Origin of the sequence: Xenorhabdus doucetiae (genome assembly GCF_000968195.1) — a bacterium.
GTDB lineage: Bacteria > Pseudomonadota > Gammaproteobacteria > Enterobacterales > Enterobacteriaceae > Xenorhabdus > Xenorhabdus doucetiae.
This window is the reverse complement of sequence record NZ_FO704550.1, coordinates 2,882,734-2,998,076: the sequence shown is the minus strand read 5'-3', so window position 1 is coordinate 2,998,076 and position 115,343 is coordinate 2,882,734. Positions and strand designations below refer to the sequence as shown.

84 protein-coding genes and 1 pseudogene (2 of these 85 only partly in view) are annotated in these 115,343 nt (G+C 47.2%); 56 read left to right on the top strand and 29 right to left on the bottom strand.

Annotated elements, in window-relative coordinates:
* From trmJ to der, 24 genes are all read left to right on the top strand, one after another.
* Positions 1–403, top strand: the 3' portion of a protein-coding gene (gene trmJ, locus XDD1_RS12915) for a tRNA (cytosine(32)/uridine(32)-2'-O)-methyltransferase TrmJ (RefSeq protein ID WP_045971753.1). The gene continues 329 nt to the left of window position 1, outside the view; only the last 403 of its 732 coding nucleotides appear in the window; its start codon lies beyond the left edge, outside the window; its stop codon occupies positions 401–403.
* 128 nt (positions 404–531) lie between these two features.
* Positions 532–1,026 carry a Fe-S cluster assembly transcriptional regulator IscR gene (iscR, locus tag XDD1_RS12910; protein WP_045971751.1) on the top strand — a complete coding sequence of 165 codons (495 nt, stop codon included), beginning with the start codon at positions 532–534 and terminating at the stop codon, positions 1,024–1,026.
* Positions 1,027–1,090: 64 nt separating this feature from the next.
* The gene (locus XDD1_RS12905) at positions 1,091–2,305 is read left to right on the top strand and encodes an IscS subfamily cysteine desulfurase (RefSeq protein ID WP_045971749.1); all 1,215 of its coding nucleotides are present in this window, start codon (positions 1,091–1,093) and stop codon (positions 2,303–2,305) included.
* Positions 2,306–2,329: 24 nt separating this feature from the next.
* Entirely contained in the window at positions 2,330–2,716 is a 387-nt protein-coding gene (gene iscU, locus XDD1_RS12900) for a Fe-S cluster assembly scaffold IscU (RefSeq protein WP_045971748.1), read from the top strand.
* A gap of 78 nt (positions 2,717–2,794) precedes the next feature.
* Positions 2,795–3,118 (top strand): iron-sulfur cluster assembly protein IscA, encoded by a 324-nt coding sequence (iscA, locus tag XDD1_RS12895; RefSeq protein ID WP_045971746.1) that lies wholly within the window; start codon positions 2,795–2,797, stop codon positions 3,116–3,118.
* 43 nt (positions 3,119–3,161) lie between these two features.
* Positions 3,162–3,683 carry a co-chaperone HscB gene (gene hscB / locus XDD1_RS12890; protein ID WP_045971741.1) on the top strand — a complete coding sequence of 174 codons (522 nt, stop codon included), beginning with the start codon at positions 3,162–3,164 and terminating at the stop codon, positions 3,681–3,683.
* Between the two features lie 77 nt (positions 3,684–3,760).
* Complete coding sequence (hscA, locus tag XDD1_RS12885; RefSeq protein ID WP_045971738.1) at positions 3,761–5,608, top strand: Fe-S protein assembly chaperone HscA; 1,848 nt, start codon at positions 3,761–3,763, stop codon at positions 5,606–5,608.
* 2 nt (positions 5,609–5,610) lie between these two features.
* Positions 5,611–5,946, top strand: coding sequence for an ISC system 2Fe-2S type ferredoxin (fdx, locus tag XDD1_RS12880; protein ID WP_045971736.1), 336 nt, complete (start codon positions 5,611–5,613; stop codon positions 5,944–5,946).
* 14 nt (positions 5,947–5,960) lie between these two features.
* A complete protein-coding gene (gene iscX, locus XDD1_RS12875; protein WP_045971734.1) occupies positions 5,961–6,155 on the top strand; it encodes a Fe-S cluster assembly protein IscX in 195 nt (64 codons plus the stop codon).
* A gap of 177 nt (positions 6,156–6,332) precedes the next feature.
* Positions 6,333–7,628, top strand: a complete 1,296-nt coding sequence (pepB, locus tag XDD1_RS12870; protein ID WP_045971732.1) for an aminopeptidase PepB — start codon at positions 6,333–6,335, stop codon at positions 7,626–7,628.
* A 150-nt stretch (positions 7,629–7,778) separates the two neighbouring features.
* On the top strand, positions 7,779–8,207 hold the full coding sequence (locus tag XDD1_RS12865) for an enhanced serine sensitivity protein SseB C-terminal domain-containing protein (protein ID WP_045971727.1): 429 nt from the start codon (positions 7,779–7,781) through the stop codon (positions 8,205–8,207).
* A gap of 218 nt (positions 8,208–8,425) precedes the next feature.
* The gene (locus tag XDD1_RS12860; RefSeq protein WP_045971726.1) at positions 8,426–13,480 is read left to right on the top strand and encodes an alpha-2-macroglobulin family protein; all 5,055 of its coding nucleotides are present in this window, start codon (positions 8,426–8,428) and stop codon (positions 13,478–13,480) included.
* Positions 13,481–13,552: 72 nt separating this feature from the next.
* On the top strand, positions 13,553–15,901 hold the full coding sequence (gene pbpC, locus XDD1_RS12855; protein ID WP_045971725.1) for a peptidoglycan glycosyltransferase PbpC: 2,349 nt from the start codon (positions 13,553–13,555) through the stop codon (positions 15,899–15,901).
* Positions 15,902–15,995: 94 nt separating this feature from the next.
* Complete coding sequence (locus XDD1_RS12850) at positions 15,996–16,559, top strand: DUF2975 domain-containing protein (RefSeq protein ID WP_052705707.1); 564 nt, start codon at positions 15,996–15,998, stop codon at positions 16,557–16,559.
* A 9-nt stretch (positions 16,560–16,568) separates the two neighbouring features.
* Entirely contained in the window at positions 16,569–16,775 is a 207-nt protein-coding gene (locus tag XDD1_RS12845) for a helix-turn-helix domain-containing protein (RefSeq protein ID WP_045971723.1), read from the top strand.
* A gap of 239 nt (positions 16,776–17,014) precedes the next feature.
* Positions 17,015–17,443: a nucleoside-diphosphate kinase gene (gene ndk / locus XDD1_RS12840; RefSeq protein ID WP_045971721.1), complete on the top strand. Its 429-nt coding sequence runs from the start codon at positions 17,015–17,017 to the stop codon at positions 17,441–17,443.
* A 333-nt stretch (positions 17,444–17,776) separates the two neighbouring features.
* Positions 17,777–18,955, top strand: a complete 1,179-nt coding sequence (locus XDD1_RS12835) for a bifunctional tRNA (adenosine(37)-C2)-methyltransferase TrmG/ribosomal RNA large subunit methyltransferase RlmN (RefSeq protein WP_045971719.1) — start codon at positions 17,777–17,779, stop codon at positions 18,953–18,955.
* Positions 18,956–19,026: 71 nt separating this feature from the next.
* Positions 19,027–19,446, top strand: coding sequence for a tetratricopeptide repeat protein (locus tag XDD1_RS12830; protein WP_045971716.1), 420 nt, complete (start codon positions 19,027–19,029; stop codon positions 19,444–19,446).
* Between the two features lie 115 nt (positions 19,447–19,561).
* Complete coding sequence (gene rodZ / locus XDD1_RS12825) at positions 19,562–20,527, top strand: cytoskeleton protein RodZ (protein ID WP_045971714.1); 966 nt, start codon at positions 19,562–19,564, stop codon at positions 20,525–20,527.
* Positions 20,528–20,633: 106 nt separating this feature from the next.
* Complete coding sequence (gene ispG, locus XDD1_RS12820; protein WP_045971712.1) at positions 20,634–21,755, top strand: flavodoxin-dependent (E)-4-hydroxy-3-methylbut-2-enyl-diphosphate synthase; 1,122 nt, start codon at positions 20,634–20,636, stop codon at positions 21,753–21,755.
* Positions 21,756–21,799: 44 nt separating this feature from the next.
* On the top strand, positions 21,800–23,077 hold the full coding sequence (gene hisS, locus XDD1_RS12815) for a histidine--tRNA ligase (protein ID WP_045971710.1): 1,278 nt from the start codon (positions 21,800–21,802) through the stop codon (positions 23,075–23,077).
* A 14-nt stretch (positions 23,078–23,091) separates the two neighbouring features.
* Positions 23,092–23,712, top strand: coding sequence for a YfgM family protein (locus tag XDD1_RS12810; RefSeq protein WP_045971708.1), 621 nt, complete (start codon positions 23,092–23,094; stop codon positions 23,710–23,712).
* A 16-nt stretch (positions 23,713–23,728) separates the two neighbouring features.
* A complete protein-coding gene (gene bamB, locus XDD1_RS12805; RefSeq protein ID WP_045971706.1) occupies positions 23,729–24,901 on the top strand; it encodes an outer membrane protein assembly factor BamB in 1,173 nt (390 codons plus the stop codon).
* A 127-nt stretch (positions 24,902–25,028) separates the two neighbouring features.
* On the top strand, positions 25,029–26,519 hold the full coding sequence (gene der / locus XDD1_RS12800; protein ID WP_045971704.1) for a ribosome biogenesis GTPase Der: 1,491 nt from the start codon (positions 25,029–25,031) through the stop codon (positions 26,517–26,519).
* A 438-nt stretch (positions 26,520–26,957) separates the two neighbouring features.
* Here the strand turns inward: der and XDD1_RS12795 are convergent, their stop codons facing one another.
* The 8 genes from XDD1_RS12795 to XDD1_RS12760 form a co-directional block, all read right to left on the bottom strand.
* The gene (locus XDD1_RS12795) at positions 26,958–27,194 is read right to left on the bottom strand and encodes a protealysin propeptide domain-containing protein (protein ID WP_045971702.1); all 237 of its coding nucleotides are present in this window, start codon (positions 27,192–27,194) and stop codon (positions 26,958–26,960) included.
* Positions 27,195–27,499: 305 nt separating this feature from the next.
* Positions 27,500–28,144: a M4 family metallopeptidase gene (locus XDD1_RS12790; protein ID WP_231854410.1), complete on the bottom strand. Its 645-nt coding sequence runs from the start codon at positions 28,142–28,144 to the stop codon at positions 27,500–27,502.
* A 42-nt stretch (positions 28,145–28,186) separates the two neighbouring features.
* Positions 28,187–28,723, bottom strand: coding sequence for an IS630 family transposase (locus XDD1_RS12785; RefSeq protein ID WP_084720900.1), 537 nt, complete (start codon positions 28,721–28,723; stop codon positions 28,187–28,189).
* A complete protein-coding gene (locus XDD1_RS12780) occupies positions 28,717–29,190 on the bottom strand; it encodes a helix-turn-helix domain-containing protein (protein WP_045968011.1) in 474 nt (157 codons plus the stop codon). Before XDD1_RS12780 ends, XDD1_RS12785 begins: the two co-directional genes overlap by 7 nt.
* A 58-nt stretch (positions 29,191–29,248) precedes the next feature.
* A complete protein-coding gene (locus tag XDD1_RS12775; protein ID WP_084721034.1) occupies positions 29,249–29,641 on the bottom strand; it encodes a protealysin propeptide domain-containing protein in 393 nt (130 codons plus the stop codon).
* A 233-nt stretch (positions 29,642–29,874) separates the two neighbouring features.
* A complete protein-coding gene (locus XDD1_RS12770) occupies positions 29,875–30,936 on the bottom strand; it encodes a M4 family metallopeptidase (RefSeq protein ID WP_045971699.1) in 1,062 nt (353 codons plus the stop codon).
* A 224-nt stretch (positions 30,937–31,160) separates the two neighbouring features.
* Positions 31,161–32,069 (bottom strand): oxygen-dependent coproporphyrinogen oxidase, encoded by a 909-nt coding sequence (hemF, locus tag XDD1_RS12765; protein ID WP_045971697.1) that lies wholly within the window; start codon positions 32,067–32,069, stop codon positions 31,161–31,163.
* A 357-nt stretch (positions 32,070–32,426) separates the two neighbouring features.
* Positions 32,427–32,690: a helix-turn-helix domain-containing protein gene (locus XDD1_RS12760; protein WP_045971695.1), complete on the bottom strand. Its 264-nt coding sequence runs from the start codon at positions 32,688–32,690 to the stop codon at positions 32,427–32,429.
* A gap of 607 nt (positions 32,691–33,297) precedes the next feature.
* Here XDD1_RS12760 and XDD1_RS12755 point away from each other — a divergent pair.
* Positions 33,298–34,842, top strand: a complete 1,545-nt coding sequence (locus XDD1_RS12755) for an RNA-directed DNA polymerase (protein WP_045971693.1) — start codon at positions 33,298–33,300, stop codon at positions 34,840–34,842.
* 315 nt (positions 34,843–35,157) lie between these two features.
* On the opposite strand, the gene XDD1_RS12750 is transcribed toward XDD1_RS12755, so the two are convergent.
* The 12 genes and pseudogenes from XDD1_RS12750 to XDD1_RS12695 all read right to left on the bottom strand — a co-directional run bounded on the left by XDD1_RS12750 (position 35,158) and on the right by XDD1_RS12695 (position 46,201).
* Entirely contained in the window at positions 35,158–36,831 is a 1,674-nt protein-coding gene (locus tag XDD1_RS12750; protein ID WP_045971692.1) for a terminase large subunit, read from the bottom strand.
* On the bottom strand, positions 36,828–37,181 hold the full coding sequence (locus tag XDD1_RS12745) for a phage terminase small subunit P27 family (protein ID WP_045971690.1): 354 nt from the start codon (positions 37,179–37,181) through the stop codon (positions 36,828–36,830). Before XDD1_RS12745 ends, XDD1_RS12750 begins: the two co-directional genes overlap by 4 nt.
* A gap of 176 nt (positions 37,182–37,357) precedes the next feature.
* Positions 37,358–37,792, bottom strand: coding sequence for an HNH endonuclease (locus XDD1_RS12740; RefSeq protein WP_045971688.1), 435 nt, complete (start codon positions 37,790–37,792; stop codon positions 37,358–37,360).
* Complete coding sequence (locus XDD1_RS12735; protein ID WP_045971686.1) at positions 37,792–38,094, bottom strand: head-tail connector protein; 303 nt, start codon at positions 38,092–38,094, stop codon at positions 37,792–37,794. The genes XDD1_RS12740 and XDD1_RS12735 overlap by 1 nt, the downstream gene beginning before the upstream one ends.
* On the bottom strand, positions 38,087–38,410 hold the full coding sequence (locus XDD1_RS12730; protein WP_045971683.1) for a phage head closure protein: 324 nt from the start codon (positions 38,408–38,410) through the stop codon (positions 38,087–38,089). The genes XDD1_RS12735 and XDD1_RS12730 overlap by 8 nt, the downstream gene beginning before the upstream one ends.
* Positions 38,407–39,624, bottom strand: a complete 1,218-nt coding sequence (locus tag XDD1_RS12725; RefSeq protein WP_045971681.1) for a phage portal protein — start codon at positions 39,622–39,624, stop codon at positions 38,407–38,409. The genes XDD1_RS12730 and XDD1_RS12725 overlap by 4 nt, the downstream gene beginning before the upstream one ends.
* 2 nt (positions 39,625–39,626) lie before the next feature.
* Positions 39,627–40,163, bottom strand: coding sequence for an HK97 family phage prohead protease (locus XDD1_RS12720; RefSeq protein ID WP_045971679.1), 537 nt, complete (start codon positions 40,161–40,163; stop codon positions 39,627–39,629).
* Between the two features lie 44 nt (positions 40,164–40,207).
* Positions 40,208–41,355 (bottom strand): annotated as a pseudogene (locus XDD1_RS12715) (phage major capsid protein).
* Positions 41,356–41,479: 124 nt separating this feature from the next.
* Positions 41,480–41,875 carry a DUF1240 domain-containing protein gene (locus tag XDD1_RS12710; RefSeq protein WP_045971677.1) on the bottom strand — a complete coding sequence of 132 codons (396 nt, stop codon included), beginning with the start codon at positions 41,873–41,875 and terminating at the stop codon, positions 41,480–41,482.
* Complete coding sequence (locus tag XDD1_RS12705) at positions 41,872–42,837, bottom strand: hypothetical protein (RefSeq protein ID WP_084721032.1); 966 nt, start codon at positions 42,835–42,837, stop codon at positions 41,872–41,874. The genes XDD1_RS12710 and XDD1_RS12705 overlap by 4 nt, the downstream gene beginning before the upstream one ends.
* A gap of 574 nt (positions 42,838–43,411) precedes the next feature.
* Positions 43,412–45,745: a primase-like DNA-binding domain-containing protein gene (locus XDD1_RS12700; protein ID WP_045973580.1), complete on the bottom strand. Its 2,334-nt coding sequence runs from the start codon at positions 45,743–45,745 to the stop codon at positions 43,412–43,414.
* A gap of 96 nt (positions 45,746–45,841) precedes the next feature.
* Positions 45,842–46,201, bottom strand: a complete 360-nt coding sequence (locus XDD1_RS12695) for a hypothetical protein (protein WP_045971676.1) — start codon at positions 46,199–46,201, stop codon at positions 45,842–45,844.
* A 209-nt stretch (positions 46,202–46,410) separates the two neighbouring features.
* Here XDD1_RS12695 and XDD1_RS19665 point away from each other — a divergent pair, with 209 nt between their 5' ends.
* The gene (locus XDD1_RS19665) at positions 46,411–46,614 is read left to right on the top strand and encodes a hypothetical protein (protein WP_045971674.1); all 204 of its coding nucleotides are present in this window, start codon (positions 46,411–46,413) and stop codon (positions 46,612–46,614) included.
* 168 nt (positions 46,615–46,782) lie between these two features.
* On the opposite strand, the gene XDD1_RS12685 is transcribed toward XDD1_RS19665, so the two are convergent.
* Both XDD1_RS12685 and XDD1_RS12680 read right to left on the bottom strand, forming a co-directional pair.
* Positions 46,783–47,067, bottom strand: coding sequence for a helix-turn-helix transcriptional regulator (locus tag XDD1_RS12685; RefSeq protein ID WP_045971672.1), 285 nt, complete (start codon positions 47,065–47,067; stop codon positions 46,783–46,785).
* 127 nt (positions 47,068–47,194) lie between these two features.
* Positions 47,195–48,412 carry a tyrosine-type recombinase/integrase gene (locus XDD1_RS12680; RefSeq protein ID WP_045971670.1) on the bottom strand — a complete coding sequence of 406 codons (1,218 nt, stop codon included), beginning with the start codon at positions 48,410–48,412 and terminating at the stop codon, positions 47,195–47,197.
* A 320-nt stretch (positions 48,413–48,732) separates the two neighbouring features.
* Here XDD1_RS12680 and XDD1_RS12675 point away from each other — a divergent pair, with 320 nt between their 5' ends.
* Positions 48,733–49,155 carry a GNAT family acetyltransferase gene (locus XDD1_RS12675; RefSeq protein WP_045971668.1) on the top strand — a complete coding sequence of 141 codons (423 nt, stop codon included), beginning with the start codon at positions 48,733–48,735 and terminating at the stop codon, positions 49,153–49,155.
* A gap of 89 nt (positions 49,156–49,244) precedes the next feature.
* On the opposite strand, the gene XDD1_RS12670 is transcribed toward XDD1_RS12675, so the two are convergent.
* Positions 49,245–49,487, bottom strand: coding sequence for a hypothetical protein (locus tag XDD1_RS12670; RefSeq protein WP_045971663.1), 243 nt, complete (start codon positions 49,485–49,487; stop codon positions 49,245–49,247).
* 322 nt (positions 49,488–49,809) lie between these two features.
* Here XDD1_RS12670 and XDD1_RS12665 point away from each other — a divergent pair, with 322 nt between their 5' ends.
* The 7 genes from XDD1_RS12665 to XDD1_RS12635 all read left to right on the top strand — a co-directional run bounded on the left by XDD1_RS12665 (position 49,810) and on the right by XDD1_RS12635 (position 57,273).
* On the top strand, positions 49,810–50,379 hold the full coding sequence (locus tag XDD1_RS12665) for an RpoE-regulated lipoprotein (RefSeq protein WP_065814105.1): 570 nt from the start codon (positions 49,810–49,812) through the stop codon (positions 50,377–50,379).
* A 229-nt stretch (positions 50,380–50,608) separates the two neighbouring features.
* The gene (gene cysT, locus XDD1_RS12660; protein WP_045971661.1) at positions 50,609–51,439 is read left to right on the top strand and encodes a sulfate/thiosulfate ABC transporter permease CysT; all 831 of its coding nucleotides are present in this window, start codon (positions 50,609–50,611) and stop codon (positions 51,437–51,439) included.
* A complete protein-coding gene (cysW, locus tag XDD1_RS12655; RefSeq protein ID WP_045971660.1) occupies positions 51,439–52,302 on the top strand; it encodes a sulfate/thiosulfate ABC transporter permease CysW in 864 nt (287 codons plus the stop codon). Before cysT ends, cysW begins: the two co-directional genes overlap by 1 nt.
* A gap of 10 nt (positions 52,303–52,312) precedes the next feature.
* Positions 52,313–53,401, top strand: a complete 1,089-nt coding sequence (gene cysA, locus XDD1_RS12650; RefSeq protein WP_045971659.1) for a sulfate/thiosulfate ABC transporter ATP-binding protein CysA — start codon at positions 52,313–52,315, stop codon at positions 53,399–53,401.
* A 305-nt stretch (positions 53,402–53,706) separates the two neighbouring features.
* Complete coding sequence (locus XDD1_RS12645; protein WP_045971657.1) at positions 53,707–55,977, top strand: glycerophosphodiester phosphodiesterase family protein; 2,271 nt, start codon at positions 53,707–53,709, stop codon at positions 55,975–55,977.
* Positions 55,978–56,053: 76 nt separating this feature from the next.
* A complete protein-coding gene (locus tag XDD1_RS12640) occupies positions 56,054–56,602 on the top strand; it encodes a hypothetical protein (RefSeq protein WP_045971655.1) in 549 nt (182 codons plus the stop codon).
* 119 nt (positions 56,603–56,721) lie between these two features.
* Complete coding sequence (locus XDD1_RS12635; protein ID WP_156979656.1) at positions 56,722–57,273, top strand: hypothetical protein; 552 nt, start codon at positions 56,722–56,724, stop codon at positions 57,271–57,273.
* A gap of 97 nt (positions 57,274–57,370) precedes the next feature.
* Here the strand turns inward: XDD1_RS12635 and XDD1_RS12630 are convergent, their stop codons facing one another.
* Positions 57,371–58,201 (bottom strand): glycerophosphodiester phosphodiesterase, encoded by an 831-nt coding sequence (locus tag XDD1_RS12630; protein ID WP_045971652.1) that lies wholly within the window; start codon positions 58,199–58,201, stop codon positions 57,371–57,373.
* Between the two features lie 237 nt (positions 58,202–58,438).
* Between XDD1_RS12630 and XDD1_RS12625 the strand changes: the two genes are divergently transcribed.
* The 19 genes from XDD1_RS12625 to XDD1_RS12535 all read left to right on the top strand — a co-directional run bounded on the left by XDD1_RS12625 (position 58,439) and on the right by XDD1_RS12535 (position 105,923).
* Positions 58,439–59,506, top strand: a complete 1,068-nt coding sequence (locus tag XDD1_RS12625) for an ABC transporter ATP-binding protein (RefSeq protein ID WP_045971650.1) — start codon at positions 58,439–58,441, stop codon at positions 59,504–59,506.
* Complete coding sequence (locus tag XDD1_RS12620) at positions 59,503–60,369, top strand: ABC transporter permease (RefSeq protein WP_045971648.1); 867 nt, start codon at positions 59,503–59,505, stop codon at positions 60,367–60,369. The genes XDD1_RS12625 and XDD1_RS12620 overlap by 4 nt, the downstream gene beginning before the upstream one ends.
* Positions 60,366–61,202, top strand: coding sequence for an ABC transporter permease (locus XDD1_RS12615; RefSeq protein WP_045971646.1), 837 nt, complete (start codon positions 60,366–60,368; stop codon positions 61,200–61,202). Before XDD1_RS12620 ends, XDD1_RS12615 begins: the two co-directional genes overlap by 4 nt.
* Positions 61,203–61,223: 21 nt before the next feature.
* Positions 61,224–62,315, top strand: a complete 1,092-nt coding sequence (locus XDD1_RS12610) for an extracellular solute-binding protein (RefSeq protein WP_045971644.1) — start codon at positions 61,224–61,226, stop codon at positions 62,313–62,315.
* 139 nt (positions 62,316–62,454) lie between these two features.
* The gene (gene cysM / locus XDD1_RS12605) at positions 62,455–63,336 is read left to right on the top strand and encodes a cysteine synthase CysM (RefSeq protein WP_045971642.1); all 882 of its coding nucleotides are present in this window, start codon (positions 62,455–62,457) and stop codon (positions 63,334–63,336) included.
* A 505-nt stretch (positions 63,337–63,841) separates the two neighbouring features.
* Positions 63,842–64,093, top strand: coding sequence for an acyl carrier protein (locus tag XDD1_RS12600; RefSeq protein ID WP_045971640.1), 252 nt, complete (start codon positions 63,842–63,844; stop codon positions 64,091–64,093).
* Positions 64,086–65,249 (top strand): acyl-CoA dehydrogenase family protein, encoded by a 1,164-nt coding sequence (locus tag XDD1_RS12595; RefSeq protein ID WP_045971638.1) that lies wholly within the window; start codon positions 64,086–64,088, stop codon positions 65,247–65,249. Before XDD1_RS12600 ends, XDD1_RS12595 begins: the two co-directional genes overlap by 8 nt.
* Before the next feature lie 115 nt (positions 65,250–65,364).
* Complete coding sequence (locus XDD1_RS12590) at positions 65,365–66,993, top strand: amino acid adenylation domain-containing protein (protein WP_045971636.1); 1,629 nt, start codon at positions 65,365–65,367, stop codon at positions 66,991–66,993.
* Entirely contained in the window at positions 66,986–71,710 is a 4,725-nt protein-coding gene (locus tag XDD1_RS12585; protein ID WP_045971634.1) for an AMP-binding protein, read from the top strand. The genes XDD1_RS12590 and XDD1_RS12585 overlap by 8 nt, the downstream gene beginning before the upstream one ends.
* A complete protein-coding gene (locus tag XDD1_RS12580) occupies positions 71,694–72,932 on the top strand; it encodes an ACP S-malonyltransferase (protein WP_045971632.1) in 1,239 nt (412 codons plus the stop codon). Before XDD1_RS12585 ends, XDD1_RS12580 begins: the two co-directional genes overlap by 17 nt.
* 2 nt (positions 72,933–72,934) lie before the next feature.
* Positions 72,935–76,402 carry an AMP-binding protein gene (locus XDD1_RS12575; protein ID WP_084721030.1) on the top strand — a complete coding sequence of 1,156 codons (3,468 nt, stop codon included), beginning with the start codon at positions 72,935–72,937 and terminating at the stop codon, positions 76,400–76,402.
* Complete coding sequence (locus XDD1_RS12570; RefSeq protein ID WP_231854409.1) at positions 76,399–83,034, top strand: type I polyketide synthase; 6,636 nt, start codon at positions 76,399–76,401, stop codon at positions 83,032–83,034. Before XDD1_RS12575 ends, XDD1_RS12570 begins: the two co-directional genes overlap by 4 nt.
* Positions 83,027–84,553, top strand: coding sequence for a serine hydrolase domain-containing protein (locus XDD1_RS12565; RefSeq protein WP_052705704.1), 1,527 nt, complete (start codon positions 83,027–83,029; stop codon positions 84,551–84,553). The genes XDD1_RS12570 and XDD1_RS12565 overlap by 8 nt, the downstream gene beginning before the upstream one ends.
* A 30-nt stretch (positions 84,554–84,583) precedes the next feature.
* Positions 84,584–91,336: a non-ribosomal peptide synthetase gene (locus tag XDD1_RS12560; RefSeq protein ID WP_052705703.1), complete on the top strand. Its 6,753-nt coding sequence runs from the start codon at positions 84,584–84,586 to the stop codon at positions 91,334–91,336.
* Positions 91,337–91,364: 28 nt separating this feature from the next.
* A complete protein-coding gene (locus XDD1_RS12555) occupies positions 91,365–97,868 on the top strand; it encodes an AMP-binding protein (protein ID WP_045973568.1) in 6,504 nt (2,167 codons plus the stop codon).
* Positions 97,865–102,877: a beta-ketoacyl synthase N-terminal-like domain-containing protein gene (locus XDD1_RS12550; RefSeq protein ID WP_045971622.1), complete on the top strand. Its 5,013-nt coding sequence runs from the start codon at positions 97,865–97,867 to the stop codon at positions 102,875–102,877. Before XDD1_RS12555 ends, XDD1_RS12550 begins: the two co-directional genes overlap by 4 nt.
* Positions 102,878–102,888: 11 nt before the next feature.
* Positions 102,889–104,028 carry a cupin-like domain-containing protein gene (locus XDD1_RS12545; protein WP_045971620.1) on the top strand — a complete coding sequence of 380 codons (1,140 nt, stop codon included), beginning with the start codon at positions 102,889–102,891 and terminating at the stop codon, positions 104,026–104,028.
* 170 nt (positions 104,029–104,198) lie between these two features.
* Complete coding sequence (locus tag XDD1_RS12540; RefSeq protein ID WP_045971617.1) at positions 104,199–104,930, top strand: GNAT family N-acetyltransferase; 732 nt, start codon at positions 104,199–104,201, stop codon at positions 104,928–104,930.
* Positions 104,931–105,071: 141 nt separating this feature from the next.
* Entirely contained in the window at positions 105,072–105,923 is an 852-nt protein-coding gene (locus tag XDD1_RS12535; protein ID WP_045971615.1) for a 3-hydroxyacyl-CoA dehydrogenase family protein, read from the top strand.
* Positions 105,924–106,094: 171 nt separating this feature from the next.
* On the opposite strand, the gene crr is transcribed toward XDD1_RS12535, so the two are convergent.
* The 5 genes from crr to cysZ all read right to left on the bottom strand — a co-directional run bounded on the left by crr (position 106,095) and on the right by cysZ (position 111,201).
* A complete protein-coding gene (gene crr, locus XDD1_RS12530) occupies positions 106,095–106,604 on the bottom strand; it encodes a PTS glucose transporter subunit IIA (protein ID WP_045971613.1) in 510 nt (169 codons plus the stop codon).
* Positions 106,605–106,651: 47 nt separating this feature from the next.
* Positions 106,652–108,379 carry a phosphoenolpyruvate-protein phosphotransferase PtsI gene (gene ptsI, locus XDD1_RS12525; RefSeq protein WP_045971611.1) on the bottom strand — a complete coding sequence of 576 codons (1,728 nt, stop codon included), beginning with the start codon at positions 108,377–108,379 and terminating at the stop codon, positions 106,652–106,654.
* A 127-nt stretch (positions 108,380–108,506) separates the two neighbouring features.
* Positions 108,507–108,764, bottom strand: a complete 258-nt coding sequence (ptsH, locus tag XDD1_RS12520) for a phosphocarrier protein Hpr (RefSeq protein WP_045971609.1) — start codon at positions 108,762–108,764, stop codon at positions 108,507–108,509.
* A gap of 442 nt (positions 108,765–109,206) precedes the next feature.
* Positions 109,207–110,160 carry a cysteine synthase A gene (cysK, locus tag XDD1_RS12515; RefSeq protein ID WP_045971607.1) on the bottom strand — a complete coding sequence of 318 codons (954 nt, stop codon included), beginning with the start codon at positions 110,158–110,160 and terminating at the stop codon, positions 109,207–109,209.
* Positions 110,161–110,424: 264 nt separating this feature from the next.
* Entirely contained in the window at positions 110,425–111,201 is a 777-nt protein-coding gene (gene cysZ, locus XDD1_RS12510) for a sulfate transporter CysZ (RefSeq protein WP_045971605.1), read from the bottom strand.
* 220 nt (positions 111,202–111,421) lie between these two features.
* Between cysZ and zipA the strand changes: the two genes are divergently transcribed.
* The 3 genes from zipA to XDD1_RS12495 form a co-directional block, all read left to right on the top strand.
* Positions 111,422–112,336 carry a cell division protein ZipA gene (zipA, locus tag XDD1_RS12505; protein ID WP_045971604.1) on the top strand — a complete coding sequence of 305 codons (915 nt, stop codon included), beginning with the start codon at positions 111,422–111,424 and terminating at the stop codon, positions 112,334–112,336.
* A gap of 61 nt (positions 112,337–112,397) precedes the next feature.
* Positions 112,398–114,416, top strand: a complete 2,019-nt coding sequence (gene ligA, locus XDD1_RS12500) for an NAD-dependent DNA ligase LigA (protein WP_045971602.1) — start codon at positions 112,398–112,400, stop codon at positions 114,414–114,416.
* 169 nt (positions 114,417–114,585) lie between these two features.
* A protein-coding gene (locus XDD1_RS12495) for a NupC/NupG family nucleoside CNT transporter (RefSeq protein WP_045971600.1) crosses the window boundary here: on the top strand, positions 114,586–115,343 show its 5' portion. 433 nt of this gene lie beyond the right edge of the window; the window shows 758 of its 1,191 coding nt (coding positions 1–758); it begins with the start codon at positions 114,586–114,588; the stop codon falls past the right edge of the window.

Genomic DNA, 115,343 nt, shown 5'->3' with positions numbered 1-115,343 from the left:
CATTGTTTTTGGCCGTGAACGTGTCGGCTTGACTAACGAAGAGTTGCAGAAGTGTCATTATCACCTTTATATTCCGACCAATCCGGAATATGGTTCGCTGAATTTGGCGATGGCGGTTCAGTTGGTCAGCTATGAGATTCGCATGGCACACCTTGCGGCTCAGGAGCAGTTGGAAGCGACGTCTCCAGAGCATGAAGCAACGTATCCACCTGCCGAAGACATGGAGCGTTTTTATCAGCATCTTGAGCAGGTATTGAATGAATCTGGTTTCATTCGCAAAGCACATCCGGGGCAGATCATGAATAGATTAAGACGCCTTTATACCCGTGCGCGGCCGGAAACCCAAGAGCTGAATATCCTGCGTGGTATACTGACTTCTATGGAGAAATGGGCTAAAAAATAAACTGACGTGTTTGAAAAATGTTGCAGGCAGCCACAAATAATAGTTGAGTAAATTACTCGGTTAAATAGTTGACTAAAACAGTCAGGAATGCCACAATTTCACCCATATTTCACCACGGAGTTTTTGTTATGAGACTGACATCAAAAGGACGTTATGCGGTAACCGCCATGTTAGATGTGGCGTTGCATTCACAAGAAGGTCCGGTTCCATTAGCCGACATTTCTGAACGTCAGGGCATCTCCCTTTCCTATCTTGAGCAGTTGTTTTCCCGCTTGCGTAAAAATGGTCTGGTTTCTAGCGTCCGTGGTCCCGGTGGCGGCTATTTATTGGGCAGAAGTGCCAGTCACATTTTCGTTGCCGAAGTAATTTCTGCTGTTGATGAATCCGTTGATGCCACTCGTTGCCAAGGCAGGGAAGGCTGCCAAGGCGGCGATCGGTGTTTGACCCATGCCTTGTGGCGTGACCTCAGTGATCGCATCACCAGCTTCCTGAGTAGCATCAGTTTAGAAGAATTAGTGAATAACCAAGAAGTATTGGACGTTGCTGATCGTCAAGACGGCGATAAGCGACGTACCCCTAACGGCAGACCTCAAGAGACGATTAACGTTAACCTGCGTGCGTAACCTTGCGGCAAATACTTGTTGTGACAATAAAAGTATTAAAAGTGTCTTACGGAGCATGTGAGCAATGAAATTACCCATTTATTTGGACTATTCAGCAACAACACCGGTCGATCCCCGTGTTGCTGAAAAGATGATGAATTATTTGACGATTGACGGGATATTCGGTAACCCGGCTTCCCGTTCGCACCGTTTTGGTTGGCAGGCGGAAGAAGCGGTTGATATCGCGCGTAATCAAATTGCTGATTTAGTCGGCGCGGACCCGCGTGAAATCGTGTTCACTTCAGGGGCGACAGAGTCAGATAACCTGGCAATTAAAGGTGCTGCAAAATTTTATCAGAAGAAAGGCAAGCACATTATCACCAGCAAAACGGAACACAAAGCGGTTTTAGATACTTGCCGCCAGTTGGAGCGCGAAGGTTTTGAGATCACTTATCTGGCGCCAATGAGCAACGGCATGATTGATCTGAAAGAGCTGGAAGCGGCCATGCGTGAAGACACCATTCTGGTTTCCATCATGCACGTCAACAATGAAATCGGTATTGTTCAGGATATCGTGACCATCGGTGAATTATGCCGTAGCCGTGGCATTATTTTCCATGTGGACGCTACCCAAAGCGTGGGTAAATTGCCGATCGACCTGAGCCAGCTCAAAGTGGATCTGATGTCCTTTTCTGCGCATAAGCTTTATGGCCCGATGGGAATTGGTGCGATGTATGTGCGCCGTAAGCCTCGTGTACGTATTGAAGCACAACAGCATGGCGGTGGTCATGAGCGCGGTATGCGTTCCGGTACATTGCCTGTTCACCAGATTGTTGGCATGGGCGAAGCCTACCGTATCGCGAAGGAAGAGCTGGAATCCGAGGCAGAGCGCCTGCGTGGTTTGCGCCTGCGTTTGTGGAACGGTATCAAAGATATTGAAGAAGTTTACCTGAACGGTGATTTGGAACTGGGTGCGCCACACATTCTGAATGTCAGCTTCAACTATGTTGAAGGTGAATCCTTGATGATGTCATTGAAAGATCTGGCGGTATCTTCTGGCTCCGCATGTACTTCAGCGAGTCTGGAGCCTTCTTATGTCCTGCGTGCACTGGGCATGAATGATGAACTGGCACACAGTTCTATCCGTTTCTCTTTGGGGCGTTTTACCACAGAAGAAGAAATAGACTACACGATCAAGTTGATTCACAACGCGATTGGTCACCTGCGCGATCTTTCTCCATTGTGGGAAATGTTCAAGCAGGGGGTGGATATTAGCGCCATCGAATGGTCTCATCATTAATCAGACGGTTTCAGGAGTAACGATATGGCTTACAGCGACAAAGTAATTGATCACTATGAAAACCCACGTAATGTTGGTTCATTCGACAGCGAAGATCCATCCGTGGGAAGTGGCATGGTAGGGGCACCTGCTTGTGGTGACGTCATGCGGTTGCAAATCAAAGTCAACGATGAAGGTATCATCGAAGACGCACGTTTCAAAACCTATGGCTGCGGCTCGGCAATTGCATCCAGTTCATTGGTCACCGAATGGATGAAAGGCAAATCGCTGGAACAGGCTGAGGGAATTAAAAACACCCAGATTGCTGAAGAGTTAGAATTGCCGCCGGTGAAAATCCACTGTTCTATTTTGGCCGAAGATGCTATCAAAGCGGCTATTGCTGATTACAAGAACAAACGCCAAGCCAAGTAACTATTTTTGCAAGGTATTTTCTTTTTGGTGGATATTGTTGCAATATCCACCTTTACTAGTTTTAACATGAGGTGTTGTATGTCAATTTCCGTGACAGAAAGTGCAGCCCAACGTATTTCTGCCTTTCTTGCCAATCGAGGAAAAGGTGTCGGGTTGCGCTTGGGGGTGAAAACATCCGGCTGCTCTGGTATGGCATATGTACTTGAATTTGCTGACGCAATAAACGAAGAAGATCAGGTTTTTGAAGATAAGGGCGTGAAAGTTATCGTTGACGGTAAAAGCATCCTTTACCTTGATGGTACTGAGTTGGATTTTGTTAAAGAAGGTCTGAATGAAGGCTTTAAATTCAACAATCCCAATGTTTCCAGCGAATGCGGCTGTGGGGAAAGTTTCCACGTTTAACCCCATTTTTTGACCCCGCATTTTGCGAAACTAAGAGTAACTTATGGACTATTTTACTTTATTTGGGCTGCCTGCACGTTATGCGATTGATCGCGAACAGTTGGTGACCCGTTATCAGGAATTGCAACGCCAGTTTCATCCTGATCGTTTTGCCAACCAGCCAGAACGTGAAAAAACGCTGGCACTCCAACAAGCGGCGACCATCAATGATGGTTACCAGACGCTAAAACATCCCCTGAAACGCGCGGAATATATGCTGTCTCAGCACGGGTTTGATCTATCCAACGAACAGCACACGATGCAGGATACGGTTTTCCTGATGCAACAGTTGGAATTGCGCGAAGAGCTTGATGCGATTGAACATAGTGTCGATCCAGAAACAGCGTTGAACGGTTTTTCATCCCGCTTAACTAAAATGATTAAAACGCGCAGTGAGCAGATGGAACAGCAAATCAATGCTGCTGAGTGGTCAATGGCAGCCGATACCGTCCGTAAATTACGCTTTCTGGATAAATTGCAACAGCAGGTTGAACAACTGGAAGAGCGGTTGTTGGATGATTTTTAGCAGACTTTTCACTGACTTTTAGCGGAATGAGTTTCAGTTGAATAACTTTCGGCTGATATCGATTTATAGGGGCACACATGGCTTTATTACAGATCAGCGAACCGGGTTTATCTGCCGCGCCACACCAACGTCGGCTGGCTGCGGGGATTGATCTTGGTACAACTCACTCTTTGGTGGCGACCGTCCGTAGCGGTCAGGCGGAAACATTAGCAGACAGCGATAACCGCCACTTGCTGCCTTCGGTTGTGCAGTACCGCAAAGAGGGCATCCAAGTCGGTTGGCAGGCGCGCCAACAGGCTGCTTCTGATCCCGTTAATACGATCAGTTCCGTCAAGCGAATGATGGGACGCTCTTTGGCTGACATTCAACAACGTTATCCCAACCTGCCATACCAGCTTCAGGCCAGTGAAAATGGTTTGCCATTGATCAATACCGCGGCCGGTTTGGTCGATCCTATTCAGGTTTCTTCTGACATCTTGAAATCGTTGGCGCAACGGGCAGAAGAAACCCTGGAGGGTAAACTGGATGGTGTGGTGATCACCGTCCCTGCTTATTTTGATGATGCCCAACGTCAGGGAACCAAAGATGCTGCCCGGTTAGCGGGTTTGCATGTTCTTCGCCTGTTGAATGAACCTACTGCGGCCGCCATCGCCTATGGCCTCGATTCCGGTCAGGAAGGCGTGATCGCCGTTTACGATCTGGGGGGCGGAACATTCGATGTTTCCATTCTCCGCCTTAGCCGCGGGGTGTTTGAAGTGCTGGCAACGGGCGGAGATACCGCTCTCGGTGGCGACGATTTTGATTTGCTGCTGGCAAATTGGATACGTGAGCAGGCTGGGATCAGCGACAACGACCACGGATTGCAGCGCCAATTGCTGGATGTGGCGACTCAAGCCAAAATTGCCTTGAGTGACGCTGAGCGAGCAGACATCAAGATTGCCGGCTGGCAGGGCAGTATGACCCGCACCGACCTTAACGCATTGATCACCCCTTTGGTCAAACGCACATTACTCTCCTGCCGTCGGGCGCTGAAAGATGCGGGTGTTACGGTGGATGAGGTCTTGCAGGTCGTCATGGTTGGCGGTTCAACGCGAGTGCCGTTGGTGCGCAGCAAAGTGGGCGAATTCTTTGCCCGTGAGCCATTAACGTCTATCGATCCAGACAAAGTTGTTGCTGTTGGCGCGGCGATTCAGGCGGATATTCTGGTGGGCAACAAACCGGACAGCGAAATGCTGTTACTGGATGTGATCCCACTGTCACTAGGTCTGGAAACCATGGGTGGGCTGGTTGAAAAAGTCATTCCACGCAATACCACCATTCCGGTGGCGAAAGCGCAAGAATTCACCACATTCAAAGATGGTCAGAGTGCGATGAGCATTCATGTGGTGCAAGGCGAGCGGGAATTGGTCAATGATTGCCGTTCACTGGCGCGTTTCACACTGCGCGGTATTCCGCCATTACCGGCGGGTGGAGCACATATTCGCGTGACCTTTCAGGTCGATGCGGATGGCCTGTTGAGCGTCAGTGCACTGGAGAAATCCACGGGTGTTGAAGCCGCTATTCAGGTGAAACCTTCCTATGGTTTGTCGGATCAAGAAATTGCCCATATGCTCAAAGACTCCATGACCAATGCGCAGGAAGACATTCAGGCACGAAAATTGGCTGAACAGAAAGTCGAAGCCGCCAGAGTGCTGGAAAGTTTAACCAGCGCATTGGAAAAAGATGCCGATTTACTGAGCCAAGAAGAGCAGGCTGCTATTGATGCCGCCGCACAAGTATTAATTGAAAGTGCGCAGGGAACCTCCCCTGATGCGATTGAAAGTGCCATTAAGCAATTGGACAAACAAACGCAGGAATTTGCAGCACGCCGTATGGACACATCAATCCGCCGGGCTTTGGCGGGTCATTCTGTGGATGAAATTTAATTATGCCAAAAATTGTATTTTTACCTCATAACGAACTTTGCCCTGAAGGTGCCGTATTGGATGCAAAGGAAGGCGAATCCATTCTGGATGTTGCATTACGTCACGGCATTGAAATTGAACATGCTTGTGAGAAATCCTGTGCGTGTACCACCTGTCACTGCATCGTCAGAGAGGGCTTTGACTCACTGGAAGAAAGCAGTGAACTGGAAGATGACATGTTGGATAAAGCCTGGGGGCTGGAGCCTGAAAGCCGCCTGAGCTGTCAGGCCAAAGTTGCCGATGAGGATTTAGTCGTTGAAATCCCTAAATACACCATTAACCATGCGCGTGAACACTGACAGGAGAATGAAAAATGAAATGGTCTGACAGTCGTGATATTGGCGAAGCGCTGTATGATAAATTTCCTGATATCGATCCAAAAACCGTGCGTTTCACCGACCTGCATGAGTGGATTTGTGCGCTGGATGATTTTGATGACGATCCACAGAAATCCAACGAAAAAATCTTGGAAGCTATTTTGCTGGTGTGGCTGGATGAGTATGAATAGATGAATTAGGGTGAAATTTGCCTAAACCAAAAAATCGCGCAAACTCACCGATTCTTGCTCAATAACTTGGCATAGGCTGTATTTAGTGGAAAACTGGCAATCGCCAGTTTTTTTATACGCCCTTACTGTGAAACAGTAAGCGATATGACACCGAGAACCGATAAGAAGTGAGAGAAAATGACAAAGCAAATTATGCCCATAACACTGTCTTATGAGCCAGCTAACGCTTGCTGGGGTGAAAAAGCACTAATCAGTTCAAGTGAGCAGGGGATCACCATTCATCTGGAAAGCACAGGGAAGTTGGGTGCTATCCAGCGCGCCGGACGTAAAATTGAAGGACAAGGCATTCGCAATGTTACCTTAGCGGGTGAGGGTTGGGATCTGGAAAAAAGTTGGTCATTTTGGCTGGGCTTCCGTTCCCCCAAAGGATTGCGCACCATCGAATGGCCACGGCTCCCTGCGGCGGAAAAACAAGAACTGGAAAGACGGATCAAATTCATTGATTGGGTGCGTGATACCATCAACCTGCCGGCAGAGGATTTGGGACCAGAACAGCTTGCCCAGAGAGCGATTGATTTACTGAGTGATGTCGCGGGTGATGCTGTGAGTTATCGCATTATCAAAGGAAATGATTTGCGTGAACAGAGATATGCCGGGATATATACCGTTGGTCGCGGCTCTTCCCGTGATCCGGTGTTTTTGGCATTAGATTACAATCCAACCAAAGAGGCTAAAGCGCCGGTTTTTGCCTGCCTAGTGGGGAAAGGCATTACCTTCGATTCCGGTGGCTACAGCCTCAAACCGTCTAATTTTATGGATTCCATGAAATCCGATATGGGCGGCTCTGCGACCTTAACCGGCGCGCTGGCTCTGGCAATCAGCCGGGGTTTAAAACAGCGTGTAAAACTGTTTTTGAGTATTGCAGATAATATGGTGAGTGGTAATGCGTTCAAATTGGGCGATATTATTCGCTATCGTAACGGCAAAACCGTTGAAGTGATGAACACCGATGCAGAAGGGCGTCTGGTGCTGGCGGATGGTTTGATTGATGCCAGTGCGGAAAAAGCACCACTGATTATTGATGCTGCCACCTTGACCGGTGCCGCGAAAACCGCAGTCGGCAATGATTACCACTCAGTATTAGGCTTTGATGATCAACTGGTTTCTGACTTACTGGCGGCGGCCGATCATGAAAATGAATTGTTCTGGCGCTTACCGCTGGCTGAATTCCACCGTAGCCAATTGCCATCCAACTTTGCTGATCTGAACAACATTGCGTCACCGGCACACTCGGCAGGAGCCAGTACCGCCGCTGCTTTCTTGTCCCACTTTGTCAAAAATTACAAAAAAGGTTGGGTACATATCGATTGTTCAGCCACTTACCGCAAATCCTCCGTAGAACAATGGGCGGCGGGAGCAACGGGATATGGTGTCCGCACGATTGCCAATTTATTGCTGACAAGAGCAAAATAATCGAATCGGCGAAATAAATTAAAAACCCTTTCTTAATAGCTCCTCTTATTATCGGGAGCTATTGTGATAAGAAACTATTGTTGAATTTTTCACTGATTTTACTTTCAATCAAAGCCATATTTATTTAAACCGCATTATCCGGAGATTTGCATGAGTTTATCAAATGGATCTATCGTGAGCGAAATAGATGTTCCGAGTGGAAGCCGTATTACGCTGAGCCAGCCAGAAGAATTACCGATTCAACTTATTGAATCCCTGATTAATTTATTCAAACAGCATAAACCTGTTCGGCGCGCTTTTTTAGTGATGGCGCATGACAAAAGTGTGGATGAAAAACCGAATTATCTGATTGGATTGGAATTCAGTGTGACACTGACAGACAGCGAGATTGATGTCTTGATTCAAGAAGCCGGTGAGCTGGCTTGCGAGTATCTTGATGAAGAGGAATCTGTCGATTTTTGCCTGCTTGATGAAAAAGAAGGCGGGATTAGCCATTACTTGATGCAGCATACTCAACCTTTTTATCAGCGTAAATTAGGCAGTTGGTTGCGTAATACCATTCCTGTTGTTAATCAATAACGGGTTGACTCATGTAATTTGATGACATCGGCCAAACGGATATTGCGATGAGCATCGAAAATTGACAAAAACATCGGGTATAGATATCAGTCGTATTTCTCTTTTGTCGGGAATTTAGCTATTTTTTCTGTGCTTTGGTGAGGCGAAATAGGAAGTACCATAATAAACATCCAAAAATAATATTCGGTATATCCGGTAAATTTATAAGGATTATGGTTATGTATCAACGACAATTGTGGCAATGGGTGGCACAGAGAAAGCAATATCTGGTCGTGGTGTTCGCTATATTACTTTCACTCTTTGCACTCTCTGGATGTGATCAGTCTGAAAGCCCTGAGAAAGACAAACCACCTTCTTCATTGGCTCAATCAACAAATAAAGATGTGGGCTCCCAACCGGCGGAATCCAATAGGGAATCTGCGGTTAAACCAACGGGAGTGACGCAATCCGCACCAGATTACTCAGGTAAACGCTATGCAGGTAAAGAGGTCACTATCTTAGATGCTTCTGAGCTGCAATTGGATGGTGCCAGTGCCATGGTGGTGACGTTTTCTGTTCCTCTGGCGCCTGACCAAAATTTTTCGCAAAAGATGCACTTGGTTGATGTGAAATCGGGAAAACTGGATGGTGCCTGGGAGCTTTCCAATAATCAGATGGAACTCAGATTACGTCATTTGCCGCCTTCCCGTGAATTACAGTTGACGGTTGACGAAGGCATTGAAGGTATCAATGGACGCCGATTGGCGAAGGCTTTTGAGAAAAGCGTTAAGACCGCGTCGATTACACCCACCGTGGGTTTTGCCAGCAAAGGATTATTGTTACCCAGCAAGATAGCAGAAGGGTTACCTGTTCTGGCTCTCAATGTTGATCGTGTCGATGTCAATTTTTTCCGCATTAAAGATGAAGCATTGCCTGACTTTATCGCCAATTGGCAATACAGCAGTAACATGGATAATTGGGAGTCCCAAAGGTTACTGCAAGACGCGGAGTTAATCTATACCGGGCGTTTTGACCTCAACCCTGCCGCCAATACCCGTGAAAAAATCCTACTGCCCTTAAGTCATATCAAAGAACTGCAAAAAAATGGCGTTTATCTGGCCATCATGCGGCAGGCGGGAAAATATACCTATAGTAATCCGATTACCCTGTTCACATTAAGCGATATTGGTGTATCCGTACACAGTTATCTGAACAGGATCGATGTCTTTAGCCAATCTTTGCAGCAAGGCGCGAGTCTCAAAGGTGTTGAGATCCGTATATTGGACGCGAAAGGCCAGCTTGAGGCAAAAGCAACGACCGACAGCGAAGGGCATGCTTCTCTGGAAAAAAGTAACAAGGCTAAATTATTGCTGGCGACGCTGGATGGGCATACCAGCATGATTGATTTGACCTCACCGGCATTAGATCTCTCTGAATTTGATATTGGTGGGCCACAAGGATATAGCAAACAGTTTTTTGTCTTTGGCCCCAGAGACCTTTATCGGCCAGGGGAAACCTTGATCGTTAATGGTTTACTGCGTGATGCCGATGGTCACCCGTTAAAATCACAACCCGTCAAAGTGGATGTATTAAAAGCCGATAATCAGGTTGTCCATAGTTTTGTTTGGCAAGCGGAAAACGGATTATATCAATATCGTTACCCCATTCCTCGCGATGCTGAAACAGGGATGTGGTCACTGCGATTGGATTTAGGCGATAACACACCACGATATTACAAATTTAATGTTGAAGATTTCATGCCGGAAAGAATGGCATTGGAGATCAAAGGAAACGCTAATCATCAACCCATATTGACTAATGAAGATGTTGAATTCGCCATAACAGGTCGTTACTTGTATGGCGCCCCTGCGGCTGATAATCGTTTGCAAGGACAATTGTTCCTGCGTCCTGCCCGCAATGCCGTGGCGAAATTACCGGGATATGAATTTGGCTCGGTAAAAGAGAGCGATTTGCAACGGACATTGGATGAATTCGATCATACTTTAAACAGTGAAGGGAAGATGAACCTTTCTGTCAGCAGTGATAACTGGAAATCCATTGCCTCTCCGGTCACCGTTATTGTACAGGCCAGTTTGCTGGAATCCGGCGGACGCCCGGTAACTCGCCGTGCTGAACAGGCCATCTGGCCGGCTAAGAAACTGGTCGGTATACGTCCGCTGTTTGATAAAAAGGTTATTTATAATTACCGTACCCATCGCGAGGAAAATCGTTATAACGTGGATGAAAACTCACTGGCTGAATTTGAAATAGCCTATGCCGATGCCAGTGGTAAAAAGTATGCGGCACCAGAGTTAAGGGCACGTCTGATATATGAACGGCGCGATTATTACTGGCGTTGGTCAGACAGTAACGGTTGGGATGCGGATTATAACCAGAAAGATCTGGTCATGGCCGATGAGCCTGTCCAGATTGCCGAAAATGGCACCGCTAAAATCAGTTTCCCGGTGGATTGGGGGGCTTACCGCATTGAAGTTGTCAACCCGCAAAATCAACTCGTGACTAGCATGAATTTCTGGGCGGGGTATTCATGGCAGGATAATACCGGAGGCACCGGGGCTGTCCGCCCGGATCAGGTTAAGTTGTCGCTGGATAAACCCGCCTATAAACCCGGCGAAAAAGTGCAAGTGCATTTGGCTGCACCACAAGCAGGTCAAGGTTATCTGTTGGTGGAATCGAGTGATGGCCCATTGTGGTGGCAAGAAATAAACGTTCCGGAAAAAGGTTTGGATGTTGACGTTCCCATTAATCAGGCGTGGGTTCGCCATGATCTGTATCTCACTGCCGTTGTTGTGCGCCCCGGTGACAAATCCCGTCAGGCAACCCCCAAGAGGGCAATCGGGGTATTACATCTGCCGTTGATGGATGGAGGACGTAAGCTGAATTTAGCCTTAAATGCGCCTGATAAAATACGTCCCAATCAGGATCTCACCGTTAAACTCAAAGTTACCTCCCAACAAGGGCAATCACTGCCAAAACACGTTAATGTTCTGCTTTCAGCGGTGGATACCGGCGTGTTAAGCATTACCGGCTTTAAAACCCCCGATCCCTATGAGGCTTTCTTTGGACGTAAACGTTATAGCGTTGATCAATATGATGTTTATGGTCGTCTGATTGAGGCCGAAGGGCGTCAGGCAAATCTGCGTTTTGGGGGAGATGGCGATGACAGTGCGCCGGAGCGAGGCGGTAAAAAACCACTGACGGAAGTCAACATTATCGCAGAACAGGCTAAACCCGTGACCTTGAACGCCAATGGTGAAGGCGAAGTGACCTTGCCTATTCCTGATTTCAACGGGGAACTCCGCTTGATGGCACAGGCATGGAGCAATGATGAATTCGGTCACGGCGAGCGTAAAATCATTGTCGCAGCACCGGTGATTACGCAAATGTCATTGCCGCGTTTTATGGCGGGTGGCGATCAATCTCAACTGTCGTTGGATCTCACCAATGCAACCGAGCAACCCCAAGTTCTGACCTTAAATTTCGCGACTGAGGGGTTGATTCAATTACGCGGTAAGGCAAGCGAAAAACTGATCCTGGAAAAAGGAAAACGTACAATCGTTCAAATTCCGGTCAAAGCAGACTATGGATTTGGGCAAGGTGAACTTTTCCTGACCATTGATGGTTTGAATCTGCCTGAGAAAAAACAGACGCAATATAAAAATAGCTGGAAAATAGGGGTTCGTCCGGCTCATCCCGCTAAAACCATTCAATTTGCTGACGTGATCCATCAAGGGCAACATTGGCAACTACCCCCATCCGCCATTTCAGGTCTGGCACCCGACACGCTGGAAGGGCAGTTATTGTTGACCAGCAGGCCACCCTTGCAAATCGCGCGTTATATTCGTGAATTGTATGCTTATTCTTACGGTTGTCTGGAGCAAACAGTGAGCGGGCTTTACCCGTCACTCTATTCCAATGAAGCTGAATTGAAGAAATTGGGTATTCATACCCAAAGTGATGAAAAGCGCAGGCAGGCCATTGAGGCGGGAATTATGCATCTGCTTAACATGCAGCGCCATGATGGCAGCTTTTCGTTGTGGGATCGCAATGGCAATGAAGAGTTCTGGCTGACGGCTTATGCAACGGATTTCCTGTTCCGAGCCAGCCAGCAGGGGTACAGCGTTCCCGTTGATGGGCTAAAAGCGGCGAATAACCGCTTGCTGCGTTACCTACAGGACAGAACCATTATCAGTGATCGCTACAGTGGTGCCCATTCGGCGGCCCAATTTTCTGTGCAGGCTTATGCCGGTTTGGTGTTAGCGAGTCAGCAAAAAGCGCCGTTGAGTGGATTAAGGCAGCTCTATGAACGTCGGGCACAGGCGGAAAATGGTTTGTCTCTGGTGCAATTGGGCATCGCACTGAAAATGATGGGGGATAATCCCCGTGGCAATGAAGCGGTTCACTTGGGCGTGAATAAGCCTCGCCAGCCGGGTTATGGATTGGGTGACTATGGCAGTGTTATCCGTGATAACGCACTGATTGTGGCCCTGTTGACAGAACACAATATGTTGCAAAAAGAGCGTGACGAAAAGCTGTTGAGTTTGTCCAATCAGTTACTCACTCGTGATTATTTCTCGACACAGGAAAGTAATGCGTTGTATTTGGCCGGACGTTACTTTCTCAGTGCCACTGAGCAACCGTGGAAAGCAGCGATTAACCAGCAGATGCCGCCACTTGACCGTAACAGTGCCCTGACCGAGGGATTAACGGCAAGCCAGCTTGCAAAAGGCGTGGAGATCAGCAACCGTGGTGACAGTACACTGTATTCGCGTTTGAATATCGTCGGGTATCCGCTGAAAACGCCCAGCCCTTCCTCAAATGTGCTGAAAATTAAGCGTACCTATCTTGATCTGGAAGGTCATCCAGCCAATATCGAACGGATGAGAAGCGGTGAAATGGTTGTCGTGAAACTGGAGGTCAGCGCAACGCAATCGGTGCCAGATGCGTTGGTCGTTGATTTACTGCCAGCCGGATTGGAGATAGAGAACCAGAATCTGGCTGCCAGCAGTGCCAGCCTGGATGAAAGTGCGACGGGTTTGCAAGATTCGATTGAAAAAATGCAGAATGCGGATATCCGTCATATCGAATACCGTGATGATCGTTTTGTTGCCGCTGTGGTTGTACCGTCTTATCAATCAGTGACATTACTGTATTTGGCGCGTGCGGTTGCCCCCGGCGTCTATCAAATACCGGCACCACAGGTTGAATCCATGTATGTCCCTGACTGGCGGGCAGTGGGGGAAACTGACTCAAGATTGGAAGTTGTCCGCTAATCACGATCAGCTTAATTATCATCAGCCCCTATTTTGCAAGACAGGGGCTGTTTCAGTTCGGATACGGTTTTAATGAGAAAATTGTTTTTCCGCAATCATCGGTTCATGTTGGCGATGATTCTGACCATGTTATTCATTTTTCCCGCCGCAATGTGGTTGGCAGATAAAATCTGGCCGCTGCCAATACACAACGTCAAAATGGCACGTGTCGTGGTGGGGGCGGAGGGTTCACCGTTGTGGCGTTTTGCTGACAGCGAGGGGATCTGGCGTTATCCCGTCACACTGGATCAAGTTTCTCCCGAATATCTTCAGGCATTACTGACTTATGAAGATCGCTGGTTTTATCAGCATCCGGGCATTAACCCGCTCGCCCTGTTGCGGGCAGCATGGCAAGATCTGCGCGCAGGAAAAATCGTGTCAGGAGGCAGTACGATTTCCATGCAGGTTGCCCGGCTGATTGATCCACATCCCCGTACCTTTACCGGAAAATTCAAACAAATTTGGCGAACACTGCAACTGGAATGGCACTATTCAAAAGATGACATCTTGGCAATGTACCTGAATCGTGCGCCATTTGGCGGGACATTACAGGGTGTTGGGGCGGCAAGCTGGGCCTATTTGGGGACATCACCGGCAGAACTTTCATCCGGGGAAGCGGCATTATTGGCCGTTTTGCCACAAGCCCCCAGCCGGCTACGGCCTGATCGTTACCCAGAACGCGCACAAGCAGCGCGTGACAAGGTATTGCAGCGATTGGCGCAATATCATGTTTGGTCAGAGCAAAAAATAGCCGACATCAAAGAAGAAAACATCTGGCTGGCTCCGCGTCAGGTGCCTCATCTTGCGCCATTATTGGCGAGGCGAATGGCGAATGAAAATCAGCAGGAAGTGATCAAAACCACGATTGATACGGCGTTGCAACGTCAGTTAGAAGAGATGGTGCGTAACTGGAAATATCAGTTGGCGGCTAAAACATCAATTGGCGTACTAGTGGTGGATCATACCGATATGTCGGTCAAAGCCTACATTGGTTCTGCCGATTTTCAGGATGATAGCCGTTTTGGGCATGTGGATATGGTCAGTGCATGGCGTTCCCCCGGCTCGACACTGAAACCTTTTTTATATGCTATGGCGTTGGATGATGGATTAATTCACGCCGAGTCTTTATTGCAAGATGTTCCCCGTCGTTTTAATGATTATCGGCCGGGTAATTTTGACAGTGGATTCAACGGGCCGGTGAGCGCGAGTGATGCTTTGGTCAGATCGCTGAATTTACCCGCTGTGCAGCTTCTTGAAGCCTATGGTTCCAAACGATTCACGGCTAATTTACGCAATGTGGGAATGGAACTGCGTTTCCCATTGGGGAGTGAACCCAATTTATCCCTTATCTTGGGAGGAACGGCTGTCCGCATGGATGAACTGCTCTCGGCTTACAGTGCCTTTGCCCGTCAGGGAAAAGTATCTCCACTGCGCTTTACACCACAACAGAAAATACGGGACAGGCAACTGTTCTCTGCCGGGGCAGCCTGGATTGTCAGAAGGATTATGGCGGGTGAAGGGCGTCCCCAGCCGGATGATATTTTACCTGCCAGTGTTCCGTTGGCATGGAAAACCGGCACCAGCTATGGCTATAGAGATGCGTGGGCAATCGGCCTGAATGCGCGCTATACCATCGGTGTTTGGGTTGGCAGGCCGGACGGCACGCCGGTTATGGGTCAGTTTGGCTATGCCACGGCGATCCCCATCATGAATCAAATCAACGGATTATTAATGGAAAACCTGCGTTACAGCTCAATGCGTATTCCTGTTGATCCCCGACCAGCCAGTGTGACTCAGGCAACCATTTGTTGGCCGGTGGGGACTGTTTTACCTCAGGACAGTTTGCCCCAAGGCAATAATAACTGTCGGCAGCGTCGTTTGAGCTGGATTTTGGACAATACGATCCCGCCGACACTGTCCGCGGTGGAACAGGAAGGTATTTCAGGCATCAACGAACGGATCTGGGTGGATAAGCATGGCTTGCGTGTTGCCCCGGATTGTCCTGACGCCCACGCTGAAACCATCAGTCTGTGGCCAATCACTTTGGAAGCCTGGTTACCCGCTAAGGAGCGTCGGGCAAATCGACTTCCTCCCATTAATCAACAGTGCCCGCCCATGAAAATGGATGAAGCACCATTACTGATTATTGGTGTGCGGGAAGGAGACGTGTTGAAACGTATTCCGGGGAAAAAGAATCTGGATTTGCGTCTCACAACACAAGGAGGCAGTGGTAAGCAATGGTGGTTTTTGAATGGTGAACAAGTGGCTGTGACAGAAAACAACCAATCCTGGAACAAGACGTTATCACAATCGGGTCAATACCAGTTGAGTGTCTTGGATTTGAGTGGGCAAATTAGTCTAATCAATTTTGTGGTGAACTGATTTACGGTTTTTATTCATGTTTTAGGTTAAAAAAATATTGTTTTACGATAATATCCGTCTATAATTCGATCATGTTAGATAATGAGACAACAGCATGATGCCTTCGGAAAAACTGACTCGCATGACGACACTCAGCCTGATGATGTCCAAATTATCGTTGTTAATTATCGTCCTTATGGTGACGATTAATATTTTTAGTTGGCTGGACCCCAAATTAATTTTGGGAAGATATGGATTAGGTTTTTCCCTGACAGAGAGAATAGCCTCTCATTTTGACCGGGATACGTTGGCTGCATGGAAATTAACCGGGGGAATATTGATATCGACGATCCCATTATTATCGTTGGCTGGTAGTTTCTGGGCATTTCATCGATTGTTTGGCAATTATCGAATAGGAGATTATTTTTCCAAACCGACGGTGAAATATCTGGAATATGCAGGTTGGGGGATCATTTTATGGAGTATTTTGGACATTCTGTGTGAGCCAATATTAACCGGATGGTTAGCAATAGGGGCACCCGCCGGTGAACGCTTTATCTCATTAAGTTTAACGACCGGTCATTTTGTCGCTATTTTCATTTCAGTGTGCCTGACGATCATTTCTCGTATTCTTTATCAAGCCTGTGATATATACGATGAAAATCAGAGCATTATATAAGGAAATAACGTGGCAATTCTTATCAATCTGGATGTGATGATGGCAAAACGAAAAGTGAAATCTAAAGATTTAGCACAAGCCATTGGTATTACTGAACAAAACCTTTCTTTGCTGAAAACCGGAAAAATTAAGGGTATTCGATTTTCGACCTTGAGTGCGATTTGTCAATATTTGGAATGCCAGCCGGGGGATATATTGGCATTCAAAGATGATTAGGATATCAGTCAGGAACGAGCTGAAGAAATTAAGCCTTTTATTCAGTGTGTAACAGAAAAGGTTTTATAATAACGGCGCGAAAATGTGATTTATGCTAAAAAATGATAATTTTCGCTAAGAAAGCTTTAATAAAATGTTATGTTTTTTGTAGGCAAGCCGAAACTCTCCCCCTATAATCAACGCCTATTTTTATCCCTGCCATAGACAGGGTAAAGTTTCAGCGCCAAAGAGGTTACCTAATGACAATTGAACGTACTTTTTCCATTATTAAACCCAATGCAGTGAAAAAAGATGTTATCGGTTCTATTTATGCCCGCTTTGAAAGCGCCGGGTTTAAAATTATTGCCGCTAAAATGCTGCATTTAACTCGCGAACAAGCAGAAGGTTTTTATGCTGAACACCAAGGCCGTCCCTTCTTTGAGGGTCTGGTGGCCTTTATGACCTCTGGCCCGATTATGGTACAAGTTCTGGAAGGTGAAAATGCCGTTCAACGTCACCGTGATCTGATGGGGGCGACTAATCCTGATAATGCACTGGCCGGCACTCTGCGTGCAGACTATGCAGACAGCTTTACTGAAAATGCGGTACACGGTTCAGACTCTATTGAATCAGCAAACCGTGAAATTGCTTACTTTTTCAGTGATGAGGAAATCTTCCCTCGTTTTTAAGGTTATTGGCTGCATATACTCGTTGTACTTCAACATGTTTTTATTATCTCCCCGCGTTGTGGGGGAGATAATAAGCGATTTTCGTTTTGCGAACCGCAACTCGAAGTTTATAGGGTATAAGTAGCATATAAACAGTAAAGTTTGTACAATGATGCGCCCCCTGATTTGATTCAGCGGGGCGTTTATTATTTTATTTCAATGTTCATTTAATATGGTTTGAATTCTGTCTTGCTAAAAAAGAATGATCATTGAATTGGCAGTCACCGCATGAAAACTTAGTGCTGACATCCGATCAGCATAGAGCCGAAAGTGTAACAACGAGGCGATGTAACAATGTCCCAACTTAACGAAACCGTACCACCTTCAACCTCCGCCGTCTCTGTCACGCCTGAAAAGAAAAACGGTAAAATCAATCTGCTCGATCTTAACCGTAAACAGATGCGTCAATTTTTTGTCGATATGGGCGAAAAACCGTTCCGTGCCGATCAGGTCATGAAATGGATTTACCATTATTGCTATGACGATTTTGAGCAGATGACCGATATCAACAAAGTGCTCAGGGCGAAATTGCAACAAGTTGCTGAAATCAGGGCACCGGAAGTTGCCGAAGAGCAACGCTCTTCTGATGGCACCATCAAATGGGCGATTACGGTCGGTGATCAACAGGTTGAAACGGTTTATATCCCAGAAGATGATCGCGCGACACTGTGTGTTTCATCTCAGGTGGGATGTGCTTTAGAGTGTAAATTTTGTTCTACGGCTCAACAGGGTTTTAACCGTAACCTGCGAGTCTCGGAAATTATTGGTCAGGTCTGGCGTGCCGCCAAAATTATCGGTTCACTGAAATCCAGCGGCCGTCGTCCGATTACCAACGTGGTCATGATGGGAATGGGTGAGCCATTGCTCAATTTGAACCATGTCGTACCGGCCATGGAAATTATGATGGATGACTTCGGCTTTGGCCTGTCAAAACGTCGTGTGACCTTGTCAACGTCGGGTGTTGTTCCTGCCCTGGATAAACTGGGTGATATGATCGATGTTGCACTGGCCATTTCCTTACATGCACCGACTGACGATATTCGTGATGAAATTGTGCCCATTAACCGCAAGTACAATATTGAAGAGTTTCTGGCAGGCGTGCGTCGCTACCTGACAAAATCCAACGCGAATCAGGGGCGTGTTACGGTGGAGTATGTAATGCTTGATCATGTCAATGACAGCGTTGAGCAGGCGCATCAATTGGCCGAATGCCTGAAAGACACCCCAAGTAAAATCAACCTGATCCCGTGGAACCCATTCCCCGGCGCACCTTATGGACGCAGCTCGAATAGCCGGATCGATCGTTTTGCGAAGGTTCTGATGGGATATGGTTTTACCACCATCGTGCGTAAAACGCGGGGCGATGATATCGATGCGGCCTGTGGCCAGCTTGCCGGTGAAGTGATTGACAGAACAAAACGGACATTGAAAAAACGTCTGGCAGGTGAACCTATTCAGGTAAAAACAGTCTAATTTTTGGTTTAATCTTGATTAATGGCTAAAAATCTGGCGAAGTTTAACATATCCTTATAAATGAAAATGGTATGATACGGAAATCAATAATTTGGTCTATAGTTTGTCTTGGCCTGTTAACGGGGTGTGCAGAACGAACAGCACATCGCGCCCATCAGGTTGTTGCCATTGAGACACGATTGCAGTTAGGGAAAGCTTATTTAGCGGAACGGAATTTACCGGCCGCCAAATATCATTTTCAAAAAATCTTGCTGGCGGAGCCTCATCATTCAGAGGCACATCTCGGCATGGCACTGCATGAACAATATGCAGGTCGGCCGGAAACCGCCAGTCAGCATTATAGAATGGCTATGCAGTATGCGGCTAGAAATGATACCGTAGTACATCACTACGCTATTTTTCTTTGTGAACAAAAACAGTATGAAAAAGCTGAACAATTGATCAAGGAAAATAGGGAAGGCAATACCCGTCATTATCACTGTGATAGATGATTTTCTGCGTTCGACGCAGTATTAGATGATTTCGCTACGCAAGTTAAATGATAGGTTCTATTCATTGAATTTGCGTAAATTCTTTAACCCAGAACAGTACCAGTGTCCCTTGCTAATGAAGACTGAAATTTATCCAGAAGAAGCCAATCTGACAACCGGTCAGATCCTGCGTCAGGCTCGTGAAAAACATGAGCTTTCTCAGCAAACTGTGGCAGATCGCTTGTGTCTTAAACTGTCCACTGTTCGTGATATTGAAGAAGATAATATCCCGTCAAATATCTCTCCGACCTTCTTGCGTGGATATATTCGGGCCTATGCAAAATTGGTTCAAGTGCCTGAATCTGAAATCTTAATCACCTTGGATAAACAAATCCCCTCCAAGGCGATAAAAACGTCTCCTATGCAAAGTTTTTCAGCGGGGAAAAAACGCAAGAAGCGTGATGGTTGGTTAATGAAGATAACATGGGCTGTTATCATTGTGTTATTGGGAATGACAGTTCTGTGGTGGTGGCAAAACCATAAAGTACAACAAACCGAACTGTCTTCAATGGCCGCACAATCAAATACCCCGAATGCTCAGGCTAGCGGTTCTGATGAAACCAGCGGAGCGGATAATGTCTCTGCGCCCATTAAAGAAAATCAATCCACAGCGGCTGCCCAAGACGGTGTTTCCCAAGAGCAAACATCACCCGCAGTAAATGGCACCGGAGTCAACAGCAATACGCCAGAATCCTCCAACGTGCCTGCAACAACAGAAAATGCAGCGGCTGCTAGTGCAGAGACGAATCAAGCGGTTGTGAGTCCGTCATCGACGGATGTGAATAGTATCAGCGCTATGGGTAACAATGAATTAGTGGTAGATTTCAGCGGTGAATGCTGGTTGGAAGTTAAAGATGCCAAAGGTAAGCTGCTGTTCAGCGGTATAAAAAAGAAAGGGGATAACCTAAAGCTTGTCGGTAACTTGCCTTACTCAGTGAATATTGGTGCACCTGCCAGAGTCAAAGTGCAGTTTCAGGGCAAACCTGTGGATCTGAGTGTCTTTATCAAGAAAGGCATCAACGCTAAACTGACACTGAAATAAACGTTTTAACTGTTTTGGCGGAATTATTCACCACAGCAATTATTCACCACAGCATGGTTGTAATTTTTATAAACAAAATACAGGGATGTAGGGGAGTAATGTAAAAATGCATAATGAATCACCGATAAAAAGACGTCAATCTACGCGTATTTATGTCGGTAAAGTACCCGTCGGGGATGGCGCTCCGATTGCAGTGCAATCAATGACTAACACACGGACAACTGATGTTGGGGCGACAGTCAATCAAATTCGGGCACTGGAGCGTGTCGGTGTTGATATCGTTCGGGTTTCTGTTCCAACAATGGATGCAGCCGAAGCATTCAAATCCATCAAACAGCAGGTCAATGTTCCCCTTGTTGCCGATATTCACTTCGATTACCGCATTGCATTAAAAGTCGCCGAATATGGTGTTGATTGTCTGCGCATCAATCCCGGCAATATCGGTAATGAAGAGCGTATCCGTCAGGTGGTGGATTGTGCCCGCCACCATAACATTCCTATTCGTATTGGGGTCAATGGGGGATCGCTGGAAAAAGATCTACAGGAAAAATATGGCGAACCCACACCAGAGGCGTTGGTTGAATCGGCGATGCGTCATGTGGATATTCTTGACCGCCTGAACTTTGACCAATTTAAGGTGAGCGTCAAGGCATCTGACGTTTTCTTGGCGGTGGGAGCATACCGCTTACTGGCGCAAAAAATTAATCAACCGCTACATCTGGGGATTACTGAAGCCGGCGGTGCCCGTGCCGGCGCAGTGAAATCTTCAATTGGCCTTGGCATTTTATTGTCAGAAGGTATTGGCGATACACTGCGTATTTCATTGGCTGCCGATCCGGTGGAAGAAGTTAAAGTCGGTTTTGATATTCTGAAAGCATTGCGTATTCGTTCAAGGGGCATTAATTTTATTGCCTGCCCAACGTGTTCACGCCAGGAATTTGACGTTATCGGTACAGTGAATGCGCTTGAGCAGCGTCTTGAAGATTTAATCACACCGATGGATGTTTCTATCATTGGTTGTGTTGTGAATGGCCCAGGAGAAGCCGAAGTTTCAACGCTTGGCGTAACGGGGGCGAAAACAAAAAGCGGCTTTTATGAAGATGGCCTTCGTCAAAAAGAGCGCCTTGACAATCACAATTTGATTGATCAACTTGAAGCGAAAATTCGGGCAAAGGCAGCTATCCTTGATGCCAATAACCGAATCAGTATCAATCAGCTTGATGAGTGATTGATAATCGACGGCATTGTATAAATATTAATAAGAGATAAAACGTGGCAAAAAATATCCCAGCTATTCGTGGCATGAATGACTGCCTTCCTGCTGAAACCGCCATCTGGCAACGAGTTGAATCTACGATCAAGCGTGTGCTGTCGGGTTATGGCTTTAGCGAAATTCGGACACCGATTGTAGAGCAGACCCCGTTATTCAAACGGGCAATTGGGGAAGTCACCGATGTTGTCGAAAAAGAGATGTATACCTTTGACGATCGCAATGGTGAAAGTTTGACCCTGCGCCCGGAAAATACCGCAGGCTGTGTCCGTGCCGGTATTCAGCATGGTCTGCTGTACAATCAGGAACAGCGCTTGTGGTATATCGGGCCGATGTTCCGTTATGAGCGCCCACAAAAAGGCCGCTACCGCCAATTTCACCAGTTAGGGGCGGAAGTGTTTGGCCTGCAAGGGCCGGATATTGATGCTGAACTCATTTTAATGACCGCACGTTGGTGGCGTGAACTCGGCATTGCTGATCACGTGACCCTGGAATTGAATTCCATTGGTTCACTGGAAGCCCGTGCCAATTATCGTGAAGCGCTGGTGGTGTTCCTTGAACAACATAAAGAGAAGTTGGACGAGGATTGTCTGCGTCGCATGTATACCAACCCGTTGCGGATATTGGACTCCAAAAACCCGGAAATTCAGCAACTCCTCAATGATGCCCCGGCGTTGTTTGATTATCTTGATGCTGAATCAAAAGACCACTTTGATGGATTATGTCAGATACTGGATAGCGCGGGGATCAAATACCGCATCAACCAACGTCTGGTTCGCGGCCTTGATTACTACAACCGTACTGTTTTTGAATGGGTGACCTCTGCGCTGGGTGCGCAGGGAACCATCTGTGCCGGTGGCCGTTATGATGGCTTGGTTGAACAATTGGGGGGTAAGGCAACGCCGGCCGTGGGTTTTGCTATGGGCATGGAACGTATGGTTCTGTTAGTGCAGGAAGTCAATCCTGACTTTGTTGCTGATCTGACCGTTGCTGATGTTTACCTCTCTTCCTTTGGTGCTGGCAGCCAGCAAGCCGCATTGATATTGGCGGAAAAAATCCGTGATCAATTGCCAGAATTGCGTCTGATGACCAATCACGGCGGCGGTAACTTTAAGAAACAGTTGACGCGTGCGGATAAACACGGTGCCAAAGTTGCCTTGATCCTGGGGGAAGATGAAATTCAGGCTGGCAATATTACAGTGAAAGATTTACGCAACGGTGAACAAGAAACATTGCCACAACAAGCAGTCGCAGCACGTTTGAGTGAACTGTTAGGTTAAGGAGAGAGACTCTAGTGCAAGTTTATACCACTGAAAATGAACAAATTGACGCGATAAAGCGTTTTTTCTCGACCAACGGTAAATACCTTGCCGTGGGTTTAGTACTGGGCATTGGTGCTTTGATTGGCTGGCGTTATTGGCAGACTCATCAAACCAACCAATTACATGATACGGCGGCAACCTTTGAAGAGTTGAACAAATCGCTGGCGTCGGGGTCGAAAGAAGGTGTTGTTACCGTAGAAAAATTCGCTAATGAAACGAATAATGTCTACGGTGTCATGGCTGATCTGGAACTGGCAAAGCAGGCTATTGGCCAAAATGATCTGGCTCAGGCAGAGAAAAATTTGCTGGCGGCATCCGCTAAAGCCAAAGATGAGAACATGCAGGCGCTATCCAACCTTCGTCTGGCTCGGGTTCAATTAGCGGAAGATAAAATAGAGGCTGCATTGAAAACACTGGCGCTGGTCAAAGGTAAAGGATGGCAGGTTATGGTTGAGGATATCCGTGGGGATATTCTGGCTAAAAAAGGGGATATCGCGGGTGCACGTGCCGCCTATTCCACCGGGCTTGGGCTTGATGGCCCGCAGGAAATGAAAAATTTCATGAAAATCAAACTTAATAATTTATCCAACTAAGGGAGCCAACTTCATAATGCAACTGCGAAAAACACTCTTGGTTGGGCTGGTTGCTTCTGTTCTGCTGGCTGGTTGTTCAAGTGAACAGGATACGGTAACAATGTCACCGTTGCCGAAGGTTGAAAATCAATTCAAACCGCATATTGTTTGGGATAAATCAGTTGGGAGTGGTACTGGGCAGTATTATTCTCATTTATCACCGACCTGGCAGGGTTCAACCATTTATGTTGCTGACCGTCAGGGAGTGATTAAAGCCTTTGATATCGACAGCGGCAAAGAGGTGTGGGCAACAGATCTGTCAGAAAAAGCGGGTTTGCTGTCATCCCGCTTGCCGGCGCTGCTTTCTGGTGGTTTGACAGTATCGGGTGATCGCCTGTATGTCGGAACAGAAAGGGCAAAAGTTATTGCACTGGATACCGCGAACGGTAAGGTTGCCTGGGAATCAACCGTTGCCGGCGAAGCGTTGTCCCGCCCGGTCGTGAGTGATGGCCTTGTCTTGATTCACACCGGCAATGGGATGTTGCAGGCATTGAACGAAACTGACGGCAGTGTGGCTTGGTCGATTAACATGGATACACCGGCATTATCCGTTCGTGGTGAATCCGCGCCTGCCGTGGCCTATGGCGCCGCTATTGTTGGTGGTGACAATGGTCGCATCAGTGCTGTTCTGCTGTCTCAGGGGCAACTGATTTGGCAACAGCGTATTTCTCAGGTCACCGGTTCTACCGAAATCGATCGCCTGAATGATGTCGATATGACGCCGGTCGTTTCTGACAATGTGATTTACGCCATTGCTTATAACGGCAATTTGGTGGCAATGGATATGCGTTCCGGCCAGATCATCTGGAAACGTGATCTCGGATCGGTGAATGATATGGTGGTCACTGACAGCAATATTTTCATTGTTGATCAAAACGACCATATTTTGTCCCTGCGTAAGAGTGATGGTGTGACATTATGGTCGCAAAATGATCTCTCACACCGTAACCTGACAGCCCCAGAAATGTATAATGGCTATCTGGTTGTTGGTGATGGGGAAGGTTACCTGCATTGGTTGAATATGTCTGATGGCAAGTTTGTGGCACAGCATAAGGTTGATGGTTCCGGCCTGCTGAGTCGCCCGGTTGTTGCCAGCGATAAACTGATGGTACAAGCGAAGGACGGGACGGTTTACCTGTATACCCGCTAATTCCAGAACGTGTTTTAACGCTGTATGTAATAATACAGTAATAACACAAAACTATACGGCCCCTGAACAGTAACAGGGGCCGTTTCGTCTTTATTAGTATCAAATCTAGTTATGAGGCATCAAAAAAATGATACCTGTCGTTGCGCTGGTTGGGCGCCCCAATGTTGGAAAATCCACCTTATTTAACCGATTAACCCGAACCAGAGATGCGCTGGTTGCGGATTTCCCTGGCTTAACCCGTGATCGTAAATATGGACGGGCAGAGGTTGAAGGGCAGGAATTCATTATCATTGATACGGGCGGTATTGATGGTACGGAAGAGGGCGTAGAAACACATATGGCTACGCAATCTCTTATGGCTATAGAAGAGGCTGATATTGTCCTGTTTATGGTTGACGCCAGATCGGGGCTGATGCCTGCTGACCATGCGATTGCCAAGCACCTGCGTAGCCGTGAAAAAGCCACTTTTTTGGTGGCGAATAAAACTGATGGTATCGATATTGATACCTCGGTAGCTGAATTTTATTCACTGGGTCTGGGGGATATTTATTCCATCGCTGCTTCTCACGGCCGTGGTGTGACACAACTGATTGAGCGTGTGTTGTTGCCGTTTTCTGATAAAGAAGAGACGGAAGAAGTCGAATTAACCGAAGAAGAGGCTAACGCCGCTTATTGGGCAGAAATGGAACAGGCCGAATTGGACGCGGCTGAACAAGAAGAAGAGGAAGAAGCCTTTGATCCTACCTCCTTGCCTCTGAAACTTGCGATTGTTGGCCGCCCCAATGTCGGTAAATCCACATTAACCAACCGCATTTTGGGTGAAGAGCGTGTTGTCGTTTATGATATGCCGGGTACAACCCGCGACAGCATTTATATTCCTATGAAGCGTGATGGCCGTGAATATATTTTGATTGATACCGCGGGCGTTCGTAAGCGCGGAAAAGTCACTGAAACCGTTGAAAAATTCTCCGTGATTAAAACGCTTCAGGCGATTGAAGATGCCAATGTGGTATTGCTGGTAGTGGATGCGCGTGAAGGTATTTCTGATCAAGATCTCTCCCTGCTTGGCTTTATTCTTAACAGTGGCCGTTCTCTGGTCATCGCCGTCAATAAATGGGATGGGATGAGTCAGGAAGATAAAGATCACGTTAAAGATATGCTTGATCTGCGTTTGGGCTTTGTTGATTTTGCCCGTGTTCATTTTATTTCTGCATTACATGGTAGTGGTGTTGGTAATTTATTTGAGTCAATTCTGGAAGCCTATGAAAGCGCAACCCGTCGCGTCAGCACTTCCTTATTGACCCGTATCATGCACATGGCAGAAGATGATCATCAGCCACCGATGATCCGCGGCCGCAGAGTGAAAATGAAATATGCCCATGCGGGGGGATATAACCCACCTATCGTGGTTATCCACGGTAATCAGGTGAGCGACTTACCGGATTCCTATAAGCGTTTCTTGATGAATTATTTCCGCCGTTCTTTGAAGGTAATGGGAACACCTATTCGTATCCAATTTAAAGAAGGGGCTAACCCTTATGCAGGTAAGAAAAATACCTTAACAGCAACTCAGCTCCGTAAACGTAAGCGTTTAATGGAACATCTGAAAAAACGTTAATCGTTAAAAAAATACGGGTATAAATAAAGGGCTTTTTTAGCCCTTTATTATTTTAAATAATGAGCCAATGATTTTTTATTTGTTTCTGTTTCTAAAGAATAATTTAACTCTATAACGAGAAAGCATTTGGCAAATTTTTTAAGTTTATCAATAACTCTGTGATCAATGTTGTTATTGTATACCTAATTTTATTAATTTAAATTTTCTGCTTCTTGATTATCTCAAAGAGCATGTAAATCAGTGAGTAACGCTATGCTTTGGTTAAATCTGTTTTTAGCGTCTTGAGTACTCATGACTCATTTTATTGGTGCAATTTATTTTTAAACATAATTTTTCGTGAAACTATTTCCTTAAATCAAGGTTTTCTTAAAAGAAGATTTACTTAAAATAAGGTTTCCCTAGAACAAGATTTATTTAAAAGACCGTTTCCCAAAAAACTTATTTCCCTGAGAAGGGACAGCTCCCTTCTGGTTCAGACATTTTTTTATTTTTATATAATAAAGGATCATCTTCAGAATTTAAGGGTGCTTCTTTGGTTGATTGCTTCATTAGTTTATTTACATGATCTAATGTTTTCAATACATACTCTTTATCATTGGCATCACAGGTTTCTGCAATATACTCCAATAAATAGGGGGGGATTATATTTTGTTTTCTTACTTTATTGTTACACATGGTCGTGCCCTGTTTTGTATGTTGGCGTATATTTGGTCTACTGCAAATAGTAGCCAAACTAACCATGTTAGTCACTACTAAAAATGTAAATTTTTTATGGTATATACCCGATAAACTTCAAGTAGCAGCTCGCAAAACGAAAACAGCTTATTGTCTCCCTCGCCACGGGAAGATAATAAATGGATGTTGAAGTACGACGAGCATAGATATGCAGGCGTAAGGTGAGTAATTTGATGAAATAGAGGAGAGGAAAAAATAATTAAGACCGTCCCTGGTCTTTAATAATTAAACCGTCATGACTGCTGTTAGAGCAAGGTTCCGACTTGTTTCCATGAATGCGTCACGATTGCTGAAATTTTCTTACCAAATAGCGCCTTGGCATTATCAACAGTGAGTTGTGCAAAATCATTAAAACTGGCTTTATGGGATAATCGTTTATCCAATAACGTATTGTACCAAATTTTCCCGGCTTGCTCCCACGAATACCCGCCTAACTCTGTTGCTAATAAATAGAATGCCTTGTTGGGAATGCCAGAATATTTGTGAACACCGCCGTTATCATCTCTGACGGATAAATCTTGATATTGGTCCATATGGCCGACCTGATTATCTTTTGGGTTTGCCGTTCCGGGATTTTTGAATGAGCGTAAGGCAACATTAGGATCATTGTCTGGATTAAGTGCCGGGCCAAATAGCCCTTGGCCGATCAACCAATCAGATTCGTTGGACTTTTGATTGTTCGCGTATTGCTTCACCATAATGCCGAATACATCTGAGATCGATTCGTTCAATGCCCCCGATTGATAGGCATAATCAAGACTTGCTTCACTTTCAGTTACCCCATGAGTGAGTTCATGTGCAGTAATATCAATGCAGGATGTGAAACGATTAAAATAGGGAGCATAGCCATCACCGAAAACCATTTGATTGTTATCCCAAAATGCATTCATATAATTTTTTTGATAATGGACAGTAGCAACTAATTTAAGTACTCAAGAGAAATTAATTGCAAATTGGTTACCATAACCGCCCAATAACGTATTTAATTCATTCTCCATTGTCTCCTGAGTCCAAGTGATAAAACGTCGCCAATGGTATTTGGCTTGTTTCCAGACGATTTCAATCAAATTCAGCTCTGGGCTGTAGGCGGGAAGGTAGAATAAAAACAGGTTGTGTTCTCGTAACCAGCTATTTCTGATTTTTTCTTCAATCCCGTGATGGATACGCGCATTATCCAACACTAAAAATGTCAGGCGGTTGTCCCCTTGTTGGGCGAGCTGCTCTAAAAAATCAATCACGTCATCTCGCGTGATACTGCCTGACGTTGTCTGGTAAAACAGCGTGTTATCCGTGTAATTTAACGCCCCCAGAACTGACCGCCTGTCATGCTCTTGAGGCTCAGTTTCATGGGGCTTACCCCGTGGACTCCATCCATATTGCACCGGAGGAGATGCGGCAAAACCCGCCTCATCAAAATAGACCAAACGGTAATGGCCTAACTGTGCTCCAGCCTTAATTTTATTCAGCAAGGCGGATTTGTTAGCAAACTCCGTTTCGTTGCGCTTTTTTTAAGCGATAGACGGGTGCGTTTATAGGTGAGCCCCTGCTTTTTCAGGGTATTTGCCAGCGTTTCAAGCGTACAAGGCAGGGGCCCATGCTTTGCCTCAACGCACTGGGCTATCCGTGCGAGAGTTAGGGACTCTGCACAGGCAGCTTCGACCGCAGTGGCAATCATTTCAGGCGTCATAGCGAGATACCGGCCTCCAGCATGACCGCCTAATAATCCCGCTATCCCTGAATTGTGCCACATGTGAACCCAATTATAGATAACCCGGAGACTGCATCCTATTTCAGCGGTGATCTGGGACGGCTTGCTCCCTCTGGCAAGCATGAGCAAACCCGTTCCTCGCGTACGGATATCCCGGTGGGGATGATTCAAAGCGAGTTGTTGCAATGTTATTCGTTCAGGCTCAGAAAGTATTATCTTCGATTTCATAAGGACAGGCAGAAAATCAGGTTATCGTGTTATCGATTGTAACAGTAATGCAGATAGTTTATCTGATTAACTTAAGACCGTGGTTATCAATTGAATTACGGCCAAAAATTTCCTTGTAAAACTCATATGTTTTGCCCAGATAGTTATAGGCTTCAGTGGCAGCGATATCATCTATCGTAGTCATACCTTCACTTAAAATTAATTTTTCCCCTGGATAGTGATCATGATATTTAGCATTATAAATCGTCCTGTTTAATTTGTTATCAAAACCTGGCTGATATCCATGAATTGAAATTTCCATTTCAGCAGGGTTGTTCATTAGATTATAAACATGATCTAATGTTTTTAGTATGTACGCTTTATCGATTTGGCCACAAATTTTAACAACATATTCTAATAAAGAGGGTGGAATAATACCGGATTTGTTTAATTTGTTTTGATGGTTGCGCATAATAATACCCCGCTTTTTAGGTGCTATACATATTTTTATTTCTAGGGCCCTTAATTAATTATTAATCTAAATGATGATGTTTTCTACTTATGGAAGGTGTTTTTGTTGGATTTTTGCGTATTAACTTATAAATTATAATAAAGGGCCGTCCTTAACCCTTTATTATTTATTTTAGAATTATCTTAATGTTACTGATTAAAATGTAAATCAATATTTTATTAATATTAAATTAATTATTTTTTGGAAAGTAGAACGCCAACTTCTTCCCAACCATTACTCACAATGTCTGATGTTTGCTTGTTGAATAACTTCTCCGCATTATCAATCGTCAGTTTGGCGAAGTCCTCAAAATCGGCATCTGAAGACAGGCGCTTATCTAGTAGCGTTTCATACCAGATTTTTCCTGCTTTTTCCCAGGCATATCCTCCCAACTCCATCGCCACTAAATAAAATGCTCTGTTAGGAATCCCTGAGTATATATGAACTCCTCCATTATCAACGAAGAAGGGAAGATCTTCATATTGATCCATATGACCAACTTGTTTATCTCCGGAAAATGCTTTTCCGGGATTAATAAAGGTACGTAAAGCAACCTCAGGCTTATTCTCTGGATTAAATTTTGGTCCCAGTAAACCTTGACCTAACAACCAATTGGATTCATCAACGGTTTGGTTATTGACATACTGTTTTACCATAATGCCAAATACATCTGAGATGGATTCATTAAGTGCCCCAGATTGGTAGACGTAATCCAGACTGGCTTCGCTTTCGATAACACCATGAGTCAACTCATGAGCGATAATATCAATGGCGGAGGTAAAACGATTGAAATACTTCCCATCACCATCACCAAATACCATTTGTTTTCTGGTCCAGAATGCGTTCAGATAATTTTTTCCATAATGTACTGTAGCAACTAACTTTATTCCTTTATTATCAAGAGAATTACGGCCAAATACTTTCTTATAGAATTCATGAGTCTTACCGATATACTCATAAGCCTCATTAACAGAAGTATCTGAACTCTCTGGCATACCTTCGCTGCGAGATAATTCTTCCCCAGGGAAATTCTCTTTATTTTTGGCATCATAGATAGTGCGATGCAGTTTATCACTCTCCTCTTTTTTCATTTCCTGTTGAGAAATCATTTCTTCAGCAGGCGCATTCATCAATTGATAAACATGATCTAATGTCTTTAATACATATTGATTAGTACATGTATCACAATCATCAGAGATATGCTCCAGAACAAATGGAGGAATTAAGCTGTATATGTTGATTTTATTATTGCTCATAATAATACCCTGTTTTGTTGTTAGATGTTGTATTCGTTTTTTTTCAGGCCCGGATTGCATACTAGCTGTAATTAATAGGCGAGTCATTAGTGTGAGTATTGACTTTTTATGGCAGGGTATTGCTAATGAAAAATAATAAATGTTTTTATCAGTATTATGATAGATAACATTTCAACATTGCCGATTACTTCCTTACTCCTCGCAACGCGAGGAGTAAGGAATTCTCATACCCAATCTTTTTTTATCAGAAATGCAGTATATAATTCAGATTCAGGAGAATCGGCTTCTGGGGAATAACCATATTCCCAACGTACCAATGGGGGCATAGACATTAATATTGATTCAGTTCTTCCACCGCTTTGCAGGCCAAAGAGAGTTCCCCTGTCCCAAACAAGATTGAATTCAACATAGCGGCTTCGGCGATATAATTGGAACTGTCTTTCACGATCGCCCCAGGCAATATCTTTTCTTCTTTCTACAATAGGCAAATAGGCAGATAAAAATCCATTTCCGACAGCTTGCGTAAAAGTAAAGCAGGTATCAAAATCAGGCGTATTTAAATCATCATAAAATAAACCACCAATACCACGTGGTTCATTTCGGTGTTTAATAAAAAAGTAATCATCACACCATTTTTTATATTTGGGATAAATATCATCACCAAACGGTTGACATAAATTTTTGGCAACGGTATGCCAATGAATCGCATCTTCTTCGAAACCATAATAAGGCGTGAGATCAAAACCACCGCCAAACCACCATACAGGAGGCTCGCCCTCTTTTTCCGCAATAAAGAAACGCACATTGGCATGGCTAGTTGGGACATAGGGATTAATGGGATGAATGACCAGAGAAATCCCCATGGCCTGATAACTGCGTCCTGCTAATTCTGGACGATGAGCTGTGGCAGAAGCGGGCATTGAAGCCCCAGTGATATGTGAGAAGTTCACGCCAGCTTGTTCAAAAACCTTACCTTTGGTTAACACTCGGCTTCGTCCGCCACCCCCTTCTTCTCGTTGCCAGCCGTCTTCCATGAAGGTTGACTGACCATCAAGTTGTTCCAGTTGCTTGCAGAGGTGATCCTGTAATGAGAGGAAAAAATTTTTAACTTGATATATATTAAGTATATTCATAATTAAAGTATAACCATTTGATATTGTTTAAATAATTATTGTTTATAACGAGATTAACTTTTGTTTGTTTATACAGTTGTTTATATATTGAACGCTGAACAAACCTATAAACAAAACATAAGATAAGAACAATGTGGAAGAAAAGAAAGAAGTAAGAGTGAACTTGTGATCAACAAAACGAGGTCAGTACGTTGAGCGTTCCGACCTTACGAGACAGGTTGCTACGAATTTCGTCGGGAGTTTTATTGAATGATTGTGGTGACAGCTAACCCATTGTGCCACCTCATCAAAGCCAATAACACAGCGAGTAATTAGACGAGGTGACTATTTCCCTGATGTTTTCCGGTATTAGAATAATTATTTTGCTGATTTATCGCGAACTTTGCGTTCTATAAGATTACCGTTCATATCAAAATAACGGCTAGGCCAGATTTCAGATGGGTGAATGTTGAGATAATTAGCAACGATCCATTCCCCTTTAGGCCAAGGGCGTGATAACACATTTGCTAATGTTGATGAACTGAGTCCTGCTTCACGAGAGACAGCCGCTAAGGTTGTACCACGTTTACGTAATGCAGCAATAATATCAGCTTGATGCCAGTCATTTTTAACATTGTTCATTCCTGCTACCCCTTCCATTAATTGAGAAAATTGATGGTGGTGATTCAAGGCAGGGTTCGCAGTACCGGGAGTCATCATCCGGCGAGGCCGAGGCCTCCCCCGCCTGAATCACCATTGAAAGGGCGATAGCAGACGCACTGGTAGAAACTTCCTACCAGTGGATGACTCTAAACAAGGCTGCGAAACCTTACCACTGGATTTTGCCAATGGCGGGAGTACTTTAACTAATTGTTTTATCGGGTTCAATAAGCGAATCAGTAAAACCGCTTAACTTTTTGCGTTATATGCTATTAAACAGCCCATATAAGCTGATACTTTTGCTACTCTGGATTCAAGCAAATATGACAGTCAGCCTAGTGCCAAAAGCGGATGTTATAACGATTCTAGAACAACGTGAATGTTGTGACTACTTTCAGCTGACCATTTTAAGTTGCATGAGTCTATCGAGGGCATACCAGCGTTGATGTTGAAGATTGTTTACACACTAGAATTTGCATTCAGTTTAAGGTACAGACAATGCACTATTTGATCTGCTCGCATTATCACAGGAACTGTGATAAGAAATATATAGTTACGCGCGCATAAACTCAGGAAGAATATAATATCCATGAAAAAAATACATCAGCTATCAAGCCGCGATGCGCTTAGTTATTTCCTCCAGCACGATTCTTACACAACATTGGAGCTACCCAGCTATATAAATTTTTCTACCTTACTCGAAAATATCAATGTTGCCATAGATAAAGAAGAGATTATCTGTTTTCCAGAACCCAAGCTATTGATGGGAAAAGATATAAATTATCAGGTGCTTGTTAGTAAAGATGGTTTATATAGCTGGCGACGAATAACGCTTATCAATCCGTTGTATTATGTGTATTTCTGTAGGCTAATTACATTGCCAGCAAACTGGAAAAGAATAAAAGAAAAGTTTAAAGAATTCGAACTCAATGACTTATTCTTATGTTCAAGTATCCCAGCAATTAAAAAAAATACGTCGAATGTTGCTGCATCTGTATTGAACTGGTGGGAGGAGTTTGAGCAAAAAAGTCTCTCTCTGGCGCTTGAGTATGAATTCATGTTCAGTACTGATATTTCTAATTTCTACCCATCAATTTACACTCATAGCTTTGAGTGGGTATTCATTTCTAAAGAAGAAGCTAAAAAGAAAGCAAACAATGATAATCCAGGTCGTTTGATTGATAAACATATCCAAATGATGATGAATAATCAAACAAATGGTATTCCGTTAGGTAGCACACTAATGGATACATTTGCCGAATTAATCTTAGGGCAGATAGACCTCGACTTAAGGAAGGAAATCGATAAATTAGATATCACCGACTACAAAGTTGTGCGTTACCGAGATGATTATCGTATATTTTCAAATAGTAAGGATGATTTGGATTGTATATCCAAATGTTTAGTCGCCGTGCTAGGTGTTTTTGGTTTGGACTTGAATTCTAAAAAGACAGAATTACATGAAGATATTATATTTCACTCTCTTAAATCAGCTAAAAAGGATTATATTAAAGAAGGAAGATTTAACTCCTTGCAACAGATGCTATATGCAATCTATTTATTCTCCTTAAAACACCAAAATTCTAAAATAACAGTCAGATATTTGAATGATTTTTTACGCAGACTATTCAAAAGGAAAAAGGTTGTTAATAAGGGACATAAATTGGAGGCGATGCTTGGAATAATATCCAATATTATGGCTAAGAATCCTACAACCTATCCGGTAGGAACTGCAATTTTTGTAAAACTCCTAAGCTTCCTTTACGAAGATGATGAGCCAAAATTTGTCAAATTAAAGCAACTTCACGATAAATTAGGTAAACAGCCTAATACAGAAATGCTAGATATTTGGTTTCAACGTGTTCAAGGGAAAATACATACCGAATGGGAGGGGATATACAAAACTGCCCTATGCTTGCGTATCAATGATGAGCTTAAAAAAAAGAGAACATTTACTATTGATGGTTTATGGGATTTAGATTGGATCTGTGGTAAGAGCAACAACAAAAACAAAGCGAAAATATTATCCTTGCTGAAGAAAACTAAAATTATGGATATTGATGCGTTTGAAGAAATGGATTCAGATATAACCCCCAATGAAGTCAACTTGTTTGATAGAAAACATAGCGCTTAAAGACATATACAAGCCATGTAAATAATATTTTCATGGCTTACCTTTCTACAAGGACATCTGTTATTAAACAACGTAGTAACTTATATTCATTGAATTGCCACGACAAACCTAGACACTTCTGAACCTTTTTTGCTCTGAATGATTTTTCCGGTATAACGTCTGTTTCTCGCTCATAGCTGACTGTCAGATTTAGTCGCGCTTTTCTACAGAATACTGTCAGATAAAGTAGCGACTAATCCCAAAAAAGGTGTGTGATATCTCACCTTCTGAGCATTTGATTTCATTAATTCCTATACTGCACAGGTATTAAAAAAATCAATTGGTTATTTGAATCCCGTCAAAGTTAGCCAGTCGCTGCTTCTGTTCATCTGACAGGCTGAAAGCAAACTCTTCATGCTCTACCTGCCAAGTACCAAAACTCATCAGAAACGCAATGGCCGGATCAATCTTGTTCGCGGATTTCTTCTTGTTCGGTTTGATATTGGCGTTCGCATCGGTTTCCATCACCACATTGGACATCGCCCATGCGAGAACCGGATCGCCGTTGTGACGAATGACTTTGCGGTTAACGAATACCTCAGCCGATTTAGCCACCGGGCTAAAGCGCATATAGGTTTGCGGGAACGGCTCAACATCCAGCCCGGCACCTTGTAGCTGAGTTCTTAGGTGCGTGGCGTTCCATGTATCAAAGCCGACCAGCTTGATATCAAACTGTTGGCTGTCTTTGAGGATATCATCGCGGATACGGTCATAATCAATGCAGTCGCCTTGTGTGGTGCGTATCCAGCCCGCTTGCGCCCATTGCCGATAAATAGCCCGGTTCTTGTTGGCCGGATTCTGTAACTGCGCTTCGGGCAGGTAATGGCGGGTCAGGAGTAACAGTTCATTCTCCACGGGGAAGGTGTAGCAAATGCTGGTGATATCCCCCGTCGAAGACAAGTCTAATCCGGCGTAGCACTCCAGCCCCTTAAGGTCGTTTTCATCGTAATCTGTCTGGCAGGCGTTCCAAGCCCCTTCACCCATCCACGGCGTTTCACCCTGACACCAGATATTAAAGCGTTTGGTTAACATTTCTGTCCATTGTGACGGTATACCACGGGCTTTCTGGATGGTGTCATGCAGTGAGACACTGTCTACGGAGACATTGAGATTAGGATTGGCCTTAATCCAAAGGGTTTCATCATCAATCTCGTTTTCGTCGTCCAGTTCGTAAATCAGGGCAAACAGGGATTCATTTTGCTCTTCGCCGCCCAGTATCTGACAGCAATAATCATAGTGCTGCTTACAGGCCGAAATAACGTTACTGCCTGCGGTGGTAATGGCAAACAGGAGTCCTTCGGGGCGGGCACCCATGCCTAATTCAAGGGCAGAGTACACGGCGTTATCAGGGTGCAAGTGGTATTCATCAACAATAGCGAGGCTGGGATTGGTGCCCTCAATCGTCGAGGCTTTGGCGGCCAGTGGCTTTAACAGGCTGTTGCTCTTCGTGTAGGTCACTTTATGTTGCTGGATGGATACCCGCTTTTTCAGGGGCTTAGATAACAGGCTCATCTGGCGGGCATCATCAAACACAATACGCGCCTGATCCCGGCTGACGGCGGCGGTGTAAATATCCTGCTGCCCCTGCTCCATCACCAGAAACCAGTTCGCCAGTATCGCGGCCACGGTGGATTTCGCATTTTTGCGCGGCACCTGAATATAAGCACTGCGGTACTTTCTACGCCCCGTCGCCTTTACCTTGAAGCCGAACAGGTTAGCAAAGGCGAACTGCTGCCACGGTTCAAGCACAATGGGCTGACCGCGCAAGTGGCCTTTGACGTGCGGGCAGAGACGGGAGAAGCCAATAAAACGCTCGACAACCTCGCTATCAAACACATAAAGCGGGTTATTCAGGTCGTTATGGTAGCGTTTTACCGCCTGTTTCAGACGCTGACAGGCCGGAATGGTGCCATTTTGGATATCAAGGGCGTACTGTTCCCATGCGTTCATAGGCGATCTAACTCGTCCTCAGCCTCCGTTTCCACCGGGTTTCTACGCCGTGATACCGGGTCAAAGCCCAGCAAGGAGGACATTTTAATCATGATTTTTTCTGCGTCGGCCTTGGCCTTTAATGACGGGTTACAGGTCGCCGCGCCGCGTGAACCTTCCACCGCAAACCCGCGCCGTTCAATATCTTCAATGGCCTTACGGTAGATCGCATAGTTAACGCAATACAGCTCTAAGTTGTTCCAGTCTGCCGGGCTGAGGTCGTCACGCTCATTTAACAGTTTCGCTTTCGATTTCCATTGATCGGCGGCGATAGCGTTTAAGTAAACCGGGGGTTTAGGTGCCCTTGCCATAATGTATTGTTTCCTATAAAAATTACTGCTATCTAAAAAAGTGCCGTGCATAAAAATTTGAGGACGGCGGTGGTGCCACGAAAGGGGGGCATTTGTCATTCTTTAGTCCCCCACCCCAATCATTTCATGTGAAACCATTTTCTTTGTTATCAATATCCAACCATGATGTGATGGTTTCATTCTGCAACTAACCAGCCCCGACGCTTTGCTGCTTCGGCTTCCTGTTCCCGATAGTGTCCTTGTCTTCGTTTCTCTTTCGTCGCGGGGTCAGTCGTGACCGTTTTTCGACTATGGCAGCTATTGCATAAGGGCTGGTGATTGAAGTCAGGCCAGAACAGTACATCACTACCGCCGTCAATGGGGATGATGTGATCAACGATGGTTGCCGGGGTGTAGATGCCCAACTTAAGGCAGTGGACACATAACGGGTTCGCTTTCAGGAATTGCAGACGGTATTTATCCCATGCCGGGGTATAGCCGCGCTCACGCCTTGAGCCTCGCTTGCTGTCCTGTACGCGTCGGGCTTCCCGTCTGTGCTCATCACATCGGCCGGATTTTACCCGCTGTTTGCAGCCGGGATAGGTACAACGTTTCAAAGGTTGCCAAGGCATTAGTAGACTCCGATATCACGGTAGACAGACCACAGGGACTTGATGGTGAACGGCACTTCTTTAAGCTCAAGGTCGGTTGCCATCTCCCGATTTTCATACAGCAAGCCGATGTAAAGCAGGCAGCCCACCTTGATTGCGGGGGTGAAAGTTAAGCCATTATCAAAGCGCTTGCCGATATGTTGCTGGCAGACTTCCAGTGCGGCTTCTGCATAGCCCATCAATAACGCATCGTCGCGGGTGTCGCTTTCATCCACCCGGCAATGTTGCTTGATTTCATTTAAGGGAATGTCGATTTTATCCATTGCGCACGCCTCCTTTACAAAGCAGTTCTAAACGGGTGTGTTTGGTATCGGGGATGACGACGGCAATCGTAAGGGGTTTACCTTGATAAACAATGCGATGGCCTGTGGTGATATCCGCACGGTAGCGCAACCAGATACGAATAGTCACTTCCGAAAATACCGCGCTCGATGCAACGAGTTCCCGCCCGCTGATCGTTTTCACCTCCGCCCAAACTTCGGCAACATCTACCCATTTGTTAATCACCGAACCCATCGGCGAACGGCTTTGTTCGTTTTTCTGTATCGTTACCCGATGCCGCAATCTGCCTGCCCTCATGCCTTGCCCTCCGGTTGTTGCTTGATTTCTACCGTTTGCTTCCATGCCTGGCTGAATTCATCATCTCCTTCACGCGGCGATAAGCCCTCCCGTTCACGGGCTTCATTCGGTGACATCACCCCCGACTTAATCGCTGTCTCATAACTCTGGAAGCGTTCCCGTGGGTTAGCGCGCAGTAAGTCGGCTGTATCAAACTCAACTTGATAACGAATGCCCCGTTTCGGTGAGGCCATCAGCAAGGCCGATTTGATTTGTTGCTCAAAGTTGGCGAGCCACGGGCGCATGGTGATGGTCAGAAAAGCACGCGACGCCTCGCTAAAGTTGCTGTAGGTGCTGTTTGAGTACTCTTGCAGAAAGATAGGGCTGACGTTGAACATCCGGGCGATATCGTCAATGGTGAAACGGCGGGAAGACAACCACTCCGCATCTTGGTTACTCATCCCCAATTGTTGGTACTCCATCCCGCCCTCAAGAATGGGCGTCTTACCTGCATTACGGGCACCTTTATAACGTTCGAGGGCTTCCAGTGCCTTGGCGCCTTTCGTCCCGTCCAGCCAGTCAGCGGATTTAATTACCCCCGCCGCCATCATGCCCTCTTTCATAATGCTGGCGCCGTGGCGTTGTTGCGCCAGCCCCAAGCCCAAGGTTTCGCGGCAAATAGTGACGGGTGAGCGGCCAAGAAAGCCGTCTTCGGTGGCATAGCGCAGGTGCAGGACTTCTTCCTGTAAATAGGTTTTGACCTTGCCGCTGTAGGGTTCGGTGATGGTGTAGGCGAACCGGTGATCGGATAACCGTTGCGGCACGACCGCAGAAGGAGGATAAGGGTGGAGAGATTGCGGCTGACCATCCCGCCCCCAGACAATCACCGCATACGCATTGCCATTTAACAGGCAATGACGCATCAGGGTTCTTTTAAATTGGTACGGGGTCTGGCAGTCATTCGGGCACTCATTGAGCAAATAATCCACCGGGTGATCGCTGAGCCATTCACGGGACTCTGTGCCATTTTGGTGCGCAACCCGATAGAGGTAACAGTGCATAGAGGCCACGGCTTCACTAATGACTGTGACGGCATTCATCACGGCGGGTAACCCTTCTGCCGTGGACGGTGAAACATGCTCGCCCGATTTAGTGTTAGATACGCCCGCCAGAGAAAGAAACTCCTCCATCGTCATACTACGGGTTTCAGGCACTTTACGTTTAAATGGCCACATGGTTACACCTCAGACAGTTGCAGCCAGTAATGACGCAAATCAACCACCCCATTGAGTGAGCGCTTGGCAATCTCTACGCCGCTCTCAGGGTAGGCGGGCTGACTTGTGATCGTGATTTCCCGTAATTCAGCCTCTAAAACAGTTCTGATATACGGTTCCTGATCAATATCCCACTGGTCTTTAATCGCCCTGAACCCGAAGGACATGCCGGAGATATCGCCACGTTCAACCAGCGTTAATACATCGCGGCCTAATTGGGTATCCGGTGGGGTTAATTCGAAGCGTAATCCGGTCGCATCCTCACTAAGCTGTAAGGTGCCGGAAGCGGTGCGGCCTAACAGGTTCATATGATCATGTTCATATAAACACAAAACATCAACGCCACCTGATAAGCTATGACGAAAGGCATTCGGGGCGAATTGTTCGATAAACTCATCCCACAACACATGGGATCGGCTATTCCACCGGATCGCGTAGCCGACCAGCTTTTTATCTGACGCTGACAAGGAGGCGGTGCGGATTTCAAAATCGTTATTCATCTTATGGACTCCAAGACTGAAAAGGGGCGTTGTGCCCCTCTTGCTTATTTGCCGGCTTTCAGTTCCAGCACCTTAATGGCGTTGGAATCCACTAAGCCCCCGCCCAAATATTTATCCGTGTGAACCTTATAAAATCCCGGTTCGGTGATATTGTCGGGACGGGTGCGGGTGCCTGTTTCGTGGTCAACAATGAAGTAGCCGCGTTTGAAGTCACCCAGACCGATAACGTTATCCGGCATAAATTCAAGATAGTGGACAGGCAAGCCCAGCAGAATATCGGGATCACCGGCTTGCAAACGTTCCCGCCAGATATAATCCCCATTGCCGTTTTTCAGCTTCTGTACCTTGGCGGCTGTGTTGGAGTTCATCACCCAGACGGCATTCTTGCGGTACTTGTTCCTGAGCAGGAACTTAAGGTCAATCAGGCTGTCGGCCTCAAGAGTGGCAACTTCCAGCTTTTGCAGGGTGCCGAAAGCGCGTGCTTTGTCGGCTTGGGAATCACGGGGATAAGACAGGAAACCCTTGGCTTTTTTGCTGCCGTCACCGCTGACAAGATCCGTTTCTTCGGTATCGACGAAGGTGTCTGCTATCTCAGCGGTCAGCCAGCCCAAGATATCCACATCGCTAAAGTCGATGATTTCTTGCGTGGTTTTAGGGTAAGCGTAAATCGGGAACAGCTTAATGCTGACTTCTTCCATCTTCGGTGTGGTCGTCTCACCGCGCGCTTTGCCCTCTTCCCCGTGTACCACCGCTGCGCCACCGACTGAAACCAACTGTTTGTATTCGTTGCTGCGCGTAGTCTTGAGGGTACAGATCCGGCGCATAACCGACTCATCCGCCAATTGCTGCATGATCTGCCTGTTCAGCTCAGGAATAACGGTATAGCCACCTTCTGAGGAAACGGCCGTAGACAAGGTGCGGTTTCACCAGTCACAATATAGTGGCGCAGTTCGTCGTTGCTGAGTTTTTCACTGGTCGGCTGGATCTTCGCCTGATGGCGTTCTTCATCCGCCAATGACTCATAACGGGCAATTTCCGTATTCAGAGTATCGGACTGGCTGCGCAGTTCGTCGAACTGCTTGGCTTCCTCTTCGGTCAGGGAACGCTTTTCGCTTTCTGCTTTGGTGAGCAGGGTGCGCATTTGTTCGGTAAGGGTTGTCTTTTGCTGGCGTAATTCAAGTAGCTTTTTCATGGTGTTTTACGGTTGGTTATTCTGCTTTAAACACTATTTAACATCATGAAAAATGATAAAAAAGCCCCTGACATTCAGAGGCTCAACTTGCGAAAACATGAGGACAGAATATTTACAAAAATTTTCAATTACATAACTTAATGTCTTTAACATAAGTAGTCGGTGACATCCATGAAATTTTTTCACAAACCAAATAGCCATCATTTTTCAGTTGATAACCTACAAAAAAAGATATCGGAAAACCGATAATTAATGAAATAAACATTAACTTGCTCAAATATTTCACTATACATTCATTATATTTTGGCAATCTATTAAATATGAAAAAAAAAGCAGACCCTGCCATAGAATAAAATATTAGTGGAAATGATAAAAAGTACATTACAACCGCACCAGAAAACACTATCAAATCTTTCATAAGCACTAAAGAAATAATGTATTCGCTAACAGGAATCATAATGCTTGTAACTACAATAAGCATTATCAAAGAGCCTAATAATTTAATGTATTTATTCTTCATCTAATGTTACCTAATCCATTAAATATTTGTTGCAGGTTAGCCTCTGGTGTTCTTTTCTTTCTATCAATCTCATTTTTAATATATTTTATAACTTTATCACTTATTTGATATTGTTTATCAAGATAATCCAGTCCTATAGCCACCCCTATCCCAACGAGGAATACAATACCTGCTACGGCAACAACACTTCCCCCTACAAGCGCAGTAGCTGTTAATAATGAACCTACAGCCCAAGAGGAAGCAGCAATAATAGCAGTTTTAGCCATATCCATTGTTATATTGCCAATAAAATCAGCCAATGTATATTCATCTTTAAATATACCTTCAATAATTCGGTAACCAATAGAAAAAATAATACAAAACCTAACTCCACCAATAATACTTGAGTTAAGACCTTGCTGTCCTATTCCCATCATTAACATTTGAGGATGATTGGCACAATATCGCGTTCCTTGGATAATACGTCTAAGACCTGCATGTCCTGATATATGAATATACCTTCTTCCATTTTCTCCTATATGCTCTGTAGCAGTAATGCCCAATCTCTTAAATTCTCGAATAACATCATATAAGCCACGTGAATCATAGATATTTCCAGCATAGGTAGAAATAGGGTCTGTGACAGAAAACACATATGACATAGGATTTTTTTTATTGTTATCTACTTCCATACCTCTTGCAAATGCTTCTCCGTAACTTGGATTTTCTGCTTCTGTACCTCTTGCAAAGGCTTCTCCATGACTCGGATTTTGTGGACGGCGGGGACTGATATCCTCAATAATACTTTTGGCTTCTGATAATGAAAGAACGATGTGATATTGGGTATTATCACTCAATACTTTTTCTAGCCCAATGGCATCAAAAAATTCATGTTGAGGCTTTAGCTGATTAATTCCCACATTACCCCTTAAAACATCCCCCATATAGCCATCCCAAGTGGGATTATATTTCTTATGTGTCATTCCTCAATTCTCCATAATATTCGTCATGAATAATTTCATTAATTACTATTAAGAAATGTAACAATCAAGTGATTTGTGTCACGATTTCCATATAGCATCAATTAAACAGGATATAACAGTAATACTTATCTATTCCAGCATGAATAAAAGATCACCAGCAAAATTGTGATTAACCTCTCTGCTTAAATAAAATCAGATAATTACCTAATTTAAATTTCAGATAGTACCCTAATAAAAAAACAAATTGATATACTAAATTTATCTTCTTAGATTCCTCCGGCTTTTATTTGCCTGCCAGAAGATACCCCCCTGAAAATTTTTTTGTCCCTCTCAACTGTACACCCTGTGCATTTTCCCCTGAATGCCTTGTCCTGCCTGAGTTTGTGGCGGTGTACATGATATACACCAACTGTGCACGACTGTTCACCCTGACGATAAATAACCGATGTATAGGATGTATAGTTGGTGCACAGTTAAAAGATAACTATACACCTTATTTTTACCTTTAATATCATGTAATTATTCCTTTTGGTGCACAGGGTGTACAGTTAATACTAAAAGTTTATCTGGGGGGTTAACCTCTGCGCAGTTCAGGCACTGCCGGAAGCCATTCTTCGGCCTCTTCGGATAACGCCACGTTATACGAATAACCTTGCTTTGTCCTGACTTTTCGATAGTCCTTCCGGTACTCCTGCATAATCTTGGGGATTGAATCACCAAATTTTGTCAGGGTTAACGGCCGTTCAAATCCGTGCGCTTCCATAAAAGACAAATAAGCATGATAAAGATAAATACGCGGTGCCCGTGGGCTGATATTTTTATTCCCCATCTTCATCCCGGCAATATTATCCACGGACACCAGATAACCACAAAAGCGATATAAGGGATCTGAATGGCATTTCACTGATAATGCTTCGCTGGAATCCCGTTGTGCCTGTAGTAATTTTTTAGCCTTATTCTGGTCGGCAAATTCGTTTAATAAATGGCGAATAATCACCGGCAATTCCCGGCTTATTTTCTCCGGCAATTGTGGATCTTTTTCTGATTCCTTGACCGGAATATTAAACGGGAATATCACCCGCCGCCGTGCAATGCCGCCATTGCGTTCGGTAAATCTCATCGGTTCGTTATTGGTGGCTAATACCACGGCTTTAATAATCGTGGAAAACTGTTTTTCATATTTTCCGTCAACTTCAATCAGGTCGCCGCCTGTAATGGCTTTAATGCCCGCACCTTCACCGACATATTTAACCTGATCGGGCAACGTAATTAAACTCTTGCCGACAAATTGATAACGGCCTCTCGCTTCATCCAGCGCTTTCATATTACCACTGGCCGTATTATGTTCACCCGCTAATAATGTTGCGATATACGTAAATACACTCTTGCCGCTGCCACCTTCCCCCGTAACTTCAATAAATAACTGCCAGTCATAACGGTTTGCCAAAATCATAAACAGGGCGGCATTAATACGCGCCATCTTATCTTTATCCTGACCTGCCGCATGAGACAGCCAGCGATAAAAATAAGGGGCATGATCCTGTAAGTTTTCATCTGCGACAGGTTGGGTAAATTCAATGCCGTTATGGTTCATTAACCAATGTGCCGGCTGATGTGGCCTGAATACCTGTTCTGACAAGTCATACACACCGTTATTAAACCCAATTAAATCCTGCCGTCGTTCACCAATAACCGGAATTTGTAATTTCATGGCGCTGATAGCGTTGTTGATCCCATTGGGGCTATAAGGGGTTTCATGCTGATTGAAGATTGCCACCATTGCGCGGAGCAGTTCACTGTCCGGCACCGTCTCCCATGTTGCGCCATTATAGTGATAGACCATCTCACTTTCAGGATTGACCGCCACTTTACCGTAGTATTCAGCAAGCAGTTCCCCGCGTTGACTGGCAGCCATTTGTGCCAGATGGGGACTTTTTTTCTTATTTTCGTGGATCACGGCTGCTTCTGCGTTCACTGCCTTTTTCTCCCCCACCTGATATAGCCCGTGACTGAATGCCTGCTTTGCTGCTTCAATGCCGTGGCGCTGGCGATAATCATCCCAATCGGCTTTATACTCTGTGGGCGGTAGCGTTACCCAACCATTAATCGCTTTGGCGGTCTTTTCTGCCGCTATCTTGCCGACGTTCTTCTTGGGTTTGCCATTTTTGTCCAGCTCTCCCGGTTCGTGCCAATCGTTATCGGCGGCAAGAATGATTTTCGCGTCTGGCCATCGTTCCCTAACCTGTTCGGCCACGTTAGGTAAGTTGCCTTCATCAAGCGCTGCCAGTACCACACCTTCATGTAACTGACTGACCGTTAAGGCCGTTGCGTAACCCTCGGTAATGATAAGCGTGTCCGGTGTGCCGGTTATCTCAGACACGGGGATAACACTGCCCTTTTTCTGTGTGCCTGCAACAAGGCGCTTTTCACCATTGGGCTTAATAGTTTGCGCACCCGTGATAGTGCCGTTCATTGTTTGGGTGATCAGCAACAAAATTCCTTCTTTCAATAGCCGTTGTTTGGGGCATTGCAGCCCCTTTTTCGCCAGATAACCGGATTGCCCAAGCGTGGCTTGAGACAAGAGCCTGTTCACTTTCTCGATTATTGAGGGAGCCTCTGATTTGGGAGACTCTTTACTGGCGGGTTTGGGATTCGGTAAGGGCAGAGCCAGCACCCCCGAAACTAACTTAGCGGCTGCAAAGACTGTGATCCCTTTAGCCCTTGCCACCAAATCCAGCCCGTCGCCATGATTGGGCTGGTCACACTGGCGACAATGCCAGTCCCCGTTACCGTGATCGTCGATGAAGTGAAAGCGGTCAGTTCCCCCACATATCGGACAAGCGCCATGCTTCCCCTTTACCGGAACCTCAACGCCACAGGCGGGCAACAGGCTTTGCCAGTGATTCATGGCGGATTTTTTCACGGTATGAATAACGTCTATCGGGCTGATTTCTGTGCTGTTTTTACGGCTGTTATATCCATATGCAGATGATTGACTCATGGCTTATTCCTCATAAACAGCCGCTTGAAGCGCATGGTAGACTTCCTGATTGATATCACAGGCCAACGCAATCAGGTTATTTAAATCGATGGAACATTCAGACTTGGCTTTTTCAAGAATGACGGGAAATAAGGAGGTCGCCAGCCTTGTATTGTGCATGGCCTGATCCAGTGATATCGGCGCTCTATGCTCGTACACGCTGACGATTTCAGTATCAACGGTTTCATTATCTGGCATACAAGCACTGCGAACACGATTGGCGGCTTTCTCCGCACCACGCAATGTCTTGTATTTGTAGCGGACAGTTTCTTTTTTTATCTCGCCTGTATGCTGATTTGTCGTGGTGACAATGATCTTAAACATGGCTTATCCCCTGAATGGAGATAAGGTGCATAGGGAAAATTTCAGATAAACGGGCTTTGCCCTTTCCGATTAGGAAGGTATATTGATACATAGCTACCTCGATACTGTTGTTATCGTGGGTTGTTAGATGCCCTGTGAGTGTTTGCCGCACTACAGGGCATTGCTTTTTCTGTTGCAATAAAAATGAAATTACTTTGTAATTACAACAAATGAATGATATGGGTTTTGTAATTACAATGTCAACAACAAAAGGCAAGTCAAAAACTGACCAATACCAAATGAGATTGCCATCTGAATTTCGTAAGCAATTAGAAGAGGAAATGAAAAAAGATGGTGACACATCATTAGCTACATGGATAAAACGTATGCTCCGCAAGGAACTACAATCACGAGGACTTGAACCAAAAGGCTGAGCTGAGCAAACATGATTCACTCGATTAATCCTCCCGTAATAAGGAGGCAAGTTAAAGACGAGTAATTCAGAAATAGCATTCTTCGTGCTATTCTTTGCTTTTGACTTAATTTAGGGTAAGTCTGGCCGCTGCCACCCAAGGCAGTTAATTTTTCCATGATGTCATTCCTTAATTAGCAGATTTACGGCTATATGGATTATTCACGTTTTTTACTGTTGGCGGATTACGAACCCAATGCAGTAAATCACTTAATAACCAAGCGCAGGAATTACGACCTAATGGCTTACGGGCAGGGAAGCGTCCTTCATTTTCCAGTTTCCATGCTGACGTTCTGGAAATAGAGGTGATGTGATGGCGTTCCTTTTCGCGGACAAGGCGATCATAAGGTTCTCCATACTCGGAAAGGATAGAGCGGCGTTCTTCTGGTGTAGGTGAATTATACTGAATGGTCATGTTACCCTCACTGTTTAGTTGTTTTTGTGAGGGTATTTTACTTAATAGAAATTCTTACGAAAGCAAGCCACATTTGTTACGTACATATCACAATTATCATGTTCATCACCGAACTTATCAACTTCCACTATTGAGCTGTTTTTAATATAATCACATTCTCATAAGTACCCGCCAATACATCCAATCGTTCACACCATTTGTTTAAAGCGTCCAGTTTTTCTGGCAGGTATTGGCTCTTATTATATATCGCCATGACGCCCGGTAAAATATGGCCTAAAAGCTGATCAACAATATGTGGAGCTACCTTCATATCATTCAATTTTGTGGAAAAAGTTCGTCTTAAATCATGTAGAGACCATTTGTCTAAATGACCTAATTTTTTCCATACCTTCGTGCCATATTCTGATACTGTTTCGGTGCTTTTAAATTCTCCTAATAGGTAATCATTTTTATGATTTTGACAAACAAGATTCTCTAAGAACGGTTTCATACATTCAGGTATAGGACGAATAATTCTTTCACCTGTCTTACTGTTTTCTTTTGGGACAGTCCATAACATGGAATTAAAGTTCCATTCTGAACATTTCGATAATCTGATCTCTCTTGTCCGACAACCAAATACAACCAATATTTTCAATAAATTATTATAATAAGGTAGGTAAATACCTGCATTTATGGATTCCCATAATTGACCAAGTTCATTATCTTCTAAATACCTCTGGCCTTTATTCTGTTTTTTTCCAACATCCTGAATAGTTAAATCATCCAATACATGGCTAACTGCATACCTTCTTACCCGGCAAAATTTCAAGGCTTGCTTGCACAATTGAAGTATGCCACCAGAAGCCACCGGAGCATCCTTTTTCATTCTATCAAAGCATTGCAGCCAATATATTATGTCACAGTCAGACAATGCCATTTCCCCAATATAGGGATAAATATGTTTTTCTAATTGAAGAATGAGGGTATTAATATTCACTCGATTATCTCTGCCATAGTGATCTATCCAATATTCGATAGCGTCTTTTACAGTGACTGGTTTTAATGATTCTTGCATCGTTAAATTAAATTGGAGCTTTGGATCTTTACCAGAGGCTAACCAGTTACGGCATTTATCCCGTGTTTCACGAGCTTGTTTGAGGGGCATATCAGGATAGCGCCCAATGGTAAGGCGGTTTAACTTTTTACCATCAAGTCGGTAGGTAAAAACCCAACTAATACCACCAGCTTTAGATGCTTTTGCACTCAATCCAGCGCCATCGGCAAAAAATTCAATATTACCCCTTTCTTTTCCGTGCAGGTTTTTAAGTTTTTTGTCACTGAGCTTGTTTAGTTCGGCAGCCATGATCATCCAAGATATTTATACAACTGTTTATACGCAGTGTGCTGCAAGAGTGAGAAAACGTCAATAAGCACTGGAACAATGTACAGTTGAATGAATTGTTAATTATTTGATTTTTATATAAAAATAAAAATCATGGACAAACACCAAAACATGAAACTAATATATATTAAGTGTATTCATTTCTGCTTTCATTTGGGTTAGTTTATGAAGTTCCGCAGTATACCTGTTAGTCTCAGTAAACGCATTTTCATATTGATTCCAAAATAAAAGCAGTGATAATTAATGTTGATTCAATTGCTTATTAAATAGGCTTACTAACTATGGAAATTCGGGTATTTCGGCAAGACGACTTTGAAGCCGTTATCACACTTTGGGAACGTTGTGATTTGATTAACTCTGGTGATGATCCAGAAATAGATATTGAGCGTAAACTTAACCACGACGCTGATTTATTTCTGGTTGCTGAAGTGGCAGGGGAAGTGGTTGGTACAGTGATGGGCGGTTATGATGGGCATCGGGGTCATGCGTATTATCTGGGGGTTCATCCTGAATTCAGAGGCAGGGGAATAGCTAATGCTTTGATCTCTCGTCTTGAAAAAAAATTATTGGCCAGAGGTTGTCCCTGTATTTTGATTCTGGTTCCAGAAGAAAATGATGCAACAATCTGTATGTGTGAAAAGATGGAATATGATTATTTAGGTCAAGAAAATGTGATGTTTAGCAAGCGCTTGATTATTGACTAAATGGTGTATTAAATAAATATAATATTCTGAAATTACCGGTCATTTTCTTACTCCTCGCGGTGTGAGGAGTAAGGGAACATTTTCAGCTATTACTTTTTTGTTGAAGCATAAATAGAATGAGACCATCCTCTCAGGTATTTGTTTTTTATAACCAGAAGGTCTTTTGACATCACGGGTTTTCCATTATCACAATAAAGCATAATTTTAATATTCCCATTCTCATCTTTAAATAGATAATAATGCTCAGGTATAGAGGATGCGGACTTTCCTTTTAATACAGTCCAGTCATAAGGCTGCTGATAATTGACATGATATTGATAAGGAATATTCATTTTTCTCTCCTGAGTTAAGTTATTTAGCCAATGATTAATAAAGGTAAGTTGGCAGAAAGATAACGGATAAAAATTTGCAACATTGTCTTTATCATACAATTTATTTTATAAATAAATGTACAATGCTGAATCAATAATCCTTTTTAACCATGATTTTGATGTTTCTGTTGATAAATGGTTTGTGTATTCACAATTGAATTGAATGTTTTTTTGAAAGTACGGTCTGATAGATATCAAGTGACAATTTCATAGCGTCAAAGGTAAGAAAACAGTGATGGATAAATTTTTTGCATTTAATTTCGGTTCCAAACAGAAGAGGGTTATGGCCGTCGGCAGTTTAGTTGGATGTTCATTCTTGTTGACGGCCTGTGCCGGAACATTACGTGCATCATGGCCTGCCTTATCTAACTGGTTTGGCAGCTCTTTGAGCGTTTCTGAACAGGGCATGGGAGAGATTAATCAACAGACGGATATGACTCAATCCGCGATTGAAAAGGGCTTGGAGGGAAAATATCGTCTGCGTAGCGGCATGGAAATGCAAAATGGTAAGTTAGTGAGTGTCATTCAGGGTATGGAAGATGAGCAGGTGAAACTGGAATTTCATGGTCTGGTCAATGGTAAGGTGAATCGTATTGATGTGCTGGACGACGGGGTTAAAACCGTTTGGGGTACAAAAATAGGCACACCTTTCTCCGATCTCTATCATCAGGCATTTGGTAAATGTCAGCGCTCCCATGATGTCGCGATACAACCTACCGTCATTTGCACGTCCCCGCAAAGCCAGCATGTCAGCTATGTCTTTACCGGCACTTGGGATGGCCCGGAAGGATTAATGCCTTCCGATGATGTTTTGAAAGATTGGAAGATTTCACGCATTGTTTGGAAGTCATGATAAAAATCTAAAAAGTCGTCTTATATAAAGTTAAGCGCCTTTTTATAGTCACTTAATCTCTTCTGCACCTTATCGCTTTTCATCATTTCTCATAAAAATTCGGTATATAAAACAGGCGTTATTAACCTACCCTGTTATAAAGATTCTGGATACAGTAGAGAAATTGTTGTCGAGTAGTGTGAAGGGCTGGGTGTGGGATGAAAATAGTGGCTATAGAAGGGCGTCAATAATGTGGGGGGCCAGCAAACGTGTCTTGCCTGGATTTGGGCTGAGTCTGGGCTGTAGCCTGTTTTATGTCTGCCTTATCCTGCTGCTGCCGTTGAGCGCTTTGGTCGTGCAGCTTTCCAGCATGACATGGGAACAATATTGGCAGGTCATCGTCAATCCTCAGGTGGTTGCCGCTTATCAAGTGACATTACTGGCGGCAACGGTTGCCAGTTTGTTCAATATGGTTTTTGGCATGTTGATGGCCTGGATATTAACGCGCTATCAATTTCCGGGCCGCAGTTTACTCGACGGTTTGATGGATTTGCCCTTTGCTTTACCGACCGCCGTTGCCGGTTTAACCCTGGCGACCCTCTTTTCTGCAACCGGGTGGTATGGTGCCTGGCTTGGCAATTTCGATATCAAAGTTGCCAACACTTGGTTAGGTATTGCGGTTGCAATGGCATTTACCAGCCTGCCTTTTGTTGTCCGCACGGTTCAGCCGGTTCTTGAAGAATTAGGCCCTGAATATGAGGAAGCCGCCCAGACCTTAGGCGCGAGCCGTTGGCAAACTTTTCGGCGGGTGATTTTACCGGAGGTTTCACCGGCATTAATTGCCGGAACGGTGCTTTCTTTTACCCGCAGTTTGGGGGAATTTGGTGCGGTGATTTTTATTGCGGGCAATATTGCCTGGCAAACTGAAGTCGCCTCCCTGATGATCTTTGTCCGCTTGCAAGAATTTGATTATCCGGCGGCCAGTGCAATCGCATCGGTCATTCTTGCCGCATCGTTATTATTGCTATTTAGTGTCAATATCGTGCAAAGCCGCTTTGGTAAACGGATTGGAGGACAGTGATGACTGAATTTTCCGTATCCACCGTGGCGCAACGCCTTGCCGTAAAACGTTCCTCCATAAATTGGGGAAAGGGGCTATTGATTGGCACCGGTATCCTTTTTTCGGTTCTGTTGTTGGTCATACCAATAGCATGGATTTTCCTGACTGCCTTTTCCAAAGGCATCGATAGGGTTGCACAAAACCTTTCCGATCCCGATATGCTGCACGCTATCTGGTTGACCGTGCTGATTGCGTTTATCACCGTTCCCCTCAATTTGGTTTTTGGTGTCATGACAGCATGGCTGGTGACACGTTTCCAATTCCCCGGCCGGCAATTATTACTGACACTCATTGATATTCCGTTTGCCATTTCGCCGGTTGTGGCCGGATTACTTTATCTTCTGTTTTATGGTGCCAATGGGGGGTTAGGCAGTTGGCTGGGGAATTATGACATTCAATTGATGTTTTCATGGCCTGGCATGGTATTGGTGACGGTCTTTGTGACCTGCCCGTTTGTGGTGCGTGAATTAGTGCCGGTGATGCTGAGCCAAGGTAATCAGGAAGATGAAGCGGCCATATTGTTAGGGGCCTCTGGCTGGAAGATGTTCTGGCACGTGACATTGCCAAATATTCGTTGGGCATTGTTATATGGCGTTGTTTTGACCAATGCGCGGGCGATTGGGGAATTTGGTGCCGTGTCGGTGGTATCGGGGGCCATTCGCGGTGAAACTTATACGCTGCCTTTGCAGGTTGAGTTGTTGTATCAAGATTACAACACGGTTGGCGCATTTACGGCAGCGGCCTTATTGGCGGTGATGGCGATTATTACCCTGATTGTCAAAAGCGCATTGCAATGGCGTTTAAGCCGTCAGCAAGGGGGATGAGGAGCGGGATATGAGTATTGAAATCAACAAAATCAGTAAATCTTTTGGCCGATCTCAGATACTGAACGAAATTTCACTGGCTATTGAATCGGGTGAAATGGTCGCCCTGCTGGGGCCGTCGGGTTCCGGCAAGACGACCTTGTTGAGGATTATCGCGGGGCTTGAGCAGCAGAGTGCCGGTCAATTGAAGTTCCACGGGCAGGAGGTCAGCCAGCGACATGCAAAAGATCGGCGTGTTGGGTTTGTCTTTCAGCACTACGCCTTATTTCGCCATATGACGGTATTTGATAACGTGGCGTTTGGCCTGACCGTGCTTCCCCGTCATCAACGTCCTAGTGCTGAGAGATTGCACCGTCAAGTCATGGCCTTGCTGGAGATGGTACAACTCTCCCATTTGGCAGAACGTTATCCCTCTCAGCTTTCTGGTGGGCAAAAACAGCGTGTGGCATTAGCCAGGGCATTGGCCGTTGAGCCGCAGATCCTGTTGTTGGATGAGCCGTTTGGCGCATTGGACGCGCAAGTGAGAATGGAATTGCGTCGTTGGTTGCGCCAGCTTCATGAAGAGTTGAAGTTTACCAGCGTCTTTGTCACCCATGATCAGGAAGAGGCGATGGAAGTGGCTGACAGGGTGGTGCTGATGAACCAGGGGCGCATTGAACAGGTCGGCACGCCCCAGCAAGTGTGGCATGAACCGGAGAACCGCTTTGTCCTTGAATTTATGGGCGAAATCAACAAACTGAGTGGTGAAATTAAAGGTTCCCATCTCTGGATTGGCGGGACAATTTTTCCGTTGAATATCACACCACTGCATCAAGGAAAGGTTGATGTCTTTTTCCGCCCTTGGGATATGGTGCTCAGTGCCAAACAAACCACAGTCTGTCCTTTGCCGGTGCAAGTCGTGGAAGTGAGTCCGCGCGGTCATTTTTTCCTGTTATCTGTTCAGCCAATAGGATGGGGGAATGAATACCTGTCCGTGATTTGGCAGGATGATTCATCCATTCCGGTGAGGGGAGCTCATTATTTTATGGGTGGCACAGGGGCTCGCTTATATGCGGGGGATTTGCCGTTAAACGTGTTGCGATTTGCTGAATCCGCCTGATTTTATTCATCTTTATATTGCATCCCTATTTCCCGCCATGCGAGGGAGTAGGGATTTTTTGTTCTGGATTGACTTCAGGAGCATTCGGGCCAATTTCCTATTTGTTTAAATATTGCCTGTTCGTTTAAGTAACGTTGAATGAAACACCATCAATTTCAGTTGCCAAAAGTCAGCATATCCTCTAAAAATTTTCACCCATGAAGGCGAAAAACGCGCCAACCCTAGTGACAGAATAAACATACCGTCGCCGCCCGAGCGTTAGCCTCGGTGGGCATAAATGCTAAAACGAAAGTACGGAGATATGTATGAGTACTTCACTCACCGGATACCGATCCCTGATGCCGACACTGAAAATTCTCCTTGTTTTTTCCCTCGTCGGCGCCTTTATGACGGAAGCCCGTGCCGAACCAACACCCGACAGCCCTTACCGGACCCAAGTTTGGGATAACAAGTTTATTTATGGTGCTTATTCCAGCCTGATTTCCAGCTATATCATGGGGACGGAGTTCCGGGATCTGATTGCCCAGCTCGGCCAGCCTGACAATATCAATCAGCATGAGGTCAGGAAACGTCTGGCCGATTTTCAAAAACGTTATGCGAATCTTACCGACCGGGAGATCAGGGCGATTCTGGCGTTTGCCAGAGCAAACCGCAGCCTGACGATTTATGAGGAAGAGCGTTCGGTTATTACGACCGATGCCCAGAATAGGGTGTTTATTCAGGCGATGAAGTCACATCCAGAACTCAGGCCCGTTGACGATATCCTGAGTGCTGACGGCGGATTTACCTCGACTAATTTTCAGTTTAATGCGCACCGTGCCCTGTACGATAATGCGTTGCGGATCCCCCAGAACTCACTGGCGGCCATTGTGAACGCCTATGTTGCAGGGATCCGTTCGGTTGAATTTGATGTGCTCGACACAGCGGATCATCAGAGTGTGGTGGTTCATGACTTGGTAACCAATCGGTTGACCGGTGACCTCAACAAGCCACCGGTGTTGGTGGGAAAAAACAACTATGCGAAGATTGCGCAGACCAACATCGACATCCTCAATCCGCTGGGCGCTCCTTATGCCGTGCAGAGCAGCGGGCTGAAACGGTTGATGAAGACAGAGGATGTCCTGAAGTTCATACATGAAAATCTCCCCGGGATGACCGTGTACATTGATGCCAGAAATGACGCCCCCCTCTCGGTTATCGATATCTTGAAAGCCCATCCTGACTACAGAGATCAGGTTGTTATCAAGGTGTATCCTTTTGCTTTTAGGGCAGGTGCGTATGATGTCGTCAGGCAATATGCTGCCCGGCACGCTCTGTCTCCTAACGAGGCTGCCGCTGAGATCTATAAGATTAACCCGCACCTTCTGGTAGTGATGGAGAATGCTATTTTACTGACCAATGAAGGGGTCATGCTGTCGACGGTGACGGATATGACCTTCACCATGTACTGGACAGCACAGGAGCCGATGACATCGCACTACAGATACCGTTCCCTTCTGCCCTTTTCTACTGTGTCGCAAGATCCGGCCAATACTTTTCAGGGCAAGACGATTTTCTCTGATGATCAACTGACCGAAATCGAGTCCCGTACCTATCTGCTTTACCGCTGGGCGACCGATTTTGCCACGCTCGGTGACCTGACGGTCTTCCAGATCGGGATCACCCCTTCGCTGGAACACATAGTCCGGCATCCCGGGGATCCTTCATCCAGTAAGGCATTCAACGCCATGCCGCAAAGCGACAAATTCAAGTCGGCGATTCAGGACAATTTTATGGCGCTTTACAAGGCCATCATGGCGGGGACTATCACACCGAAGCTGGAACTGCCGGATCAAACCTCCGCCAGAGTCAGCACCCTGATCGCCAAGAGCATTTTCGGTTTGTCAGACCGTTATCCCGATTTTTCTCTGGCGCATCGCACACCGGACGGTGCCGTTGCCCAAGGATCCATCCGTAATTTCTATTACAACATGGGGGGAACCGTTTATGAGAACAATGCCTATCCTGCCCCCCTGTTGCGTTCGAGCAGGGCAATCCTCAACAAGCAACAGGAGTTGACCGCTGACCACCTTCCGGTGGGCTATGCCACGACGGACCTGCCGACCGATTTGCGCGTCGGCGCCATGGGATTGCTCGGCCATAACGGCCTGCCGGATGATTTGCAGTATCGTGCCAGCGCGCTGGTCAAACCGCGATTTACACCGGACAACATCCCGGCTTATACGTTGCCGGACTGGACCAAGCATCTTTATGGGGACGCGATAGGGACTAAGTTGTCCACGTTCGAGGAACAGGTTAATGACATCAAGAACATTGATGGCATCATCGCGGGATTGAAAGGTGAGCAATTATCCATGAAAACGGCGGAGAGCGTGACTCCCCCCGTTCCCGTGATCAATCCTCGAGTGTTGCATCGTCTGGCGAAGCATCAGCCGGTTTATCGGTCACAGGTTCCCGTGAAGATCTGGGTTGCGGCCGGGAAAAAAATCCAGGCTGAGTTGGACAAGGCCACGGTTGATGCCTCAAACGCCAGGAAGCACTTTCAGGCGACGTTCGGCACCCCGTACATCGAATAATCCGATTTTCCTTATCATTTAACTCGCGTCCTCTTTAAAAAGGAGGGCGTGTTGCTAAGCAAAACTGGAGTAGACCATGAAGAAATTGAGTTATTGCAGTGTACTTGCAGGCCCACTTGTGCTGTCCCTGTTTATCCTGACTGCGTGTTCTTCCCTGCCGGCACCGTCGGCCAGTAACGTAAAAACCGCAAAACTTGCGGCAACAGGAACACTACAGGCGAATAAAAAACCGACTTTGTGCGGGGCAGGGTATATCACCTCCTATGCGGTAGATCAGAATGGCTCTGCAGAAGGTCAGGAAAAAGACGATTACCTCACCACCCGCATTCAGTTAGATACAACCGGCTTCCCTAAGCCCGGGGGGTTCGACTATCTAGATCGATGGCCGGACGGCACCACGGGCACGGGACACATTATCAGCATAGAGACGCTCGCCACCAACACAGACAATGAAAACCGGATGCTACATCAACGATTATTATCAACGATCGAGACCGCCTACAGGACCCGGTCGCCTGTCAGAATTGAAACGTTTGGAATTGGTCACTGCTATTCATTCGACGGTGAAAGGGTATATTCAATTCGCGTCTGCTCGAATGAACGCGACTGTGGTGGCAACGGGTAAGCATGGTCCCTTAAAGGAATATACATCGAATAATCCGATTTTTCTTATCATTTAACTTGCGTCCTCTTTAAAAAGGGAGGGCGTGTTGCTAAGCAAAGCTGGAGTAGACTATGAAGAAATTGAGTTATTGCAGTGTACTTGCAGGCCCACTTGCGCTGTGCCTGTTTATCTTGACTGCGTGTTCTTCCCTGCCGGCACCGTCGGCCAGTAACGTAAAAACCGCAAAACGTGCGGCAACAGGAACACGACAGGAGAATAAAAAACCGACTTTGTGTGGGGCAGGGTATATCACCTCCTATGCGGTGGATCAGAATGGCCCTGCAAAAGATCAGAAAAAAGACAATTACCTCACCACTCGTATTGAGTTGGATACAACCGGCTTCCCCTCGCCTCAGGGGAGCTACTACTTATCTCAATGGCCGGACGGGATCAAGAAGGCCACGGGACACATTATTATTGGCATAGAGACGCTCGCTACTGACACAGACGACAATGAAAACTGGATACTACATCAACGATTATTATCAACGATCGAGACCGCTTACCAGACCCGGTCTCCCGTTAGAATTGAAGCATTTGAAGGAGAAACTTCATGCTATAAGTCCGGCGTTGAGAAGAACTTTTCAATTCGCGTCTGCTCGAATGAACGCGACTGTGGTGGCACGGGCTAAGCATTGCCCCTGTAAGGGCAAATAACGGTAAAGCAAGCGCTGCATTTCCCGCAGCGCCAGGTGTTCATGGTTGCCTTATCCTTGTGATGATGGCCGTTTAACTCCAGCGCAGACCCGCTTCCTCAATCAGTGATTGCAAATACGGGATATCGTCGTGGCTGAGCATGTCAATCAGCCCTTCACGCAGCCAGCTCAAGATCTCCGGCCGGCTGTCATACCCGAACTGCTCTTGATACCGGGTCAGCGGGTCCCTGCCGTTTTTCGTGCTATGCAGGAACATTCTTACTCCCAGCCCGGCCTTTTTATAAGCGCGCAGATCGTCCACATGGGCAAACTCATATTCAAAGCACACGCAACCGGCATTTGACTGTTGTACTGAGGCAAGCTGGTTGTTGTAGCGTTCCAGCGTCACCACCTGTAACACCAGTGCCGGGATCTGCGCCTGCACCTGATTAATCAGCACGTGGTTGAAGCCCAGCAACTGTATATGGGAAATCGCGTCCGGCTGTGCGCGCAGCAGCGCTGTCATGGCCGTGACAAACGCATCGTGCCGACGGCGCTGTTTGGCTTCGACGATCACCCCCATGCCGTGTTCCACCGCCCAGCGCAGCACATCCGCCAGCAGCGGGATCTCTGTACCGGCAAACGCCGGATGATATCGGACGCCAAAGTCGAACGCCCGCAACTGCGGAAGTGTCATCTGTTCCACGAACCCTTGTCCGGTCGATACCCGGTCGATTCGGTGATCGTGGGTCACCACAAGCTGATTGTCTGCCGTGAGATGGACATCGATCTCAATGCAGTGTGTCCCTGCCTTGCGGGCTGCCTCAAACGCCGGAAAGGTGTTCTCCGGGCAGCAACTGGAAAACCCCCGGTGACTGTTGGCCAGTACCACCCCTTCAGTTGCCCGGTGAAAATTGAACGCCATCTTCTGTTCCTCGGTGAATAGTCACGGTGATTTAATTTACCATTTCACAGTGAAATTTAAATGTGAAATGGCCGACACAAAATTTTTCACAATCCCAGCAAGCTATATTAATTGTGCTGCATTGTGCTAGATTCGGAACATTTTTCGCTTTAAATGATCCCTGTCACATATCATGGCGTGTTTATCCTGTAGATATAATAACCCTCTTTCACACGGCATACGGCGGGAAATCTGGGTATGGCAAAACTGATGCTGGAACAGGTGAGCAAAAATTTTGGCGGTGTCAGTGTCGCCAGCGACATCTCTTTTTGTGCGGAAGAGGGGGAGTTTGTGACGTTGCTGGGGCCGAGCGGCTGTGGTAAAACCACGCTGTTGAAGCTTATCGGCGGGTTTTATCCGCCAGACAGCGGGCGTATCCTGATCAATGACGAGCTCATAAACCACCTGCCGCCGGAAAAACGCAACACCGCCATGTGCTTTCAATCCTATGCCCTGTTCCCGCACCTCAATGTGGCGCACAACATCTGCTTCGGTCTAAAACAAAAACGGATCGCTGCCAGCGAACAGCACAGCCGACTGACTGCCGTGCTGAAACAGGTAGGTCTGGAAAATCAGCGACTGAGAATGCCCGCCCAGTTGTCCGGCGGCCAGCAACAGCGCGTGGCGCTGGCTCGCGCCATGATCACCCGCCCGGATGTGATCCTGTTTGATGAACCCCTTTCCAATCTGGACGCCCGGCTGCGGGAAAGTGTCCGTTTCGAAATAAAGGCGCTACAGCGCCAGTACCGGCTTACGTCGGTTTATGTTACCCACGATCAGGCAGAGGCGTTGTCCATGTCTGACAGGATCGTGCTGCTCAACGGGGGGCGCGTGGTGCAGATCGGTACGCCGGAGGAGATGTATTACCGTCCGGCGAACCGTTTCGTGGCGGATTTTATCGGCGCAGCCAATATTGATACCGCCCAGGTGACGCCGGCGTCGCAGCCGGGGTATTTCCGGGTACGGTGCCGCTTGGGTGAGTTTTATGTCCGTTCTGTTCAGCCGCCGTGCGCGGCGCACTGTTATATCTGCTGGCGGCCGGAGGATGCGCAGTTAACAGGCAAGGCGCAGACCGGTGATAACCATTTCACCCTGACCCTCGACAAAATGGCGTTTGTGGGCAATTTCACCGAAGCCTGGGGGCATAACGACACCGGGCTGTCAGTACGCTTGCAGTTGCTTAAGAAGCCCCCGGTCGGTCCGGGCGAGCGCGTCGGCTTCCGCCTGCCGGAAGACGCCATTCACTTTTTGGAGTCGGCATCATGAAAAATTGGCGCCAGGATCTGCTGGCTTGGCTGCTGATGCTGAGCGGTCTGGGGACCATTCTGCTGCTGATGGGATCTACCGTTTACGTCATGCTTATGCAGGGAATTGGTTACTTCAACCTGACGGGCGATAGCCATTTCTCGCTGGAATATTGGCGCAACATGTTGCAGGACAACGTGCTGCACCGCGCCCTGTACTACTCGGTGAAAGTGTCGCTGCTGGGAGCGATCGGCGCGGTGCTGTTTGCTTACCCGCTTGCCTTATGGCTGCGCCAGCCACGCACCATGAAAGCAGGCATTATCGCCGTGCTGCGTGCGCCGATGTTTATTCCCGGCCTGGTAGCGGCCTTTCTGTTCGTCAACATCATCGCCTACCATGGTGTTATCAATGAACTGCTGCTGGCGATGGGAATTATTCGCGCGCCCCTGCACTTGCAGAACGACGACTTTGGCTGGGGCGTGGTGATCCTGCAAATCTGGAAGAACCTGCCGTTTGCCCTGATTCTGGTGGGAGGTGCCGTGAACGCCATCCGTCATGATGTTCTGGATGCGGCCCGCAATTTGGGGGCCAGTCGCTGGCGGCGTTTTACCCATGTGGTGGTGCCGCTCACCCTGCCTGCCGTTCAGGTGGCGCTGATTCTGGTGTTTATCGGCGCACTGGGCGACTTTGCTTTCTTTTCAGTGGCTGGGCCGCGCAACACGTATTCACTGGCCCGCCTGATGCAGGCGACCGCCATGGAATACGGCGAATGGAATAATGCGGCGGTGATAGCCGCCATCATGATGGTGACCGCGGCTGTCTGCACCTTGCTGATAACCCTCATTATCACACCGTTTACCACCCGCAAAGGAGAGATCCTATGAATCGCACCGCCCATGGCCGTCTGGTGATCACGATTTCGTTGACTTTCTTTGGGGTGGTTAATCTGGTATGGCTGGGGTTGCCGTTCGGTATGGCGATCCTGTGGTCGCTGGTCGATCCCCAGCATCCGTGGAGTTACCCGGACCTCTTCCCGCCGGTGCTGTCGTTTCACCGCTGGCAACTGGTCTGGGAAAACACCGCGCTGCCTGAAGCATTGTTCAACAGCTATACCCTCGCCCCAGTGGTGGCGGGGGTGAGCCTGCTGCTGTCACTGCCCACGGCCTATGCCTTCGGACGCCTGAACTTTCGTGGGCGGGCTGTGGCGGAGATGCTGACGCTGATCCCGTTGGTGATGCCGGGTATGATCACCGCTATTTTCTTCAGTGCCATGTTGATGAAGCTTAAGATCAGTAACCCGTTCATTGGCATTGTGCTGGGTCATACGGTACTGACCTTGCCCTATTCTATCCGCATTATGTCTGCGGGATTTAAGGCGGTACCGCAGGATTTGATTGACGCCAGCCGTGACCTTGGGGCTGGTTACTGGGGGACGTTCAGTAACGCCTATCTGCCTCTGCTGAAACCGAGTTTCCTGGCTGCACTGATTTTCTGTCTGGTGAAAAGCCTGGAGGAGTTCAGCATCGCCTATGTTCTGGGCGCACCGGATTTTATTACTGTTCCGACCATCCTCTATACCTTCCTCGGCTACGCCTTTGTGCGCCCGGACGCGGCGGTGGTGTCGATGATCCTGGCAATTCCCAGTGTTGTCCTGATGATCATCATCGAGAAGTTGCTGAAGGGCAACTATCTGGCGCAGTCCACGGGTAAGGCCTGACGTTTTACAGGAGCAACTGTGATGAAAAAAATCGTGATAATCCTGATCAGTGGCCTGCTGTTCAGTTCGCTGACATTTGCCGCCGCTGAGATGAACAGCCAGAACTGGGATACGGTGATGGCTCAGGCGAAGCAGGAAGGCCATGTGACTTTCAACGTCTGGTATCTGCAATCCCAGTGGCGCCGCTTCGTGAAGCCCTTTGAACAGCAATACGGCATCAGGGTATCCATTCCTGAAGGTTCTGCGGACGGTATAATGAATAAACTGCTGGCCGAATCCCGTCAGGAGAAGGGTAAAATTGACGTGGTTGCTCTGTCCGTGGGGCAACTCCCCGTGGCGCTCGGTGCAAAGTCGCTCTCTCGGGTAGACGGGGTGCCCGGTTATCCGCACGCGTATCACCAGATCCAGAATGTTGATACGCAGGGGTACGCCGTGGTTTTCTGGGGCAACCAGACCGGGCTGGCTTACGATCCCCAGCAGATGGGAAACACCCCATTGCCGCAGACCCTGAAAGCGCTGCAACGCTTTATCGATGCCCATCCTGGGAAATTTGGCTACAACGACCCGAATAACGGCGGTGCCGGAGACGCGTTCATTCAGCGCGTAGTGACACTGTTGGGCGGCGATTTTGATACCGCCGCCGGGCAGATAGATCCGGCCGTAGTGGCCAACTGGCAGAAAGGCTGGCAGTGGTTCACCGCCAACAAAGAGCGCATTACTCTGACGGCGTCGAGTGCGGACAGTCTGACCCGGTTGAATGACGGCGAACTGATGCTGACACCCGCCTGGGAAGATCATCTGATCGGGCTACAAAAAACCGGGGCCATCACCGCCCGGCTGAAATTCTATATTCCGCAGTTTGGAATGCCCGGCGGGGGAAATCTGGCTGCTATTGCCGCCAATAGCCCCCATCCGGCGGCATCAAGGGTGTTTCTTGACTGGTTGATCCGGGCTGATACCCAGAAAGAACTGAACAGGGTATTTGGCTCGACGCCGATGTATAAGTCGGTTGTCTCGGATGTCAGCCCCCCGGCAACGGCGGTGAAATTTTACGGTAGGGCTTACAGTATGCAACTGAAAAAGGAATTTGTCCGTCAGGTGATGTTGCCATGATGGATGGCTCCACTGGCAACGGGAGATCAGTTTTGGTGAAATTGGCCCCGTTTGCCTTGGATTTTTTGCTTAATGTCTTGCGACGGTTTCCTTAATATGATTATTTGTTTACCCATTCTTATATGAATTAGGTAATGCTGTGGCAAGCTTGGAAGAATTTATCGGTAATACACCGCTGGTAAAATTACAACGAATGACAGAAAACGTTGATGCTGAAATTTGGGTGAAGTTGGAAGGCAATAACCCGGCGGGTTCCGTGAAAGACCGGGCGGCGTTTTCGATGATCCGGCAAGCGGAATTACGCGGAGAAATTGCGCCGGGTGATATTCTGATTGAGGCAACCAGCGGCAATACCGGTATTGCACTGGCGATGATCGCGGCGGTAAAAGGCTATCGCTTAAAATTATTAATGCCTGAAAACATGAGCCTTGAGAGGCAGGCATCAATGCGGGCTTACGGTGCCGAATTAATTTTGGTCAGTAAAGAATTGGGAATGGAAGGTGCACGGGATTTGGCGCAAGAAATGGAGAGAAACGGCGAAGGAAAAGTGCTGGATCAATTTAATAATACGGATAATTCACTGGCTCACTTCAATACCACTGGCCCGGAAATCTGGCGGCAAACCGCAGGGCGGATCACCCATTTTGTTTCCAGTATGGGAACAACAGGCACCATTACCGGAGTGAGCCGCTATCTGAAATCTCAGTCAGACAAAGTGCAAGTGACCGGATTACAACCTGCGGAAAATAGTCATATCCCCGGTATTCGCCGTTGGTCTCCGGCCTATATGCCGGGCATTTATCAGAAGGAGTTGGTGGATCGGGTTTTGGATATCAGTCAAGCGGAAGCGGAAACGACAATGCGTTTATTGGCGCAGAAAGAAGGCATTTTCTGTGGTGTCAGTTCCGGTGGAGCTGTTTCCGGGGCGTTACGCATTGCAGCCGAAAACCCTAGTGCCGTTATTGTCGCGATTATTTGTGATCGTGGTGACCGGTATTTGTCCACCGGCGTTTTTAATTAACACGCCTTTTGTCGTTTTATCTCACCTTTCATATTCCAAGCTGTAGTGTTATGGGTTGCACTATGGCTTGATTGCATAGATCTAATAATGAATCACCATTAATTATATTTTTTAATTAACGGGCGGTTTAATAGAGGAATTTTTAATATCATCTCTTATTTTATCCATATATTAAAAATCTATTTTCTATATTGAATGAATTTTATTTATATCCTCGGTTTAAAGATTATAAAAAAGGAAGGGTATATTACTCTGCGAAACCTTTTTATGAATTTCAATAATTATCTTCTTACTAATAATAATTTAATTAATATTTTATATTATGGAAAAAGCGATGGATTGTTATTAATCTGCGTTGAATTATCTGTTTTTCCAGATGAATATTCTAAGTTTTTATTTTAGGGCGATAATAATCCCGTGCGGTAGCTATGCTTTTTATAAACCATCCAGATAATTATTGCAGACAAAAAAACAAATGAAATTAAGGTTGTAAAGGAAAATCGTGATGAATATATCTGAGCGTAAGAAATTAGTGTCTGAATATCTTTGCAAACTTTCTGGTCAGCAGGATTTAGGTGATAGCATTAATATTTTCGAAACAGGGTTGGTTAACTCTCTGGCTGCTATCCAACTCATCTCCTTTCTAGAAAAAAATTTCAAAATTAAAGTTGAAATTGATGATCTCGATAATGCTAATTTTTCGAGCATTCAAGCGGTTTGCCATTTTTTAGATAAAAAGGTGGTCGCAAATGTTTAATCGTTTTTTATCACCTGTGCAGCAAGAATGGCGACAAACATTTGAGCGATTTTCGGCAACGGAAGTGGCACCTTATGCTGACGAATGGGATTTATCAGAAGCAATACCAGCCAGTGTGGTGCAGCAACTTGCACGTCATGGTTGGTTGGGCGGATTGGCAAAAACAGAAAATGGCGGACTGGGATTTGATGCTACCACATTCGGGTTACTGAATATGGCCATCGGTGCCGGAAGTGGCTCGCTCACTGGTTTGTTGAATGTCCACTCAATGATGTTAAAAACCATCGAGGATTGGGGTTCCCAAGATCAAAAACAACGCTTTTTGTCACCGTTGGTCAAGGGTGAAATTATTGGTGCTTTTGCTCAAACAGAAGTTTCTGCCGGCGGAGATTCTAAAAATCTATCGACCCAGTTTGAAGATCATGGGGATGAGCTGAGTATTAACGGGCAAAAAAGCTGGATTACTTTTGCTCAAATCGCCGATCTCTTTCTGGTATTTGGCAAATATCAGGGGTTGGATACCGCGGTATTGGTTTCTAAGAGCGCCCCCGGCTTAAAAATAACAGCCAAGAAAAATATGTTGGGATTCAAGAGTGCCCATCTGGCGATATTGGATTTCAATGACTGCCGAATTCCCAAGGCCAATATTGTCGGCAAGCCAGGTTTTGGACAAAATCTCATATCTAACAGTGCATTAGACTACGGGCGCATCAGTGTGGCTTGGGCTGCGCTGGGCATACAGCAGGCGGCATTGGCGGCGTCAGTACACAGAGCCAATGCGCGTACTACCTTCGGCACATTGCTTGCGGACCAAGGCATTATTCGTGGCTATTTGGCGGAAATGTCCAGTAGTCTGCTTGCCTCTCAACTTATTTGCTTATCAGCGACAAAAGCGAAAGAAGCCAAGGATGAAGATGCTCTTGAACACATCCTGCAAGCAAAACTTTTTGCCTCACAGGAAGCTGGCGTAGGCGCTGCAAAGGCGGTTCAAATCCACGGCGGTCATGGTTGTGATGAGATAAACGGTATCAGCCGGCTTTATCGGGATGCGAAGATTTTGCAAATTGTAGAAGGAAGCAATGAACTGCAAAAAATGCTGATTGGCAAACAAGTCTGTACTCGGTTCAGTTACAACGCTGCACTGACTCATCCATAAACACATTCCCCATATTTATTATCTGAAAAAAAGCATTTTTGTCTGGCTGACGGGTTTCTATTTGGGTATCACCATTTGGGGATCATAACGCCAGCAACCAGAGGACTTCGGCGTCATGAAAACAGGTCGAATGATTACTGATTATTTTGAAAGCACGGCGAGAGAGAACCCGAATCCGGCGATCCGCTGGGGCAGCGGAAACATTTTATCTTGGGAAGCGTTATACGTAAGAGTACAACGGTTGGCTCATTATCTGCTCAATGAGCGCAATCTGCGTCAGGGGGAATGTGTAGCGATTGGGTTTGAACGCAGCCCTGAGTTTTTGGTGGCAGCATACGCGGTGTTACTGGCTGGTGGTGTTTATTTTCCTGTTGATCTAAAAATCCCGATCGCCCGCCTGACATCTATGTTGACAACGGCTCAATGCCGTATCGTTTTTTGTCATTCCAAACAGGAAAACACAAATCAGAAAAATTTGTTTGCTCAGGCAAATGCTGAATTGGAACAGATTAGCCGTGAGCAACTGGAAGAGATAACCCTGTCGCCACGCTTAGAGAATAAGCATCACAACACGTTTTCGGTCACTATGCCGCCATTGCAAGCGACTGATCCGGCATACTTAATCTTTACTTCCGGTACGACAGGAACGCCCAAAGGCGTATTGGTTAATCATGGCGCGTTCATCAATCGGCTGGAGTGGCATCAGCAACACAGTGGGATAACGGATTCAGATATTATCCTGCAAAGAACAGCGCTGACTTTTGATGTCTCGTTATGGGAAATTTTCTTACCCGCCCTGAATGGTGCGAGCCATTATCTGCTGCAACCGGGAATGGAATCTTTTCCCAGGGCTATTGTGGCGGCATTGGCAAGTGAAAAGATTACGATTGTTCATTTTGTCCCCAGTTTACTCAAGCCCGTCCTGCAAGAACTGCAAGATAGTCATGCGGATATATCCCCGCCGTTGCCGGCTTTGCGTCGGGTATATGTGAGCGGGGAATCGCTGCTTGCCAGTCTGGTCGCGCAATTTCACAGCGTATTTAACCCTCGTGGTTCGTTGGTCAATTGTTCGTTGACCAATTTATATGGCCCGACCGAAGCGGCGATTGATGTCAGTTTTTATGACTGCATAAAAACTTCATCGCATCTCGTTCCCATCGGCAATGCACTCACCGGATGCAAATTGTATCTGGTTGATCCGGACAATCTGGCATTAAAAGCAGGCTCAGGACAAGGTGAAATCGCTATCGGTGGCCTATGTCTGGCTGAAGGTTACTACAACCGACCCGATTTAACCGAGAAAGTGTTTGTTTTTCACCCAGAAATTCAGGAGCGAATTTATCTGACGGGGGATCTTGGCTGGTACGAAAAAGAAACCGGCTTTTTCTGTCAGGGGCGGAAGGATACCCAAGTCAAGCTACGTGGATTGCGGATCGAATTGGGCGAGATCGAGCATCATTTACTTAACTATCCATCCATCACCGAAGCTGTTGCTTGTGTTGTTGCAGACCATGAACAAGTGCAATGGCTGGTTGCGGCTATCGTGGCGGGGCAAGAAGAACTGGACCCACAAGCGATCAGACAATTTCTCTCAGCACAGATGCCGGCTTATATGTTGCCCGCCCGTTATTGGCAGACCCAATATCTGCCCCGATCCAGTTCGGGAAAACTGAACCGGAAAGTGATAGCCCAAAATATGCGGGATCGGTTCTTCAATCAAAATGGTGGTTCACACCATGAATAATAAATCAGTTTTTGACTTAACGCGGTCACAACAAGCCATTTTTAACATGGGTTTGTTTAATCTGTCTGGCCATCAGTTCTACTTGGGGGGCGTAGCGCGCTTGCAGGGGATGATTTCTCTGGAGCGGCTGGTACATGCCGCTGATCGTATCCTCAAGACACACGATGTTTTTCGCATCGGTTTTATTAACGAAATGGAATGGTTCGGTATTCGACACGAACGTCCCCAAACAGAAGTCGAGCAGGTTGATTTCAGCAGGTATTCCGATCCCAAGGCAGCATTTGAACATTGGGCGGAGCGCCAGCTATTGCGGGAAGAAGATTTATCACTCACACCAATACGAATTTTTGCCGTTCGTTTTCAGCAAGATCAATCAGGATGGTTTTTGAAAGCCCATCACGCCGCGATAGACGGAATGGGTTTAACCCTATTGCAGGATGCCTTGATTAAGGCATTGGAACGAGAAGGCACAGATTCGGGTTCAGATACAGAACAGGCAGGAACATCTTTATTCACCTTCACCGCCAGCGCTGAAGAAGAACACCATTACGAACACTCCCGGCGCATAGAAAGAGATGCAGCCTATTGGCAGGCACTTTTTGGGAACAGCACATCCGCCAACACCCGCAACTTATCCTGCCGTTATCCGATAGGGGATTATCGTGGATTAGAGCCGCGATCCATGCGGATAAAAGCAACCGTGACCGAAGCACAAAATCAGCTTTTGTACCGATTCAAAAACCGTGGCGGTTCCATTTTCAGGTTATTTTTTACTGCGGTGGCCTATAGCCAAATGGTGATTGAAGACGGCAATTGTGCGTTATTGCAAGCGCCAATTGTCAATCGTTGGAGCGAAGCGGGGAAACGGTCGGCCTCAATGGGCGTGGCGCCTATTTTGCTGCCAGTGTTTCGGCAAGCAGGGCAGACAGCCGTGGACTGCTATCGAGTCCTGAAAAAGCAGTTACAAAAAGCCATCGTGCATTCACGTTATGCCCCTGCGACCCGTTGGGCGGAGTTGGCATCACCGGACTGGAAACGGATGATCCCGGCTTTTGGGGTTTCCTATCAAACAGGGGAATTTCAAAGAACCGCTGCGGGTGCCGAGATAACCATCGATCATATTCAGGCTGTCGAATCCCTGTTTGCCACTCTCCACATTCATGATCGGTTTGAAAATGGCCGTTTTGTCCTTGAGGCCGATTTCCGCAAAATATGGTCGCCCGAACAATGTCAGGCTTTTTTGTGCACGGTACTTGATCATGCAATAGACATTGCGGTTGAAGTCATGGCGCAAGAAGCCGCCAAGACAGAACCGATAAGCGTCCACTTACTTGAGGCATTTGAATGCTACGCTGACAACGCACTATTTAAGTTAGCCGGGGTTAAGGCAAATGGGGTTAAGGCAAATGGGGTTAAGGAAAATAGCGTTAAGGCAACGGTGAAAACCCGCGATTTGACTTATCGTCAAGGCTTACAGTGGATACACCAGTTCAGTGGGCGATTACGTAGCATACGTAATACGGGGCAGTTGCAGATTGAGCGTAAACCTGTGTTGATTTTGGGGCGGCGCTCCCCTGAAATATTATTGGCTTACCTGACTTGCCTGATTGAAAATGTGACAGTTGTCCCTGTTTGCCCCACAACAACACCGCCGGAGAGATTATTTACCCTCATCCGCAATTCAGGGGCTTCCCTGTGCATCTACACCGAGGCAGATCGCGATCTGGCTGAAACACTGAATTTGCCTTTGCTGAACGTTTCTTTGCAGCAGGAACGTGTTGCTCAGGAAAACATAAAAGTGACGCATCCTGAAATGCAGTCACAGCAAACCGCTTGTCACCCGGCCTATATTCTGTATACCTCCGGCTCGACCGGAGAACCGAAAGGCGTTGTCATCTCGCCCCTTGCATTGGCCAATTACGCCTTGGCAGCCAAAGCGGCCTACGCGGATAAGGCCCCATTTAATATGCCGCTGTTCACCTCTTTTGGCTTTGATTTGACACAGACCGCTATTTTAGTGCCGGTTATGTCCGGGGGATTTATCCAAACTCATGAACAGGACATTCGCGATGATCCTGAATTATTGCGCAATCTTCTCATTGATGAATCATTGACGGGCGTTAAATGTACGCCATCCCATCTTGCCTTATTGATTGAACATGGCCTGAGTTCCGATAGGCAGCATCCGCTGACCTTTATTGTTGGCGGAGAAAATTTGCCGGTTTCATTGGTGAACAAAGCCCTCGATGCCTTACCGTTGGGCAGTAAAATCATCAATGAATATGGGCCAACCGAAGCGACAGTCGGATGCTGTATTTATCCGGTAAGCCGTGATACCAGAAACACAATGACTCCTATCGGCACAGCACTGGGTAAAGCGAAAATCTCGATCAGGGATAGCTGGGGGCAAATGATGCCGCGTGGGTTTAATGGGGAGATTTGGATCGGCGGGCCTATATTGGCGGATGGCTATCTGAATAACCGCACCCAGACAGAAACCCACTTTGTATCCAGCGAGAATGGTCAATATCGTTGGTATCGTACGGGCGATTTGGGGATGCAGGATGAACAGGGCATTTTCCATTGTCTCGGACGCATTGATGATGAGTTCAAAGTGCGCGGGCACCGGATTCATCCGGCGGAAATTGAGAAAGCCGTGGAAGATGTGCTGTTCCAGCTTGGACAAGCAGAGGATCAGGGGCGGCAATTGAAAGCACTGAAACTGGTCATTGATGAAACCGGGGAGATGGCTGGTCATGAAATCATTGCCTTGTGCAGCAGCCAGCCTGTCCCCCATCAACACCATGAATTTCAGGACAGATTAAAAAAGAAACTGGCTGAATCTTGGTTACCGAATGAGTATTGCACTGTGCAGCCCTGGCCGATGAATGCCAATGGTAAAGTGGATATCGCGTCACTGATAGTGGCCGCTAAAGCACAGCGAAAGGCATTGATTGATGCTGCACAGTGCGGTTTACCCGATAAAGCGGCACAAGAAAAACCCAAAAGTTATACCCTTCCGGCCTGGCTGGATGCGGAATTTCTCAAACCGATTTGGCCTTATTCGGTCGATCTGACGGCTTCATTTCTTGAACAAGGGGGAGACTCAATCAAAGCCATTCGCCTTGTCGCATTATTGGCGAAAAAAGGCGTGAGGATCGCTGTCAATACGCTGCTAACACCAACCGCATTGGGGACAATATTGGAAACATCCTGTGCGGAGCAATCCGCAAATATCACAACGGCTTCTTCAACCTTCGCAGAAGAACTCAAAGCGTTAAGCGCAGATGGGTTGCAATATTTACCCAGTGTTCGCTGGTTCCAACATCATCGCTTTAAACATGGTGATCGGTTGCAGCAAGGCGTTGTCCTTGAATTAACCACTTCTTTATCTGCCGGACAAATCAATGCCGCAGTCGTTGCGGTCAAAGCCAGACATAAAATCTTTTCCCTGAGAGCCAACCACGACCTGAGTGAGTGTTATTTTTTGCCTCCCGCACTGGCATTGCACGATACCGAATGGCCGTCACCCGACAGCCGGAAAATATTAGCGCCAGACGAGCGCCTTGAAGACCGGCTTGAGCGATTGCAAGGCGAAGTCTGCCTGTCAACCCGCCCTAGCGTGCATGAGGTGATATTCGATCCGGCTGCCAATAAACACTATTTGATTTGGATCTGCCATCACCTGATTTGCGATGTGCATTCATGGGTTTTCTTATTGGACGAATTGGATCAAGCATTAGGCGCATCGGTCACTGAGGCGAATACCGTTACCGCGATAGCGGCAGAGCAGGGCGTGTTCTTGTGGGGCAAATGGCTTGCAGATAAATGTCTTGAAGATAAATGTCTACAAGAAGATGCGGTTTACGCCGGGGCTTCACTGGCTGACGATACTGAAGATCAGCCAGCCACGGCTCCCGTCACATTCGCCTTGTCAGTGTCCGGCGAGGATTTCAAGTTGATGGAACAAGCCAAAAAAGCCAGTCGACCGCAGTTAATTGTCGCCGCTTTGCTGGAAGTCATACAGGATAACGGCCGCTTATCACAGCAACAGCCCGGTATATTACTGGAAAATCACGGCCGTTTATTCGCGGAAACCCAAATACCCGCCGCCTGGCACTCCGCAATGGCGAATGCCGTGGGCTGGTTCACCGGTTTTCAATGGTTGCAACTTAACCTGACTAACGAACCTTCATTGAGCGTCTTACAGGCGTTGAAAGCACAGTTATATCAAGATAACTCGGATTGGAAAAAACAACTGGGGTTGCATGGCACAGGGGCAAGGCCCCTGATTTGCATCAACGATATTGGTTTTGGTCTGGGCAATAACGAGGCGTGGCAGCATATTAACTTAGTTCAGTCTCTCTCAGGTGGCTTTCGTCATCCCGATGAAAAGAGCAGCGCTGATTTCGACATCCTCATTTACGATTGCCGAGAATCAAGCTCTGTTTTTATTGAACTGAGATTGGGGACGGGGGGAAATGCCGATGATGCCCTGAATTATTTAACCCAGTTAGATAACCGGCTATCAGCATGGAGCCATACCTGTCCCGGTATCAGTCTGGATGAGCCATACGATGAGCAATCTGTTCCTCTTGTTCATCGCCAAGAACGAACCCTGATCCCTGCGGATTTTCCCCTTTGTCAGCTCTCACAATCGGAGCTCGATTTCATTATTTCTGGATTTCTGGAGCCTCAGAATGAGAACCGCTATTGACTCAGCCAAGACCGTATTTTTATTTCCCGGCGTGGGCGCGCAGCAACCGGATATGTTTGCTGAGTTCAAGCAATACCCCGAATATCGGGCATGTTTGAACGAAGTCTCAGAACTGTCACACGTTGATCTATTTGCGGTCATCCACGGCGAACGCCGTGACATGTTAAAACAAGTACGTGTTGCACAATTAGCGCTTATGGCAACCACAATCGCGATTGCCGATATATTGCGCCTGCGTTGTGGGCTGGTTGCTGAATTTATGATGGGACACAGTTTAGGGCAGTATCCCGCACTCTGTTCTGCCGGCTATCTGGATTTGGCCACATTGACACATGTGGTCAATATTCGTTCCGAAGTGGTCGCCACCTGTGCACGACATTATCAGCAAGGGGATATGTGTTGGGTTTTACACGTTCCCGCCGAAGTCGTGGTGCAGGAAGTGGATAAAGCCCGTCTTGATGAGGGGATTGCAATATATGTATCCGCGATAGATGCGTTTGATCAGGTAACCCTTTCCGGTGAGATGGCGGATATCCGGCGTTTTGCGCCACGCATGGAGGCATTGGGGGGATTACTGTATCCGTTGAAAATTGGCGGGCCTTTTCATTCGCCTTTAATGGCTGAGGCGAAAGAAAAATTGGACACGTTGCTGGATTTCCTGCCGCAGCCCGATCAGCAAAATCCGCGGTTATCCCGCTTGGTGTGTAATGTCAGTGGTACGGAGTTGCCCGCAGAGCAGTTGAGATCGTCGATTTTGCAGCACCTTATCTCTCCGGTGCAGTGGTTACCGAGCTTACAATATGTTGCACAAAACGGCGTGACCCGTTATTTGGAGATTTCCCCCAAAAACGTGTTGAGTTACCTCACCCAGCGCTCTGGCTTACCCATGCTTTCCCTGTGGGAACCGGCTGAGATGTTGACATCCATACAGGAATTCAGTACCCAAGAACACTGGTTGGCGCAGTTTTTCAGATATTGTTGCCGCCATCTTTACAGTTTGAGATTGCCGGATATTGCTGATCCCAGTGCGTTAGCACAATTGCACCGCATTCGGGAAAAAGCCAAACAAACGATCAGTGGCTCACATCTGAACCTTGAAGAGAGTGATTCTCTCTATCAACTCACCCGACAATGGCTGGCAATTATTGAGGCGAGTGGAAACCGCGCCTTTTTTACGGAGAAAGCAAAACTACAGAGTCTCTTTGATGCGGTGAGGCGTTAATTATGGCGGACTTTAAGCACGATCCCAGTGAACGTAATGCTATTGCTGCACATCATTCCAGTGAAAATCCGGTTGAAGAGCTGCTACAGGCGACGCCACAGGCGAAAGGGTTATTGTTTCATGCTTTAAAAGATGGCAACAGCGCCTACCATATTGGTGTGGCATTCAGCGTGCAAGCCGATGTCGAGAAAGAAGATATTTTCAACGTGTGGCGACAGATACAGGCATCTCAACCTGCCTTGCGATCGGTCTTTGTCTGGCAAGGTGTTAGGGTTCCCCATCAGGTTATCTACACATTGCCGCGTATTACGCTGGAGTATATCTGCATTGATTCAACCCATGTCATATCGTCAGCAAAACATTCATCAACAAAACATTCATCAACAAAACAAGCATCCATTAACCCGCAAGCGCTTGACTGGCTGGCACAATCGAAAGCAACGCCATTTGCCCTGAACCGTGAAGTATTTCGTATTGTGGTTTACCACGATATTCACGCTGCAACATTAAATATTGCGTGCTCTTTTCATCATATTCTGATGGATGGCTGGAGTAGTTCGTTACTGATTTCCCTATGGTTGCAAGGATTGCGTAAGCAAAAAATAGTGCCTTTGGCCGCACGTTTGTACGCGCAGCAACTTTGGCGGGGATTAAGCCAGGAAGAGCAGGCATTCAGCCGCGAATATTGGCGAAAAACATGGCAACAGTTGCCCGACGGAGAAGATTCAGCGACAACAAAACTGTTGGCCGAACCTTGGTTCCGTTCTGCTGGATATGTGACGGATGAAGCGAAGCGTCACGGCAGGATAACGGCAAACAGGGTGTGGAATGCGCAACGCAAGGCCGCAATAGAAACACGATGCCGTCAGGCCGGCGTGACGCCGGCAAGTTTCATTTACCTATGTTGGGCATTGACATTAGCCAAATTAACCTTCCAAAAAACCGTGGCGTTTGGTTGCACATTTTCAGGCCGGGGCGCGGCACTCGCACAAGAGGGTGATAACCCACCGCTGGGATTATTTATCAATACCGTGCCACTGTGTTTGGTGCTTGATGGTCAATGGAATCTGCACGCTGCATTGCGGGCTGTTTTCCAGACTTTGCAACAGGCTCAGCGCCATGAAAAAACACCGCCCCTCATCATCAGGGAAGCAACGGGCATCCATGATGAACTGTATGATTCGATTGTCGTTTTCGATAATTATCCCATTGATAGCACATTGCAAGATCCCCGTTACGAGGCATTTCTGACCGATCTACACAGTGAAGAAACCACGCATTTTGGTTTGACATTAAGCGTGTCTGGCGTGGAGCAGTGGCGTGTTGAGTTAAGCACGGGAGAAACTTACCGGGGCGATCCTGCTGCAATCACAGTGGCACTTAACGTATTTGAATCATTGGCGACTGACTTGCTTGAACATGCAGCGGATAGTCCGATTGGCGCGCGGGTATTCAGCCTGGGTTCAGGCCAGACTTCTTTGGTGATGGGAGAATTAAAGGAACAGCATCCCGATATCAATGAATTTTTATCTCGTATTTATCATCGGCTTGAACAATATCCGCAAAAAATCAGCCTGATCGATAATCAGAACCGGATTAGCAATGGTGAATTATTGCGGGGTATCGGGGTTTTGCAGGGGCATCTGCGGCAAGCGGGTTTTATTCCGGGAGATCGGGTTGCCGTTCATCTCGAAAAAGGATTGTTATCCACCCAAGCCATATTGGCCATTGTATTCAGTGGCGGCAGTTACTTCTATCTCAATCCCAAAGATCCGCTGCAACGTAAAAAAAGCCTGCTGGCGTTGGCAGGTTGCAGCATTATTTTATGCCATACGGAGTTATATCATGCGGTGCTAAGTGAGGGCGTTAGTGAGAATGAACACTATTTTGGGTCGAATGTTTTTGGGCCGAATATTTTGTGGCTGAATATTGCATCGTTAACGGACTCATCGCTAAATACCGCTCCCGTATTGTACCGTCAGCGGCGGCCTGAAGCGGAGTTTTACTTTATTTTCACCTCAGGAACGACCGGCACCCCCAAAGGGATATCCATTCGTAACGAATCGGTGGCAAATTTGCTGGATTGGTTCTTGCCAGAAACGAACCTGACCTCCTCAGATCGGATACTGGGATTGACTGACCTGAATTTCGATCCCAGTGTAGAAGATCTGTTTGCCAGTCTGGTGGCCGGTGCAACGCTGATTTACCCCTCTCCCAACGTGTTGCTGGAAAGACAGGCATTTATTGAGCTATTGCAGAATGAGTCCATTACACTCATCAACTTTATTCCGGGAGCCATCGCACAGCTTATTCAGGATGCCCCGTTCTTTCCTGCCATGCGATTATGGATATTCGGCGGTGAAGAGTTACCGAAACACCTCAAGGATGATTTGTTGCGGCAGGGCTATGCTGTCAGCAACCATTATGGCCCTAGCGAGACAACGGTAGATTGCCTTACCGCCAAACAGTCCTTGACAACAGACGTCTCCATTGGCTGGCCAATTCAAAATGTGATTGCCTATTGTGCAGATGTCTTCGGCAACCCCCTGCCCGCAGGTATTCGCGGTGAACTGTGGGTAGCAGGGCGGGCGGTTGCTTATGGCTACGCCACTAATCCGGTCGAATCCGCCAAATATTTTGTCCATGCCGAAGGCATTATTGAATATCCGAATCTGACCCAATCTTTCTATCGCACAGGTGATGCGGTGATTTTTTCTCGTGAATCTGGTTTTCGCTATCTGGGGCGAATCGATGATCAGGTGAAAGTCAACGGTGTTCGTATCGAACCACGAGAATTGGAATTGACGGTCGAAATGTTAGAACAAGTTAAAGCCTGCTATTTGTTGCCCGCGATGCAGGCAGGCAAACGTCAATGGCATCTTTTTGTGGATAGCGCGGGATCACCGGCCATGCTGGAGCCTCGTATAAGAGAACATATTCGCCGGCATTTTCCCGAATCATGGAATCCGGCACTGATTGTGGTGGTGGATGGTTTTGCACGCACGATGACGGGCAAGGTTGATCGTAAGCGCCTGCAAACTATTGCGCTTGAGTGGCAACAAAAACAAGCGGTAAAACAGCATGTGCCGTTAACTGATCCTGTCGAAGTCCAGGTTCAAGCCATCTGGAATGACGTACTGGAAAACCAGATTGTCGCTACCGACGTCAATTTCTTTGATGCGGGGGGTGACTCAATCAAGATCATTGCCCTGCAATCCCGAATGCAGCAGGCATTCAATCAGGACGTAGGCATTGCCGTCTTATTTGAACACCCGACGATCGCCTCTTTTGCCGGCTGGATAAAACAGCGTCAGGTTTCGCCCGAATATGCTGAATATGCAAACCATGCCGAGGCGGTACAGGCGGGTTACGGCAAGCCGTCATCCCAAGAATCCATTTTGTCATCGAGCCGACACGGTAAAAACCGGCTGGCGGATCGGCGGCGTAAAGCAAAAGGAAGTTCAGCATGATGAAGCGTGAATACAGCGGAAATGAAGTCGCGATTATTGGCATTTCCTGCCGATTTCCCCATAGCCCCGATTGGCAACGTTTTTGGCAAAACTTACTGGCAGGGCGGGAATTGGTATCGTTTTTCTCACGGGAAGAGCTGTTGGCTGCCGGCATTCCCCCCGAACGGATTGATCAACCCAATTATGTGCCTGCCAAAGCCGCGCTTGAAGATGTTGAATGTTTTGATTACCGCTTTTTCGGTTACTCGAAACGGGAAGCGAGAAAAATGGACCCGCAGCTTCGGATACTGCATGAAGTCAGTTTTAACGCCTTTCTTGATGCGGGCATTTCTCCCGGTAATTCACCGCTAAATGCCGGTGTGTTTATCGGTTCCACCTTGAACCTGACCCGATTGGCACAATTCACGGCAGCGGATCAGGATATTGCGGAAATATTCGATGTCAGTAATTACAACGATCCGGCTTCATTCGCCGCACAAATCGCCTATCGCATGAAATTGAACGGGCCGGCAGTCCACGTGCAAACGGCCTGTTCGACTTCATTGTCTGCCGTGCACTTAGCGTGTAAAGCGTTACTGGCGGGAGAGTGCACCATGGCATTAGCGGGTGGGGCCTGCATTACTGATCCTGTGGCGGGAGGTTATTTACATCAGGACGGTATGATCCTCTCGCCTGATGGACACTGTAAAACTTTTGCCGCCGATGGGCAGGGCACCGTGAATGGTAATGGCGTTGCGGTCGTGCTGTTAAAACTGCTGGACGATGCGATAGCGGAGGGTGATCCCATTCATGCGGTGATCGTCGAATCTGGCATGAACAATGACGGCGACAGAAAAGTCAGTTTTGAAGCCCCCAGTGTTCAGGGACAAGCAGACGTCATCGCGCAGGTTTATCGCTTGGCAGATATTCCATTTTCGAGTCTGGGCATGATTGAAGCGCATGGCACTGCGACGGTATTGGGTGATCCTATTGAGATTCAGGCGCTGAACAAAGTTGCCCAGACGCTGTTGTCACCGGACGAATTGACCCCATTCCGTTGTGCCGTGGGAAGTGTCAAATCCAATATGGGGCATCTGGATGCGGCGGCGGGTATCGCCGGACTGATCAAAGCGGCGTTAAGTGTCCGTTTTGGTGTCATTCCGCCTTCTCTGCATTTCAATCAGCCCAATCCCCATCTGGAGCTGGATCGTACCCCTTTCTGGGTGCCGACTCAGGCCGTCAACTGGCCGCAACAGCAGAAGATCCGGCGAGCCGGGGTCAGCTCATTCGGCATTGGGGGAACCAATGTTCACGTATTGCTTGAACAGCCACCGGAACCGGATCGTGAAGAGACGGGGATGGCAGAGAGCCGTCTGCCGATGCACATATTGCCCCTTTCCGCCAATTCACCGTTGGCGCTGGCGAAATTAACGGCAGCGTATGCAAACCATCTTCGTGTGGTTCAAGGTATTGTTCAAGGTATTGCTCAAGGTACTGTTCAAACCAGTTCAGGCCAGATCCCCGCGTCGGATTTAGCCGCCATCGCCCGTCAATTGCAGGAAAATCGCGCCACCTATCCCAGCCGGGCGGCTTTTGTCACGTCAAGTTACGACGACTGGAAACAGCAGCTTGATCATTGGTCATTGATGGAGGGGGCTTGCACCGCGATGGAGGAGCAGGTTTGGCTATTTCCGGGGCAGGGTTCGCAACTGCCAGAAATGGGATTGCATCTTGCGGCCGCCTATCCAGAATTCGGGGATATCTATCTGGGATTGCTGGATAAAGCGGCCGGCTTGCTGTCCACTGACAGAGCAACCCTCATCAAATGGATCAAACAGCCTGAAACACTGTCAACTTATCGCCTCCAGCCACTTTTATATGCTTCGCAGGCGGCATTGGGCGTTTGGTTGCAACGGCTTGGCTGCCGACCCGCGGCCTTGTGTGGATTTAGCTTAGGGGAGTTTGCGGCGGCGGCAATGGCTGGCGTATTTAGTCTTGATGAGGGGATGGAATTAGTGATCGCCCGTGCCAGACTGATGGATGCCATGCCAAAAGGGGCGGTGTTTGCCGCCAGCCAGCGAACCGGCAAAAAAGCGTTCGATGGCCATTTTCCGGCCATATTATGGTGCATATCGGAACTCAGCCCAAAAACCTGGACGTTGGCCACCGAAGAGGGGTTGGTTGCAGAAGCGGAGAACTGGTTAACGCAGCAAGGCTTCACGTTTAAGCGAGTGGCGGTATCCCACGCTTTTCACACCCCAATGGTTGACGTCGCCGCAAAAGCGTTTGGGGCATTGCTGAAAAATTATCATCTTAAGCCCGCACAGTGCGCAATTTATTCAACGGCATTGGGACGGAAAATATGGGCTGATGAGATGTGTGATCCCCAATATTGGGTCAGGCAAATGTTATCCCCCGTGCAATTTGGTGCTGCGTTGCAACAAATGGAACAGGATCATCCGGTCTCACTCTTGGCGCAAATTGGCACCGGCATGGATTTGCTACAACATGCGCGTAAATGGCTGCAACTGAATGTCGAAAGGATAAGCCCGACACTAGGGGCACAAGGTGCCGATCACGAAGTGAAATCGACATTGCAGTTTATTGCCAAGGTCTGGGCACGGGGTGGCGAGATTGAATGGTCAAAGGTTCATCCTCAACCGCAGATTGCCGGCCGGAAAATTCATTTACCGGGCCATGCGTTTGAACGGACGATTTGTCTGCCACAAGCCTCCGTTGCGCCACTGAATTCCGCTGCAAAAACCACCGTGACACCGACACTTTCATCGCTATTTTTCGGTTCACATTATTATGGATTTGACTGGGAAAGCGCCGATATCCCGACGGTGGGAAATCAGCGTAAACCGGGATCTGCGCCAACGACATGGATAATTTGCCCGCAGGTGACAGCCAGAGAGCAGCGTCTGGTTGAGGCGTTGGCAATCAATCGCACTGAATTGCAGTTTAGTGAACTCACCCTTGCCAACATTAACCTCTCTCAGCCTGATTTTTCGAATATCTACACGGTGTTATCAGCTTGGCTGATACAAGAGAGACCGGCGTCGGCAGAGATAGACGTGATGATTACCGGGTTGTTGGAGGATTTGAACGCGCAACAGACCCAATTCTGGGCATTCTGGCTGCCGACGGCGCTGGCAAGGTGGAGTGCAACACAAAATCCTGTACCGAAAATGCGCCTGTTTTTCCCTGCCAGACAGATGGTGGCATGGGATGACAGCGAAACGCTGAATGCTGAAAAGCACCAACTTCAGGGACCATTACTGATCTTGCCGGAAGAGTATCCCCATATCTCTACGCTTTGCATCGATTTTAAACATGCAGATGCGGAAACGCTCGCTCGTGGATTGCAGCCGTGGAGAGAACAAGAGTGGCAAGGTGGCCGGTTTTATTGCTTCCGTCAGGATAATTATGGAAAAGACAACTTCTGGCAACGCCGGATGACTTCACGTGTGCAAAAACGGGCAGTGCCCGATAAATTGCCGAACATCAGCCGCAACAGTTGGGTCTTAATCACGGGAGCGAACGGCGGCATGGGCGCAGCAATTGCGGAATATTTGGCCCGTGTTTATCACTGCAATCTGTTATTGCTGGTGCGCCAGACTGTGCCAACAATGCTGCAATGGGCCTTGGATCTTGAAGCTAAAGGGAGTCACATCGAATTTATCCATGCGGATTTGGGAGATAGCTCATCGCTGGAGAAGGCTTTTGCACCGGTATTTCAATTGGCTGCGCGCGGTGTTGGGATCGATTATGTCTTCCACACAGCCGGACGAGGTGAAGGCGCCATGTTGCAAATGCGTTCAGAGGCAGAATCCCTCGCGACATTGGCTCCCAAAGTCACCGGAACCCGCTTCCTCTGCGATAACCTGCATCGCTTGGGAAATCCGGCGCTATTGCTGTTTTCCAGTCTGGGTAATTTATTGCCGAAAGAGAAAGTCGGCCAGATTGCTTACGTTGCGGCCAACGCCTGTCTGGAGTCCTATGCAGAACAGGTTCGTAACAAAGGCGGCAAAGCACTGGCGATTGCGTGGGATGATTGGGCACAATCCGGTATGGCAACCCGTTCGGCTCAACAACTGGATCATGCAATCCAACAGGCAGAGAAAACAAGGAGAAGCGAAACATCGGCGATTGGGGTATCCAACATTCCGCTATGGCGGCACCGATTAAGCGCCAAAACGGATTGGTGGCTCGACGAACATCGGATCGATGAATCGACCAGCGTAATGCCTGCGATGGGGATGGTTGTGCTGGCGCACCGCGCTGCCAGGGCATTACGCTCCGAAGCGTCGGGCGCTTTCTCATTACAGGGGATCACCATTGAGAAACCATTGGTTGTGGTTGACGGAAATGATCGGGATATCGCCATCATGTTTGCGGACGCCCTGGATACCTTTGAAATCTTTTCGGGGCAGGGTGAATTTTCCCGTGCTACCTGGGTGAAACATGCGAGTGGCAAAGTCGTTGCCCGTAACGACCAAGTTATCCCCTCTGATAAATCGCTTCCGACCCAGATCATTCAGAACCTGTTCAGCGCCACGGATAATCGGGGGGTCAGTCCAAAGGCGGCACTGACCTTTGGCCCTCGCTGGCAAAATGTTATCTCTGTCGATCGAACTGCGTCCAATGAGGTACTCAACCTATTGCAGCTTCCCGCCGCTTATCAGGGAGAAGCAGAAAACGCCGGCCTGCATGTTGCGCTATTGGATACTGCGACCCTGATTGCCTCCCCGGAAGATGAAGACGTGCAATTTGCACCGGTTTCAATCGGTGGTTTTACCCAATTTGCCCCTATGTGTGATCGGGTGAAAAGCCATGTTCAGATACAGGCAATCGGCACCAGCAGGTTGTTGCAGGTAACCCTTTATTCAGAAACGGGCAATTTGCTGGTCGTGATAAATGATCTGCTATTGGTCGATGCCACCACGGCATTGGATAACCAAACAGAGCCGATGCAGGGTGCCGGAGACGCTGAAATTGAGCAGGGTGAGGCCGGGTTACACCGTGTTATGCGCTTGCATAACGATGGTTCAGGCGGAGCCAACTTTACCTTTATTTCACAGTTTGAGGCGCGTAAAACTTTAGGCCCTCACGATGTCGAAATTCAGGTCAAAGCGGCGGGAGTCAATTTCAAGGATGTGTTAATCGCACTTGGCGTACTGCCGGCGCCTGTCGATCCGGCAATGACTTTTGGGCAAGAAGCCGCGGGCAGGGTGACTCGTATTGGATCAGAGGTCACGGATATCCGGGTCGGCGATCGGGTGATGTGTGCCGGACATAGCTGTCTGGCGGAATATGTGGTGATGCCACGGCAGGTTGTTGCCCCTATCCCGCCGATCTTGGGTTTCCAACAAGCGGCGGGTATTCCGGTTGCCTTTACGACCGCTTGGATCGCCTTGAAACATGCCGCCAATTTGAAAAAGGGGCAACGTATCCTGATTCATTCCGCCGCGAGTGGCGTCGGTATGGCGGCCATGCAAATTGCCCGGTATCTGGGTGCCCAAGTCTGGGTCACGGCAGGCAGTGAAGAGAAACGCCGGTGGCTGCTGAATATGGGAGCACAAGGTGCAGCGAACTCCAGAACACGTGAGTTCGGCGAGGTTTTCCGTCGTGAATTGGGAGAGCGGCCTTTTGATGTCATTCTCAACGCATTGGCGGGTGAGCTGCTGGAGGAAAGCTTATCCCTGTTGGCACCGCAGGGTCGATTCCTGGAGTTGGGTTTACGAGATATTTTGCAAAACCGGCAACTGGGACTTGAGATTTTCGCCGCAGGTGGCAGTTTCCATGCCATACAAGCCGGGGCGGAACATCCTGCCTATCAGGAGGCATGGGCTGAAATAACAACACTGTTCGCACAGGAAATTCTTAAGCCTTTGCCCACGAAAGCGTATCCCGCCCAAGCGATTTCTGACGCCTTTCAGTATATGGCGCAAGGAAAGCACACCGGCAAGATAGTCATTGTCATGGAGGAGCGCAGCAAGGCACTCAGCTTTGTGGAGAAATTGCAGGCAGAAGGTCTGTCCAATACCGAAGGTACGCAAATTGCGCTGGTCATGGCGGCGTTGGTTGAACAAACGCCTTTGTCCTATGTGGCTGTTTCCAAACTTCCCGTGGGTTCTGTTCTGGAAAAACAACAACATACCCAGCAGATGTTGTTCAGTAGCCGTTCAACACTGGATACGTTGGATACCGTCAATGATGCCGCGAGTTCATCGTTGATCGGCGCAAATGCGCAGGTGTTGCTTCAGGCGATGCGCTCCATGTTGGCCGGTTTTTTGGGCATTGAAGATTTGGATGTGGATGCCAGCTTTTTCACTTTAGGGGCAACCTCTCTGGATCTGATTCAATTTGCCAAGCGACTGGAACAGCGCTTGGAACGGGATATTCCGGTGGCATTGCTGTTTAAGGCAGCCTCCTTGCGGGAGTTGAGCAAGGAACTGGCTCCGGCACGATCTGTTGAGCAACAATTTATTGAGCAACAAGCTGTTGAACAAGAATCTGCTGAAAAAGAGTCTGTTGCCGAGGGATCAGACGCGTCGCAATCCGCGTTGGGGGATAAGCGACGTACTTTGCAGACGCGGCGTAAATTGCGTGATACCGCAACAGGACAGGAGAAAGGCACCCATGAGTGACGTCAACCGTGTCCGCAGGCGCGTTTTTTCTACTGTCATCGGATTTGCCTTGCTGGTGGGAATATTTCCGCCAGTGGATGCAATAATAAAAGGGGATGCAATAAAACCAGTCAGTCAGGAACCTCAGACGAAGCTGGAAAAGGTGGTCAATGAAATACCTCGTCGTTGGGATATCGGGCAGGTGCCCAGCGCGGGATTAACGATTGTGGCCGGCGACCAAAGCATGGTGTTACGCTTGGGCAAGGCGGAGAAGGGAATGTTTGAACTGGCTTCCACCAGCAAAGCCTTTACCGGGTTGTTAATCGCCTTGCTTGAGCAGGAGCAGCGACTTAAGCGCGAAGATGCGATTACGGACTGGATACCTGAGTTGGCAGAACATCCCCAAATGGGTTATTCCGCCGTTCAGATCCAAGACCTGTTATCCCATCGTAGTGGTATTGCAGAAAATACGATTGACCTGCTGCGCCCGAATACGGCTCCTGATGCGTTATCACACTTGCCGGCACTGTTAAAGAATGTGCCTTTAGCCTATCCCGTCGGAACTCAGGAAGAGTACGCCACATTGAATTACAGCTTGTTGGGTCTGGTGGCTGAACGGGCGACGGGTAAACCATTTTCCGTGTTATTGAAGGAAAAAGTTTTTCAGCCTTTAGGGATGAAGCACACCTTTGTGGAGGAGCGTATTTCAGGGGAACGTACCACAAAGCTGCTTATTCCGGGCTATAAAATCAGTTTTATGGTTGCCCGGCCCTATGATGCACCGCGTTACCTGCAAAATACACCAGCCGGTTATGTACTCAGCACCCCAGAGGATATGGCTATCTGGCTGCAATTTTTACTGCATAAATTGTCGCCGCATCATTCGCTGTCTGCACTGTATGCCGCACTGGCGCAGGTACAGCGCCCTCACGCGCAGGAGAGGGATGACGGGTACGCTTACGGTTGGGATGTTGCAACCGATCAAACCACGTACTGGAGCCATCCGGGGCAAAACCCCAATGCGGCGGCTTATGTTGCGTTTGATCCGCAGGCAGGCGTCGGGATTGCCTTGTTGGGGAACAGTAACAGCCCGCAGGTTATGGAACTGGGCAGGTCAATATTCCACTATTTGCGCGGCGCTTCCGGGCAAATGATGCCGGAACGTTTTGCCACCGATGTGAATGATGGCATGTTCACCGTGGCCGCCACTATTTTCTGGTTGGTGGGCGCACTATTGCTGTTAGCCGTTATCTATAAACGAAAATCGGGGAGAAAGAATCTCGGCAAATCCTTCCCCATAACATTTTTCCTCATAACATTTATAGTGCTGAATACGCTGCTGATATCGGTACTGGCAATGTCACCCGCAGGGTTTTTGGCATGGAGTTGGCCAAATTTACTCGTTTGGGGGCCTGTAAGCCTGCCTGTCGCGGCGGTGGGGCTGATTTTCTTTGCCAATACGATCAATCTCTTCTTCAACCTTTTCTGCTTCAAGCCGCTCTTTTTCCGTTCCGTGAAAGTTCCGTCCCGTAAAAGCTAATAGCCAATATTGAGTCAAAGGAAGCGAGTTATGTGTAATAAGTCGTTGTTATCTGAGTGCCATCAATATGTTGTGCATAAATTGTTTGAACGGCAAGTCACGCAAACACCGGATGCCGTAGCCGTTCGATTTGGAGGGCAAACACTGTCTTACGACCAACTTAATCGTCGGGCGAACAGATTAGCGTATTATCTCCGCCGTCACCACTTAGGCCACATTTCAGGTGATGAAACGGCTGCGGTGGGGATTTATTTGGATCGCGGCATGGAGATGATTATTGCCGTCCTGGGCGTGCTAAAAGCGGGCGCAGCCTATGTGCCGGTTGATCTCAGCTATCCTGCCGAACGTCAATCCTATATTTTGCATGATTCCAATGTGTCGGTCGTGGTGACCCGCGGTGCCCTTATCCATTCACTTCCCGATACGATTGAGTGTATCGATTGGGATCAATATGCTGTTATTGAAGAACATCAGGGTGATGAGAATTTAACCTCAACCTGTACTGCTGACAGCCTCGCTTACCTTATCTATACCTCTGGCTCGACGGGCAAACCCAAAGGTGTCTGTATGCCACACAAGGCACTGGTAAATCTGCTGATTTGGCAGATAAAAAACCAAGGCGAAAGGCCGGGTGGAGGTGATACCAATAGAAAAACATTGCAGTTTTCTCCGTTAAGTTTTGATGTCTCATTTCAGGAAATATTTTCCACGTTATCCAGCGGGGGAGAGCTGGTGCTGATCCCTAATCAATTGCGGTTAGATCCGCTGGCACTGCTATCATTTCTGTCTGAGCAACACATTGAGCGGATATTTCTGCCCTATGTCGCGTTAAACAGTCTGGCATCGGCGGCGGTGGCGGAAGATCATTATCCTGAAACGCTTATTGATGTCGTGACAGCCGGTGAACAGCTTGTTATCACCTCAGCGATCAGACAATTTTTTAAGAGCTTGTCTCATTGCCACCTGCATAACCATTATGGCCCGTCGGAAACCCATGTCGTCACCGCCCATACCCTAAAGGGCAATGCGGACGATTGGCCGGCATTGCCTGCCATTGGGCAACCCATCGACAATGTCAGAATTTATTTACTGGATGATGAAAATCGCCCGGTTGTTGATGGCTCGCCGGGAGAATTGTGTGTTGCAGGTATCCAATTAGCGTGCGGTTATCACCGGCGGCCGGAAGAAACGGCGGCAAAGTTTGTTGATATTGTGTTTGTTGATATTGTTTTGGATAAAACCGCCCAGCGTGTGTACCGGACAGGTGACTTAGCGCGATGGCGGCCGGATGGTTTGCTGGAAGTGCTTGGGCGGATCGATTTTCAAATCAAAATACGCGGGCATCGGGTTGAATTAGGTGAGATTGAAGCGTTATTGATGACACATCCTGCTGTGCGGGATGCGGTTGTCGTGGCTCAGGGAGAAAATGCGGAAGAGAAACGTTTGGTTGCTTTTGTGATTGTTTCAGGGCGCGCGTTGCAGCGCCAGACGCAAACTGGGATGAAAGAGGGTATTCAGCAATTTATCCGGGATGCACTGCCCGATTACATGTGTCCTGCCGCTATGGTTATCGTCGAACGTTTTCCGTTATCTGCCAGCGGTAAAATTGACCGTAAGGCATTTCCTCTTATCACTGCCGATGAATTGACCTGTCAGGCCGTGGAGCCACCCCAAAATGCCGTGGAACAAATGTTGGCCGAGGTGTGGAGCGGGTTGCTGAATGTGAAACAGATCGGGCGAAATTCACATTTTTTGCAATTGGGTGGTCACTCGTTGCTGACCATGAAAATGATGCTGGAATTGCGTCGCCGTGGCTTTATGGTGGATGCCCATACTTTGTACCAGTATCCGGTTTTGATGACGCTGGCGGCGCAATTGCAGGCGTGTGTCCGGCAAGGGGATACGCCTGATAGGGAGGTGTCCGGCACCGAAAACGCGGTTCCGTGGCCGCCGTTGAGTCAGGGTGAAATTGCGGTATTAGCGGCCGCGATCCCGGGTGGTATGACCAATATCAAAGACATTTATCCGCTGGGGCCATTGCAGCAAGGCATGTTTTATCACTCTCTTGCCCATAAGACCGGTGATCCCTATGTGCTTTGGCAAATTATTCGTTTCAGTCATGCGGATTTACTGCAAGCCTATCTTAACGCCCTGCGTTGTATTATCGCCCGTCACGACACATTTCGCGTCAGTATCCATTACGAAGGGCTTTCCCGTCCTGTGCAGGTCGTCTGGCGGGAAGCGGAACTGGGGGTGGAAGATGTGGGGGAAAAATGGCAACAGACAGGTGAAGAACGACATGAAGATTTACAGGCGGTGTTAACGCAGTATTGTAATCCGGCCATACAACGCTTCGATATGACCAAAGCGCCCTTACAGCGCTGTCTTTATTTCTATGATGCCAAACAGAATGAATGGGTATTGTTACACTTGCTGCACCATATGACGGTGGATCATACGACCATCGAAAAGATGCAGCAGGAGATAGAAGCCCAGTTGCTTTCATGCCGGTCACTTTCAGCCCAATCTTTTTCACCCCAACCTTTTTCATCGCCGCTTGCTGAGGAGGTGCCATTATCATTCAGGCAAACGATGGTGGATCTCTTCAATGCAAGCCGAATCGCAGGACAAAAAACGTTCTTCGACGATTTATTGCGGGATTATGTGCCTGCCCCCGCCCCGCTGGGCATTGATAAATATTTAAGCAGCGATATGGCGGCAGTGGCGGTGATTCAGGAGGCGTGGCGACCATTACCGGCGCAGTTGGGCGATCAAATACGTCAACAAGCTAAAACGCATGGTGTCAGTGTTGCTGCGGTTTTCCATCTGGCATGGGCCAAAGTGATTGCCTGTCTAACCGGACAAGATGATGTTGTTTTTGGGACCGTTCTGCTGGGACGAGGGTTTGCCGGCGAGGCTTCCGCCAATGCGATGGGGCAGTTTATCAATACACTGCCGCTGCGCATCCGTCTAAATAACCAGCCTGTGCTTGAATGCCTTTGGCAAACGCAGGATATCTTGATGCAGTTGGTCAAATATGAACAGGCATCGTTGGCTCAGGCACAAAAATCGGCACAAGCCGCGGCAATGAGTCCGCTGTTTATTTCATTACTGAATTATCGCCATAGTGAAGTGCATAATCTGCCTTCGGCTGAGCCATTTCAGGCACTGAATCCATCCCCCGTAGCAGGTATTCGCTATTCCGGCATTATGGAACGGACGAATTACCCTATTTCTATCAACGTTGATGATTTTGGCCAAAGCGATTTGGCACAAGGATTTGTGATTAATGCCCAGGTTGAACAGGCACTTGATCCGGAATTGATCTGTGACTACCTGCAAACTGCGTTACAGGCGATCGTCTTAACGTTGGCAAATACGCCGCACCGAAAAATCGGTCGCATTAATATCTTACCTGCCCAGGAAAAAGCGCGGTTGATGGCATGGAATCAGACAGAATCAGATTTTCTGCGTCATTCTTGTCTCCCTACGCTTTGCCTTCATACCCTGATTGAAGCACAAGTGCAGCGAACGCCGGATGCGATTGCGGTAGAGTTTGCCGATCAAGCATTGTGTTATCAAGCATTGTGTTATCAAGAATTGAGTTATGAACAACTGAACCAAAAAGCCAACCAACTGGCACGTTATCTGCGCACTGAACTTAACGTAGCGCCGGATACGTTGGTCGGTGTCTGCCTGGAACGCAGTATGGAAATGGTCGTGGCATTGCTGGCGATATTGAAAGCTGGGGGGGCGTATGTTCCGCTCGATCCCCGCTATCCCAGAGATCGGCTCGATTACATGCTGCATGATGCCGCACCCCGCGTCCTGTTGTCACACGGTGAAATTTCGGCAGAAATCAGTGCACTGTTGGTTGACTATGCGGCAAATACGGGTGCCAGTGTCATCGATTTGCATGCAGATGCGGTTAAGTGGTCTGCCCAAAACAGCGATAATTTGTCCACGGCGGATATTGGCCTGACGTCATCTCATTTGGCCTATGTGATCTACACCTCTGGCTCGACAGGGCGGCCAAAAGGGGTGATGAATGAACACCGCGGCGTTGTCAATCGCTTGGTGTGGATGCAGAAGGCTTATCCATTGAATGCCGGTGATGCCGTTTTGCAAAAAACCCCTTTCAGTTTTGATGTTTCCGTTTGGGAGTTTTTCTGGCCGTTAATGTATGGCGCCCGTCTGGTGGTGGCGATCCCCGAAGGGCATAAAGATCCCCGCTATTTAAGTGCCTTGATTTGTCAGCGCAAAATAACCACCCTGCACTTTGTGCCGTCAATGTTGTCGATTTTTCTGCAACATGCGTCTTCCGAAGTCAAATCTTGTATTCGGCAAGTGTTTTGCAGCGGTGAAGCGTTGCCGGCTCGCAGTGTATTACGGTTTCATGAACGGTTTGCTGATGTTGAATTACATAATCTGTATGGGCCGACTGAAGCCGCCATTGACGTGACCGCATGGGATTGCAGTGTGGGGAAAGTGGGGGCGTTAACTGAAAAAAGCGTCATTCCTATCGGTAAGCCGATTGACAATATTCAGCTCTATATTCTGGATGCTTATGGTCAGCCAACCCCGATTGGGGTTGTGGGAGAACTGTATATTTCAGGCATCGGTGTCGCACGTGGATATCTGAACCAACCTGAATTGACTGCGGAAAAGTTTATCAAAAATCCTTTCAGGCCAGATTCAGGTCAGAGGATGTATCGTACCGGTGATTTGGCGCGCTATTTACCCAATGGCGATATTGAATATTTGGGTCGTAATGACTTTCAGGTCAAATTGCGTGGCCTGCGCATTGAATTAGGGGAAATCGAAGCGGCATTGCTTTCGCATGACAGTGTTAAAGAGTGTGTGGTACTGGTACGGGAAGATACCCCCGGCGATGCGCGTTTGGTTGCTTATGTCATCGCTGCCGGCTCTTCATCTGCCTATTCTTCACCTGCCGACGATCCCGCATCAACAGACACGCGGCCAACCATGTTGAATCAGGCTTTGAAAGTACACCTACAGGCGTGTTTGCCGGCGTTTATGATCCCATCCTCTATTCTTTGGATAGAGGCACTTCCGCTAACCGCCAACGGTAAATTAGACCGCAAGGCATTACCCGCGCCTTCTGATATCTCCGTCATACAGACGGAAACCCTAGAGCCACCCCGTGCCGGAACCGAAACGAAATTGGCTCAACTATGGTCTGAGTTACTAAAAATAGATTCTTTGGGACGTCAATCGCACTTTTTCGAAGCGGGGGGACACTCCTTGCTGGCTGTCACACTCATGATGCGGATACAGCAAGAATTTGGGGTGTCGTTGCTTTTGAGTTCGATAGTCAGCCACTTGGATTTGGCTGCGCAAGCTGTACTGATTGAGGCTGAGTTGAGTCGTGCTCATGTGTTGTTATCGCCTGCATCGCCATCGTCAGTGCCATCTGCTGAATCGGCACCTATGGGGCTGATTCGGGCCTTGCCAACCCAAAAAGCGATCTATAAGGCGCTAAAACTGAACCCCCAGGATTTGAGTAACAATAGTTTTATTGCGCTTTCGTTCGAAACGCAGCCAGACCTTAAACGGCTGCGTCACCTGTTGCAATCAGTGTTTTCCCGCCATGTCGGGTTGAGTGCGCAATTTATGTTGCTTGATGGCGAGCTTTATTTGCAGCCTGCCAGACGTTTTGTCTTCCGGCTGGAAAAGCGCCAAAGCCTCGGCTCTCTGGACGAAGATTTGCGTGACTTTATCCGCCCTTTTTCGCTGGAGGATGGAATCAATGTCCGTGGCCGCTGGCTGGTTGCTGAACCAAATCCCATGTTACTGCTGGATTTTTCCCATGCCTGTATTGATGGGTCGGGTTTGAGGCAAATACTCAATGAATTAGCGGCTGCCAGTGAGCCGGATTCGGGCAAATTAGCGTCAGAAAGCCGTGCGGCCTGTTCCGGTATCAGTTTGGCGGACTATTCGGCACTGTTCTACGGCGAAGAATTTGTGACTCATAGTCAACAAAATGCCAATTTCTGGCACACGAAATTACAGGATTGGCTGCCTCCTGCTGATATTGAGACTGATATCGATATCGACAGTAAGCCAACCGTGACCGGCAGTTGCCTGGTGGCGGTGGATGCCAAACAAAAAGAGCAAATTGAAGCACTGACCTCCCGCTTGAAAATCAGCATGCCTGAATTCTTTATGACCGTGTTTTTACGGTTTAAAGCCTGTCTGGAATATTCCGCCAGTTTACGGGATGCCCCTGAACCGCAGACAGAACAACTTATCTCTACGATATTTCATGGCCGTGACCGACTGGAGCAACAGACGGTTATTGCGCCTTTGATGGTGCTGCTGCCTGTGCGCGTGCAATTGCTGAGTGAAGCCAATGATCTTGTCACGGCCGGCCTTGGCAACAATAACCTGGAGGATTTTGCCGTTGTCAGCACGGTGGTACGTGAGGCTTACCGACACTATCTGTTTGATGCACAAGCATTGTCGATGCGGTATCCGAGTCTGCCCAGACAAGCGTTGTTACCCACGACCTTTTTCGGTTATTTCCAAAAAGAGGGCTTTGACGGCCGTATCTGCGGCATTCCTTGCTGTCAGTTAGAAACCCCTCATGTTTCAGGCGGGCAATGGCATTGGAATCTGGTTTGTGAGATTGCCGAACATACGGCGGGTTTCGATATCCATCTGGAAGCACGCTCATTCAGGACGGCAAAAGGGGTGGAAGGGATGGAGAGTTGGGAAGCGTTGTTTAACTCGATTTTGCAAAACGCGCTGAATGTTGGGTGAAACGAAAAATAAAGTGGGAAATCGCGAAATGTTTATTAATGATCCTATTGCCCTAAATGCAAGAAAACAAGCAATAAAAGAGTATGTTAGCCAACAGTTGGATGCAGAATATCAGGGCTGTCCTTTTTTTGTGATGACACAACCTGTACCGGAGACGGGGACGGAGTTTGTCACCACGTCTTTGGCCTTGCCGGAAAAACTGAATGACAGAATTTTCACTATGGCCGCGGCTTCCCCATTGCATCGCTTATCGCTGTTTTCCGCCAGTATTCACTATCTTGCCTTTCTGCATTGTCACGAACCCGAAGGCAGCCTGACGTGGGCGCTTGGGGGAAGTGACTTAGCGGGTAATGCCGCATCAGGGGAGGGAGGCTATCTTATTCCGGCTAAATGGCATCTGACAGAAAAGGCGTTGGGGCAACCGGTAAAACGCCTGTTTGGTGAAGAGCTGATTCGATGGAGGCAGGTTGCTACGCTGGTGTCAGATATGCCGCCACAAACAGTGTCATCTGTTATGTCACCCGTGCCGGAAATTTTGCTGGGCTATTCGGAGAGCTTGCCGCCTTTGGGGGATTCCGCTTTTGAAGGGGCGCAGACAACCCGCTATTCATTAACTCTCTGGCTGCAAGCGCACCCAGAAAAAACCTCGCTGTATATGCGATTTGATCCACACAGGGTAGCACCAGAACTGATTGAGTTATTGATGGCGCGGGTGGTTTGTTTATTGAACAATATGGTATTTGAGCCGATTGAACCGCTGACATCAATGTCTTGGATACCGGAGCAAGAGCAAGAGAGAATCCGCGCGTTGTCCGCACCGGTGGCCGCACAGTCACAAACTTTGCAATATCAAAATGTAGCCCAGGCGATTACGGCGTCGATCCGCGAAAGGGCGGACACCCCATTTCTGGAGGTGGGGGATAAGACGGTTAACTTTACCCAGTTGGCGCAGTACACCGAGAACTTACTGAGGTTAGCCCAATTTCCCCAATGGGGATCGCTGGGGGATTGTGTGTTGATTGTGGGAGAGAAAGGCGCAGAAACCACGCTCGCGGCAATGGCGTGTATACGGATTGGCAAGCCATTTTGCCTGCAATCGAGTCGCGCACCGAAAAAGCAGCTATTGGATGTGATCGAACTGCATCAAACGAAGACCGTATTATTGCAGAAGATGCCGCAAGACAATGACCAGATGGAAGGCTTTTTCCGTCGTCATGGCTGTCAGGTGGTAATGTTACCGGATTATCATCCCGCAGCCCTCAAATCGGGCGCAGGTGAATTAAATTCCGCGTCATCAGCGTCGTTGCTGGCCGAATGGTTATCGCAAGGAGAAGCCGTCAGCCCTGATGCGAGTTTATTTGTGGTCATGACCTCAGGGAGTGAAGGAAAGCCAAAAGGCTGCATAAATACCCATCAGGCATTGCTTAATATCAGTGCAGAAACGCAGATTCTGAATTGTTCGGCTGGCTCTCGATTTGCCTCCCTGTCCAACCCTATATTCGATTATTTTGTGCTGGAATGCGTACAGGCGTTGACGCAGGAGATGGTCTTAGTCATGGCACCGGAGGAGGCGCGCATGGATGCGAAAAAATGCGTCGAATTTTTGCAGGAAAACCGGATTAACCTGCTGTTCACCACCACCGTATTTGCTGAAGACATCATGGAACAAGGGGATATTCCCTCACTGCGACAACTTTATTTTGGTGGAGAAAGTCTGAGGACGTTCCAAAAGAATAATTACCAGCTATTTAATCTCTATGGTCCCAGTGAAACCGGCGTGCTGACCACGTATTTACCTATTGAGCACAATGACCAAAAAATAACGATCGGTAAGCCATTTGGCGGATATCAATGTGCCGTGGTATTTCCTGATACGCTGGAGCCTTGCCCCATCGGTGTTGCCGGGGAGCTGTTGATAGGGGGGATGGGGGTCGGTAAGGGGTACTTTAACCGCCCCGATCTCACTGAACAGGCCTTTATCAACCTGAATACCGTCTGGCTGTCAGGAAGATATTATCGCAGTGGCGATCTGTGCTGTTGGGATACTCAGGGAGAGCTTGAAATTCTGGGCAGGCGTGATCGTCAGTTAAAAGTGAATGGCTTCCGCATCGAATTGGATGCGGTTGAAAAGCATGTACTGAATTTACCGATGGTATCTGAGGCCGCGGTCATTGGCATAGAAGACAAACGGGGACATGCTCACTTAGGCGTGTTTATTGTTGTGACCGGGGAAAGCCGGATCACAGAACAAAATATCAGGCAAGCCTTATTAAGCAGGATGCCGGCTTATATGGTGCCAAGCCAGATTATTCTCGTCTCTGAATTACCACTGACACGCACAGGTAAACTGGATCGGCAGGCATTGAAACAGCGAATGGGTCAAACGGCTTCCGGGCAGCTTGCCCGACCCCGTGGAGAGACGCAAGAATGGCTGGTAGCCTGTTGGGGACGGCATTTAGAATTGGAAGCGGATGCGGTGTCAGTGGATAAAAGTTTTTTTGCATTAGGTGGGCATTCGTTGCGGGCGGTGAGAGCGCTGGCAGAAATTCAGCAAAAGTTTGGTCAGGTTATCTCTTTGCAGGAGTTTTTCCAAAACGACACCATTGCAATGCTGGCAAACCTGATTGACTCGCGGGATACCCCTGACAAGAGCGTGACAACAGAAGGTTTCCTGAATCTGTTGAAAGCCGCTCCCCCGCTTCCGCCTGATGGGTGTGGGCCGTTATCGGCGCAGGAAGAACGGCTTTATGCTCAATATCGTCTGTATCCTGATTCACGGGTTTATCTTGTTCCGCTGAAAATCCCTTTACCCGATAAAATCTTGGTTGATGCCGCTGAAACGGGTGTAGTTAAAACTCGTATAGTTAAAAGCGCATTACAGACGTTGCTGGATCGTCACGATATTTTACGTACCCGATACCGCATCAACAGCGAAGGTATCCCCTATGCAGAGATATTGCCGTCGCTGTCCGTTGACCAGATCCTGGCCGAGGATCAAAGCCACTGGTTGCAAATGCAGGCGCAGGCTTTCGATTTGGAGGAGGGACCACTGTTGCGGGGGTATATGCAGCAGATGGGGACAGAACCCGCCTGTTTGCAGCTACAGATCCACCATATCCTGATGGACAAACCTTCGCTGGAAATTCTCCAGTATGAATTTGAGCAGCTATTGGTTCATGCCCCGCTGGCTCCGGTTGCGCTGAGTTACCGATGCTATGCCACGGCGCAGATGAATGCCCGCCAGCATCCTATTTGGGCGCAGGCCGAAACGTTCTGGAAAAACTACATAGAGGGGTTGGAGTTTGATCCGTTCGGACATGGTGCCATTGAGGTGGGCGGCAAGATCAGGCACACCACTTGGGCGCTGTCGGTTGAGCATGAGCAGGACATGAAACGGCTGTGTCAGTCATTGAACGTGACACCCGCCATGCTCTTTCTGGCGATATGGGGACTGACCGTGGCACGTGAAGGGCGCAGCAATCTGTTTTCTATTTCCGTCGCTAATGCGTTGCGCCCGAAATATGTGCTGAATACGGTCGGCATGTTTGTCTCTTTGTCTCCCTGTGCATTTCGTTTGGATCAATCCGTTGGTTGTTTTGAGCAATTTATCAAGACGCTGGCAAATGAGCAGTGGCAGGCCGCAGATCACCTGTTTTTCCCGGTTGAAGAAGCCTTCGCGTTGCTGAGTTGTGATCCGAAAATGTTCGGCAGCAATCCATTACAGAATGTCTCCTATGCTTTCATTGATATCACAGATGATGTGGCAGAAGGGAGCCATAAAACGCCGGATGAGGATCAGGTATTGGAGCAGGCAGACGAGGCGATTAATCTTTCCGTTGTCTCTACTGCGCAAGGTTATCGATGGGTGCTGGAATCTCACGCGAATGTCTTCACTGATGCACAAATAGCGGCTCTTGTCGCCAGTTATCAGACGATTTTTCAACAGGTTCTGCATCATAATCCTGCTGTTTTGCTGGTTAATGAATTGATCGTGTCCGATAAAGAGGCACAGAAAGCGTTTCGGCCGAGACAACGGCGTGCATCGTATCTTCCCATTGACAGCATGTTGTTGACGGCATTCCAGACATTGGGTGATCGCCCTGCGGTGATTGAAGGTGACAGCGTTGTGACTTGGGCGGCGTTTGCTGCATTAACAGCCAGCTATGCGCAAATGTTAAACAATAGCACGATCCGGCGGGCATTGATTATTGGGCGTGCGGGAAGCCAGATGCAGGCATTTCTGGCAGCCTGTTTTCTCACACGTACTACTTATCTGGCATTGGAAGCAGGAACCCCGGAAGAGCATATCGAGGAAGTGATTCGCCATGCAGCACCCGATCTGATTGTGAATTCGGCGATAGAAGACGTTGAAACCGGTGCTGTGACGGTGGATTGGCACGATTTTCACAGTGTGAAATCCCGCGCTGATAACCCCATTGCCTGGATACTGTATAGCTCAGGTACGACGGGATGTCCGAAAGGTATTTGTGTCACGGCGGACAGTGCAGCGCAATATCTTGACTCACTCATCAATAGGTTGGGGTTAAGGTCATTATTCTCAGTGGAACAGCAGGGGATACGGGTGATTCAACAATTTTCCCCCAGTTTTGACGGCCATATTGAAGAGATCTTGTTGCCTTGGGCACTGCACGGGACAAGTGTGATTGCTGATCGCTATAGCCTATTGGATGAGCGGAAAGCGAAAGCGTTTTTGGCTCGTCACCGGCCAGATATCGTTTCTGCTGCGCCGGCACTTTTCTCCGCCTGGAACCGGATGCCTGATTTATCTCCCTTACCCCAAATCTGCATCAGCGGAGGGGACTTTCTGGCAACCGGAGATATTGATCAATTAATGGCGCGCACGCAGGTTTGGAACAGTTATGGCCCGACAGAAACCTGCGTTGCTGTTTCGATGGTGAATTGTGCCCGATTGTCGTCAGACACCCTACTTTCTATCGGTGAACCTTTGGATCACGTCTCTTTTGCTGTGGTTGATCAACACGGGGCCGGCCTCAGAGCCGGTCAATGGGGCGAATTGGTGATCTATGGCGATTTTGAACATCACTGCTATTTGAACGATCCTCTCCAGACTGATCACAAATTTGGGCGGGATGAGCAGGGGACTTTCTTCCGCACCGATGATTTAGCGATGGCGGATAAAGAGGGGTTGTTTTATCTCAAAGGGCGCATGGATGATAGTTGTAAGGTTCGCGGCAATTTTATTGGTCTGGGTGAACTGGAAAACCGGGCAAGGCAGTATCCGGGGGTACTCGCGGCGGGGGCGGCGGTCGCTTTCTCTGGAACACCGGAAGCCTGTCTGGTACTGGCGATTGAAGGAAAAGAGTCTATTCAGTCTGGATTGCAGCAGTATCTGGCACGTCATTATCCGCGTTCCCATCTGCCTTCGGCAATATTTCTGGTAGAGCGCCTGCCACGCACAGAAATAGGCAAGATGGACAGGCAACGGATTGTGCAATGGTTTCAGGCGTGGTTTGAGCAGGCGCAGCAGGCGCAAGATCCAATAACCGAAGAGACACTGCAAAAGCTGATGGATTGCTGGAGAGCCTGTCTGGGTTATAAAGGAACACTGACACCGAATTCCGATTTCTTTCTGATATCGGGCTCATCGTTGAGTGCCGTGCGTTTGGCCAGCCAGTTGGAAAATATGTTTGGCGTTATGTTTAGCCCCGTTGATGTGTTCCGCCATGCAACGGTGAGTGAACAGTGGTCGTTGATTAAGGCACGGCAGAAGCTCAATGAAAATGAAGGGGCGATATTGGGTGAAAAGTACCTGAATGTGGATGATCCCACGCTGCCCAAATTGCTCCTGTTACCGCCGGCATTAGGCAGACTGGTAGAGTTACAGGCGTTGGCAAATCATTTGGCCGGGCGGGTGACCGTTTCTGTTTTGATGATGCAGCCCAATATCGTTGAAAATCTGTCAGAGCCAGCGTTTAAAACCGCGCTGCTTAATGCCTTGAAAGCGCAGGTTGAAACAGAGCCAGACTCTCCAGCGCGGCCATTGTGGTTGGGAGGGTATTCCATCGGCGCTGAAATGTTGGCCGCATTGCTGCAACAGGAAATATTACAAAATATAGACAAACTGATTTTTTTCGATCCGAATCTCAAAACCAACCTATTTGGCGGTCATGCACTGTATGCCGAATTTATGACTTTCTTCCGTGAAATTAACCACTCGGTTGGCGAAGGTATTGAGATTAACGCTGATACTGATGCCGAAACACTACGCCAGATATCCCCTGCGCTCTATCAAGAGTGGCGTCATTATGTATTGCAGCACCAATTACTCGAAAACAAGACATTCCATGAACGGATATTGGCACTGCCATTAACGTCTGTTCCCATTGAGATGTTCTTTTCTGACGATGCGGACACCGAAGCTATGGATGCGCTGATGCAGCAACGGCAAGGGCAGGTTTCTATCCATCGCCGCAGCGGTAATCACTTTGAGTTCATTCAACGATTATCGGCTGATGACTTTATAGATTCAGAACAAGGTAAGGGATCATGAGTGCAGAAATAAGAGAAGATTTGGATATCGCGGTTGTTGGTTTAGCCGGCCGGTTTCCGGGAGCAGAAAACGGGACTGAATTTTGGCGCAATCTACTGATGGGGGTGGATGGCATCTCCCGCTTTACCGAAGAAGAATTGCTTCAGGCAGGGCATGATATCAAAAAAATAGGCCATAAAGATTTTGTTCCGGTTAATGGGGTGTTGGAAGGTGCCAACTATTTTGATGCGGCGTTCTTTGGATACAGTCAGGCAGAAGCCGCATTGTTAGATCCGCAAACCCGTTTGATGATGCAGTGTGTCTGGCATGCTTTGGAGAATGCCGGTATTGATCCAGCCAAACGGGGGCGCAATATCGGATTATTCCTGGGGGCTCGCAGCACCATCCCGTGGACAATGCAGGCGATGTTGTCTGAACAGGTTGAAAATGTCGGGGGATTTCTGGCTTCCCAGTTAGCCAACAAAGACGCCATGAGTACACTGATCTCCTGGAAGTTGGGGCTGGAAGGTCCCAGTTTTACCCTCCAGACCGCGTGTTCAACCAGTTTGGTCAGTGTGCACCAAGCCGTGCAGAGTTTGTTGAGCGGTGAATGTGATTTTGCGGTTGCGGGTGGAGTGAGCCTGTTGTTACCCCAACAAAATGGGCATACCTATCAGGAGGGAATGCTGTTTTCAAAAGATGGCAAAACCAGAGCCTTTGATGCAGAAGCGACCGGCAGCGTGTTTGGCAGTGGCTTGGGCGCGGTGGTATTGCGGCGGGTTGGGGAGGCTATTGCGGATAACGATCCTATCTGGGCAATCCTTAAAGGTTCAGCGATTAACAATGACGGCACCCGTAAGGTCGGCTATACCGCGCCGAGTGTCAAGGGGCAAGCGGATGTGATCCGTACCGCTTTGCAGATGGCCGAAGTCGATGCCGCGGATGTGGATTTTATTGAGTGTCATGGTACGGCAACCTCATTGGGGGACAGCATTGAATTCATGGCATTGCGTGAAATATTCAATCAAAGCCGCTCCTTTGGTGTAAATCAATGTGCCTTGGGTTCGGTGAAAACCAACATAGGGCATTTGGATTCGGCGGCGGGTATCGCCGGTTTCATCAAGATGGTGATGGCAATCAGATATGGAGTGATCCCGCCTACGTTACATTTCCAATCCCCTAATCCACAGTTGGGATTGGAGCAGTCACCGTTTTATATCAATACGTGTGCTGAACCATGGCCTGCCAAATCAGGGAAATTGAGAATCGGTGCTGTGAGTAGTTTTGGTATTGGTGGAACCAATGCGCATATAGTGTTGCAACAATCTATTTTTGCTTCTGCTATATCCAGGCCTGAAAGAGGGGGCAATGGAGACAAAACTTATTATTTTCCATTCTCTGCGAAAAATAAGGCATCGCTGGCGCTGCAATTGGAGTCGGTTTCTCACTGGTTAGTACAGCAATCTTATTTGGATCTCCATGCGTTGTCCCACACGTTAAGTCAGCGGCATTGTTTTTCGTGCCGGATCATGTTTATCGCAGACGCAAAATTTGTGTTGATGCAGCAAATTAAAACTTATCTGGAATTAGAAGAAGAGGATGATGAGTTAGCGTTGATCCCTCAGTTTTTGGCAAAGGGCGCGGTACCCGCAGATGAGCGTACAGAAATACTTGCCGCTATCCGCGGTTGGATATCGGGTCAGACACAAGAACCGGCAAAATGGCTGTTCCCTCCTTTTGACGGACAACCACTTATCGATGTTCCCGGATATGCTTTCATACGTGAAGATCATGGCGCAGGGCATATTACCGATAAACGTTGGGCGCAAATTTCGGCGGTGATTGCGGCGACAGATGGCAATAATTTGTCCAGAAATAGCGCAGGATTATTACTGCCATTCTGGAAACCCCACCGTTTACCGAAAGTGCCATTACCGGAAAAAACAGCGGAAAAAACATCTCATTCCCTGTTACTGATCGATCAATTACTCCTTGATCGCGCTTTGGCATCACAAGCACGGGCTTGGGTTGACAGCAGCCAAATTGAGACGGTTAAGCTGAATATATTGTGTCCAAAGCAAGTCCGAAACGCGCTGGTAGGGTTATCGCCCGGTTTGCATAAAAACCGCGCGCTGGTGTTGTCATTAGCGTTTCCGGCGGATGGCTTTTCTTTTGCGCCAGATTCCCTGCAAACCTTATCTGAGCTGGGTAAGGTGTTGGCGGAGAGTGACTTTTCTGCCTTTAATTCCGTGCATATTTATTTAATCGCATCAGCCGTGATCGGGGACGGGAATGATTCGGCTGAATCTGTTTTAACCGAAGCTGCGCTCAAGGCATTGGCGTTGGTGCTCCCGCAAGAGATACCGGGTATCGATTGTGCATTCTTATCTTTGCAGGAGCCTAATGCGGATGCCTTGACCCGATTGCTGCAAACACCACTGCATGGCCCTTTGAAACTGAATAGTGAGGGGTTGTTTGTTGAAGATTTCCGCTGCCCAGATGCGGAAGAAAATGAAGTGGTGGATGAATCCGATTTCATGGGAAAAACCTATGTGATTACGGGAGCTGGCGGCAGGATGGCCAAGGCGATGGCAAAAGTCATTGCGCAGCGTTTTCAGGGGCGGTTAGCGTTGATCAGTCGCCAGTCCGCGGATTCAGCAGCGATGCAACGTTTATTACTGGAGTTGAAAGAGGACGGTGCCGGAGCGGTGGAAATTTTCCCGTATGCGCTGGAACGTGAGGAAGCAGCGTTGGCACTGTTTGAATCTATCCGTCATCGCTTGGGGGATATTCATACCGTGATCCATGCGGCGGGGGTAACGGAGGGCGACTCTTTTTCTCCGTTGGTCACGCTTAATGCAGAACACTATCGTGCACAACTCCAGCCTAAAGCGCAGGTTGCTGCCGTGCTTGCCAACGTATTTGAAAGCATTCCGGTTGAATACTGCTTTATGACGTCTTCCATGTCGGTATTTTTCGGCGGCATTGCCCATGCCCCGTATGCGACAGCCAATTTATTTCTGGATGGTTGGGGGCAGAGACAAAACCGGCAACCCCAAAATCCCCGCTGGATTGTCGTGAACTGGGAAACGGTGCATTTTGATGAGCAATCTCGTCCGACTGAGATACTGACTTGGGGAAGCAATGAAGTGGCTTTTTCTGCGGCTGAATTCCCCGCTTTGTTTGAACGCAGTTTGCGTGAATATGATCGTGAAAATCAGAAAATCTTCTCTGCGGGTCAGTTTATGGACCGGTTATATGCGTGGGGAGGACGACGCATTGCCAATGGCAACGGCAATAGCAAGCGGCAAGTAACCAATAGCATCAAATTGAAACCCAGACCAGAAACCTTGCCGTCTGTTTATCAATCACCCGTTAATGAGACGCAAAAGGAGATTGCCGCAATCTGGAGTCAGATCCTTGGCATTGACGGTATAGGTATTGATGACAAATTTATGGCGTTGGGTGGGGATAGTTTAAAGACGATTGTGATGGCAGAAAAAGTGTATAAAAAACTCGGCAAGCGGATTGCCATTCAGGATTTCTTCGCCCAGCCCACTATACGTGAGATTGAACGGCAGTTTCTTCATGAGCAGGAATATTCTCCATCAATGTTGCCCGCCATTGATTTATACGATCCCATCGTCGCCAGCGCCGATCAGGATTTACTGTATATACATCAAATCACGTTTGCCAATGGCAGCTATAACATGCCAATGGCTTTCCGGTGTCCTCGTTCAGTCAGTGCAACGTCCATTGCAAGGGCGATAGAGCAAGTTGCTGACCGGCATCCTGTGTTGAAATGCTTGTTTGAAAGGCAAGGCGCGGATTTGATGATGTTGCCTCAACGTGATGTCACAGTGGGCATGTTGATATCTGAGGCGGGAGACAAGCCGGAAGAAAACCTCGCGCGTTTGCAGCAATTCGCCAATATGCCTTTCGATCTCCATACGGAACTGCCCATTCGGGCCATGATGTTGACAGGATCAGAGGGGTTGCCCTTCCATCAAGTGCTTATTGTGGTTCATCATATTGTCTGTGATGCGGTTTCTTTGGGAATTCTTGCGGATGATTTTCAACGCTTGCTGCAAGAATTGCCACTGCCGGTGCCGGAATACAGTTTCGCTGCCTATCGACGCGACAGACAGGCGTCTGAAAGCAAAGATAAGGTTCGGAAAGAAAAGGCTTATTGGCTTGCTAATCTGTTACCTCTGCCTGCTCCGTTATCGCTGCCTGTGGCGGAAGGGTATGACTGGCATACCGATACGGAAAAGGCGCGGGGTATTACGCTGGAGAGCGATCTTTCCCCACAAACCAGCATTGAAATCAGGCGGTTATGTGACGAACTGGGTCTGCCTCCCTTTGTGTTCTTCTTGGGGGCTTTTGGTGTCTTGATTGCCAAAATTACCCGTGCCGACGCTTTCTTGCTTGGTGTTCCGGTGACAGGGCGTATGCAGCCAGAAGAACTGGCACTGGTCGGTTATCTTGTCAACATGCTGGCCTTAAAGATGGAGCCGGAAACCGATCTGCCGGTGGCGGATTATCTGCTGCAACTTCATGCGCAGTGGGCTGAAAGTATACCTTACCAGACTTACCCGATGAGTGCGTTGTTGGACGATTTGAGCGCTGAACGCCAACTGCAAAATCGTCAGGGTAAACATCCGTTGTTTGATGTGGTGTTCGGTTATCTGCCTGTGAGCCTGAGTGGGGCTGATGAAAATAATGACATTAATGGAGAAAGCGGGTTTTCCCGACTTGAATTGACGTTAGAGGCGGTTAAGTTCGATTTGGCAATGGATGTATCTGAAACCAGGGACGCTTTTAATTGTACGATACAGCTTCGCCAACCGATGTTCAGCGAAACCATCGGTAAGGCAATATTGGATTATTTCTTTGTATTGATAGATGAAATTATCGCTAACCCTGAAGAGGAAATACAAGAACTGCTTAAAAACCTCAATCATGGGCATACGCCGGAATTGTTCGCCCAAGCGAACGATCAGGATATCGAATCAGAGTTTAATTTTTAGGGAGCAGAAAAATGAATTTTTTCAGTCATGCCTGGAATGCACTCGGTGATATTGCGATGTGGGCACACGAAGAGGTGAGCATTTATCGACGCAATAAGAAAACCGTGCGAGAAATGACCAGCCCGGATGCGTTGGCGCGTCTGGGATCGGCAGAATATCGTCAGGTGGAAAAGGTTGCTGATATCTCAATCGCTGAGTTTAATGAACGCTTTTTGATGAAGAGAGAGCCTGTTATTGTCTCTGATGGCCTGAGGGGATGGAAAGGGAAGCAAATCTGGAGCTTTGACTACTTTACCCAAGCATTCGGTGATATGTCAGTGCAGTTACAGGATGCGGGATTCAAACCACAACAAGTAGTAGAACTGCGTACTTATTTGCAGGCAATTTCTTCATTGCCCGCGGTTGAACTGGGTGAGATAAACGATGACCTTAATTATTTAAGGTACACTTATGATACTTTTTTTAAACATCTGTTGTTCACGTGGGGATTAGGGAATTGGGTCAAAACCCATTCGTTTAGCTTTCTGGCATTTCAACGTATTCAGGAGCATTGGCACAGACCCTATTTCCTGCCCGCAAGTGGTTATAAGATCCCTTGGGTTCAATTTGGGACTCTCCAGCCCAATAAGAGAATGTGTCAGGATTGGGGACTCTATTTTTCAGCGCCGGGAGCGTGTACCCGCTTGCATGTTGACGGAATGCGAACCAATGCGCTGTTATGCCAAGTGGAAGGCAGAAAAGCGGGATGGATTTTTTCCGCTTCGCTGGAAGATGTCGTCAGAAATACCGCCGAAGGACGGGCTGATTTATCAGGCTCAGAAAGCCTGTCCGTAGATCAAAAATCCATGCCGCAAGGGAACAGGGAAGAAGCGCTGAAAAACCCGCACCATAACGCAGATCGTATCTGGCAATTTGATTTGTTACCGGGTGAGATTATGTTGATACCTAAAGGCTTATCTCATGAGGTGCATACATTATCTCCCAGTATTTCCCTGACGTATAACTTTCTCACCGCGCCGGAATATCGGGACTATTTTGATTTCAAAAGCCAACGTGGTGAAGGTTGGATCGCCAATTCCGCAATTGCTGCCGTCCCTGAATTTATTCTAATTCATCAACGCAACTCATCAGTACAAAGTCTTTCCTGCTAATTTATCTGAGGAATACAAAGATAAGAATAACGCATTGATGGATCATGACACTTTGCGTTTTTTTGAGCAGTATAGGCGAGCATCTCCAGAGATTCGCTGATTTGCTGAATAGTCGAATTGTGTAGAGTGCTTACTAATCCTAACTTAAGCGAATAAAGTGAGTAAGAAGTATGCCTTTATTTTCAAAAACGATAACTGATTTTTGGCAAGCTCCATTATTAAATGGGGATATTATTTATAGTGATGATGTTTTTACTATCGCCACCAATGCTAATCTGGAAGAAGAAGATCGATTGATGGTATTGGAAACCACCGATGGCCGGATTATGGCGGTTATGACGCCTGAAATGGCTGAAAAAGCAGGGCTTTATCATCAAGAAGAGATGTCTGAATCCCGCTTTCGCCAGAAATTAAATCAGGCGGACATAACGCTGCATGGGGCAGATTATATTTTCTATTTTTCAGAAGAGGAAAAGAGCAAATTATTGCAGGAAAATGCGGGCAGCACACTGCGCCAGCTAACGGAAGAGGAAGATGAAGACGTTTTCTCTGAGTTTCAATCTTCCGCTTCGGAGCAGGATTTGGATAATGCTTATGTTGAATTGGAACACTGGGCGGTATTCGGCTCTTTTGAGCAAAACCACCTGATCAGTGCGGCCAGCATGTACCCGTGGAATAACGCACAAATTGCCGATATGGGCGTGCTGACCCTAGAATCTTTCAGAGGCCAAGGCCATGCCAGAAAAGTCGTGCGGGCAATCAGCCAATATGCTTACGCCCACGGCTATGAACCTCAATACAGGTGCCAGCTCGATAATCTTGCGTCTTTGGCATTGGCAAAAGCCGCAGGTTTGACATTGTTTGGCAAGTGGGAGCTGGTTTCTCCTGATTCAACCCATTGAGTCATATCTGCACTCAAGCAAACTGAACTGAATAAGTTAATCTGAAATACGCTTTTCATCTTCCAAGTTGCAGCCAGCCAAGCTGCAACTTGAGTGCCATTGCTTATCAACCTTTTGAAACCCAATAAGATAATAGCCACTATGTCAAAACTTAAAATAGCTGTGGTTGGGGGCGGTAATATCGGCTCCAGCCTTGCCTTCGATTGCGCGCTGCGGGGGCATGATGTTGTTGTGATTGAAAAAGATGCACTTTCTTGCCAGCGCAGTCGAGAGAGTATTGGGGAAACCGCCAGTTATGCTCCGCTGTTCAGTCCGCTTGCGAAGGGAAAGCCCCCTGAAATGATACTGCAAAATATCATTTGGTCGCAGGACTTACAGGCTGTGGCTGATTGTGAGTTTGTCGTGGAAAATATCACGGAGAATATTGCGTTAAAACAGGCGTTATATACCCGTATGGCGGAGTTTATTGCCCCCTGTGCGGTATTGGCGGCAAATACTTCCTGTATTCCCATCACTAAACTGGGTTCGTTCCATCGTGTCCCATCTCAGGTGATTGGCGTACATTTTATGAATCCGGTGTATTTGAAACCTACCGTTGAAGTGATTATTGGCCTTACTACTTCTGAACAGACGCAAAAGCGGTGCTTGGAGATCCTGGCGTTACTGGGTAAAACGGCTGTTGTGGTAAAAGATGGCCCCGGTTTTGTTTCTAACCGGATTTCCCATTTATTTATGAATGAGGCGGCGTTCACTGTGCAGGAGGGACTCGCCCAACCCGCGGATGTGGATGCGATATTTAAAGGCTGTTTTGGCCATAAAATGGGGCCACTGGAAACGGCTGATTTGATTGGTATTGATACTGTCGTTAACTCTCTTGATGTGCTCTATCAGATGTTTCAGGATTCAAAATACCGCGTTTGTCCGTTAATGCAAACAATGGTTGATGCAGGCCGTTTAGGCCGCAAAACCGGCCAGGGTTTTTATACGTATTAAATTTTGTTGGTATTTTGAAGTACGGCGGGTATATCCATAAAAAATCGCCCTGTTTTATCAGACATTTTATTTTTCAGCCGGATAAAACAGTGGCGATTTACGCACAATCATCAATGAAACAATCATCAATGAAACAGAAAAAGAGGAAATATTCCTCAGGGATTTTTTCTGTTATTTTTTGATCCGCATGATGACGGATTCACCGACGGTTACAGATCCACTGACTTTAGTTAACTCTTTAATTTCGTCCATGTTAGAAATAACAACAGGCGTTAAAGTTGATTTAGCCCTTTCTTCCAGAAATGCCAGATCAAACTCTAAAACCAAATCGCCTTTTTGTACCCGCTGACCTTCTTCGGCAATACGTTTAAAACCTTCGCCTTTCAGTTCAACGGTATCAATACCAAAATGGACGAATAGCTCAATACCACTATCAGATTCGATAGAAAAAGCGTGATTAGTTTCGAAGATTTTACCGATGGTGCCATCAACTGGCGCGACAATTTTGTTGCCGGTGGGTTTAATGGCAATACCATCCCCAACAATTTTTTCGGCAAAAACAACATCTGGAACATCTTCGATATTGACTATTTCACCTGATAATGGGGCGATAATTTCAATACTGCCGCTGTTTTTTTTATCGTCTGAAACCAGAGATTTCAATTTATCAAGCAGACCCATGAATCTTCTCCTAATTGTTTTAATGGGACCGTATTCTGGCTAATTTTTTAGCAGAGTGTTTTTTCTCTGGTAAAGGTGTCAACCAAATCCATCAATTCCTGTGCGGTTGGCTGAGTTAAGGCTTGCTCTGCCAGTGCCTTTGCATCATCGTAATTCGTATTACGGATGATTTTCTTAATGCGTGGAATTGATATTGCACTCATACTGAACTCGTCCAACCCCATGCCCAAGAGCAACAGCGTGGCGCGCTCATCACCGGCAAGTTCTCCACACATGCCTGTCCATTTACCTTCTGCGTGTGAGGCATCAATCACCTGCTTGATTAAGCTCAACACCGCTGGTGACATTGGGTTGTAGAGATGAGAAATCAGCTCATTACCACGGTCTACCGCAAGAGTATACTGAGTTAGATCGTTTGTCCCAATACTAAAAAAGTCAACTTCTTTCGCAAAATGATGAGCAATGGTTGCAGCGGCAGGCGTTTCCACCATGATGCCAACTTCAATTGATTCATCAAATGCCTTGTTTTCATTACGTAACTGCGCTTTGAGTAATGCAAGTTCGGCTTTCAATTCCCGTATTTCTTCAACAGAAATAATCATTGGGAACATAATGCGAAGTTTACCAAATGCAGAAGCTCTCAGGATAGCACGTAATTGAGAATGTAAGATCTCTTTACGGTCAAGGCAAATTCGGATCGCGCGCCAGCCGAGGAAGGGGTTCTCTTCTTTGGGCAGATCCATGTAAGGCAGATCCTTATCACCACCGATATCCATCGTACGAATAATGATGGCTTGATTCCCTACGGCTTCGGCAACCGCTTTATAAGCTTCGAACTGTTCATCTTCGGTTGGCAGGGAATCGCGATCCATAAACAGAAATTCAGTGCGGTATAAACCGATGCCTTCGGCACCATTACGTTCAGCACCCATGACGTCACGCACCGTACCGATATTGGCGCAAACTTCAACTTGGTGACCATCCAAGGTGATGGCTGGCAAGTCTTTTAGCTTCGCCAGTTCAGCTTTTTCGGTGAGATACTCGTTTTTCGCTGTTTTCAGTTTCTCGATTTCGTTGTCAGATGGGTTCACATAAATGTGGTTATTAACCGCATCCAGAATCAGGTAACTGCCATTTTTGATTTGCTTGGTCGCATTGGTTGTCCCCACAATCGCGGGTAATTCCAGCGAGCGAGCCATGATGGAAGTATGGGAGGTTCGGCCGCCAAGATCGGTGATAAAGCCCAATACCTTGTCCAGATTGAGCTGGGCGGTCTCTGATGGGGTCAGGTCACTGGCAACCAAGATGACTTCTTCTTCAATGGAGCCTAAATCGATAATGGGCATATCCAGAATATTTTTCAGTAAGCGCTTGCCAATATCACGGACATCGGCGGCTCGCTCTTTCAAATATTCATCATCCAGTTCTTCCAGCGCCTTGGCCTGATCTTCAATCACAGAATAGACGGCGGCATCTGCTGTTGACAGGTTTTTTTTAATCAGCGTAATAATTTCCTGCTCCAGCTCTTCATCTTCCAGCAACATAATATGGCCTTCGAAGATTTCAGCCTTTTCTGCACCCAGATTTTTTTCGGCGGTTTTTCTGATTATCTCTAATTGTGCGGAAGATTTGTCGCGGCCTTGCTTAAAGCGGGAAATTTCTGGTTCGACTTGTTCAGGGATAATTTTTTTCTGATTGATAATGATGGGATCTTCTTTCAGTAATAGCGCTTTACCGAAAGCAATTCCTGGTGATACTAAGATGCCTGAAATCATATTATATGACCTTACTGCGGGTGGTGACTTTTCATTGAGCCTTTAGAAAAGAGGCTCAAAATATCCCCAGATTTTATTATGCTGGGGATAAACTGAATGAAATAGATTGGCTTGATTGAGCGAACAATTATTCCAATTCACCCATCAATTTAACTAAATGTTCAACCGCCTGTTGCTCATCTTCGCCTTCAGCAGCAATCGTTACGACTGTACCTTGAGTCAATCCCAGCGTTTGTAATTTGAACAGGCTTTTTGCGCTGGCAGACTTGCCTCCAGAAGTCAGGGTAATGTCAGAAGCGAAGCCTTTTGCTTCTTTGACAAATTGTGCCGCAGGGCGAGTGTGGAGGCCGTTTGGTGCAGTAATAGTAACTTCTTGCTGGAACATAGTATTTCCTCAATAACTTAAATATTTGTTGATAAGCCAAACGAATCCAAAAGTGAGTGTTGTTGAATTCGCTTCGGCTTGGACAACCGTTTAAATGATAATGAAATAAAGCGTATTCCCTCCGCTTTTCAAGTTATTGCTCGGTTGAGTGTGACTTGAAATTTATTGGGTCTATAATAATCATTATCAAAAAATTAACATACTTGATGCACTCAATTGTTGATTTGATGTTAATACACGTTATCCGAATAATGACCTGATTGAATAACTCTTTTGTCACCTGTTTGGCGATTAATTTCGTGCATCAAAATAATTACAGGTTAAATACTAAAGCTACTTGAATAAATCATCTAGGAAAGTTTTAAACTTTGATCTAATGCACAAAAAAGCACCCTGAAGGTGCTTTTTTGTCAAGGTAGTGAAAAATTCTATAGCACGATTTTTACTCACTGGATAAATCAGCAAACAGGACCGTACTGAGGTAACGTTCCGCTGAAGAAGGCAGGATAACGACGATATTTTTGTCTTTATAGGCCTCTTCTTGCGCGATTTTGATGGCTGCGGCAACCGCAGCACCGGAAGAAATGCCGGAAAGAATACCTTCTTTTTCAGTAACTTCACGTGCTATTTGAATCGCTTCTTCATTGCTGATTTTAAATACACGGTCAACTAATGTTAAATCTAAGTTATCAGGAATAAAACCGGCGCCAATTCCCTGAATTTTATGTGGGCCTGGTTTAAGCTCTTCACCTGCCAATTTTTGACTGATAACAGGTGAATCTTCGGGTTCTACTGCAACAATAGTCACTGGCTTGCCACGGGTATTTTTCAAGTAACGGGCAACACCCGTGATTGTGCCACCCGTTCCTACACCAGCAACGAAAACGTCTACATCGCCGTCAGTATCTTCCCAAATTTCAGGGCCAGTGGTTTTTTCATGAATTTCAGGGTTGGCGGGATTGCTGAATTGTTGCAGGAGGACATAACGGTCAGGATCGCTGTCACGGATTTCGTTCGCTTTCTCAATGGCGCCTTTCATGCCTTTTGCCCCTTCGGTCAGCACCAAATTTGCGCCCAGTGCTTTTAGCAGCTTACGACGCTCAAGGCTCATCGTTTCAGGCATGGTTAGTGTCAACTTATAACCACGGGCGGCTGCAACATAGGCCAGTGCAATCCCTGTGTTACCACTGGTCGGCTCGATAAGCGCTTTATCTTTGGTTAGAATGCCACGTTTTTCAGCGTCCCAAATCATATTGGCACCAATGCGGCATTTGACACTGAAACTGGGATTGCGGGATTCGACTTTCGCCAAGATGCGGCCATTGGCGAAATTTTTTAAACGTACCAGCGGAGTGTGACCAATAGTCAACGAATTATCTTCATAAATTTTACTCATTGTTCGATTGCCCCTAAGATACCGTAAATACTCATACCGTAAATGAATGCCGTAAACATTAACTCAACCATACGCTAACATCTTATTTATGGAAATAAGGTTTCAGTCTATTCTTATTATATAAAAGAATATTTGATGGTCATTTTATCGTGTTTGGATGATTTAAGATTGGCATAACTTTTTAAGCAAAGCCCCTGACAGAGGATAAAAATGTCAGGGGCTTTGTTGTTGTGGCAGGAAAAAGAGGGTAAGCCGAAGATTAAATCAGCTTGATGACCTGCGATTGAGAGCGTGTTGAGCACGGTAACGATCAACCCACATCGCCGTTGCTCCACAAACCGCAACGGGCATAATGAACAGATTCACGACAGGGATCATGGTTAAAATGCTCACTGCTGCGCCGAATTGCAGGTTATCTATTTTGTTTTGGCGCAAGGTATTGCGCATGGCGGTAAAACTGACTTTATGGTTATCAAAGGGATAATCACAATATTGGATTGCCAGCATCCAGGCACTGAAAATAAACCAAAGGATAGGCGCGATGGTTTGGCCTATTCCGGGAATGAAATAAAGTAACAACAGGATGAGTGCCCGCGGAATATAGTAAAGAATTTTCACTATTTCACGTTTTAGAATACGGGGCGTGTCTTTGAGCAAATCGACCATACCAGTATCGGGTGCCGGAATGCCTGTCAGGTCGGCCTCCAGTTTTTCTGCCAGCAATCCATTAAAGGGTGAAGCGATAAAATTCGCGAGTGTGCTGAAAAAATAGGTAAAAACCAATAAGATGGAAATAACTGCAAATGGCCAAATTAAATAGCTTAACCACTGCATCCAGTCGGGTATTTTATCGAGGGTCCATTGTATCCAGCCATCCAGTTTATGATATAGCCACCAGAATGAACCACCTAGCAATAAGATATTGGCCAATAAAGGTAATAGAACGAATCTCTTAATGCCGGGGCGGGTTATCAGTTGCCAGCCTTGTGCAATATAGTGAAATCCGCTTGAATGTTTTGGCGACTTTGTCGAATTCGTCATATTTTCTTATTCTCTCCCAGATGATTGAGACGGTATGATATAGGCAGGATTTTCTACTGACCAGTGGTTTTGTGGGTAAAAAACATCCGAAAAAACAGAGGGAATATCGCTTTATGATAAGAAAAGCAGGTAGAGACTTGCACTTGTCTTATTTGACAAATACTCTTATCTAAAGAATATTCCGCCGTGGTGGCAATTAATTTAAACAACAGAGATAGCAATGATGCAGGATTTGCGTCTGATATTAATCGTTGTTGGTGCGATAGCCATAATAGCTTTGCTATTACATGGGTTGTGGACCAGCCGTAAAGAGCGTTCATCACTCTTTCGTGATCGCCCAGTTAAACGTCATAAACAGGGGCGTCAGGAAGAGCCAGAGGATAATGGTGGCGATGAACTGTTTGATAATACGCCTAAATCGAATGTGCAGGAGTCGGTTAAACCGCATACTGAACATCGTGCAGAGCCTGTTATCGAGCGTCGTGTGCCTGATGATGGCTCAGATCCTTTACTTGCAAGGCATCAATCTGATGTATCCGACGTCACAGTGAAAGATGCCGATGATCAACAGGAAGAACCGCAACTTGGGTTGTTCGACTCGGTTGACCCCGCTGAATTGAAAACAGCCGGGGAAGCTGAGTCAGGTTCTGAGGTTGTGGAAGGGCAGTCAAAGGCAGCGGAAAGTGAAGCATTGTCTGAATCTGAACAGGCCAAAAAAGAAACCGTGTTGGTATTGCATGTTGCCGCTCATCACGGGCAAGAACTGAACGGCGAAGTCTTGCTCCAGAGTATTTTGCAGGCAGGCTTCCGGTTTGGTGAGATGAATATTTTTCATCGTCACCTGAACCCATCGGGTAGCGGGGCGGTATTGTTCAGTTTAGCTAATATGGTAAAACCGGGTTCGTTTGATCCAGAGCGAATGGCGGATTTTACTACCCCTGGTGTTTCCATGTTTATGCTTGTGCCTTCATATGGCGATTCCAATCAGAATTTTAAACTGATGTTGCAGGCGGCACAGCGTATCGCCGCCGATGTGGGAGGCGTGGTTCTGGATGGTGAGCGCAAGATGCTGACACCACAGATGATCGAACTCTATAAGGCGCGTATCCGCAATACGCTCAATGTCGGTGTATAATCCCCTCTTTTTAGTATTGAACCCCCGCCAGTCGGGGGTTTTTCATCTCTGGTAAGAAATCATGGAAAATATCATTCTAAAAATCAACGAATTAAGAACTACATTACGTCATCACGAACACTTGTATCATGTTATGGATGCGCCAGAGATCCCTGATGCAGAATATGATCGTTTGATGCGAGAATTAAAAGCGCTGGAAGAGCAGCATCCAGAACTGATTACCGCAGACTCGCCTACCCAACGTGTGGGAGCTGCACCCTTAACGGCGTTTGAGCAGGTACGCCATGAGATCCCGATGTTATCTCTGGATAACGTCTTTGATGAAGAGAGTTATCTGGCATTTGATAAGCGCGTCCGTGATCGTCTGAAAAATGGTCAGGATCTGGTGTTTTGTTGCGAACTAAAACTGGATGGTTTAGCGGTCAGTTTACTGTATGAAAATGGCGAATTGGTACAAGCCGCAACACGTGGCGATGGAACCACAGGGGAGAATATTACCGCCAATGTTCGCACCATTCGTAACATTCCCCTGCGGTTGAAAGGGGACAATATTCCCGCCCGCGTTGAAATTCGTGGCGAAGTTTTTATGAAGCAAGCCGGGTTTGAAAAATTCAACGAAGAAGCGCGGCGCACAGGCAATAAAGTCTTCGCTAATCCCCGCAATGCGGCGGCGGGATCATTGCGTCAGCTCGATCCTCGCATTACGGCCAAACGCCCGCTGACTTTCTACTGCTATGGTGTCGGTGTGCTGGAAGATGGAACGTTACCTGCAAGTCATTATGAACGCCTGATGCAGTTTAAGCGCTGGGGATTGCCTGTCAGTGACAAAGTGAAATTATGTCAGGGAACGCAACAGGTGATGGATTTCTACCATAACATTGAACAACAACGGCCGACACTGGGTTTTGATATTGATGGGGTTGTGGTTAAAGTCGATTCCCTCGAATTACAAGAAAGATTGGGTTTTGTTGCCCGTGCGCCGCGTTGGGCAACGGCTTTCAAGTTTCCCGCCCAGGAACAGATAACGATCGTCCGTGATGTTGAGTTTCAGGTAGGGCGTACCGGTGCCATTACGCCGGTTGCCCGTTTGGAGCCTGTCTTGGTAGCCGGTGTGACGGTCAGTAATGCCACGTTGCACAATGCCGATGAAATTGAACGTCTGGGGCTGCGCATTGGTGATACAGTGATTGTTCGCCGTGCCGGAGATGTGATCCCACAAGTTGTCGGCGTGGTGTATGAAAGCAGGCCGGTAGACACTCAGGCAGTGACTTTCCCGGCACATTGTCCGGTTTGTGACTCAGATATCGAGCGCGTTGAAGGCGAAGCGGTCGCGCGTTGTACCGGCGGCTTGTTTTGCGCAGCGCAGCGCAAGGAAGCACTGAAACATTTCGTGTCCCGCCGTGCGATGGATGTTGATGGCATGGGCGAAAAAATCATTGAACAACTTGTCGATAAAGAATATGTCAAAACACCCGCCGATCTGTTCCGGTTGACGGCCGGAACATTAACGGGCCTTGAGCGGATGGGGCCAAAATCTGCGCAAAATGTCATTAATGCTTTGGAGAAAGCGAAGAAAACCACGTTTGCGCGTTTTATTTATGCTTTGGGTATTCGTGAAGTCGGCGAAGCGACGGCTGTCAATTTGGTTGCTCATTTTGGCACATTGGAAAAATTGCGTGCAGCGGACATTGATGCACTGATTGCGGTGCAGGATGTGGGCGGTGTTGTTGCCCGTCATGTCGTGAATTTCTTTAATGAACCGCATAATCAGGCGGTAATTGATGATCTGATTAATAATATAGGTATCCATTGGGAAGTCACTGAAAGCCTGAGCCTGAAGGAGGTTGACAGTCCATTTACTGGCAAGACGGTGGTATTGACAGGTTCATTGAGCCGCTTATCCCGCGACGAAGCCAAAGATAAGCTGGCAGCCTTGGGTGCAAAAGTGACAGGAAGTGTGTCCAAAAAAACCGATCTGGTCATTGCCGGCGAAGCAGCGGGTTCCAAGTTAGCTAAAGCCAATGAATTGGGGATACCTGTTATTGATGAAGAGGAAATGCTCCGTTTATTGGGTGAATAATACGCGCTCCACTTAAAGAGGCGATTATTAAAGTGTGATCGAGTTGGCTAAACGGGAATTTATAACCGCTCAAATAGTAAATTAATGTGATAATGATCAAACTTTACTATCATGTGTTACATAAAATACATGATAAATTTGCACAGAATTGTGTTTGGAGCGCGTCTTTATGTCTCATATTTTTCATTTTTTCCTCGCCTTGGTCGTGATTGGCGGCCTGGCGGTTTTAGCCAGTAATAACCGGAAGGGTATTAGAATTCGTTATATTGTTCAGTTGCTTATCATCGAACTCTTACTGGCTTGGTTCTTCCTGAACTCTAACGTAGGTTTAGGGATAGTTAAAGGATTTGACGCTTTATTTGTCCAACTGTTGTCTTATGCAGCAAAAGGCACCAGCTTTGTGTTCGGTGGCATGATGGAAGCGAATCTGGCCTTTTTCTTCCTGAATGTTTTGTGTCCTATCATCTTTATTTCTGCCCTGATTGGTATTTTGCAACACATCAAAGTGCTGCCGATTATCATTCGTGCGATAGGTACAGTCCTGTCTAAAATCAACGGCATGGGTAAACTGGAATCATTTAATGCGGTGAGTTCGTTGGTTCTGGGGCAATCAGAAAACTTTATTGCTTACAAGAATGTGCTGGGAAAAATGTCTGAGCGCCGGATGTATACGATGGCAGCAACCGCAATGTCCACGGTATCTATGTCGATTGTCGGTGCTTACATGACCATGCTGGATGCAAAATATGTGGTCGCGGCACTGATCCTCAATATGTTCAGTACCTTTATCATCTTGTCGCTCATCAATCCTTACTCTGTTGAGAGTGAAGAAGACATCCAGATGAGCAACCTCCATGAGGGGCAAAGTTTCTTTGAAATGCTGGGTGAATATATCCTGGCAGGTTTCAAGGTAGCGTTGATTGTTTC

Bases quoted from the DNA above. Each gene is read 5' to 3' on its own strand.
- iscR (WP_045971751.1), top strand. From the start codon at position 532: ATGAGACTGACATCAAAAGGACGTTATGCGGTAACCGCCATGTTAGAT.
- XDD1_RS12905 (WP_045971749.1), top strand. From the start codon at position 1,091: ATGAAATTACCCATTTATTTGGACTATTCAGCAACAACACCGGTCGAT.
- iscU (WP_045971748.1), top strand. From the start codon at position 2,330: ATGGCTTACAGCGACAAAGTAATTGATCACTATGAAAACCCACGTAAT.
- iscA (WP_045971746.1), top strand. From the start codon at position 2,795: ATGTCAATTTCCGTGACAGAAAGTGCAGCCCAACGTATTTCTGCCTTT.
- hscB (WP_045971741.1), top strand. From the start codon at position 3,162: ATGGACTATTTTACTTTATTTGGGCTGCCTGCACGTTATGCGATTGAT.
- hscA (WP_045971738.1), top strand. From the start codon at position 3,761: ATGGCTTTATTACAGATCAGCGAACCGGGTTTATCTGCCGCGCCACAC.
- fdx (WP_045971736.1), top strand. From the start codon at position 5,611: ATGCCAAAAATTGTATTTTTACCTCATAACGAACTTTGCCCTGAAGGT.
- iscX (WP_045971734.1), top strand. From the start codon at position 5,961: ATGAAATGGTCTGACAGTCGTGATATTGGCGAAGCGCTGTATGATAAA.
- pepB (WP_045971732.1), top strand. From the start codon at position 6,333: ATGACAAAGCAAATTATGCCCATAACACTGTCTTATGAGCCAGCTAAC.
- XDD1_RS12865 (WP_045971727.1), top strand. From the start codon at position 7,779: ATGAGTTTATCAAATGGATCTATCGTGAGCGAAATAGATGTTCCGAGT.
- XDD1_RS12860 (WP_045971726.1), top strand. From the start codon at position 8,426: ATGTATCAACGACAATTGTGGCAATGGGTGGCACAGAGAAAGCAATAT.
- pbpC (WP_045971725.1), top strand. From the start codon at position 13,553: ATGAGAAAATTGTTTTTCCGCAATCATCGGTTCATGTTGGCGATGATT.
- XDD1_RS12850 (WP_052705707.1), top strand. From the start codon at position 15,996: ATGATGCCTTCGGAAAAACTGACTCGCATGACGACACTCAGCCTGATG.
- ndk (WP_045971721.1), top strand. From the start codon at position 17,015: ATGACAATTGAACGTACTTTTTCCATTATTAAACCCAATGCAGTGAAA.
- XDD1_RS12835 (WP_045971719.1), top strand. From the start codon at position 17,777: ATGTCCCAACTTAACGAAACCGTACCACCTTCAACCTCCGCCGTCTCT.
- XDD1_RS12830 (WP_045971716.1), top strand. From the start codon at position 19,027: ATGATACGGAAATCAATAATTTGGTCTATAGTTTGTCTTGGCCTGTTA.
- rodZ (WP_045971714.1), top strand. From the start codon at position 19,562: ATGAAGACTGAAATTTATCCAGAAGAAGCCAATCTGACAACCGGTCAG.
- ispG (WP_045971712.1), top strand. From the start codon at position 20,634: ATGCATAATGAATCACCGATAAAAAGACGTCAATCTACGCGTATTTAT.
- bamB (WP_045971706.1), top strand. From the start codon at position 23,729: ATGCAACTGCGAAAAACACTCTTGGTTGGGCTGGTTGCTTCTGTTCTG.
- der (WP_045971704.1), top strand. From the start codon at position 25,029: ATGATACCTGTCGTTGCGCTGGTTGGGCGCCCCAATGTTGGAAAATCC.
- XDD1_RS12795 (WP_045971702.1), bottom strand. From the start codon at position 27,194: ATGTGTAACAATAAAGTAAGAAAACAAAATATAATCCCCCCCTATTTA.
- XDD1_RS12790 (WP_231854410.1), bottom strand. From the start codon at position 28,144: ATGAATGCATTTTGGGATAACAATCAAATGGTTTTCGGTGATGGCTAT.
- XDD1_RS12780 (WP_045968011.1), bottom strand. From the start codon at position 29,190: ATGAAATCGAAGATAATACTTTCTGAGCCTGAACGAATAACATTGCAA.
- XDD1_RS12775 (WP_084721034.1), bottom strand. From the start codon at position 29,641: ATGCGCAACCATCAAAACAAATTAAACAAATCCGGTATTATTCCACCC.
- XDD1_RS12770 (WP_045971699.1), bottom strand. From the start codon at position 30,936: ATGAGCAATAATAAAATCAACATATACAGCTTAATTCCTCCATTTGTT.
- hemF (WP_045971697.1), bottom strand. From the start codon at position 32,069: ATGAATATACTTAATATATATCAAGTTAAAAATTTTTTCCTCTCATTA.
- XDD1_RS12760 (WP_045971695.1), bottom strand. From the start codon at position 32,690: ATGAACAATGTTAAAAATGACTGGCATCAAGCTGATATTATTGCTGCA.
- XDD1_RS12755 (WP_045971693.1), top strand. From the start codon at position 33,298: ATGAAAAAAATACATCAGCTATCAAGCCGCGATGCGCTTAGTTATTTC.
- XDD1_RS12750 (WP_045971692.1), bottom strand. From the start codon at position 36,831: ATGAACGCATGGGAACAGTACGCCCTTGATATCCAAAATGGCACCATT.
- XDD1_RS12745 (WP_045971690.1), bottom strand. From the start codon at position 37,181: ATGGCAAGGGCACCTAAACCCCCGGTTTACTTAAACGCTATCGCCGCC.
- XDD1_RS12740 (WP_045971688.1), bottom strand. From the start codon at position 37,792: ATGCCTTGGCAACCTTTGAAACGTTGTACCTATCCCGGCTGCAAACAG.
- XDD1_RS12735 (WP_045971686.1), bottom strand. From the start codon at position 38,094: ATGGATAAAATCGACATTCCCTTAAATGAAATCAAGCAACATTGCCGG.
- XDD1_RS12730 (WP_045971683.1), bottom strand. From the start codon at position 38,410: ATGAGGGCAGGCAGATTGCGGCATCGGGTAACGATACAGAAAAACGAA.
- XDD1_RS12725 (WP_045971681.1), bottom strand. From the start codon at position 39,624: ATGTGGCCATTTAAACGTAAAGTGCCTGAAACCCGTAGTATGACGATG.
- XDD1_RS12720 (WP_045971679.1), bottom strand. From the start codon at position 40,163: ATGAATAACGATTTTGAAATCCGCACCGCCTCCTTGTCAGCGTCAGAT.
- XDD1_RS12710 (WP_045971677.1), bottom strand. From the start codon at position 41,875: ATGAAGAATAAATACATTAAATTATTAGGCTCTTTGATAATGCTTATT.
- XDD1_RS12705 (WP_084721032.1), bottom strand. From the start codon at position 42,837: ATGACACATAAGAAATATAATCCCACTTGGGATGGCTATATGGGGGAT.
- XDD1_RS12700 (WP_045973580.1), bottom strand. From the start codon at position 45,745: ATGAATCACTGGCAAAGCCTGTTGCCCGCCTGTGGCGTTGAGGTTCCG.
- XDD1_RS12695 (WP_045971676.1), bottom strand. From the start codon at position 46,201: ATGTTTAAGATCATTGTCACCACGACAAATCAGCATACAGGCGAGATA.
- XDD1_RS19665 (WP_045971674.1), top strand. From the start codon at position 46,411: ATGAATGATATGGGTTTTGTAATTACAATGTCAACAACAAAAGGCAAG.
- XDD1_RS12685 (WP_045971672.1), bottom strand. From the start codon at position 47,067: ATGACCATTCAGTATAATTCACCTACACCAGAAGAACGCCGCTCTATC.
- XDD1_RS12680 (WP_045971670.1), bottom strand. From the start codon at position 48,412: ATGGCTGCCGAACTAAACAAGCTCAGTGACAAAAAACTTAAAAACCTG.
- XDD1_RS12675 (WP_045971668.1), top strand. From the start codon at position 48,733: ATGGAAATTCGGGTATTTCGGCAAGACGACTTTGAAGCCGTTATCACA.
- XDD1_RS12670 (WP_045971663.1), bottom strand. From the start codon at position 49,487: ATGAATATTCCTTATCAATATCATGTCAATTATCAGCAGCCTTATGAC.
- XDD1_RS12665 (WP_065814105.1), top strand. From the start codon at position 49,810: ATGGCCGTCGGCAGTTTAGTTGGATGTTCATTCTTGTTGACGGCCTGT.
- cysT (WP_045971661.1), top strand. From the start codon at position 50,609: ATGTGGGGGGCCAGCAAACGTGTCTTGCCTGGATTTGGGCTGAGTCTG.
- cysW (WP_045971660.1), top strand. From the start codon at position 51,439: ATGACTGAATTTTCCGTATCCACCGTGGCGCAACGCCTTGCCGTAAAA.
- cysA (WP_045971659.1), top strand. From the start codon at position 52,313: ATGAGTATTGAAATCAACAAAATCAGTAAATCTTTTGGCCGATCTCAG.
- XDD1_RS12645 (WP_045971657.1), top strand. From the start codon at position 53,707: ATGAGTACTTCACTCACCGGATACCGATCCCTGATGCCGACACTGAAA.
- XDD1_RS12640 (WP_045971655.1), top strand. From the start codon at position 56,054: ATGAAGAAATTGAGTTATTGCAGTGTACTTGCAGGCCCACTTGTGCTG.
- XDD1_RS12630 (WP_045971652.1), bottom strand. From the start codon at position 58,201: ATGGCGTTCAATTTTCACCGGGCAACTGAAGGGGTGGTACTGGCCAAC.
- XDD1_RS12625 (WP_045971650.1), top strand. From the start codon at position 58,439: ATGGCAAAACTGATGCTGGAACAGGTGAGCAAAAATTTTGGCGGTGTC.
- XDD1_RS12620 (WP_045971648.1), top strand. From the start codon at position 59,503: ATGAAAAATTGGCGCCAGGATCTGCTGGCTTGGCTGCTGATGCTGAGC.
- XDD1_RS12615 (WP_045971646.1), top strand. From the start codon at position 60,366: ATGAATCGCACCGCCCATGGCCGTCTGGTGATCACGATTTCGTTGACT.
- XDD1_RS12610 (WP_045971644.1), top strand. From the start codon at position 61,224: ATGAAAAAAATCGTGATAATCCTGATCAGTGGCCTGCTGTTCAGTTCG.
- XDD1_RS12600 (WP_045971640.1), top strand. From the start codon at position 63,842: ATGAATATATCTGAGCGTAAGAAATTAGTGTCTGAATATCTTTGCAAA.
- XDD1_RS12595 (WP_045971638.1), top strand. From the start codon at position 64,086: ATGTTTAATCGTTTTTTATCACCTGTGCAGCAAGAATGGCGACAAACA.
- XDD1_RS12590 (WP_045971636.1), top strand. From the start codon at position 65,365: ATGAAAACAGGTCGAATGATTACTGATTATTTTGAAAGCACGGCGAGA.
- XDD1_RS12585 (WP_045971634.1), top strand. From the start codon at position 66,986: ATGAATAATAAATCAGTTTTTGACTTAACGCGGTCACAACAAGCCATT.
- XDD1_RS12580 (WP_045971632.1), top strand. From the start codon at position 71,694: ATGAGAACCGCTATTGACTCAGCCAAGACCGTATTTTTATTTCCCGGC.
- XDD1_RS12575 (WP_084721030.1), top strand. From the start codon at position 72,935: ATGGCGGACTTTAAGCACGATCCCAGTGAACGTAATGCTATTGCTGCA.
- XDD1_RS12570 (WP_231854409.1), top strand. From the start codon at position 76,399: ATGATGAAGCGTGAATACAGCGGAAATGAAGTCGCGATTATTGGCATT.
- XDD1_RS12565 (WP_052705704.1), top strand. From the start codon at position 83,027: ATGAGTGACGTCAACCGTGTCCGCAGGCGCGTTTTTTCTACTGTCATC.
- XDD1_RS12560 (WP_052705703.1), top strand. From the start codon at position 84,584: ATGTGTAATAAGTCGTTGTTATCTGAGTGCCATCAATATGTTGTGCAT.
- XDD1_RS12555 (WP_045973568.1), top strand. From the start codon at position 91,365: ATGTTTATTAATGATCCTATTGCCCTAAATGCAAGAAAACAAGCAATA.
- XDD1_RS12550 (WP_045971622.1), top strand. From the start codon at position 97,865: ATGAGTGCAGAAATAAGAGAAGATTTGGATATCGCGGTTGTTGGTTTA.
- XDD1_RS12545 (WP_045971620.1), top strand. From the start codon at position 102,889: ATGAATTTTTTCAGTCATGCCTGGAATGCACTCGGTGATATTGCGATG.
- XDD1_RS12540 (WP_045971617.1), top strand. From the start codon at position 104,199: ATGCCTTTATTTTCAAAAACGATAACTGATTTTTGGCAAGCTCCATTA.
- XDD1_RS12535 (WP_045971615.1), top strand. From the start codon at position 105,072: ATGTCAAAACTTAAAATAGCTGTGGTTGGGGGCGGTAATATCGGCTCC.
- crr (WP_045971613.1), bottom strand. From the start codon at position 106,604: ATGGGTCTGCTTGATAAATTGAAATCTCTGGTTTCAGACGATAAAAAA.
- ptsI (WP_045971611.1), bottom strand. From the start codon at position 108,379: ATGATTTCAGGCATCTTAGTATCACCAGGAATTGCTTTCGGTAAAGCG.
- ptsH (WP_045971609.1), bottom strand. From the start codon at position 108,764: ATGTTCCAGCAAGAAGTTACTATTACTGCACCAAACGGCCTCCACACT.
- cysK (WP_045971607.1), bottom strand. From the start codon at position 110,160: ATGAGTAAAATTTATGAAGATAATTCGTTGACTATTGGTCACACTCCG.
- cysZ (WP_045971605.1), bottom strand. From the start codon at position 111,201: ATGACGAATTCGACAAAGTCGCCAAAACATTCAAGCGGATTTCACTAT.
- zipA (WP_045971604.1), top strand. From the start codon at position 111,422: ATGATGCAGGATTTGCGTCTGATATTAATCGTTGTTGGTGCGATAGCC.
- ligA (WP_045971602.1), top strand. From the start codon at position 112,398: ATGGAAAATATCATTCTAAAAATCAACGAATTAAGAACTACATTACGT.